The organism is Brevundimonas sp. G8, from assembly GCF_902506205.1.
GTDB lineage: Bacteria > Pseudomonadota > Alphaproteobacteria > Caulobacterales > Caulobacteraceae > Brevundimonas.
Map to the genome: position 1 here is coordinate 57,672 of NZ_LR732816.1, position 107,035 is coordinate 164,706.

The 107,035-nt window shown below is 66.1% G+C and carries 115 protein-coding genes, 1 tRNA gene and 1 riboswitch (2 of these 117 only partly in view); of the genes, 39 read left to right on the forward strand and 77 right to left on the reverse strand.

The window, feature by feature from the left end; all coding sequences use genetic code 11:
* Both pyrC and CHRYSEO8AT_RS00240 read left to right on the forward strand, forming a co-directional pair.
* Window positions 1-783: the 3' portion of a dihydroorotase gene (gene pyrC, locus CHRYSEO8AT_RS00235; protein WP_159844635.1), read on the forward strand. It extends 489 nt beyond the left edge of the window; only the last 783 of its 1,272 coding nucleotides appear in the window; the start codon falls outside the window, past its left edge; the stop codon is at window positions 781-783.
* A 66-nt stretch (window positions 784-849) separates the two neighbouring features.
* The gene (locus CHRYSEO8AT_RS00240) at window positions 850-1,776 is read left to right on the forward strand and encodes a DUF3693 domain-containing protein (RefSeq protein WP_159844638.1); all 927 of its coding nucleotides are present in this window, start codon (window positions 850-852) and stop codon (window positions 1,774-1,776) included.
* On the opposite strand, the gene CHRYSEO8AT_RS00245 is transcribed toward CHRYSEO8AT_RS00240, so the two are convergent.
* The gene (locus CHRYSEO8AT_RS00245; RefSeq protein WP_159844641.1) at window positions 1,777-2,709 is read right to left on the reverse strand and encodes a glycerophosphodiester phosphodiesterase family protein; all 933 of its coding nucleotides are present in this window, start codon (window positions 2,707-2,709) and stop codon (window positions 1,777-1,779) included.
* 127 nt (window positions 2,710-2,836) lie between these two features.
* Between CHRYSEO8AT_RS00245 and plsY the strand changes: the two genes are divergently transcribed.
* Both plsY and dprA read left to right on the forward strand, forming a co-directional pair.
* On the forward strand, window positions 2,837-3,475 hold the full coding sequence (gene plsY, locus CHRYSEO8AT_RS00250) for a glycerol-3-phosphate 1-O-acyltransferase PlsY (RefSeq protein ID WP_159844644.1): 639 nt from the start codon (window positions 2,837-2,839) through the stop codon (window positions 3,473-3,475).
* Complete coding sequence (dprA, locus tag CHRYSEO8AT_RS00255; RefSeq protein WP_159844647.1) at window positions 3,472-4,545, forward strand: DNA-processing protein DprA; 1,074 nt, start codon at window positions 3,472-3,474, stop codon at window positions 4,543-4,545. The genes plsY and dprA overlap by 4 nt, the downstream gene beginning before the upstream one ends.
* Here dprA and CHRYSEO8AT_RS00260 read toward each other — a convergent pair.
* On the reverse strand, window positions 4,542-4,736 hold the full coding sequence (locus CHRYSEO8AT_RS00260; protein ID WP_159844650.1) for a hypothetical protein: 195 nt from the start codon (window positions 4,734-4,736) through the stop codon (window positions 4,542-4,544). The two genes, dprA and CHRYSEO8AT_RS00260, sit on opposite strands and share 4 nt — an antisense overlap.
* 138 nt (window positions 4,737-4,874) lie before the next feature.
* On the opposite strand from CHRYSEO8AT_RS00260, the gene topA reads away from it, so the two are divergent.
* The 6 genes from topA (at window position 4,875) to CHRYSEO8AT_RS00290 (ending at window position 12,337) form a co-directional block, all read left to right on the forward strand.
* A complete protein-coding gene (topA, locus tag CHRYSEO8AT_RS00265) occupies window positions 4,875-7,487 on the forward strand; it encodes a type I DNA topoisomerase (protein ID WP_159844653.1) in 2,613 nt (870 codons plus the stop codon).
* 202 nt (window positions 7,488-7,689) lie between these two features.
* Window positions 7,690-9,576, forward strand: a complete 1,887-nt coding sequence (mutL, locus tag CHRYSEO8AT_RS00270; protein ID WP_159851546.1) for a DNA mismatch repair endonuclease MutL — start codon at window positions 7,690-7,692, stop codon at window positions 9,574-9,576.
* 103 nt (window positions 9,577-9,679) lie between these two features.
* The gene (locus CHRYSEO8AT_RS00275; RefSeq protein ID WP_159844656.1) at window positions 9,680-10,630 is read left to right on the forward strand and encodes a HipA domain-containing protein; all 951 of its coding nucleotides are present in this window, start codon (window positions 9,680-9,682) and stop codon (window positions 10,628-10,630) included.
* A complete protein-coding gene (locus tag CHRYSEO8AT_RS00280; protein WP_159844659.1) occupies window positions 10,627-11,373 on the forward strand; it encodes an HIRAN domain-containing protein in 747 nt (248 codons plus the stop codon). The genes CHRYSEO8AT_RS00275 and CHRYSEO8AT_RS00280 overlap by 4 nt, the downstream gene beginning before the upstream one ends.
* A 3-nt stretch (window positions 11,374-11,376) precedes the next feature.
* Window positions 11,377-11,835 carry a low molecular weight protein-tyrosine-phosphatase gene (locus CHRYSEO8AT_RS00285; protein ID WP_159844663.1) on the forward strand — a complete coding sequence of 153 codons (459 nt, stop codon included), beginning with the start codon at window positions 11,377-11,379 and terminating at the stop codon, window positions 11,833-11,835.
* Between the two features lie 49 nt (window positions 11,836-11,884).
* Window positions 11,885-12,337 carry a hypothetical protein gene (locus tag CHRYSEO8AT_RS00290; RefSeq protein ID WP_159844666.1) on the forward strand — a complete coding sequence of 151 codons (453 nt, stop codon included), beginning with the start codon at window positions 11,885-11,887 and terminating at the stop codon, window positions 12,335-12,337.
* Between the two features lie 71 nt (window positions 12,338-12,408).
* Here CHRYSEO8AT_RS00290 and rsmD read toward each other — a convergent pair whose 3' ends face one another.
* From rsmD to CHRYSEO8AT_RS00305, 3 genes are read right to left on the reverse strand one after another with little or no spacing between them, the layout of a single operon-like run.
* Window positions 12,409-12,984, reverse strand: a complete 576-nt coding sequence (gene rsmD, locus CHRYSEO8AT_RS00295; protein WP_159844669.1) for a 16S rRNA (guanine(966)-N(2))-methyltransferase RsmD — start codon at window positions 12,982-12,984, stop codon at window positions 12,409-12,411.
* Window positions 12,984-13,397 carry a GFA family protein gene (locus CHRYSEO8AT_RS00300; RefSeq protein WP_236547371.1) on the reverse strand — a complete coding sequence of 138 codons (414 nt, stop codon included), beginning with the start codon at window positions 13,395-13,397 and terminating at the stop codon, window positions 12,984-12,986. Before CHRYSEO8AT_RS00300 ends, rsmD begins: the two co-directional genes overlap by 1 nt.
* Window positions 13,398-13,418: 21 nt before the next feature.
* Complete coding sequence (locus CHRYSEO8AT_RS00305; protein WP_159844672.1) at window positions 13,419-14,852, reverse strand: pseudouridine synthase; 1,434 nt, start codon at window positions 14,850-14,852, stop codon at window positions 13,419-13,421.
* A gap of 12 nt (window positions 14,853-14,864) precedes the next feature.
* On the opposite strand from CHRYSEO8AT_RS00305, the gene tadA reads away from it, so the two are divergent.
* The 3 genes from tadA (at window position 14,865) to CHRYSEO8AT_RS00320 (ending at window position 16,317) form a co-directional block, all read left to right on the forward strand.
* Entirely contained in the window at window positions 14,865-15,323 is a 459-nt protein-coding gene (gene tadA / locus CHRYSEO8AT_RS00310) for a tRNA adenosine(34) deaminase TadA (protein WP_167762549.1), read from the forward strand.
* A 29-nt stretch (window positions 15,324-15,352) separates the two neighbouring features.
* Window positions 15,353-15,784, forward strand: coding sequence for an MliC family protein (locus CHRYSEO8AT_RS00315; protein WP_135195369.1), 432 nt, complete (start codon window positions 15,353-15,355; stop codon window positions 15,782-15,784).
* Window positions 15,785-15,855: 71 nt separating this feature from the next.
* A complete protein-coding gene (locus tag CHRYSEO8AT_RS00320; RefSeq protein WP_159844675.1) occupies window positions 15,856-16,317 on the forward strand; it encodes a DUF805 domain-containing protein in 462 nt (153 codons plus the stop codon).
* Here the strand turns inward: CHRYSEO8AT_RS00320 and CHRYSEO8AT_RS00325 are convergent.
* The 3 genes from CHRYSEO8AT_RS00325 to CHRYSEO8AT_RS00335 are packed head-to-tail and all read right to left on the reverse strand — an operon-like array spanning window position 16,314 to window position 18,588.
* Window positions 16,314-16,919: a GNAT family N-acetyltransferase gene (locus CHRYSEO8AT_RS00325; protein ID WP_159844678.1), complete on the reverse strand. Its 606-nt coding sequence runs from the start codon at window positions 16,917-16,919 to the stop codon at window positions 16,314-16,316. The genes CHRYSEO8AT_RS00320 and CHRYSEO8AT_RS00325 overlap by 4 nt on opposite strands.
* Window positions 16,919-17,977, reverse strand: a complete 1,059-nt coding sequence (gene aroB / locus CHRYSEO8AT_RS00330) for a 3-dehydroquinate synthase (protein ID WP_159851548.1) — start codon at window positions 17,975-17,977, stop codon at window positions 16,919-16,921. Before aroB ends, CHRYSEO8AT_RS00325 begins: the two co-directional genes overlap by 1 nt.
* Before the next feature lie 44 nt (window positions 17,978-18,021).
* A complete protein-coding gene (locus tag CHRYSEO8AT_RS00335) occupies window positions 18,022-18,588 on the reverse strand; it encodes a shikimate kinase (RefSeq protein ID WP_159844681.1) in 567 nt (188 codons plus the stop codon).
* A gap of 125 nt (window positions 18,589-18,713) precedes the next feature.
* Here CHRYSEO8AT_RS00335 and CHRYSEO8AT_RS00340 point away from each other — a divergent pair, with 125 nt between their 5' ends.
* From CHRYSEO8AT_RS00340 to CHRYSEO8AT_RS00365, 6 genes are all read left to right on the forward strand, one after another.
* On the forward strand, window positions 18,714-19,616 hold the full coding sequence (locus CHRYSEO8AT_RS00340; RefSeq protein ID WP_159844684.1) for a site-specific tyrosine recombinase XerD: 903 nt from the start codon (window positions 18,714-18,716) through the stop codon (window positions 19,614-19,616).
* A 17-nt stretch (window positions 19,617-19,633) separates the two neighbouring features.
* The gene (locus CHRYSEO8AT_RS00345) at window positions 19,634-19,858 is read left to right on the forward strand and encodes a DUF1902 domain-containing protein (RefSeq protein ID WP_159844687.1); all 225 of its coding nucleotides are present in this window, start codon (window positions 19,634-19,636) and stop codon (window positions 19,856-19,858) included.
* Between the two features lie 66 nt (window positions 19,859-19,924).
* Window positions 19,925-20,116 (forward strand): type II toxin-antitoxin system HicA family toxin, encoded by a 192-nt coding sequence (locus tag CHRYSEO8AT_RS00350; protein WP_159844690.1) that lies wholly within the window; start codon window positions 19,925-19,927, stop codon window positions 20,114-20,116.
* Between the two features lie 90 nt (window positions 20,117-20,206).
* A complete protein-coding gene (locus CHRYSEO8AT_RS00355; protein ID WP_159844693.1) occupies window positions 20,207-21,154 on the forward strand; it encodes an acetyl-CoA carboxylase carboxyltransferase subunit alpha in 948 nt (315 codons plus the stop codon).
* A gap of 121 nt (window positions 21,155-21,275) precedes the next feature.
* Window positions 21,276-21,827: a response regulator gene (locus tag CHRYSEO8AT_RS00360; protein WP_159844698.1), complete on the forward strand. Its 552-nt coding sequence runs from the start codon at window positions 21,276-21,278 to the stop codon at window positions 21,825-21,827.
* A complete protein-coding gene (locus tag CHRYSEO8AT_RS00365) occupies window positions 21,824-22,303 on the forward strand; it encodes a chemotaxis protein CheE (protein ID WP_159844701.1) in 480 nt (159 codons plus the stop codon). Before CHRYSEO8AT_RS00360 ends, CHRYSEO8AT_RS00365 begins: the two co-directional genes overlap by 4 nt.
* On the opposite strand, the gene CHRYSEO8AT_RS00370 is transcribed toward CHRYSEO8AT_RS00365, so the two are convergent.
* The 7 genes from CHRYSEO8AT_RS00370 to CHRYSEO8AT_RS00400 form a co-directional block, all read right to left on the reverse strand.
* Window positions 22,288-24,138 (reverse strand): ABC transporter ATP-binding protein/permease, encoded by a 1,851-nt coding sequence (locus tag CHRYSEO8AT_RS00370; protein WP_201304312.1) that lies wholly within the window; start codon window positions 24,136-24,138, stop codon window positions 22,288-22,290. The genes CHRYSEO8AT_RS00365 and CHRYSEO8AT_RS00370 overlap by 16 nt on opposite strands.
* Before the next feature lie 110 nt (window positions 24,139-24,248).
* Entirely contained in the window at window positions 24,249-25,265 is a 1,017-nt protein-coding gene (locus CHRYSEO8AT_RS00375; RefSeq protein ID WP_159844707.1) for a low specificity L-threonine aldolase, read from the reverse strand.
* A complete protein-coding gene (locus tag CHRYSEO8AT_RS00380) occupies window positions 25,265-26,218 on the reverse strand; it encodes a mechanosensitive ion channel family protein (RefSeq protein WP_159844710.1) in 954 nt (317 codons plus the stop codon). Before CHRYSEO8AT_RS00380 ends, CHRYSEO8AT_RS00375 begins: the two co-directional genes overlap by 1 nt.
* Window positions 26,219-26,269: 51 nt before the next feature.
* Entirely contained in the window at window positions 26,270-27,958 is a 1,689-nt protein-coding gene (locus tag CHRYSEO8AT_RS00385) for a cisplatin damage response ATP-dependent DNA ligase (RefSeq protein WP_159844713.1), read from the reverse strand.
* Window positions 27,959-28,055: 97 nt separating this feature from the next.
* Window positions 28,056-28,520, reverse strand: a complete 465-nt coding sequence (locus CHRYSEO8AT_RS00390) for an RcnB family protein (RefSeq protein ID WP_159844718.1) — start codon at window positions 28,518-28,520, stop codon at window positions 28,056-28,058.
* A gap of 124 nt (window positions 28,521-28,644) precedes the next feature.
* Window positions 28,645-30,465 carry a response regulator gene (locus CHRYSEO8AT_RS00395; RefSeq protein WP_159844721.1) on the reverse strand — a complete coding sequence of 607 codons (1,821 nt, stop codon included), beginning with the start codon at window positions 30,463-30,465 and terminating at the stop codon, window positions 28,645-28,647.
* Window positions 30,466-30,546: 81 nt separating this feature from the next.
* On the reverse strand, window positions 30,547-30,852 hold the full coding sequence (locus tag CHRYSEO8AT_RS00400) for a BolA family transcriptional regulator (protein WP_159844724.1): 306 nt from the start codon (window positions 30,850-30,852) through the stop codon (window positions 30,547-30,549).
* 45 nt (window positions 30,853-30,897) lie between these two features.
* On the opposite strand from CHRYSEO8AT_RS00400, the gene CHRYSEO8AT_RS00405 reads away from it, so the two are divergent.
* Window positions 30,898-31,566, forward strand: coding sequence for a J domain-containing protein (locus CHRYSEO8AT_RS00405; protein WP_159844727.1), 669 nt, complete (start codon window positions 30,898-30,900; stop codon window positions 31,564-31,566).
* A gap of 6 nt (window positions 31,567-31,572) precedes the next feature.
* On the opposite strand, the gene CHRYSEO8AT_RS00410 is transcribed toward CHRYSEO8AT_RS00405, so the two are convergent.
* Together CHRYSEO8AT_RS00410 and CHRYSEO8AT_RS00415 are read right to left on the reverse strand one after the other, a co-directional pair.
* Window positions 31,573-32,250 carry an SDR family oxidoreductase gene (locus CHRYSEO8AT_RS00410; RefSeq protein WP_159844730.1) on the reverse strand — a complete coding sequence of 226 codons (678 nt, stop codon included), beginning with the start codon at window positions 32,248-32,250 and terminating at the stop codon, window positions 31,573-31,575.
* A gap of 39 nt (window positions 32,251-32,289) precedes the next feature.
* Window positions 32,290-33,468 (reverse strand): N-acetylmuramoyl-L-alanine amidase, encoded by a 1,179-nt coding sequence (locus CHRYSEO8AT_RS00415; RefSeq protein ID WP_201304313.1) that lies wholly within the window; start codon window positions 33,466-33,468, stop codon window positions 32,290-32,292.
* A 508-nt stretch (window positions 33,469-33,976) separates the two neighbouring features.
* On the opposite strand from CHRYSEO8AT_RS00415, the gene CHRYSEO8AT_RS00420 reads away from it, so the two are divergent.
* Genes CHRYSEO8AT_RS00420 through CHRYSEO8AT_RS00435 form a run of 4 tightly spaced genes read left to right on the forward strand, consistent with a single transcriptional unit; the run spans window position 33,977 to window position 39,545 of the window.
* Complete coding sequence (locus CHRYSEO8AT_RS00420) at window positions 33,977-36,712, forward strand: ribonuclease E/G (RefSeq protein ID WP_201304314.1); 2,736 nt, start codon at window positions 33,977-33,979, stop codon at window positions 36,710-36,712.
* A gap of 59 nt (window positions 36,713-36,771) precedes the next feature.
* Window positions 36,772-38,172, forward strand: coding sequence for a M48 family metalloprotease (locus CHRYSEO8AT_RS00425; protein WP_159844736.1), 1,401 nt, complete (start codon window positions 36,772-36,774; stop codon window positions 38,170-38,172).
* A gap of 25 nt (window positions 38,173-38,197) precedes the next feature.
* Window positions 38,198-38,980, forward strand: coding sequence for a thioredoxin domain-containing protein (locus CHRYSEO8AT_RS00430; protein WP_159844740.1), 783 nt, complete (start codon window positions 38,198-38,200; stop codon window positions 38,978-38,980).
* Window positions 38,981-38,987: 7 nt separating this feature from the next.
* Complete coding sequence (locus CHRYSEO8AT_RS00435) at window positions 38,988-39,545, forward strand: CDP-alcohol phosphatidyltransferase family protein (protein WP_159844743.1); 558 nt, start codon at window positions 38,988-38,990, stop codon at window positions 39,543-39,545.
* Here CHRYSEO8AT_RS00435 and CHRYSEO8AT_RS00440 read toward each other — a convergent pair.
* Together CHRYSEO8AT_RS00440 and CHRYSEO8AT_RS00445 are read right to left on the reverse strand one after the other, a co-directional pair.
* The gene (locus CHRYSEO8AT_RS00440) at window positions 39,542-41,263 is read right to left on the reverse strand and encodes a hypothetical protein (RefSeq protein WP_159844746.1); all 1,722 of its coding nucleotides are present in this window, start codon (window positions 41,261-41,263) and stop codon (window positions 39,542-39,544) included. The genes CHRYSEO8AT_RS00435 and CHRYSEO8AT_RS00440 overlap by 4 nt on opposite strands.
* A 61-nt stretch (window positions 41,264-41,324) precedes the next feature.
* Window positions 41,325-42,572, reverse strand: a complete 1,248-nt coding sequence (locus tag CHRYSEO8AT_RS00445; RefSeq protein WP_159844749.1) for an ectonucleotide pyrophosphatase/phosphodiesterase — start codon at window positions 42,570-42,572, stop codon at window positions 41,325-41,327.
* Window positions 42,573-42,671: 99 nt separating this feature from the next.
* On the opposite strand from CHRYSEO8AT_RS00445, the gene CHRYSEO8AT_RS00450 reads away from it, so the two are divergent.
* Both CHRYSEO8AT_RS00450 and CHRYSEO8AT_RS00455 read left to right on the forward strand, forming a co-directional pair.
* On the forward strand, window positions 42,672-43,583 hold the full coding sequence (locus CHRYSEO8AT_RS00450) for an ABC transporter ATP-binding protein (protein WP_159844752.1): 912 nt from the start codon (window positions 42,672-42,674) through the stop codon (window positions 43,581-43,583).
* Window positions 43,573-44,418, forward strand: a complete 846-nt coding sequence (locus tag CHRYSEO8AT_RS00455) for an ABC transporter permease subunit (RefSeq protein ID WP_159844755.1) — start codon at window positions 43,573-43,575, stop codon at window positions 44,416-44,418. Before CHRYSEO8AT_RS00450 ends, CHRYSEO8AT_RS00455 begins: the two co-directional genes overlap by 11 nt.
* Here the strand turns inward: CHRYSEO8AT_RS00455 and CHRYSEO8AT_RS00460 are convergent.
* From CHRYSEO8AT_RS00460 to metE, 32 genes are all read right to left on the reverse strand, one after another.
* On the reverse strand, window positions 44,390-45,307 hold the full coding sequence (locus CHRYSEO8AT_RS00460; RefSeq protein WP_159844758.1) for a LysR substrate-binding domain-containing protein: 918 nt from the start codon (window positions 45,305-45,307) through the stop codon (window positions 44,390-44,392). The genes CHRYSEO8AT_RS00455 and CHRYSEO8AT_RS00460 overlap by 29 nt on opposite strands.
* 189 nt (window positions 45,308-45,496) lie before the next feature.
* A complete protein-coding gene (locus CHRYSEO8AT_RS00465) occupies window positions 45,497-45,955 on the reverse strand; it encodes a GNAT family N-acetyltransferase (protein ID WP_159844761.1) in 459 nt (152 codons plus the stop codon).
* 89 nt (window positions 45,956-46,044) lie between these two features.
* Entirely contained in the window at window positions 46,045-46,464 is a 420-nt protein-coding gene (gene rplQ, locus CHRYSEO8AT_RS00470; RefSeq protein WP_055753399.1) for a 50S ribosomal protein L17, read from the reverse strand.
* Between the two features lie 104 nt (window positions 46,465-46,568).
* On the reverse strand, window positions 46,569-47,588 hold the full coding sequence (locus CHRYSEO8AT_RS00475) for a DNA-directed RNA polymerase subunit alpha (protein WP_159844764.1): 1,020 nt from the start codon (window positions 47,586-47,588) through the stop codon (window positions 46,569-46,571).
* Window positions 47,589-47,680: 92 nt separating this feature from the next.
* Window positions 47,681-48,070 carry a 30S ribosomal protein S11 gene (rpsK, locus tag CHRYSEO8AT_RS00480; protein WP_013268944.1) on the reverse strand — a complete coding sequence of 130 codons (390 nt, stop codon included), beginning with the start codon at window positions 48,068-48,070 and terminating at the stop codon, window positions 47,681-47,683.
* Between the two features lie 9 nt (window positions 48,071-48,079).
* On the reverse strand, window positions 48,080-48,448 hold the full coding sequence (gene rpsM, locus CHRYSEO8AT_RS00485) for a 30S ribosomal protein S13 (protein WP_159844768.1): 369 nt from the start codon (window positions 48,446-48,448) through the stop codon (window positions 48,080-48,082).
* 128 nt (window positions 48,449-48,576) lie between these two features.
* On the reverse strand, window positions 48,577-49,308 hold the full coding sequence (locus tag CHRYSEO8AT_RS00490) for an energy transducer TonB (RefSeq protein WP_159844771.1): 732 nt from the start codon (window positions 49,306-49,308) through the stop codon (window positions 48,577-48,579).
* Between the two features lie 27 nt (window positions 49,309-49,335).
* Window positions 49,336-49,896, reverse strand: coding sequence for an adenylate kinase (locus CHRYSEO8AT_RS00495; protein WP_159844774.1), 561 nt, complete (start codon window positions 49,894-49,896; stop codon window positions 49,336-49,338).
* 37 nt (window positions 49,897-49,933) lie between these two features.
* On the reverse strand, window positions 49,934-51,313 hold the full coding sequence (gene secY, locus CHRYSEO8AT_RS00500) for a preprotein translocase subunit SecY (RefSeq protein ID WP_159844777.1): 1,380 nt from the start codon (window positions 51,311-51,313) through the stop codon (window positions 49,934-49,936).
* A 128-nt stretch (window positions 51,314-51,441) separates the two neighbouring features.
* The gene (rplO, locus tag CHRYSEO8AT_RS00505) at window positions 51,442-52,035 is read right to left on the reverse strand and encodes a 50S ribosomal protein L15 (protein WP_159844780.1); all 594 of its coding nucleotides are present in this window, start codon (window positions 52,033-52,035) and stop codon (window positions 51,442-51,444) included.
* Between the two features lie 143 nt (window positions 52,036-52,178).
* Window positions 52,179-52,382 (reverse strand): 50S ribosomal protein L30, encoded by a 204-nt coding sequence (gene rpmD, locus CHRYSEO8AT_RS00510; RefSeq protein ID WP_135195335.1) that lies wholly within the window; start codon window positions 52,380-52,382, stop codon window positions 52,179-52,181.
* 2 nt (window positions 52,383-52,384) lie between these two features.
* The gene (rpsE, locus tag CHRYSEO8AT_RS00515; RefSeq protein WP_135195334.1) at window positions 52,385-52,993 is read right to left on the reverse strand and encodes a 30S ribosomal protein S5; all 609 of its coding nucleotides are present in this window, start codon (window positions 52,991-52,993) and stop codon (window positions 52,385-52,387) included.
* 12 nt (window positions 52,994-53,005) lie between these two features.
* Window positions 53,006-53,362 (reverse strand): 50S ribosomal protein L18, encoded by a 357-nt coding sequence (gene rplR / locus CHRYSEO8AT_RS00520; RefSeq protein WP_135195333.1) that lies wholly within the window; start codon window positions 53,360-53,362, stop codon window positions 53,006-53,008.
* Window positions 53,363-53,365: 3 nt separating this feature from the next.
* The gene (rplF, locus tag CHRYSEO8AT_RS00525) at window positions 53,366-53,899 is read right to left on the reverse strand and encodes a 50S ribosomal protein L6 (RefSeq protein WP_159844783.1); all 534 of its coding nucleotides are present in this window, start codon (window positions 53,897-53,899) and stop codon (window positions 53,366-53,368) included.
* A 1-nt stretch (window position 53,900) separates the two neighbouring features.
* Window positions 53,901-54,299, reverse strand: coding sequence for a 30S ribosomal protein S8 (gene rpsH, locus CHRYSEO8AT_RS00530; protein ID WP_008262310.1), 399 nt, complete (start codon window positions 54,297-54,299; stop codon window positions 53,901-53,903).
* A gap of 15 nt (window positions 54,300-54,314) precedes the next feature.
* Window positions 54,315-54,620, reverse strand: a complete 306-nt coding sequence (rpsN, locus tag CHRYSEO8AT_RS00535) for a 30S ribosomal protein S14 (RefSeq protein ID WP_135195330.1) — start codon at window positions 54,618-54,620, stop codon at window positions 54,315-54,317.
* A gap of 19 nt (window positions 54,621-54,639) precedes the next feature.
* Window positions 54,640-55,200 carry a 50S ribosomal protein L5 gene (gene rplE, locus CHRYSEO8AT_RS00540; protein WP_159844788.1) on the reverse strand — a complete coding sequence of 187 codons (561 nt, stop codon included), beginning with the start codon at window positions 55,198-55,200 and terminating at the stop codon, window positions 54,640-54,642.
* Window positions 55,200-55,508: a 50S ribosomal protein L24 gene (gene rplX / locus CHRYSEO8AT_RS00545; protein ID WP_135195328.1), complete on the reverse strand. Its 309-nt coding sequence runs from the start codon at window positions 55,506-55,508 to the stop codon at window positions 55,200-55,202. Before rplX ends, rplE begins: the two co-directional genes overlap by 1 nt.
* A 1-nt stretch (window position 55,509) precedes the next feature.
* Window positions 55,510-55,878, reverse strand: coding sequence for a 50S ribosomal protein L14 (rplN, locus tag CHRYSEO8AT_RS00550; protein ID WP_003164378.1), 369 nt, complete (start codon window positions 55,876-55,878; stop codon window positions 55,510-55,512).
* Between the two features lie 18 nt (window positions 55,879-55,896).
* The gene (rpsQ, locus tag CHRYSEO8AT_RS00555) at window positions 55,897-56,139 is read right to left on the reverse strand and encodes a 30S ribosomal protein S17 (RefSeq protein WP_008262472.1); all 243 of its coding nucleotides are present in this window, start codon (window positions 56,137-56,139) and stop codon (window positions 55,897-55,899) included.
* Window positions 56,140-56,149: 10 nt separating this feature from the next.
* Window positions 56,150-56,347, reverse strand: a complete 198-nt coding sequence (gene rpmC / locus CHRYSEO8AT_RS00560; protein WP_135195327.1) for a 50S ribosomal protein L29 — start codon at window positions 56,345-56,347, stop codon at window positions 56,150-56,152.
* On the reverse strand, window positions 56,347-56,787 hold the full coding sequence (gene rplP / locus CHRYSEO8AT_RS00565) for a 50S ribosomal protein L16 (RefSeq protein WP_087119314.1): 441 nt from the start codon (window positions 56,785-56,787) through the stop codon (window positions 56,347-56,349). Before rplP ends, rpmC begins: the two co-directional genes overlap by 1 nt.
* A 3-nt stretch (window positions 56,788-56,790) precedes the next feature.
* The gene (gene rpsC, locus CHRYSEO8AT_RS00570) at window positions 56,791-57,546 is read right to left on the reverse strand and encodes a 30S ribosomal protein S3 (RefSeq protein WP_159844791.1); all 756 of its coding nucleotides are present in this window, start codon (window positions 57,544-57,546) and stop codon (window positions 56,791-56,793) included.
* Complete coding sequence (gene rplV, locus CHRYSEO8AT_RS00575; protein WP_159844793.1) at window positions 57,546-57,926, reverse strand: 50S ribosomal protein L22; 381 nt, start codon at window positions 57,924-57,926, stop codon at window positions 57,546-57,548. Before rplV ends, rpsC begins: the two co-directional genes overlap by 1 nt.
* A gap of 3 nt (window positions 57,927-57,929) precedes the next feature.
* Complete coding sequence (gene rpsS / locus CHRYSEO8AT_RS00580; protein WP_135195324.1) at window positions 57,930-58,208, reverse strand: 30S ribosomal protein S19; 279 nt, start codon at window positions 58,206-58,208, stop codon at window positions 57,930-57,932.
* 2 nt (window positions 58,209-58,210) lie between these two features.
* Window positions 58,211-59,047 (reverse strand): 50S ribosomal protein L2, encoded by an 837-nt coding sequence (gene rplB, locus CHRYSEO8AT_RS00585; protein ID WP_008259904.1) that lies wholly within the window; start codon window positions 59,045-59,047, stop codon window positions 58,211-58,213.
* 4 nt (window positions 59,048-59,051) lie between these two features.
* Window positions 59,052-59,354: a 50S ribosomal protein L23 gene (locus CHRYSEO8AT_RS00590; RefSeq protein WP_159844796.1), complete on the reverse strand. Its 303-nt coding sequence runs from the start codon at window positions 59,352-59,354 to the stop codon at window positions 59,052-59,054.
* A complete protein-coding gene (rplD, locus tag CHRYSEO8AT_RS00595; RefSeq protein ID WP_135195321.1) occupies window positions 59,354-59,992 on the reverse strand; it encodes a 50S ribosomal protein L4 in 639 nt (212 codons plus the stop codon). Before rplD ends, CHRYSEO8AT_RS00590 begins: the two co-directional genes overlap by 1 nt.
* Window positions 59,992-60,741: a 50S ribosomal protein L3 gene (gene rplC / locus CHRYSEO8AT_RS00600; RefSeq protein ID WP_159844799.1), complete on the reverse strand. Its 750-nt coding sequence runs from the start codon at window positions 60,739-60,741 to the stop codon at window positions 59,992-59,994. Before rplC ends, rplD begins: the two co-directional genes overlap by 1 nt.
* A gap of 21 nt (window positions 60,742-60,762) precedes the next feature.
* Entirely contained in the window at window positions 60,763-61,068 is a 306-nt protein-coding gene (rpsJ, locus tag CHRYSEO8AT_RS00605; protein ID WP_105563630.1) for a 30S ribosomal protein S10, read from the reverse strand.
* 294 nt (window positions 61,069-61,362) lie between these two features.
* Window positions 61,363-62,127, reverse strand: coding sequence for an acyl-CoA thioesterase (locus tag CHRYSEO8AT_RS00610; protein ID WP_236547372.1), 765 nt, complete (start codon window positions 62,125-62,127; stop codon window positions 61,363-61,365).
* Window positions 62,124-64,463: a 5-methyltetrahydropteroyltriglutamate--homocysteine S-methyltransferase gene (metE, locus tag CHRYSEO8AT_RS00615; RefSeq protein WP_159844802.1), complete on the reverse strand. Its 2,340-nt coding sequence runs from the start codon at window positions 64,461-64,463 to the stop codon at window positions 62,124-62,126. The genes CHRYSEO8AT_RS00610 and metE overlap by 4 nt, the downstream gene beginning before the upstream one ends.
* 109 nt (window positions 64,464-64,572) lie before the next feature.
* Window positions 64,573-64,756: riboswitch (cobalamin riboswitch) on the reverse strand.
* A gap of 271 nt (window positions 64,757-65,027) precedes the next feature.
* On the opposite strand from metE, the gene CHRYSEO8AT_RS00620 reads away from it, so the two are divergent.
* Window positions 65,028-65,771 carry a porin gene (locus tag CHRYSEO8AT_RS00620; RefSeq protein WP_159844805.1) on the forward strand — a complete coding sequence of 248 codons (744 nt, stop codon included), beginning with the start codon at window positions 65,028-65,030 and terminating at the stop codon, window positions 65,769-65,771.
* A gap of 142 nt (window positions 65,772-65,913) precedes the next feature.
* Here the strand turns inward: CHRYSEO8AT_RS00620 and CHRYSEO8AT_RS00625 are convergent, their stop codons facing one another.
* The 3 genes from CHRYSEO8AT_RS00625 to CHRYSEO8AT_RS00635 form a co-directional block, all read right to left on the reverse strand.
* Window positions 65,914-66,801, reverse strand: a complete 888-nt coding sequence (locus tag CHRYSEO8AT_RS00625) for a GIN domain-containing protein (protein WP_159844808.1) — start codon at window positions 66,799-66,801, stop codon at window positions 65,914-65,916.
* A gap of 98 nt (window positions 66,802-66,899) precedes the next feature.
* Complete coding sequence (locus tag CHRYSEO8AT_RS00630) at window positions 66,900-67,814, reverse strand: transcriptional regulator (RefSeq protein WP_159844811.1); 915 nt, start codon at window positions 67,812-67,814, stop codon at window positions 66,900-66,902.
* 13 nt (window positions 67,815-67,827) lie between these two features.
* Complete coding sequence (locus CHRYSEO8AT_RS00635; protein WP_159851551.1) at window positions 67,828-68,988, reverse strand: GNAT family N-acetyltransferase; 1,161 nt, start codon at window positions 68,986-68,988, stop codon at window positions 67,828-67,830.
* A gap of 151 nt (window positions 68,989-69,139) precedes the next feature.
* Here CHRYSEO8AT_RS00635 and CHRYSEO8AT_RS00640 point away from each other — a divergent pair, with 151 nt between their 5' ends.
* Both CHRYSEO8AT_RS00640 and CHRYSEO8AT_RS00645 read left to right on the forward strand, forming a co-directional pair.
* Window positions 69,140-69,301, forward strand: coding sequence for a hypothetical protein (locus tag CHRYSEO8AT_RS00640; RefSeq protein WP_201304315.1), 162 nt, complete (start codon window positions 69,140-69,142; stop codon window positions 69,299-69,301).
* A gap of 50 nt (window positions 69,302-69,351) precedes the next feature.
* Window positions 69,352-70,413, forward strand: coding sequence for a L,D-transpeptidase family protein (locus CHRYSEO8AT_RS00645; RefSeq protein ID WP_159844814.1), 1,062 nt, complete (start codon window positions 69,352-69,354; stop codon window positions 70,411-70,413).
* A 3-nt stretch (window positions 70,414-70,416) separates the two neighbouring features.
* On the opposite strand, the gene CHRYSEO8AT_RS00650 is transcribed toward CHRYSEO8AT_RS00645, so the two are convergent.
* The 5 genes from CHRYSEO8AT_RS00650 to rpsL form a co-directional block, all read right to left on the reverse strand.
* Window positions 70,417-72,012: a carboxylesterase/lipase family protein gene (locus CHRYSEO8AT_RS00650; RefSeq protein WP_159844817.1), complete on the reverse strand. Its 1,596-nt coding sequence runs from the start codon at window positions 72,010-72,012 to the stop codon at window positions 70,417-70,419.
* 180 nt (window positions 72,013-72,192) lie between these two features.
* On the reverse strand, window positions 72,193-73,383 hold the full coding sequence (tuf, locus tag CHRYSEO8AT_RS00655) for an elongation factor Tu (RefSeq protein WP_159844820.1): 1,191 nt from the start codon (window positions 73,381-73,383) through the stop codon (window positions 72,193-72,195).
* Between the two features lie 109 nt (window positions 73,384-73,492).
* Entirely contained in the window at window positions 73,493-75,571 is a 2,079-nt protein-coding gene (gene fusA / locus CHRYSEO8AT_RS00660; RefSeq protein ID WP_159844823.1) for an elongation factor G, read from the reverse strand.
* Between the two features lie 179 nt (window positions 75,572-75,750).
* Complete coding sequence (gene rpsG / locus CHRYSEO8AT_RS00665; RefSeq protein ID WP_135195309.1) at window positions 75,751-76,224, reverse strand: 30S ribosomal protein S7; 474 nt, start codon at window positions 76,222-76,224, stop codon at window positions 75,751-75,753.
* 81 nt (window positions 76,225-76,305) lie between these two features.
* Window positions 76,306-76,680, reverse strand: coding sequence for a 30S ribosomal protein S12 (gene rpsL, locus CHRYSEO8AT_RS00670; protein WP_008260482.1), 375 nt, complete (start codon window positions 76,678-76,680; stop codon window positions 76,306-76,308).
* Window positions 76,681-77,098: 418 nt separating this feature from the next.
* Here rpsL and CHRYSEO8AT_RS00675 point away from each other — a divergent pair, with 418 nt between their 5' ends.
* Complete coding sequence (locus CHRYSEO8AT_RS00675; RefSeq protein ID WP_159844826.1) at window positions 77,099-77,806, forward strand: hypothetical protein; 708 nt, start codon at window positions 77,099-77,101, stop codon at window positions 77,804-77,806.
* Window positions 77,803-78,627 (forward strand): hypothetical protein, encoded by an 825-nt coding sequence (locus tag CHRYSEO8AT_RS00680; RefSeq protein ID WP_159844829.1) that lies wholly within the window; start codon window positions 77,803-77,805, stop codon window positions 78,625-78,627. The genes CHRYSEO8AT_RS00675 and CHRYSEO8AT_RS00680 overlap by 4 nt, the downstream gene beginning before the upstream one ends.
* Before the next feature lie 69 nt (window positions 78,628-78,696).
* Here the strand turns inward: CHRYSEO8AT_RS00680 and CHRYSEO8AT_RS00685 are convergent, their stop codons facing one another.
* The 3 genes from CHRYSEO8AT_RS00685 to rpoB form a co-directional block, all read right to left on the reverse strand.
* Entirely contained in the window at window positions 78,697-78,834 is a 138-nt protein-coding gene (locus tag CHRYSEO8AT_RS00685) for a hypothetical protein (RefSeq protein WP_159844832.1), read from the reverse strand.
* A 129-nt stretch (window positions 78,835-78,963) separates the two neighbouring features.
* Window positions 78,964-83,160 carry a DNA-directed RNA polymerase subunit beta' gene (gene rpoC / locus CHRYSEO8AT_RS00690; protein WP_159844835.1) on the reverse strand — a complete coding sequence of 1,399 codons (4,197 nt, stop codon included), beginning with the start codon at window positions 83,158-83,160 and terminating at the stop codon, window positions 78,964-78,966.
* A 103-nt stretch (window positions 83,161-83,263) separates the two neighbouring features.
* Complete coding sequence (gene rpoB / locus CHRYSEO8AT_RS00695) at window positions 83,264-87,379, reverse strand: DNA-directed RNA polymerase subunit beta (protein ID WP_159844838.1); 4,116 nt, start codon at window positions 87,377-87,379, stop codon at window positions 83,264-83,266.
* 343 nt (window positions 87,380-87,722) lie between these two features.
* Between rpoB and CHRYSEO8AT_RS00700 the strand changes: the two genes are divergently transcribed.
* The 5 genes from CHRYSEO8AT_RS00700 (at window position 87,723) to CHRYSEO8AT_RS00720 (ending at window position 94,240) form a co-directional block, all read left to right on the forward strand.
* The gene (locus CHRYSEO8AT_RS00700) at window positions 87,723-88,277 is read left to right on the forward strand and encodes an FKBP-type peptidyl-prolyl cis-trans isomerase (RefSeq protein WP_159844841.1); all 555 of its coding nucleotides are present in this window, start codon (window positions 87,723-87,725) and stop codon (window positions 88,275-88,277) included.
* 56 nt (window positions 88,278-88,333) lie between these two features.
* Window positions 88,334-89,350 (forward strand): alpha/beta fold hydrolase, encoded by a 1,017-nt coding sequence (locus tag CHRYSEO8AT_RS00705; RefSeq protein WP_159844844.1) that lies wholly within the window; start codon window positions 88,334-88,336, stop codon window positions 89,348-89,350.
* A 128-nt stretch (window positions 89,351-89,478) separates the two neighbouring features.
* Window positions 89,479-89,964, forward strand: coding sequence for a hypothetical protein (locus CHRYSEO8AT_RS00710; RefSeq protein WP_159844847.1), 486 nt, complete (start codon window positions 89,479-89,481; stop codon window positions 89,962-89,964).
* Window positions 89,965-90,100: 136 nt separating this feature from the next.
* Window positions 90,101-92,068, forward strand: a complete 1,968-nt coding sequence (locus CHRYSEO8AT_RS00715) for a M61 family metallopeptidase (protein WP_159844850.1) — start codon at window positions 90,101-90,103, stop codon at window positions 92,066-92,068.
* A 117-nt stretch (window positions 92,069-92,185) separates the two neighbouring features.
* A complete protein-coding gene (locus CHRYSEO8AT_RS00720) occupies window positions 92,186-94,240 on the forward strand; it encodes a M61 family metallopeptidase (RefSeq protein ID WP_201304316.1) in 2,055 nt (684 codons plus the stop codon).
* Window positions 94,241-94,327: 87 nt separating this feature from the next.
* Here the strand turns inward: CHRYSEO8AT_RS00720 and CHRYSEO8AT_RS00725 are convergent, their stop codons facing one another.
* Complete coding sequence (locus CHRYSEO8AT_RS00725) at window positions 94,328-95,008, reverse strand: type 1 glutamine amidotransferase domain-containing protein (protein ID WP_159844853.1); 681 nt, start codon at window positions 95,006-95,008, stop codon at window positions 94,328-94,330.
* 121 nt (window positions 95,009-95,129) lie between these two features.
* On the opposite strand from CHRYSEO8AT_RS00725, the gene CHRYSEO8AT_RS00730 reads away from it, so the two are divergent.
* Window positions 95,130-96,044 carry a PHB depolymerase family esterase gene (locus CHRYSEO8AT_RS00730; protein ID WP_159844875.1) on the forward strand — a complete coding sequence of 305 codons (915 nt, stop codon included), beginning with the start codon at window positions 95,130-95,132 and terminating at the stop codon, window positions 96,042-96,044.
* Window positions 96,045-96,236: 192 nt separating this feature from the next.
* Here the strand turns inward: CHRYSEO8AT_RS00730 and rplL are convergent, their stop codons facing one another.
* Together rplL and rplJ are read right to left on the reverse strand one after the other, a co-directional pair.
* Window positions 96,237-96,620, reverse strand: a complete 384-nt coding sequence (rplL, locus tag CHRYSEO8AT_RS00735; protein WP_135193045.1) for a 50S ribosomal protein L7/L12 — start codon at window positions 96,618-96,620, stop codon at window positions 96,237-96,239.
* A 62-nt stretch (window positions 96,621-96,682) separates the two neighbouring features.
* Window positions 96,683-97,198 (reverse strand): 50S ribosomal protein L10, encoded by a 516-nt coding sequence (gene rplJ, locus CHRYSEO8AT_RS00740; RefSeq protein ID WP_135193046.1) that lies wholly within the window; start codon window positions 97,196-97,198, stop codon window positions 96,683-96,685.
* A gap of 318 nt (window positions 97,199-97,516) precedes the next feature.
* Between rplJ and CHRYSEO8AT_RS00745 the strand changes: the two genes are divergently transcribed.
* Window positions 97,517-98,224, forward strand: coding sequence for a glutathione S-transferase (locus CHRYSEO8AT_RS00745; RefSeq protein ID WP_159844877.1), 708 nt, complete (start codon window positions 97,517-97,519; stop codon window positions 98,222-98,224).
* On the opposite strand, the gene CHRYSEO8AT_RS00750 is transcribed toward CHRYSEO8AT_RS00745, so the two are convergent.
* The 4 genes from CHRYSEO8AT_RS00750 to CHRYSEO8AT_RS00765 form a co-directional block, all read right to left on the reverse strand.
* Window positions 98,221-98,775: a DUF2059 domain-containing protein gene (locus tag CHRYSEO8AT_RS00750; RefSeq protein WP_159844880.1), complete on the reverse strand. Its 555-nt coding sequence runs from the start codon at window positions 98,773-98,775 to the stop codon at window positions 98,221-98,223. The genes CHRYSEO8AT_RS00745 and CHRYSEO8AT_RS00750 overlap by 4 nt on opposite strands.
* Before the next feature lie 71 nt (window positions 98,776-98,846).
* On the reverse strand, window positions 98,847-99,296 hold the full coding sequence (locus CHRYSEO8AT_RS00755) for an NUDIX hydrolase (RefSeq protein ID WP_159844883.1): 450 nt from the start codon (window positions 99,294-99,296) through the stop codon (window positions 98,847-98,849).
* A gap of 123 nt (window positions 99,297-99,419) precedes the next feature.
* The gene (locus CHRYSEO8AT_RS00760; RefSeq protein WP_201304317.1) at window positions 99,420-100,481 is read right to left on the reverse strand and encodes an AI-2E family transporter; all 1,062 of its coding nucleotides are present in this window, start codon (window positions 100,479-100,481) and stop codon (window positions 99,420-99,422) included.
* 90 nt (window positions 100,482-100,571) lie between these two features.
* Window positions 100,572-100,988: a helix-turn-helix domain-containing protein gene (locus CHRYSEO8AT_RS00765; RefSeq protein WP_159844889.1), complete on the reverse strand. Its 417-nt coding sequence runs from the start codon at window positions 100,986-100,988 to the stop codon at window positions 100,572-100,574.
* Between the two features lie 53 nt (window positions 100,989-101,041).
* Between CHRYSEO8AT_RS00765 and CHRYSEO8AT_RS00770 the strand changes: the two genes are divergently transcribed.
* Entirely contained in the window at window positions 101,042-101,650 is a 609-nt protein-coding gene (locus tag CHRYSEO8AT_RS00770; protein WP_159844892.1) for an NAD(P)-dependent oxidoreductase, read from the forward strand.
* 74 nt (window positions 101,651-101,724) lie between these two features.
* Here CHRYSEO8AT_RS00770 and rplA read toward each other — a convergent pair whose 3' ends face one another.
* The 8 genes from rplA to aspS form a co-directional block, all read right to left on the reverse strand.
* Entirely contained in the window at window positions 101,725-102,414 is a 690-nt protein-coding gene (gene rplA / locus CHRYSEO8AT_RS00775; protein WP_159844895.1) for a 50S ribosomal protein L1, read from the reverse strand.
* Window positions 102,415-102,417: 3 nt separating this feature from the next.
* Window positions 102,418-102,849 (reverse strand): 50S ribosomal protein L11, encoded by a 432-nt coding sequence (gene rplK, locus CHRYSEO8AT_RS00780; RefSeq protein ID WP_135193053.1) that lies wholly within the window; start codon window positions 102,847-102,849, stop codon window positions 102,418-102,420.
* A gap of 228 nt (window positions 102,850-103,077) precedes the next feature.
* Window positions 103,078-103,653: a transcription termination/antitermination protein NusG gene (gene nusG, locus CHRYSEO8AT_RS00785; protein ID WP_159844899.1), complete on the reverse strand. Its 576-nt coding sequence runs from the start codon at window positions 103,651-103,653 to the stop codon at window positions 103,078-103,080.
* A 13-nt stretch (window positions 103,654-103,666) separates the two neighbouring features.
* Window positions 103,667-103,981 carry a preprotein translocase subunit SecE gene (secE, locus tag CHRYSEO8AT_RS00790; protein WP_159844902.1) on the reverse strand — a complete coding sequence of 105 codons (315 nt, stop codon included), beginning with the start codon at window positions 103,979-103,981 and terminating at the stop codon, window positions 103,667-103,669.
* A 70-nt stretch (window positions 103,982-104,051) separates the two neighbouring features.
* A tRNA-Trp gene (locus tag CHRYSEO8AT_RS00795) sits at window positions 104,052-104,127 on the reverse strand.
* Between the two features lie 95 nt (window positions 104,128-104,222).
* The gene (locus tag CHRYSEO8AT_RS00800; protein WP_201304318.1) at window positions 104,223-105,557 is read right to left on the reverse strand and encodes a hemolysin family protein; all 1,335 of its coding nucleotides are present in this window, start codon (window positions 105,555-105,557) and stop codon (window positions 104,223-104,225) included.
* Window positions 105,558-105,653: 96 nt separating this feature from the next.
* The gene (locus tag CHRYSEO8AT_RS16215; protein ID WP_255451352.1) at window positions 105,654-105,788 is read right to left on the reverse strand and encodes a hypothetical protein; all 135 of its coding nucleotides are present in this window, start codon (window positions 105,786-105,788) and stop codon (window positions 105,654-105,656) included.
* A 148-nt stretch (window positions 105,789-105,936) separates the two neighbouring features.
* On the reverse strand, window positions 105,937-107,035 hold the 3' portion of the coding sequence (gene aspS / locus CHRYSEO8AT_RS00805) for an aspartate--tRNA ligase (RefSeq protein WP_159851553.1). The gene runs 734 nt beyond the window's last position; only the last 1,099 of its 1,833 coding nucleotides appear in the window; its start codon lies beyond the right edge, outside the window; it ends in the stop codon at window positions 105,937-105,939.

Genomic DNA, 107,035 nt, shown 5'->3' on the forward strand with positions numbered 1-107,035 from the left:
CTGCAACGGGTGATGAGCTACGCCGCCGCCTTCAACGCCCTGATCGCTTGCCGCCCGGCCGATCCCTGGCTGACCGAAGGCGCCGTCGCCGCCTCAGGTGAACTGGCGACCCGCCTCGGTTTGTCCGGCAGTCCCGCCATCGCCGAACGCATCGGTCTGGAGCGCGATCTCGCTTTGGTCGAACAGACCGGCGCTCGCTTCCTGGTCGATCAGATCTCGACCGAAGGCGCGCTGGAGACCCTGGCCCGCGCCCGCGCCAAGGGGCTGGAGGTCGCCGTCAGCGTCTCGATCAACCACCTGTGCTTCAACGAGGTGGACATCGGCGACTACCGCACCTTCTACCGGCTGGACCCGCCGCTGCGCTCGGAAGCCGACCGTCAGGCCCTGATCGAGGCGGTGCGCGAAGGCCTGATCGACGTCATCACCTCGGCCCACGCCCCCGCTCCCGCCGAGGACAAGCGCCGTCCCTTCGCCGAGGCCGCACCCGGCGCCATCGGCCTGGAAACCCTGCTGCCCGCCGCCCTGACCCTGCACCACGAGGACGGGCTGGACCTGCTGGACGTACTGCGCCCCCTGACCCAGGGACCCGCCGCCCTGCTGGGTCTCGACGCCGGCCTCCTGGCCGAGGGCGCCCCCGCCGACCTGGTCCTGTTCGACCTCGGCGCCCCCGTCATCATCGACGCCGACGCCCTGCACTCCAAATCCAAGAACTCCCCGTTCGACGGCCGCAGGCTTCAGGGGAAGGTGCTCGGAACCTGGGTGGGCGGTCGCAAGGTGCACTGACCCACCGGCTTTCCGCCACATTCCGCCCTAGGCTCAACGACAGTGAAGCTTATCGGGGAATCGGTCATGACCATCTGGAAACGCGCGGCCGGCCTGGGGCTGGTTCTGCTGGCCGGCGCCGTCATGGGCTGTTCGGAACGGGCCGACGCCCAGTCCTCGCCCGCGCCAGCCACACCGGCCGAAGGCGCGCCCTATGTGCTGACGGGAACCCAGGTCTGGACCGTGCCGGACCCCGTCTCCGGCCGCGACTACCAGGTCTTCGTCAGCCTGCCCGCCAGCTACGACACCAGCCCCCAGCGCCGCTACCCGGTCCTCTACGTCACCGACGCCGACTACGCCTTTCCGATCATCCGCCAGATCGCCCGGCGCGTGAACCTGGACGGCCCGGTGATCGAGGAGTTCATCCTGGTCGGCCTATCCTATTCGCGCGGCGACAGCGGCACGATCAGCCGCAACCGCGACTACACCCCGACCCCGAACGGCCCCCGCAGCTCCAGCTCTATGCTCCACGGCGGCGGCACCGCCTATCAGACCTATCTGAAGACCCAGGCCCTTCCCTTCGTCGAAAGCCGCTTCCGCGCCGATCCCGCGCGCCGCATCCTGCTGGGCCATTCCTACGGCGGCCTGCTGGGCGCCCAGGTCCTGTTCACGGACCCCGGCCTGTTCCACGCCTATGTCCTGGGCAGCCCGTCCTTCTGGTACGACAAGCGCCACATCATGGGGATGGAGGCCGACTACGCCCGCACCCACCGCGACCTGCCCGCCGACGTCTTCATGTATATCGGCGGGTGGGAGGTCCCCGGCCCCGACCGCCGCAACACCTCCAGCGCCGACATGGTCGCCGATGTCCGCACGATGGAGCGCACCCTGAAATCGCGCGCCTACCCAGGCCTTACGGTCCGATCCACGGTTTTAGTCGACGAAGACCACCTGACCGTCGCCCCCGTCGGCTTCACCCGCGCCCTGATGGCGGTGCTGCCGGCGAAAACCTGATCAGCGCACCCGCTCGCACGTCGCAGCCTTGGCCACCTCGGCGCCCAGCACCGACTTGACCGCCAGCGGCGTGTCGGTGGCGATCACCGTCACGCCCTGACGCACCAGGTCGCGATATTCCGACACGTCGCCGTCGGCGGCGTAGCGGTCGTCGCGGCGCTCGCCTTCCCGGCCCAAGGTGCCGAACTGGACCTCCACGCCAGCGTCGCGCAGCGCCCGCCACAGGGCCGGGCGTTCCTCGCGTGTCCCGGTCCAAGCCAGGATCTGCGACGCATTCAGCCCCTGCAAGTCCTCCACGCGGCTCAGCCCGGCCGAGATCATCATCTCCGGCGCCATCGCCGCCACCGCCCGCGCGTCGGCCTCGTTATAGGTGATCAGGATCACCCGGTTCCCGGCCCGCGACCGGCGGACCTGATCGATCACCGCCCGCGCCAGATCGACGGTCGTCTCGCCGTCAGCGGGTTTCAGGTCGATGCTGGCGATGGCGCCAACCCGCCCTGCGGCGTCCAGCGCCTCGCCCAGGGTCGGCGGCGCGGCGCGGGTCAGGGCGCCGTTAGACGCCTTCAGCCGCGCCTGTTTCACCTGCGCCAGGGTCAGGTCCGCAACCCGGCCGCGCCCGGTGGTGGTCCGCTCCATCGTGTCGTCGTGCATCAGCACCAGATGCCGGTCCTTGGTCAGGACGGCGTCCAGTTCCAGGATCGCATTGGGAATGGCCCGTCCGGTCGCCTCGATGGCGGCGATGGAGTTCTCGGGCTGATCCATCGCCGAGACCGCACGGTGCGCCGAGATCGCCACGCCGCCGTCCCGCACGCAGTCGAAATAGGCGGCCAGCGCCGGCCCGCCGACAGGCGTCGGGCTAGCAGGCGGCGCACCGACGCAACCTGTCGTGGACAGCAACAAAACCACGGCGGCGGCGGCGGGGATTCGGGTCATGACAGTCTCCGGCAAGGCGGGCGGACCAGACGCTGCGCCGATCATCGGGTCAAGAGGTCGGATCGCGCTTGCTCCGCGCCGCGCGCCGACGCATTTTGACGCAACGACACGCGGGGAGCGAATCAACGTGCAGGATCTGGTGGGCCCCGCAATCGGGACCTTGGCGCTCGTCGCGCTGGGCGGCTATCTGCTCGGCTCGATTCCGTTCGGCGTGGTGATCACCCGCGCCGCCGGCGCCGGTGACGTGCGCAATATCGGTTCGGGCAATATCGGCGCGACCAATGTGCTGCGCACCGGCCGCAAGGATCTGGCCTTGGCGACCCTGCTGCTGGACGCCGGCAAGGGTGCCGTGGCCCTGCTGATTGCCCGCCACCTGTTCGACAGCGAGGTCGCGGGCGCCGTCGCCGGCGGCGCGGCCTTCCTGGGCCACCTGTTCCCTGTCTGGCTGGGCTTCAAGGGCGGCAAGGGCGTCGCCACCTTCTATGGCCTGCTGCTCGCCGCCGCATGGCCGCTGGGGCTGATGGCGGGCGCCGTCTGGCTGATCTGCGCCTTCCTGTTCCGCTATTCGTCTCTGGCGGCCCTGATCTCTGCGGCGACCGCGCCGCTGCTGGCCCTGCTGCCGCTCGCCGTCGTCGGCCTGCCGGTGGGCCTGCCCATCCTCGCCCTGACCGTCTTCGCCGCCGTCCTGATCTGGGTGCGTCACCACCAGAACATCGCCCGGCTGCTGAAGGGCGAGGAACCGCGCATCGGGGCCAAGACCGCGTGAGCCTGAGCCCGGCCGAACGCTTCGCCCGGCTGCGGCTCGCCCGCACCGACCGCATCGGTCCCGTCACCTTCGCCCAGCTTCTATCCCGCTACGGCTCCGCCGCCGACGCGCTGGACGCCCTGCCCGATCTGGTGCGCAAGTCCGGCGCCGCCTCCACGCCCCCGCCTGTCGAGGCGGTCGAGCGTGAACTTGCCGCCGGCGACGCCATCGGCGCCCGTCTGCTGGTGCTGGGCGACGACGACTATCCCGAGATGCTGGCCGCCCTTGATCCGCCGCCCCCGATCCTGTGGACCCGCGGCCGCGCCGACCTGCTGAACCAGCCCTGCGTCGCCATCGTCGGCGCCCGCATCGCCTCGGCAGGCGGTCAGCGGATCGCGCGCGGCCTGGCGCAACAACTGGGTCAGGCCGGACATGTCGTCGTCTCGGGCATGGCGCGTGGCATCGACGCCGCCGCCCACGAAGGCGCTCTGCAGACCGGGACCGTCGCCGTCCTGGGCGGCGGGGTGAACGACATCTATCCGCCCGAACACGCCGACCTCTACGCCCGTCTGACAGAACACGGCTGCATCGTCTCCGAAAGCCCCGTCGGCGCCCGCGCCCAGGCCCGGGACTTCCCCCGCCGCAACCGCATCATCTCGGGCCTGTCTCGCGGCGTGGTGGTCGTCGAGGCCGAGATCAGGTCCGGCTCCCTGATCACCGCCCGCCTCGCCGCCGAACAGGGTCGCGACGTCTTCGCCGTGCCCGGCTCGCCGCTGGATCCCCGCGCCCGCGGCCCCAACGAGTTGCTGCGTCAGGGCGCCATACTGTGCGAGGGGATCGAGGACATCGACCGCGCCTTCAACACCCTGCGCACCCTGCGCGAGCCTGAGGCAGATCAAATGCGATTCGACGGCGACATCGACGACGCCTTCCTCGACCGCGTCGCCGCCCTGCTGTCGCCCACACCGACGCCCCGCGACGAGATCGCCCGCGCTCTCAACGCCCCCGTCTCACAGGTCGCGGCCGCCCTGCTGGAACTCAGCCTGACCGGCCGCGCCGACCTGCTGCAGGGCGGGCTGGCGTCCACCTAGGCCGGCGGATGACCCGCAACGCCCGCCACCTGTTCCAGCATCCCTGCCAGCCGTACGTCGCCCTCGTCGCGCGCCAGTCGGGCCATTTCCAGCGCCATGGCGCCGATGTATTCCCGCGTGGGAAAGGCCGCCGCCTCGATGTCGGATCTAAACTCCGTCGCGGATGTGTTTTCGCTTCGCGCCGTCGCCATGATCGTCTCCGTTGCCAAGGCTACAATCTAACCGCGCTTCATTAAAACACAACCACCTTAGGCTGTAAGACGACAGGTGCGATTGACTCACGGCCCCGCTCCAACCACGTTCGCGCCCCTTCCCGAGACCGGACAGATATGAACCTCGTCATCGTCGAGAGCCCCGCAAAGGCCAAGACCATCAATAAGTATCTCGGCCCGGACTACGAAGTCCTGGCCTCCTACGGCCACGTCCGCGACCTGCCGTCCAAGGACGGCTCGGTCCTGCCCGACGACGACTTTTCCATGCACTGGGAGGCCGACGCCAAGGGCGCCAAACGCCTGTCCGAAATCGCCGAGGCCGCCAAGCGCGCCGACCGCGTCATCCTCGCGACCGACCCCGACCGTGAAGGGGAAGCCATCAGCTGGCACGTGCTGGAGGTGCTGAACAAGAAGAAGGTGTTGAAGGATACGCACGTCGAGCGCGTCACCTTCAACGCCATCACCAAGTCCGCCGTCCTCGACGCCATGGCCGTCCCGCGCCAGATCGACATGGAGCTGGTGAACGCCTATCTGGCCCGCCGCGCCCTGGACTACCTCGTCGGCTTCACCCTCTCGCCAGTCCTGTGGCGCAAGCTGCCGGGCGCCCGCTCGGCCGGCCGCGTCCAGTCGGTCGCCCTGCGCATCGTCGTCGATCGCGAGATGGAGATCGAGAAGTTCAAGGCCCAGGAATACTGGTCCATCGAGGCCGACCTGAACGCCGACAGCCCGCCCTTCACCGCTCGCCTGGTCAAGCATGAGGGCAAGCGGGTCCAGCGCCTGGACATCAAGGACGAGGCGACCGCCACCGCCGCCCGCGCCGCCATTGACGCCGGCGACTTCACCATCAACTCGGTCGAGAAGAAGCCGATCCGCCGCAATCCGGCGCCGCCCTTCACCACCTCGACCCTGCAGCAGGAAGCCTCGCGCAAGCTGGGTTTCAGCGCCCAGCGCACCATGCAGGCGGCGCAGAAACTGTATGAGGGCGTCGACGAGACCGGCGGCCTGATCACCTATATGCGGACCGACGGCGTCCAGACCACGCCCGAGGGCATCGCCCAGGCGCGCGAGGTTATCAGCCAGCAGTTCGGCCCGGCCTTCGTTCCGCAAGAACCGCGCTATTACAAGACCAAGGCCAAGAATGCTCAGGAAGCGCACGAAGCGATCCGGCCGACCAATATCGCGCGCCATCCCGACAGCCTTCGCCTCGATTCCGATCTTCAGCGCCTCTACGAACTGATCTGGAAACGGATGGTCGCATCCCAGATGGAGGCCGCCCGCCTGGACCGCACCACGGTCGATATCGAGACGCCCGACGGCCTGACTGGTCTGCGCGCCACCGGCCAGGTGGTCACCTTCGACGGCTTCATGGCTGTCTATGAGGAAGGCCGCGACGAGAAGCAGAAGGGCGCGGAAGAGGACGAGAGCGACGACACCAGCCGCCTGCCCGCCCTGAAGGAAGGCGCCAAGGCCAAGGTCGACGCCATCCGCACCGACCAGCATTTCACCGAACCGCCCCCCCGCTATTCGGAAGCCACCCTGGTCAAGAAGCTGGAAGAGCTGGGCATCGGCCGCCCCTCGACCTACGCCTCGACCTTGTCGACCCTGCGCGACCGCGAATACGTCCGCGTCGACAAGAACCGCTTCTATCCCGAGGACAAGGGACGGCTGGTCACGGCCTTCCTGGAGCAGTTCTTCGCCAAATGGGTCGAATATGACTTCACCGCCGCGCTGGAGACCCGCCTGGATGAAGTGTCCGCCGGTCAGCTGGACTGGAAGCTGCTGCTGCGCGAGTTCTGGCAGGACTTCCACGCCGCGACCCAGGCCGCCGGCGAACTGCGCACCACGGCCATCCTGGACGCCCTGAACGAAAGCCTGGGCGCCCACATCTTCCCGGCCAAGGAAGACGGCTCCGACCCGCGTGAATGCCCCCTGTGCCACATCGGCCAGCTCAGCCTGAAGACCAGCCGCTTCGGCGCCTTCATCGGCTGCGAGCGCTATCCGGACTGCAAATACACCCGCCCCGTCGCCAGCCCGTCGGCCGAGGACGGTTCGGCCGAGAGCGGCGACCGCGAACTGGGCATCGACCCGGAGACCGGCCAGCCGGTGCAGTTGAAGATCGGCCGTTTCGGCCCCTATGTCGAAATCACGCCGCCCGAGGGCGACAAGCCCAAACGCTCATCCCTGCCCAAGGGCTGGTCGCCGGCATCCCTGTCGCTGGACCAGGCCCTGCGCCTTCTGGCCCTGCCGCGCGAGGTCGGCGTCCACCCCGAGGACGGCAAGATGATCACGGCGGGCCTGGGCCGTTACGGGCCCTTCGTCCTGCACGCCGGCACCTACGCCAATGTCTCGGACATCGACGAGGTGTTCGAGGTCGGTCTGAACCGCGCCGTCGCCCTGCTGGCCGAGAAACGCGCCGGTCGTCCGGGTCGCGGCGCCGCCACGGCCCCGCTCAAGGACCTGGGCGCCCACCCGGAGACAGGCGAGCCGATCCACGTCATGGCCGGCCGCTTCGGTCCCTACGTCAAGTCCGGCAAGATCAACGCCACCCTGCCCAAGGGCACGGCGCCCGAAGACCTGACCCTGGAAGACGCCCTGCCCCTGCTCGCCGCCAAGGCCGGCGCCGCGCCCAAAAAGAAGGCCCCGGCCAAGAAGGCCGCAGCCAAGAAACCGGCGGCGAAGAAGGCTCCGGCGAAGAAGGCCCCCGCTAAAAAGACCAAGACCGCCGAATAATCCCTTCTCCCCTCGGGGGAGAAGGTGGCTCGCGCAGCGAGACGGATGAGGGGGCAGCCAGACGCAGTCTCCCCCTCACCGTATCGAGGCGGACAGATACCCCTCATCCGAGGCCTCCGGCCCCACCTTCTCCCCCAAGGGGAGAAGGACGCCGTCGTGCCTCATGGCGCGAATCCCCCGCGCCCCCTATCTTCCTGCCCTCATGCCCATCCGCCGCCTCTCTCCCGAAACCGTCAACCGCATCGCCGCAGGCGAGGTGGTCGAGCGGCCGGCCAGCGCCATCAAGGAACTGGTCGAGAACGCCCTGGACGCCGGCGGCCGCAACATCGAGATTCAGGCCGACGGCGGCGGCCTGTCGCGCATCCTGATCGCCGACGACGGCAAGGGCATCCCCAGGGCCGAACTGCCCCTGGCCATCGAACGCCACGCCACATCGAAGCTGGAACCTGACGACGCCGGCGACGTGGACCTGCTGCGCATCCACACCCTGGGCTTCCGGGGCGAGGCCCTGCCCTCCATCGGCTCGGTCGCCCGCCTGTCGATCACCACCCGGTCCCGCGACGAAACCGAGGCCTGGGCCATCACGGTCGAGGGCGGCGAGACCCGTCCCCTGGCCCCCGCCCCATTCCCCGGCCAGCACGGCGCGCGGGTCGAGGTGCGCGACCTCTTCTACGCGACCCCCGCCCGGCTCAAGTTCATGAAGTCCGAGCGGTCCGAGGCCATGGCCATCTCGGAGGAGATCAAGCGCCAGGCCATGGCGCACGAGGCCGTCGCCTTCACCCTGTCGCTGGACGGCAAGGTCACGCTTCGTCTGCCCGCCGAACACCCCGGCGACGAGGGCCGGCTGAAGCGGCTGTCCGCCCTCTTGGGCCGCGACTTCGAGGCCAACGCCCTGCTGATCGATCAGGAACGGGACGGCGTGCGTCTGAGCGGATACGCCGGCCTGCCCACCTATTCGCGCGGCAATGCGGCGCATCAGTATCTGTTCGTCAACGGCCGCCCGGTGAAGGACCGCCTGCTGCAAGGGGCCCTGCGCGGCGCCTACGCCGACTTCCTGGCGCGCGACCGGCACCCGGCCGCCGTCCTGTTCCTCGACATCGATCCGCTCTATGTCGACGTCAACGTCCACCCGGCCAAGGCCGAGGTCCGGTTCCGCGATCCGGCCCTGGTGCGCGGCCTGATCGTCGGCGCCCTGCGCCACGCCCTGCACGCCGCCGGCCACCGCGCCTCCACCACCGTCGCCGCCGATACCCTGTCCAGCTTCCAGCCCCACACTGGCCTGGGCTCAGGCCCCGCCTACAGCCCCAGCGCCCCCTCGGCCCAGGGCTTCAGCGGCTGGACCGGCTGGTCCCAGCCCGCCGCCGCAGCCCAAATCATCCCCGGCCTCAACGAACGCAGCGCCCGCGTCGAGCCGTCATGGGACGGCCCCGCCTGGCCCCAGCAACCGGCCGCCGCCCCCGCCGCTCACGACACACCCTTCACCAATCACGCCCCCACCGACCCCCTCGACTACCCGCTGGGCGCCGCGCGGGGTCAGCTCCACGCCAACTATATCGTCGCCCAGACCCGCGACGGCCTGGTCATCGTCGATCAGCACGCCGCCCACGAGCGGCTGGTCTATGAGCGGATGAAGGCCCAGATGGCCGAGGGGTCCGTGACCCGCCAGGCCCTGCTGACGCCCGAGGTGGTCGATCTGGACCCCGCCGAGGCCGAGCGCGTCGCCTCGCGCGCCGAGGAACTGGCCGAGATGGGCCTGATCGTCGAGGCCTTCGGCGCCGGCGCCGTCCTGGTGCGCGAGACCCCGGCCATGCTGGGCGACACCGACATCCAGGGCCTGATCCGCGACATCGCCGACGACCTGTCCGAACACGGCCAGGCCCTGTCGCTCAAGGAACGCCTCGCCGCCATCTGCGGCACCATGGCCTGCCACGGCAGCGTTCGCTCCGGCCGCGTCCTCTCCGCCCCCGAAATGAACGCCCTTCTGCGCCAGATGGAAGCCACCCCCCACTCCGGCCAATGCAACCACGGACGGCCGACCTATGTGGAGCTGAAGCTGCACGATCTGGAGAAGCTATTCGGAAGACGGTGAGCAAAACGTTGGGAAGCGCGCCAATGTCTAAGCCCACGCCTTGGCTCTCGCCGATCTCACAAACATGGATGTGTCTGAGCCAAACCTACTGCAGAATGATTAAATGCCAACCGAGCCGCGAATCGAGCAGCATCCTCAGAACGTAGTCGATCTACGAACTTGGGAGCTGGAGGACAATCCGTTCGGCCTGCAGGGCAATCAGCCGAAACGCATTTTCGTTTGTCCTAACCCACCGCCTCATAACTTTCTCATTGGTGGCCACCGATACTTGTTCAAGGAACCAGCAGGGTGGCGCTCCAAACAGATATGGAGCGAGGTAATTGCTTATGAGCTTTCACGAGATTTGTTAGTTTCTGTACCTCCGGCTTTCCTTTCTTTGGGTCCAGACAACGGTGCGCCCGGTGTGCTCATCGAGTTCATGTACGACCATCCTGGCGATGAGCCGAGCCGTTACGTCGATGCGATCGAACTTTTGCAAGGGGCTCGTATCAAAACCAACGAAAAGCGAGGCAGCCTCCTTGACAATATTAGCTTATCTCGCTCGTTGGCATGCCCCAAAGCGAAAGAGTGGTGGGCACGAACAATCGCGTTCGATGCCATTATCGGCAATACTGACCGACATTCGCGAAACTGGGGGACGTTGATCGCGCTTCGTCCTGACGCCCCTCAATACCGGCTAGCACCAACCTTCGATAATGGCACAAGCCTTGGCTACGGAATTGCTGAGGCTGATTTGCAGTTTAGAGCGCAGCCCAACGAGATCGCGAAGTTGGTTGCAGGCGGGCACCACCATTATGGCTGGTTGGCCGGTGATGCACTCTCAGCACAACATGCGGCTCTTTGTGCTGAGATGAAACGGCGCATCCGGGGCGGCGTCGGAGATGCGATGGACGCAGCGCGCGATTTGTCAGATCATCGAATCGAGGCAATCGCTCAGTGGTGCACGACGTTCCGGTTTCCAGAGAGTTTCTCTGACGCACGGGCTGAGTTTGTGGTTGCGCAACTGAAAGCGAGGCGAGCCGCTTTACAAGCGGCTTTAGGGGATGCGCCGTGAAAGTTTGGTTCCAAAGTCCAGCTAAGCCGGCCCAGCTTGTCCTCGCTTGGCAAGCACCTGACGGGGTGGAAGATCGCCGTCGGTGGCAAGTAGGCATGTTAGACCACCAGCCAGCTTGTCCCCAGTTTCGATACTTTGAAGGTAGCGAATTTGAGGCTTTGAATGCGGGTCGGTCTATTGAAGATATGCGACGCCAAGGTTTTGTTTCATTTCCGGCTTTCGACTATACGCCAGGCAAGATATTCACTGAAAATGTTATGTCGACGTTTGGAAGAAGACTACCTCCATCAACGAGGTCGGATTTTTCGAAATACCTTGAATATTTTTCCATACCTTCTGACCAAGCTCCAACCGGTTTAACGCTGTTTGCGCTAACTGAAGCTCGACTTCCGGGTGATGGATTCTCGTTAGTCGACCCGCTTGATCCTGACCTAGTTTCTGGTGAGGTGTCTTTTGAAATCGCTGGCTTTCGCCATGAGGCCGGAACCAGCATACCCGAAGTCGGACAATCGCTGCGCTTAGTTCCTGAGCCAACCAACGTGCATGATAAGGACGCCGTGCAAGTCTTTCTCGGCGATCATCGAATTGGTTACGTAAACCGCATTCAGGCTCCCGTAGTAGGGCAGTGGTTAAACACGCGCGAAGTGGAGTGTATTGTGCTGCGATTTAATGGGCGTCCTGGTGCCCCCCGGGCTTACGCTTTGCTGCGATTGTCACCGCGTTTGAACACGCTCGCAGCTTAAGAGTTGTCATCACCCTCCATCCTCTTCGTCTGCCTCGGCAACATCTGTCGCTCGCCCCTCGCCGAGGCTGCCCTGCGCGCCGAGGCTGAGCGGCTCCGTCTCGATCTGATCGTCGATTCCGCCGGGACCGGGGATTGGCATGCGGGCGAGCCGCCGGACCCGAGGGCGCAGGCGACGGCGCGGCGGCATGGTGTCGAGATTTCGGGGTTGCGGGCGCGGCAGGTGACGCAGGCCGATTTACGCCGCTTCACCCATGTGGTGGCCCTGGACCACGACAATCTGGAGAACCTGCGCCGGATCGCCCCCGCCGACGCGACCGCCGAACTCAGCCTGCTGCTCGACCACGTCCCCGGTCGCGAGGGCCAAGCCGTGACCGATCCCTATTTCGGCGACGACGCCGGGTTTGAAATCACTTGGGCCGAGGTGACGGCCGCCGCGCGTGGTCTGGTCGCCAAACTCTGACACCTACCCACGTCCGCATTTGACGTAGCGTCGGTTTACGGCTGCGGTCATGACCGACGTTTATCGCATCCGCGCCGCTCAAACCTGGGCCCAGGCCCGCGCCGACTATCTGTCCGGCCTCAGCGCCGAGGCCGTGTGTCGCCGCCACGACCTGGGCCTGTCCGCGTTTCGCCGTCGCGCCCGCAAATACGGCTGGCGGCGCAGCGACCAGGTCGAGCCGCCGCCCGGCGAGATCGACCTGAGCCTTTATGAGGACGTCGGCATGGACCATCTGGCCCGGACCGCCCGATTGCATTTCATCGAGGCGACGGAGGCCGGTCGCGCCACCGACGCGCGTCGCTGGCAGCGCCTGTGGCTGGAACTTCGCGACGCGTGCCGCGAAGCCGACGCCGAATTCTTCAAGGGCATGAGCCGCGAAGAGACCAAGGCCCTGTTGGAACTGGAACGCCGCGAGATCGAACAGGAGGACGAGGCCCTGCTGGGTCCGCCGCCTGAGGACTGATCCCGTTGCGACCCGCTCGCAAAAATCTGCACTAATGTGCACTCAAAAAAATTGGAGTGCACTTTTCCCGCTCAGGCGGTTGGGGCCAGCGCCTTCAGGAACAGCACCCGCGCCGCGCCATAGTCGCGCGCGTCCAGCCGTTGATAGCCGGGCGTGTCGATCTCCGGCTCGTCCGATCCGCGCTCGAACACCACCAGGGCGCCGGGCTTGAGCCAGTTCCCCTCCAGCAGCCGCAGCAGCGTCTGCTCGCCCAACCCCTTGCCGTAGGGCGGGTCCAGGAAGGCGATGTCGAAGGCCTCGCCGTCCGATCCAGGCCGCACGCCCAGGTCCGTGGCGCTGCGTCGATGCACGCGCGTGCGCCCCATCACCCCATAGGCGTCGGCGTTCTCGCGGATGGCGCCGCGCGCCCCGTCGTCCGTCTCGACGAACAGGCAGAAGCCCGCCCCCCGACTGACCGCCTCGAACCCCAGGGCGCCCGATCCGGCGTACAGGTCGATGACCCGCGCCCCCTGCAGGCTCTCGGCCCACGCAGCATGCTCCAGCACATTGAACACGGCCTGGCGCGCCCGGTCCGAGGTCGGGCGCGTGCCCTGCCCCTCCGGCGCGACGATGGTCCGGCCCTTCAGGCTCCCGGCGACGATCCGCATCAGGCTTCAGGCGGCGCGAACTGCGCCCACAGCTGTTCAGTGGTCAGCCGCGGCCGGTCGCCCGCCAGCGCATAGCCGTCCGGCTTGCTCTCGATGCAGAACTCGTCCTCCAGCGCGAAGACCGTCGGATCGTCGAACGCCTGGGCCGAGACCATGGTGATCCCGCCGTCATTGGCGCGCCAGAACAGGCCGGTCCCGCAGGCCGGGCAGAACTGGCGCGTCGCCCATTCGGACGAGACATAGGTCGCCACATCCCCCTGAACCTCGACGCTGTCGCCGCAGTCGACGCTGAACAGGATGCCGCCCGACTGCCGTCGGCAGGTGGGGCAATGGCAGGCGTGCATGCCGCCGTTGGGCGTGGCGGTGAAGGTCACCGCGCCGCACAGGCACCGGCCGGACAGGCGTGCATCCATCGTCAGGTCTCCAGTCGCCTCTTAGCGCGGCGTGCGGGGCTTGCCCCCCGGCGCGCGACCGCTGGTGCCCGAGGGTCCAGCCGGCTTGCCGCCGCCGGTGCGGGGCGGCCGCGTCTCGCGACTGCTGCCGCTGGCGCCGAAGCCGCGCGGCTTAAAGTCGCGCTTGGCGCCCTCTGGGCCGGCCGCCGTGCGCGGCTTGTACTCGCGCTTGGGCCCGTCGCTGCTGCGCGCCGGACGGTCGCCGTCCTCGCGCGGCGTGTAGGTCTTCTTGGGATGGACGGTGCGGGGCGTCGCCTTGGCCCAGCCTTCCTTCTTGGGCGGACGCTCGCGGCGCTCGACCGCATCGGCCTGGGCCGTCTCGGCGGCGCGAACCCGGCTGGGCTTGCGCGACGGGTCCGACATGGCCGAGCCCGAGTTGCCCTTGAGGATCGGCGTCGACACGCGACGACCGGGAATGGGCGCCGGCGTCTCGACCGTATTGCCGGTCGGCAGGTTCTCGGGCCGGATGTAGTCGGCCAGCAGTTCGCGGATCACGCGCGGCCCGATTTCTTCGACCGAACCGACCGGCAGGACGTCCAGGCGGAAAGGACCATAGGCCAGGCGGATCAGCCGATTGACCGTCAGGCCGACGGACTCCAGCACCTTCCGGACTTCGCGGTTCTTGCCCTCGGTAATCGAGACCGAAATCCACAGGTTGCTCGGCGTGCGGCCGTCCTCGGATTTGCTTTCCTTGGCCTTGTCCAGCGTCGCCACCATGGGACCGTAGGAGATGCCCTCCACGACGGCGCCGTTCTTCAGCTCGTCCAACTGCTCTTGGGTTATTTTACCCCGCGCCCGCGCCCGGTACTGACGCACCAGCCCGGCCGAGGGCAGCTCCATCGCCCGGCTCAGCTCGCCGTCGTTAGTCAGCAGCAGCAGGCCTTCGGTCGACAGATCCAGCCGTCCGATCGAGATCACGCGCGGCAGCCCGGCCGGCAGGGCGTCGAACACGGTCGGGCGACCCGTCGGATCCTTGTGGCTGGTCAGCAGCCCGGCGGGCTTGTGATAGCGCCAGACGCGCGTCGCCTGGGTCGACCCCATGGGCTTGCCGTCCACGGTGATCACGTCGTCGCGCGTCACCAGGGTCGCGGGCGTATCCAGGATGCGGCCGTTGACCGCCACCTTGCCCAGGCCGATCAGTCGCTCAACCTCGCGGCGCGAGGCGATGCCGGCGCGGGCCATGGTCTTGGCGATTCGCTCGGCGCGCAGGGGCGTTTCGGACGCTTTGCCGTCCTTGGCCCCGCCCTTGTCGCCGAACCGCTTGGGGCCGTCTTCGCGAGGGCTGCGTGGCTTGTCGCCATAGGATTTCGTCCCGTCGCCGCTCTTGCGGGGACCGGAGGATTTAAAGGGCCGGGGCGACCGTTCGTCTTGACGGGCGCGGGGCTTCTTGTCGTTGTCGTCTGTATGGCGGACCATGATGAGCGGTTCATGCGCATGGCGCTGGACCAAGCGCAAGCGGCGGCGGACGCAGGAGAGGTGCCTGTGGGTGCAATTCTTGTCGATCCTGCCTCAGGTGAGGTAATTTCGACCGGCGCCAATGGTCCCATCGCGTCACACGACCCCACCGCCCATGCCGAGATCGTCGCCATGCGCCGCGCGGCGACGGCGCTGGACAACTACCGCCTGACGGGCCTGACCCTGTATGTGACGCTGGAGCCTTGCGCCATGTGCGCCGGCGCCATCAGCCACGCCCGTATCGGCCGCGTCGTCTGGGCCGCCGACGATCCCAAGGGCGGCGCGGTGATCCATGGCCCTCGCCTGTTCGAACAACCCACCTGCCACTGGCGTCCGACGACGGACTCAGGTCTTCTGGGGCAGGAGGCGTCCACCCTGCTCAAGTCCTTCTTCCGTCAACGGCGGGGAACGGCGGCAGGCGGCGCACGTTAGAACGCCGCGCCAAGCGGCGCCGTGGAGGAATGTCGTTGTTCAAGCCGGATCTGCCGCAGTCGATCGTCTTCAGCGGCCTCGCCGCCCTCGCTCTGTTGACCGCTTGCGGTCCCGACCCCGACAAGGCGCCCACCACCGGCGACGAGGTCAAGGAACGCGCCATCGACGCCCAGACCGCCCGCCAGCGCACCGGCGCCGAGATCCAGGACCGCACCCTGAACCGCGTCGTCCACACCGTCTATCTGTGCGACAACGGCGAGCGCCTGTCGGTCGATTTCGACAATCCGCGCCAGATGGCCACCATCCGCAACTCGTCCGGCGAGGCCATCGACCTGTATCAGGAACGCGCCGCCGACGGCATCTGGTACCGCGCCTCCAACGTCGAACTGCGCGGCAAGGGCGTCCTCGCCACCTGGTCCGTCGAAGGCCGCCAACCGACGCAATGCCGGGCCGTGGACTGATCGCGACCTTGCTAAATGAGCAAGCGCTGCCATGGCTTGCCCCGGAGATGGCAAACGGCGATACGCAATCCATGAACTGGCTCAAGGACATGGTGAGTGGAAATCTGAAGTTTTCGGGTCGCCTCTCGCGGCGACGTTTCTATCTTTCGCTCGCCGCGTTCTATGGCTTTGGTCTCCTTCTGACGCCTCTTCAGTTGATTGGCGCCGTTGCTCCGAACTTGACCGCCGTCAACATCGCTGTGCTCATCTTCGGCGTCGTGATGGGCTGGTATTTGCTAGGGTCGTTCGTGCGGCGGCTTCACGACAGGGGGCGCAGCGGGTGGTGGCTCGTCTGCTTCTTTGGTCCGCACATTCTCGCCGTCTCGGCCCTTTCGAGACTTCCTCTCGACAGGCCGGCAGTCGTCATTCTTGCGATAGTCGGCGCTGTCTTCTTGGTCGCGCCATTCTTCGTCTGGGGCCTGATCGAGATACTCTTTCTGCGCGGCAATCCCGAAGCTAATCGATTTGGGCCAAATCCGCTGGCTGACATCTAGATCGTCAGACAGTTAGGACTTTCAACCGCCAGCCGTCGATCCAGTCCGTCGCGCACCGCAGGCCAGTCGTCGTCGATGACGGCGAACATGGCGGTGTCGCGCGCCCGGCCGGTCCAGGTGATCTTGTGCTTGCGAAGGACGCCTTCGGCCTTGGCGCCCAGCTTCAGGATGGCGGCCTGACTTTGGGCGTTGACGGCGTCGGTGATGATCTCGACCCGCACTGCGCCCGCGTCGAAGGCGTGGCCCAGCAACAGCCGCTTGCAGGCCGGATTGATCGCCCCGCCTCTCGCTTCTGGCCGATAGAAGGTCGAACCGATCTCGCAGCGGCGATAGGCCGGGTTGATCTCATACAGGCTGGTCGTGCCGACCACGGCGCCGTCGGACAGCCGCCGCACCGCATAGGCGATCCGTGTGCCCACCTGCATGGCCGCCAGGGCGTTGTCCCACCAACCGTCGAAATGCGCGCCATAGGCCGGCGCGACCATGATGTCCCAAGCTTCGGAATCGCAGTCCAACGCCGCCCGCACTTCGGCCTTCAGCCCGTCCTCGAACGGCTCCAGCCGCACGAACCGGTCCTCCAGCGGGACCGTGGCGATCCGCATCACGCGGTCGCGCCTTCCTCGATCAGGAAGGCGCGCACCTTGTCCGCATCCACCCCCTTGGCGACGAAGACCTGGCCGATGCCGCGCGCCAGGATCAGGGTCAGCGCCCCGCCCTCGGCCTTCTTGTCGCCGGCCATCAGGGCCAGCAGCCGGTCGGCCACGAACACGCCCGCCTGCGCCAGCCGCGTCGGCAGACCCGCCGCCGAAACCACCGCCTCGACCCGTTCGACATCGGCGGCCGAACACAGCCCTTCGCGCGCCGAGTATCGGAAGGCCATGCAGCACCCCAGCGCCACCGCCTCGCCGTGCGCCAGCGCGCCTTCGTCGAACCCGACCTCCGTCTCGACCGCATGGCCGAAGGTGTGGCCCAGGTTCAGCAGGGCGCGCCGCCCGGCCTCCTTCTCGTCCTCGCCGACAACAGCGCTCTTGATCTCGACCGAACGGATCACCGCCCGTTCCAGCGCAGCAGGATCGCCCGCCGCGCCCGCCGCCCCTTCACCCGCCAGCCAGTCGAAGAAGGCGGCGTCGCAGATCAGCCCGTGCTTCAGAACCTCGGCCCAACCGGACTTCACCTGACGCGGCGGCAGGGTCGCCAGCACGTCGATATCGGCCAGGACCAGACGCGGCTGATGGAAGGCGCCGATCAGATTCTTGCCGCGTGGCGTATCGATGGCCGTCTTGCCGCCGACGGACGAATCCACCTGGGCCAGCAGCGTCGTCGGGATCTGTACGAAGTCGATGCCACGCATGAACAGCGCCGCCGCCAAACCGGCCAGATCCCCCACCACCCCGCCGCCCAGGGCGATCACCACGTCCTTGCGGTCCAGCCCGATCTCCAGCAGCCGGTCCAGCACCCGTTCCAACTCGGCGAAGGACTTGGATCCCTCGCCCGCCGGCACGGCCACGACCTCGCTCTTCACGCCCGCCGCCGTCAGCGACGCCGTCAGCGCCTGGGCATGGATGCCCGCCACCGTTTCGTCGGTAACGATGACCGTCCGCCCCTTGGCCAGCGGCGCGATATGCTTCCCCGCCTGGGCCAACAGCCCGCGCCCCACCATCACGTCATAGGCCGCGAAAGCCCCGCCGCTGACCGGAATGATCGTCACGTCTTCGTCTCCGCGCGCCGTCTGTGGCGCCAGTGCCGGCGCAGATTCTTGTGAATGGCGTCCACCGCTTGGCCGTGCGAGCCCTGGCCCACGTCCACCGTCACATCCGCCTCGCCATAGATGGGATAGCGGGCCTCGGCCAAGCCGGTCAGCACCTCCAGCGGGTCCTTGCCGCGCAGCAACGGCCGCGTGTCGCGCCGCGCCACCCGTTCCGCGATCACCGTCAGATCGGCCCTCAGCCACACCGTGTCGGATCGCGCCTTCAGCAGGGCGCGCGTCTCGGGGTTCATCATCGCCCCGCCGCCGGTCGCCAGCACGATAGGCGGCCCTTCCAGCAGGCGGCGGATCACTCGCGCCTCGCCCGCCCGGAACTCGGCCTCCCCCAAGGCGGCGAAGATTTCCGACACCGTCATCCCGGCCGCCGATTCGATCTCCACGTCCCCATCGGCGAACGGCAGCCTCAGTCGGCTGGCCAGCCGACGCCCCACCGACGATTTGCCCACCCCCATCAGCCCAACCAGGGCTATGGTGCGGGTCGGTCCCGGATTCGCGCGCCGCCTCATCCGGCGGCTCCGGCGGAACGGTCGGTCGAGAGAAGGGCGAAGGCGGCGGCTCGGGCAGGCATGATCCAGAAAACCTCTACACCAAGCCTGACCTTGCGCCATCCGTTCGACGGCAGGTTCGCGCGATGACGCCCCAGATCGAGGCCTTTCTGGAGATGATGGCCGTCGAACGCGACGCCTCGCCCCACACCCTGTCCGCCTATGGCCGCGATCTGGCGGACGCCGAGACGGCGCTGTCGGACGCCGGCGGCCTGATGAAGGCCGATGCCGAGGCGGTCGAGGCCTGGTTCGCCGACCTGTCGCGGCGCGGCCTGTCCGCCGCCACCGCCGCTCGCCGCCGGTCCTCCGCGCGCCAGTTCTATCGCTTCGCCCTGGCCGAAGGCTGGCGCACCGACGATCCGTCGCGCCGCCTCGACGCGCCCAAACAGGGCCGGTCCCTGCCCAAGGTGCTAAGCCGCGACGAAATCGACGCCCTGCTGGCCGCCTCGGCCAGCCGAGATGCGGCGGCGGGCCTGCGCCTGGTCGCCCTGGTCGAGATGGCCTACGCCTCGGGCCTGCGGGTGTCGGAACTGCTGGGGCTCAAGGTCGAGGCCATTCGCCGCGACCCCGCCTACCTGATCGTGCGCGGCAAGGGCGGCAAGGAACGGCTCGCGCCCCTGAACACCGCCGCGCGCGAGGCCATCAAGGCCTGGCTGACCGCCCGCGATGAGAAGCGCAAGCCCGAGACGCCCGACAGCCCCTGGCTTTTCCCCTCATCCGGTCGCACCGGCCACCTGACGCCCCGCCGCTTCGCCCAACTGCTGGACGAGGCCGCGATCACGGCCGGCATCGACCCGGCCCGCGTCAGCCCCCACGTCCTGCGCCACGCCTTCGCCACCCACCTGCTGGAAGGCGGCGCCGACCTGCGCGTCGTCCAGACCCTGCTGGGCCACGCCGACATCGCCACCACCCAGATTTACACCCACGTCGCCACCGACCGCCTGGCCCAGGTCGTCCAGCAAAACCACCCCTTGGCGCGCGACGACTGACGGCGCATATTCGGGCCATGGCGCATTCATTCTACGTCAAGGCGATCTGGGACGCTGAGGCTAGCGTTTGGTACAGCGAGTCCGACATTCCGGGCCTCGTCCTTCAGACGGACACGCTGGAAGAGTTCGAGGATCTCATCAGGCATTTCGCACCCGACCTACTCGCCTCCAACCTGGACATCCACGAACCCGTCGCCATTCGTTTCGAGGCGTCACGGCAACTCGATCTGGTCGCAGCCTGACCATGGCGTTGCGACTTTGCTGCCCGCGCGAGAATCGGTTCTAGATTCGATTTCCGGGGGCGATTGATGGTTCAGGACTACTATCGAGACCTGACGCGGCGGCTTAGAGATGCCGGCTTCGAGCGCGTTCCAGGCGGAAAGGGCAGTCACGAGAAGTGGCGCAATGCAGCGGGTCGCCAAGTCACCGTTCCCTCCAAGCCGATGCGGATTATGGCCAACGAAATCCTCAAACAGGCCGGTTTGCCAAAGGCCTTCTGAACCGCCGCTTGCCCGGCGGCGTTGACGTCTCTAGGTTCCCCCGCCTTCCCTAAGGGCGCTCTTGCCCGCTCGCAGTTCCCGGACGCCTTGATGGCCACGCACTATCTCGACTTCGAAAAGCCGATCGCTGATTTGGAAGCAAAGATCGAGGAGCTGTCGCTGCTGTCCGACGCCTCGGGCGATTTCGACAACGAGATCGAGGGCCTGCGCAAGAAGGCCGAACAGCTGCGCAAGAAGACCTACGCCGGTCTGGACCCCTGGATGAAGACCCAGGTCGCGCGCCACCCGCAGCGTCCGCACTTCATCGACTATGTGCAGAGCCTGTTCACCGACTGGAACGAACTGCACGGCGATCGTCAGTTCGGCGACGACCAGGCCATCCTGGGCGGTCTGGCGCGCTTTCGCGGCCGTCCGGTCGTGATCATGGGCCATGAAAAGGGCCACGACACGGCCACCCGCATCACCCACAACTTCGGCATGGCCCGGCCCGAGGGCTATCGCAAGGCCGTGCGGTTAATGGACATGGCCGAGCAGTTCGGCCTGCCGGTCCTCAGCTTCATCGACACGGCCGGCGCCTATCCCGGCCTGGGCGCCGAGGAGCGTGGCCAGGCCGAGGCCATCGCCCGCTCGACCGAGCGCTGCCTGACCCTGGGCGTCCCCTCCATCGCCACCATCACCGGCGAAGGTGGTTCGGGCGGCGCCATCGCCATCGCCGCCGCCAGCCGCGTGCTGATGCTGGAACATTCGATCTATTCGGTCATCTCGCCCGAAGGCGCGGCCGGCATCCTGTGGCGCGACGGCGCGCGGGCCAGGGACGCGGCCATGGCCATGAAGATCACCGGCCCGGACCTGATGGGCCTGAAGATCGTGGATCGCCTGATCGAGGAGCCGGTCGGCGGCGCCCACACCGACCGTGACGCCGCCATGGCCAATGTCGGCGACGTGCTGGCCGAAGAGCTGAAAGGCTTCGAAGGCCTGTCGCCCCAGCAGATCAAGAAACGCCGCGCCGACCGCTTCTACGCCATCGGCGCCCTTTAGCCGAACAGCGTTAACGCAGCGTCCACCATCGTCTGCCAACCTTGGCCTTCATTGAGGGGTTTAGGGGTTTGCGACCGGCCATGATCATTACGACGGCGGGACAAACCGGGGCCTTGGCGGCATGAGCGGCGGCGAATCCCTGCGCGAAAGCGCCGTCTTCAACCTGGGTGGCGCGATCACGATGATCGTCGACGATTCGCCCTTCTCGTTGACGCTGACGTCCAACGCCCTGACCGGGTTCGGCATCCGGCCCGCCTTCGCCTGCGGCACGGGAACCCAGGCCAAGAAGCTGCTGACCGACAAGCCCATCGATCTGCTGGTCGTGGACACCGACATGCCCGACATCGACGGGTTCGAACTGGTGCGCTGGCTGCGTCGATCCGGCCCCAATCCCAACGCCTTCACCCCCGTCATCATGACCGCCAGCCACATCCGGCGTGGGCGCGTGGCGGAGGCCCGCGACTGCGGCGCCAACTTCGTCGTCACCAAGCCGTTCAGCCCCGCCATGCTGCTGGAGCGTATTCTGTGGGTCGCGCGCGACAGCCGGCCCTTCCTTGAGGTCGGCGATTACCTGGGACCGGACCGCCGGTTCCGACACAGCGGCTATGAGGGCGTCGAACGCCGGGCCGACATGCTGAGAAAGGCCAATGCGATGGAGAGCCTGGCCCTATGACCGTCATCACGCACAATCAGCGCAAGTCGCGCCTGTCCGAAATGCTGGATCGCCCCGGCGGCGTCAGCGTCGGCGTCGCCCTGGCCCAGGCCAGGGTCAATCTGGACGCCTTGCAGGACCAGGCCCGCGCCATCATCGCCGACAATATCGCCGTCCTGCTGGCCAAGCCCGACCCCGACCTGATCGAGCCGATGCGGCTGGACCTGGCCTATTCCGCCTCCAGCCAGATCATCGATGCAGCCAGCCCGTTTGCGATGGACGACCTGTGTACGGCGGCTAAGGGTCTGTGCGACCTGCTGGACGCCGCGCCGCGCCAGGGCGGATTCGACTGGCGCATCGCCACCGTTCACGCCCAGGCGATGAAGGTCCTGCTGTCCCTGCCGCCCGAGGAGCAGGCCGCCCGCAGCGCCATCCTGACCAATCTGCACGAAGTCCTGCGCCGCAAACTGCCCGCGAGCGATCAGTCCGCGATCTGAGACGTCTTGCCCGCGCGCGTCTGCTTGCGCCACAGGGCGGCGTATTCCCCGCCCTGCCGCGCGACCAGCTCATGGTGCCCGCCGCGCTCGACGATGCGCCCGGCCTTCAGCACCAGGATCTGATCGGCGTCCGCCACGGTCGACAGCCTGTGCGCCACCACCAGGGTCGTGCGGCCGTGACGGGCTTTTTGCAGCGTCTTCTGGATCGCGGCCTCGGTGCGGCTGTCCAAAGCGCTGGTCGCCTCGTCCAGGATCAGGATGCAGGGATCGGCCAGCAGCGCCCGCGCGATGCCGACGCGCTGGCGTTCGCCGCCGGACAGCTTCAGGCCCCGTTCCCCGACCCGCGTCTCCATCCCGTCCGGCAGGCCGCGAATGAAGTCGGCCAGTTCCGCCGCCTCGGCCGCCGCCCAGACCTGGGCCTCGTCCGCATCAGGCCGCGCGAAGGCGATGTTGGCGCCCAGGGTCTCGTTGAACAGGGCCACATCCTGCGGCACCAAGGCCACCGCAGCCCGCAACGACGCCTGCGTCACCTGACGCGCATCATGGCCGTCGATCAGCACGCGCCCCTCCTGCGGATCGAGCAGACGCAGCGCCAATTTGACGATGGTGGACTTGCCCGAGCCGGACGGCCCGACCAGCGCCGTCGTCGTGCCGGGCGCCGCAAAGAAGCTGACGTCCTCCAGTCCATTGGCCCGCGCGTCGTGGCGGAAGCCGACGTTTTCGAACCGGACGGACGCGCCGCGCGCATCGACCGGGCGCGGCAAGGCCAGCGCATTGGGGGCGTCTGCGACTTGCGGCGTCTGACGCGTCACCTTCAGCATCTCCTCCATGTCGATGAAGGATTGGCGGATTTCGCGATAGGCGAAGCCCAGGATGTTCAGCGGTGCGTACAGCGAGATCATGATCAGCACCGCCGCCGTCACGTCGCCCGGCCCCATCCGACCGGCCGCCGCCTCGAACCCGGCCATCACCGCCATGACGCCCAGCCCCAGGTTCATCACCAGGGCCTGCATCCCGTTCAGCATGGCCAGCGAGCTGTTGGCCTTCAGCGAGGCCTCGGCATAGTCGCCCAGCGCCCGGTCATAGGTCTGGGCCGCACGCGTCTCGGCGCCGAACGACTTGACCGTCTCATAGTTCAGCAGGGCGTCGACCGAGACGCCGGCCGCCTCGGAATCGGCCGCATTCATAATCCGGCGATGCTCCAGCCGCCAGTTGGACATGGCGAAGGTGGCGGCGGTGTAGATGACGACCACAACCACCGCGACGGCGGCGAATCGCCAGTCGTATTTCGCGCCCAGCACCCCCGCCGCCAGCACGAGCTCGACCCCGGTCGGGATCAGGTTGAAGGCCAGGATGCGCAGCAGGAAATCCACCGCACGGGATCCGCGATCCATCGTCCGCGACAGGGCGCCCGAGCGTTTGGTCTGGTGGAAATCCAGCGACAGGCTCAGCGCATGGGCGAAGGCCTCGGCCGCCGTGGTGCGCTGGGCGGCGGATCTGACAGGTGCGAACACCACATCCGACACCAGGGGCGAGGCTGCTGACAGGAACCTCACGAAGGTCCAGCCAATCGCAAAGGCCGCAAAGCCCAAACCGACGGCTGTCGCCGCGCCCTGCCCCGCCGCCAGCCGGTTGACCGCCGCGCCCAGCACCAGCGGCGCCATGACGCCCAGCCCCTTGCCCGCCAGCGTCAGCAAGATGGCGAAGATCAGCCTCAGTTTCAGATGCGGCGCGCCCGAGCGGGCCACCAGCCGCGCAAGGTCCGCCAACGCCGTCAGCGTCGGGGGCCCATCTGTCTTGTCCTGTAGGCTCCCTGCCTGCTGCGCCTTGACCATCGGGTCACGCCTGCCGCCGGAGCGCTCGCCTCGTATCGCCATGATCCGCATATGGAAACCCATTGCGACCGGGGAAAGGCCACGCTGGCGAGTGACGGGGGATTAGTCGCTCAACCCAGGCGGACGACCGCCTCGATCAGCTCGTCCACGGCCGCTTCCTGCGTCGCCCACGAACAGACGAAGCGCACAGAGCCGTCGTCGAACGGATAGCAGGCCCAGCCCAGGGCGTTCAGGCGCGCGTGCGCCTCGGCCGGCATGCGCACGAAGACGGCGTTGGCCTCGACCGGATGGGCCAGCGTATAGGGCGACCGTCCAGCGATCCCCGCCGCCAGCTTCTGCGCCATCAGATTGGCGTGGGCGCCGCCCGATTCCCAGTCTCCGCTTTCCAGCAGCCCCAGCATCGGCCCTGACAAGAGTCGCGCCTTCGACGCCGTCTGCCCAGCCTGTTTCAGGCGGTTGTCCAGTCGACGCGCCAGGCTCTTGTCGAACAGGACGATGGCCTCGGCGCAGTTGGCGCCCGCCTTGGCGCCGCCGAACACCAGCACGTCCACGCCCAGGCGCGGAATGTCCTTCAGGTCGAACCCCGAGGCGACCGCATTGGTCAGTCGCGCGCCGTCCATGTGCACGCCGTAGCCCAGCGCCCTGACCGGCTCGATCAGGTGGCGCAGTTCTTCCTCGGTATAGACCGCGCCATATTCCGTCGCCTGGGTCAGCGACAGGGCGGCCGGCGGCTGGCGGTGACCGACCTCGGGCTCGGCCAGTTGCGCCTGCAAGGCCAGCGGATCGATCTTGCCCGAAAAGCCCGGCAGGCCGATCAGGCCGACGCCATGGCCGAAGAAGCCCGGCGCGCCCGTCTCGTCGGTGCAGATGTGGGCGGCGTTGTGCGCCAGCACCGCCTCATAGGGCTGGGCCAGCATCGACAGGGCGATGGCGTTGGCCGCCGTGCCGCTGAAGACGAACCGCACGTCGGCGTCCGCATCCAGCCGCTGACGGATCTGATCGGCGGCGCGCGCGGTGGTGTCGTCGGCGCCATAGGCGCGGGCGAAACCCTTGTTGGCGCGCACCAGGCCTTCGATGGCGCTCAGGGCCATGCCTGCGGTGTTGTCGGATCCGAAATCGTAACGCATCAGCTCGTCTTCGCCTGGGGATCGCTCTGGTCGTCTTGCACAGTCCGAACCCGGACCACCGGCATCACATCCTCGTCGCCATACGGCACGGCGACCTGATGCGGGAACGGGATTTCGATGCCGGCGGCGTCCAGCGCCTCCTTGCCCCCCTGCATCAGATCGGACTGGGTCTGCCACCAGTCGCCGACCTTGACCCAGGCGTGAAGCGTCACCTGAACCGAACTGTCCAACAGGCCCGTCACCCCCGTCCAGGGATGCGGATCGTGCAGGACCTTGGCATGCGCCTCGGCCATGTCGGACAGAACGCAGCGCGCCTGGTTCAAATCATCGCCGTAACCGACGGTGAAGTTGATCTCGATCCGACGCGTCTGCTGACCCGTCAGATTGGTCAGCGGATCGCTCAGCACCTTGGAATTCGGGATGACGATCTTGTGGTTGTTGGCGTTCGACAGCTGGGTCGTGAACAGGTCCAGCCGCTGGACCGTGCCGGACATGCCGCCCACGTCCACCACGTCCCCGACGCGATAGGGCCGCAGCACCAGCAGCATGATCCCCGACGCCACGTTCGACAGCGTGCCTTGCAACGCCAAGCCCACAGCCAGGGACGCTGCGCCCAGGACCGCGATGATCGAGGTCGTCTGCACGCCCAGCCGTTGCAGCACCGCAATCATGCCGATGATGAACACTACCACCCGCACAACCTGCACCGCGAAGCTCAGGACCGTCGGATCGTGCCGGAAACCCTTCACACGCGACAGGGCGTTGCGCGCCGCCCGCGACGCCCACTTCGCCGCAAAGACCGTTACGACGAAAATCAGGATGGCGATGGACAGGTTGATCGCGAAATCACCGGCCATGTCGGTCAGTTTGGCGATCACGGCGGCGTCGACGGACACGGCCTTGCGACCTGCGGCGACGGCTTCGGCGACATCGGTGGGAAGAGGCGTGGACATAGGCCGGGTCTAACGCGTGACGCGCCGATTGAAACCCCCGAAAGCCCGTTTTCAGGCCTTGGCGATCCGTCCGCCGCCGCTTTCGATGGCGTCCAGCAGGTCCATCACGTCGTCGATGGTGTTGGCCTCTCGCGCCGGCTTGTCCCAACGGATGCGGCTGACGCGGGGGAAGCGCATGGCCACGCCCGACTTGTGCCGCGTCGAGCGGTTCAACCCTTCGAAGGCGATCTCAAGCACAAGGCCGAAGTCGCGCTCGGCCCGCACCGACCGCACCGGCCCGAACCGATCGATTGTGTGATCGCGCACGAACTTGTCGAGCTGTTTCAACTCCTCGTCGCTGAAGCCGAAATAGGCCTTGCCCACCGGCGTCAGCGCCCCCTCCGGCGTCCAGACGCCGAAGGTGTAGTCGGAATAGAAGCTGGATCGCTTTCCATGCCCGCGCTGGGCGTACATCAGGACGGCGTCGATGACGTGGGGATCGCGCTTCCACTTGAACCACGGTCCCTTTGGTCGTCCCGCCAGATAGGGACTGTCCCAGCGTTTCAGCATCAGGCCTTCCGCTGCCGCCCCGACCGGCGGATCGGCCCTGAGCCGCGCCAGTTGATCCCAGTCGGCGTAATCGACCACCGGCGACAGATGAAGACGCTCGCCCGTGTGTTCGGCCACCAGAGCCTCCAGCCGCTTCCGACGGTCGCGCAACGGCAAACTCCGCAAGTCCTCGCCGTCCTGAGCCAGCAGGTCATAGGCGACCACCGCCGCCGGAAAGGCCTGCATGGCCTTGGCGTCCACCGTCTTGCGGTTCAGCCGTTGCTGCAGATCCCCGAACGGCGCCACCGCTCCGTCGCGCCACACGATCAGCTCGCCGTCAATCGCCCCCTGGAACGCCAGAGCCTCCATCACATCGGGAAAGGCGGCCGAAATTTCGTCGCCGGTGCGGGAATAGAGCTTGCGGACATCGCCCTCCAGCACCGCCTGGATGCGGATGCCGTCCCACTTCCACTCGGCGGCGTAATCGGCCGGCGACAGTTTGGGCAGATCGACCGCCTCGTCGATGGCGACCGCCAGCATGACGGGCCGAAACCGGCCGGGCGCATCCGGGCTGGGCCGCTCCGCCCTGCCCTCCAGCCAAGCGAATAGGTCGGCGTATGGCGGCTCGACCGCGTGCCAGACCTCTTCGATGGCCGAGGCGTCGAGGGCCTCCAGCGTCGTCTGCGCCTCGTCTCCGTCTGGCGACGGCGGCGCCATCACCGCGTCGGGTCGCATCATCGCCGCCGCCGTCTTGGCCAGCCGCGCCGACAGTCCCACCCGCAAGGCCCCGGTCATCAGTTTCAGCAGCGCCCACCGCCCCTTCGGCTCCAGCGCGTCGAGCCAACCTTCCAGCAGGCCCCGCACCTCCGCCCGACTGGCGGTGCGCAAGGCCTCAACCACCTCGGCCAGTTCCGGCTCGCGGTTGGGCCGGTGATCGGGCGTCACGGGCCAGATCAGGGCCACCGTCTCGGCTAAATCCCCGACATAGTCGTAGGACCAGCCGAACAGCACGCTGTCCACCCGCCCCTCGACCGCTTTCCTGATCATCGCCGGTTTGGCGGCGTCGAACGTCAGATCGCCCGTCAGCGCGGCCAGCGCCCATCCCCGATCAGGGTCGGGCGTGGCCCTCAGATAATCCCTGACCAGCACCAGCTTCGCATTGCGCGAAGCCGTAAGGGACAGGCGATCCAGAAGCTCGGCGAAGGCGCGCATCGTCATCCATCTCGGGCGCTCGAAGCGTCGCCGCACCACCAGAACGAAAAACGCCCCGGAGGTTTCCCTCCGGGGCGCGTCTCCGATCCGATGGGGATCAGTTGAACAGGCCGGCGATCACGGCGGTGATCAGGCCACCCGCGACCGCAGCCAGAACCACGTCATTGCCGCTGCGGACATATTGATAGCCACGCGGCGGGGCGCGCAGGCCATAGCGGTTGTAGTCGTTCACCACATAGGCGTTGGTCCGGTAGTAGGACGGCATACGCTGACCATAGCTCCAGGTGCGCACCGCGTAGCCGCGCGGAGGCGCATAGCGAGGAGCGTTATAGCGACGCTCGGCCCGCTGCCAGCGAGCGTAGGCGCGTTGTTGCTGGCGATATTCCTGGCGGTCCTGGCGCTGGTCCTGACGGAACTCGCGGCGGTCGTCACGACGATCTTGGCGGTGGTCGCGCTGCTCATAGCGGTGATCGCCGCGCGACTGGGCCGAGGCGGCGCCGGCGGCGCCCAGGGCGGTCGTGGCCATCAGGGCGGCCATCGTGGCGGTGAGGATCTTTCTCATGATCGTATCTCCAACTGCGTCGAAGGGCTTCGACTTGATCGCAGTTATGGAGCTTGCCGGCTGAGGCGTGTCTGAACCGCCGTCATCGGCTTACATTCACCTTGAGAACACGGAGCGGCCGCAATCAGGCGGCGACGGAGGTTTCGGACGGCGGCAGCGCCATCTCTCCAACCGCCTCGCGTCCGCCCCCGACCCGTCCCATCAGGGCGGCCAGGGCGCTGAAGTCGATGGGCTTGTTCAGATAGGCGTCGGCGCCGGCGTCCAGGCCGGCCTCATGGTCTTCATTACGGGCGGAGGCCGACAGGACGACGATGGGCGTGCCCGCATTCTGGCCCCCGCCGTCGCGAATAAGTCGGGTCGCGGTCAGGCCGTCCATCACCGGCATGTTCACGTCCATGATGATCAGGTCGAACGGCTGATCCTGGGCGATCTCGACCGCCATCTGGCCGTTTTCGGCCGTCGAGGTGACGTGGCTGGCCGAACTCATCCAGGCCTCCAGGATCATGCGGTTCACCGGATGGTCCTCGACCACCAGCACCCGCAGCGATTCGCCGCCCACGACCTCGGCGAAGATTTCATCGGCCGCTACCGGCTTGGCCCACTCGACTACCTCGGCCTCGATCTCCAGGGTGAAGCATGACCCTTCGGCCAGCCTGGAGGTGACGGTGATGTCGCCGCCCATGATGTTGGCCATGCGCCGCGCGATGGTCAGGCCCAGGCCCGTGCCGCCGAACCGGCGCGTCGAGGAGGTATCGACCTGGGTGAAGGGCAGGAACAGTCGTTCCAGATCCGCCGCCGCGATGCCGGTGCCGCTGTCCTTGACGATGAACTCGAACCGCACGCGCTGGTCCGACACGCGATGACCGCGCACGATGTAATGGATCTGGCCGGCCTCGGTGAACTTGACCGCATTCGACAGCAGATTCTGCACCACTTGGCAGACCCGCAGCGGATCGCCGCGCACCACCGTCGGGATTTCGCCCTCCAGGGTCGAGACGAACTCCAGCCCCTTGGCTTCGGCCTGGGCCTCGAAGGGGCCGGTGATCCGTTTGTGCAGGCTGTCGACGGCGATATCGATCACCTCGAAATTCATCTTGCCTGCCTCGATCTTGGTCATGTCGAGGATGTCGTTCAGCAGCGACAGCAGGTTGTCGCCCGAGTTGCGGATGATCGACAGATACTCCCGCTGCGTCGTCTCCAGACGCGTGGCGCTGAGCAGCTGGGCCGCGCCCAGGACGCCGTTCATCGGCGTGCGCAGCTCGTGGGAGATCACGCCCAGGAAGTTCGACTTGGCGTCATTGGCGGCATTGGCCTTGTCGCGCGCGGCTTCCAACTCCTCGATCAGATGTGCCTGATGCGACTGGAAGGCGCGGATACGCTCCTCGCGCAGCAGGGTCATGGTCACGAGAACGAACAGGCCCGCCGCCGTGAACGGCAGGACGGCCAGCATCGACCAGAACTCGCTGGTGCCCCACAGGCTGAACAGAATGACCGCCGCCGCCGCGCCATAGGGTGACGAGATGATCAGGGCCTGACGCGGCGAGCTGCGCAGCTGGGCGAACACAAGCACATAGCCGGAGATGATCAGGGCCAAAGCCAGCGGCCGTCCGAAATCGGAAGGCGAGAACCAGGCCAGCAGGGGCGCGATGGCCCAGGCGCCGGTCGTTACAGTGGCGACGATGGGGAAGATCATGCCCCATCCCGTCTCGACCTGGTGGCTCAGCCGCTTTTCGACCATGCCGCGGACGGAGCCGGCGGCGACGGTCAGGCCGAACCACAGCACGGCCTGCCACAGGCCCACCGTGCCCAGCAGGCCCAGGGCCCAGGACGCGATGATCATGTAACGCAAATACTGCGTCTGCAGAATGGCGGTCAGCGCCTGGGCTGCGTCGCCGGCGCGTTGATCGCCCGGAAGCGCCTTCGCGACGCCGTCTGATTCCACCATAAGCCCAGATCCCCACGTTCTGTTTGGTCGCGTGACGTTAAGACGAAGGTTCTAAGACGATGTGAACGCTGTTTTTTTTGGTCATGCGGGTTCCCCCGCCTCCTCCGGCGTCAGCGCCTTGATCGACAGGGCGTGGACGGGCCCGGCCATCTCGTCTTTCAGCAGGGCGTTCACCGCGCGCTGACGGGCCAGGCGCGATTGCCCCTGGAAAGCGGCCGAAACGATCACCAGATTGAAGTGGCTCTCGCCGCCGGGCTTTGCATCCATCCCGCCTTCATGATGGTGACCGGCGTGTCGCCAGCTGTCATCTTCGACCTCAAGCCGTTGCGGCGAGAGCCCATCCATCAGTTTTGCACGAATAATCGCCGTAACGGGGCCTTCTGACATGATCGATTCCTTGATGCGGTCCAATTCGGCCCTACACTTCGGCTGATGTCCGCCTCCTTTCAATACAAGCCGCGCTTCACCGACATTCGGGTCAAGCCGCCCAAGCCCGAGGAAGAGGCGGCCAAGGCCGACGTCCTTCACCTCAAGCCTGGCGAAAAGCCGTGCCAATGGCCCGACTGCCGCAAGGCGGCCGCCGCCAAGGCGCCCAAGTCACGCGAGCGGCTGAACGACTTCTATGAATTCTGCCAGCCTCACGCCGGCGAGTACAACAAGGGCTGGAACTTCTACGCCGGAATGAGCGAGGGCGAGGTCCGCACGCTTCAGGAGAACGAGGCCATGACCGGCGGCCGCCCGACCTGGGAGATGCAGGCCGGCAAGTTCACGCGCGAGGCCGCCGCCTTCGCCGCCAAGATGGGCACGTCCAACACGACCGGCGCCGGCTCATGGCGCGACAGCTTCGGCCTGTTCGGGCGCAAGGGTGATCAGGCGCCGCAATCCCCGACCGAGGATCGCCGCATCGGCAAGCTGGAACGCACCGCCTTGGCCGACCTTGATCTGGACCCCGGCGCGGACAAGGCCAAGATCAAGGCCCAGTATCACGACCTGCTTAAACGCTTTCACCCCGACACCAACAGCGGCGACCGCAGTGCGGAGGCCAAGCTGCAACGGGTCATCAAGGCGTGGAAGACGCTCAAGAAAGCCGGCCTGGCCTGATCTCGCCTATTCGGCGTAGATCATCTTGCGCGTCATGCCGCCGTCCACCGTCAGCACCTGTCCTGTGACGAAGCCCGCGTCGGCTAAATAGAGCACGGCCTGGGCGATGTCCTCGACGCGCCCCACCCGGCCGACGGGATGTTGCTCATGATCGACGGGACGCAGGTCATCATCATCGGAAATCCAGCCCGGCGCGATCGCATTCACCCGCGTTTTCGGGCCCAGGCTGATGGCCAGGGCGTGGGTCAGGGCGACGATGGCGCCCTTGGACGCGGCATAGGCTTCGGTCTCGGGTTCCGACATGAAGGCGCGGGTCGAAGCCATGTTTACGATGCTCCCGCCCTCCGCCAGCAGGGGAATGGCGCCGCGTGTCATCAGGAAGGCGCCCGTCAGATGGCTGTCCACCGTCTTGCGCCAGGCTTCCAGCGACAGGTCGGCCAGCGGCCCATTGACGGGATTGGCGACGCCGCCGTTGTTTACAAGCAGGTCAAGTTCCGACCAGCCGAGTTCCTCATAGGCTCGGGCCACCGAGGCTTCATCGCCGATGTCGCACAGGATCTGGCGGGTGTCGGTCGTGCCGGCCTTCAAGTCAAAGGACGCCACCTCCCACCCCCGCGCAGCCAAGGCCTTGCAGACGCCGGATCCGATCAGACCTGCGCCGCCCGTAACGATTGCTTTCTTCATGGTCCCGAAACCGGCGACGACCGGCTTGGTTGCGCCGGATCAGGGCTGACCGGCGGCCTGGCTGTTCGAGGCGGTCATCATCGGGGCCGAAGGCTCGCGGAAATAGCGGTCGATGCCGTCCGCAACCGACTTCATCAGGCGACGGCGCGCGCGTTCGTCGGTCAGTAGCCGCTCGTCCTCGGGATTGGTGATGAAGCCCATTTCCAGCAGCACGGCCGGCACGTCGGGGGCCAGCAGAACGGCCAGGCCGGCGTCACGATGGCTGCGGCGCAGCAGCGGATGGTCCGAACCTTCCAGATGGGTCAGCAGAACGCGAGCGAACTGGGCCGAGCGATTCTGGGTCGCGCGCTGGGTCATGTCCAGCAGGATGCGATCCACGGAGGGATCGCGGCCCGGCAGATGCAGTTCGCGGTGCCAGTTGTCGCCCCGCGTGAACTCGCGCACGGCCCGGCCGGCGCCCTGTTCCGACAGCGTATAGACGCTGGCCCCGCGCAGCGCCGGATCGGCCCCGGCGTCGGCGTGCAGAGAGATGAACAGGTCGGCGTCCGACTGACGCGCGATGGACACCCGGCGATACAGGTCCACATACCGATCGTCGGATCGCGTCAGCCGCACGCGATAACGGCCGTTCTTCTCTAGTTCGGCCTTCAGCGCCAAGGCGGCGGCCAGAGTGACTTCCTTTTCCTTGGCGCCCGCGCCGCTGGCGCCGGGATCGTTGCCGCCGTGGCCGGCGTCGATGACGATCAAGGGACGTTCAGCGCGGCGCGGCGGCGCGCTGGGTCGCGGCGCCGGCGGCGTGGTGGACGCCCGCACGGCCGCGCCGGTGGCCTTCAGATCGACGACATAACGATAGTGTCCGACCCCGTCGCCGGGCGGCAGCAGGAAGCGCCGCTCGATCTCGCTGCCGCGCGCCAGTTCCAGCTGAACCCGCGAAGACCCGCCGGACGATGTGACTTCATAAGACCGCACCAGGCCCGAACCGCCGCCGTTCAATCCCCGTCCCGGCGCAACGCCGTTCAGGGCCAAGACCACGCGGCCCTCGCCACCGGCGTCGATGACGCGGCCCTGCGCCGACTTGTCCAGATCGATGACGACACGGGTTCGGTCGCCGTCGGCGCCGAAGCGCACGGCCAGCACGTCGCCCTGGGCGCCCCAGGCGAAACCGCGCGTCGCGAACAGGGCGACCATGCAGATGACCACGAAGGACAGGGCGGTCATCGCCCATTCCTTCGCGCCCCAGCGCATCAAACCTGTCAAAACGCGACCGCCCATTGCGACGCCAAACCCAAATAAAGCCTACTAGGCCGTCATCATGCCAGACGCTCGTATTCAGGGGGTTAAGGCGAACGCCTTTTAATTCTCCAGTTGCGTGACTATGCTGTGACCGCTCGCGAACCGATCGCGCCGATTTCGCCTCTGCGAATCTTGGCGCGCCCTCCTCGCGGCGTTGACTTTCACCAATCCTAGAACCGCCCCGGCATCGCCGATGGTTCGAAGAGCGGACCAGGGACGCGGCCTTCCCAAGGGATTGGCGCGCCCGGTTCAGGACCGACGACTTCAATGGGCCTTTCCGCCTGCGTTCCCCAACGGCTTGATCAAGCCCGCTTCGCCGTTCTCGGCGAGGGGATGTCGCGCGCGCCGGCCCTCACCTTCATTCGGCGAGCCGCCATGACCCTGTCCGGTGTTCCGGGACGGTCGGCCTGCGCGCGCCAGAGAGAGACTATCCATGTCAAAGACAATGCTGATCGATGCGGCGCATCCCGAGGAGACCCGGGTCGCCATCGTGGACGGACGGCAAATTGAGGAATTCGATTTCGAATCCCGTGCGAAGCGCCAGCTTCGCGGCAATATCTACCTCGCCAAGGTCACCCGCGTAGAGCCCAGCCTGCAGGCTGCGTTCATCGAATACGGTGGCAACCGCCACGGCTTCCTGGCCTTCAACGAAATCCACCCGGACTATTACCAGATCCCGGTCGCCGACCGCGAAGCCATCATGGCCGAAGCGCACGACGACGAGGAAGAGGACGATCTGGACCGGGAATCGACCGGCGACGACGTCGATCCCGAAGGCGCCCTGGCGGACGAAGAACGCCTGAAGCGCCGCCTGATGCGTCGCTACAAGATCCAGGATGTCATCAAGCGCCGCCAGATCCTGCTGGTTCAGGTCGTCAAGGACGAGCGCGGCGCCAAGGGCGCGGCCCTGACCACCTGGCTGTCGCTGGCCGGCCGCTACTGCGTCCTGATGCCCAACACCGGCAAGGGCGGCGGCATCAGCCGCAAGATCACCAACACCTCGGACCGTCGTCGCCTGAAGAGCGCCGTTTCGGCCCTAGACGTGCCCAAGGGCATGGGCCTGATCATCCGCACGGCCGGCGCCAAGCGCACCAAGGCCGAGATCAAGCGCGACTATCAATATCTGCTGCGCCTGTGGGAGACGATCCGCGAGACCACCCTCGCCTCTCACGCCCCCTCTGTGATCTACGAGGAAGAAAACCTGGTCCGCCGCGCCGTGCGCGACATGTTCGACAAGGATTTCGACGGCATCCAGGTCGAGGGCGTCGAGGGCTTCAAGGAAGCGCGCGACTTCATGCGCGTGCTGATGCCGGCCCAGGCCAACAAGGTTCACCTGTATCGCGGCTCGCGGCCCCTGTTCGCGGCCAACGGCATTGAGGAACTGCTGACGCAGATCCACCAGCCGGTCGTGCCGCTGAAGTCCGGCGGCTATCTGGTCATCAACCAGACCGAGGCCCTGGTGGCCATCGACGTCAACTCGGGCCGCGCCACCAAGGAACGCAACGTCGAGCAGACGGCGTTCAAGACCAATATGGAAGCGGCCGAGGAAGCCGCCCGCCAACTGCGCCTGCGCGACCTCGCCGGCCTGGTCGTCATCGACTTCATCGACATGGATGAGGGCAAGAACAACCGCGCCGTCGAGCGCGTGTTGAAGGAGGCTCTGTCCTCCGACCGCGCCCGAATCCAGATGGGCCGCATCTCGCCCTTCGGCCTGATGGAAATCAGCCGCCAGCGTCGCCGCCTGGGCGTGATCGAGGGCGCCACCGAGGCCTGCCCGCACTGCCAGGGCACCGGCCGCATCCGCTCGGCCGAATCCGCCGCCCTGATGACCCTGCGTGCGGTCGACATTGAGGCCGGCAAGAACGGCGCGGGCGTCGTGGTGCTGAAGGTCTGCACCGCCGTCGGCCTGTACATCCTGAACCACAAACGCGCCTATCTGCAGTCGCTGCTGGAACGTCGCGGCCTGAACGTCATCGTCCAGATCGACGACAGCCTGGGCCAGGGCGAGCACAATATCGAGCGCACCGAGACCAACGAGGACTTCGTCGCGCCCGAGATCGAGATGCCCAATCTCGACGACGACTTCGACGCCTCGCTGTACGAAGACGAGGATGAGGACGACGATGAGGAAATCGTCGGCGACGACGACGACGATATCGAGGCGCTGGACCGCGAGGACAGCGACGACGACGAGCCGCGCGAACGTTCTGAACGCGCCGAGTCCGGCGGTCGTGACCGTGATCGGGGTCGGGGCCGCAATCGCCGCCGTCGTGGCGGTCGTCGAGACGATGAGACCGGAGAGGTCGCCGAAACCGTCGAAGCCGCCGATACGCTGAACGTCGACGACGCCTCGGACGATGAGGAAGACGAGAACGGCCGCCGCCGCCGTCGTGGCCGCCGTGGCGGTCGCCGCGTCCGCGAGGATGGCGAGCGCGACGTCTACACCTGGGTCCGCGGTCGCACGCCGTCGCTGGACGACCCCTATGTCTGGTTCGACCCGCTGAACCCGGGCCGTCACGAGCCGCGTAGCGAGCGGCCAGAACGCGCCGAACGTCCGGCAGAGGCTCAAGCTGAGGTCGAAGGCCTGGATGCCGTCGCTGGCGAAGGCTCCGGAGAGGAAGGCGGCCGTTCGCGCCGCCGCCGTCGTCGCGGCCGGGGTCGTGGCGACGCGCCCGTCGGCCACGAGATCAAGGTCGAGAACCGCGCCACCAACGAAGGCATGCCGCCCGACGGCTCGCCCGAGACGCCGATGGCCGTCATCGTCGAACCGACCGGTGAGAGCGTCGAGGCGGCTGCGCCGATCATCGCTCCCGAGCCCCAGCGCCGTCGCGTGCGCCGCAAGTCGGCCAGCGCCAATGTCGAGATCGCGGCCGAACCGCATCCCGACACGGCCATCGAGCCGAACGAGGCCACGGTCGAGGGCGCGCCGGTCGAACTGGACGTGACCCCGCACGAGGCCCTGGTCGCCGAGACGGTCGAGGTCGCTCCGGTCGAACAGCCTGCCGCGCCGGTCGCTCCCTCCGTTGTGGCTGAACCTCAGCCCGCCGTTCTGGCCGAGCCGTTCGTGGCCCCGACGCCCGAGGTCGATGTCGAGGCGATCATCGCCGAAGATCCGAACCAGATCGTCGCACCGCCCGAAAAGCCCAAACGTGGATGGTGGCGCCGCTGATCGGTCACGATTAGACTGTCAGGATGCAGGCGGGGGCCGGTCGCTATTGGAGTAAAGCCATGAGGTGGCTTCCCCGATCTGCATCTCGCGTTCTGGCGGCGACGGCGGCGGGCCTTATGGCTCTCGTCGTCGCCGGCCAGGCCTCGGCTCAGAGCCTGATCCGCGACACCGAGGTCGAGGGCATCGTGCGCGAATGGGCCGACCCGGTCTTCGTCTCGATGGGGCTGAACCCGACCGACATCCAAGTCCTGCTGGTGAATGACAACGATCTGAACGCCTTCGCCACGCGCGGGCGGATCATGGGCGTCAACACCGGCCTGATCCTACGCACCAAGACGCCCGGCGAACTGCTGGGCGTGATGGCGCACGAGGCGGGCCACATCAAGAACCGCCACACCCTGCGCGACGGGGCCCAAAACGCCGGCCGTCAGCCCATGCTAATGACCATGGCCCTGGGCGCCCTGGCCATCGCGGCGGGTGCGCCCGACGCCGGCGTCGCCCTGCTGGGCTCCAGCCAGTATTTCGGCGCGCTCGGCGCCCTTCATTACATGCAGAGCCAGGAGGGCGAGGCCGACATAACGGGCGCGCGGGCGCTGGAGGGCGCCGGCGAATCGGGGGCCGGCCTGGTGTCCTTCTTCGAGAATTTCCGTTCGCAGGAGGTCTTTTCGGACGCCCGTCGCTATCCCTATTTCCGCAGCCACCCCCTGTCGTCGAACCGCATCGAGACGCTGCGCCGCTATGTGCAGGAACAGCCGCACTACGATCACCGCGATAGCCCCGAACGCATGGCCCAGCACGCCCTGATCCTGGCCAAGATCCACGCCTTCATGGATCCGCCGAACGCGACGCTGCGGGACTATCCGTCGACCAACACCTCCCTGCCCGGCCGCTATGCCCGCGCCATCGCCTGGTATCGCGACGGCCAGACGGAAAAGGCGCTGACGGCGGTGGAGGAACTGATCGCCGGCGACGTGAACAACCCCTATTTCCAGGAACTGAAGGGTCAGATCCTGTTCGAGGAGGGCCGCGCGGCAGAGGCCGTCGCCGCCCACCGTGAGGCCGTCCGGCTCAAGCCCGACGCCCCCCTGCTGCGCGTCAACCTGGCCCATGCCCTGATCGAGACCAATGACAAGGCCAATCTGGACGAGGCCATCGACCAGCTGAAACACGCCGTGGTCGCCGAGAAGGAAAACACCCTGGCCTGGCGCCTGCTGGCCCAGGCCTATGCGACACAAGGCAAGGAGGGCGAGGCGCGCCTGGCCTCGGCCGAATACTATTTCGCCGCCGGCAGCGAGAAGGAGGCGACCCAGTTCGCCCTGCGCGCCCGCTCCATGCTGGACCCCGGCTCCATCGAATGGCGCCGGGCCGTGGACATCGTCCTGGCCTCGGGCGCCACGCCCGACGATCTCAACGACCTGGACCGTCGCGACGCTGCGCGCCGACCGGCCACCCTCAACTGACCCCTTCCCCCGACTGCGAGCCTCAATGACCGACGACGCCCCCACGCCTGCGCCCGAAACCAAAACCGCCAAGCCTGCGTGGCTGAGCGGCGCACGCGCCGGCTATCTGGCCCTTGGCCTGTCGGTCATCGCCCTGGGGTTCTCGGTCGCCCCCTATTTCAGCGCCGGCGAGTCCGACGTCCGGTCCTATCTGCTGGAGCACCCCGAGGTGCTGCAGGAGGCCGAACAGGCGCTCCAGACCAAGGCCGCCGAGGCCAGCGTCGAAGAGACCAATCAGGCCGCCGCCGCCAACGCCGGTCTCCTGGCGCCCGACGCCCGCGACCCGGCCTTCGGTCCGGCGAACGCCAAGGTCACGGTGATCGAATTCTTCGACTTCCGCTGCCCTGGCTGCAAGGCGGTGGCTCACGACTATCGCGCCCTGATGGCCGCCCACCCGGAAGTCCGCTTCGTCTTCAAGGACTGGCCCATCCTGGACCGCGGCGACGACATCACCTCGCAATACGCCGCCCGCGCCGCCTTGGCCGCGCATCAGCAGGGGAAGTATCTGGAGGTCTATGACGCCCTGATGACCGAGCGCGCCCTGTCGATCGAGTCCATCGACGCCATTCTAGCCGCCAATGGCGTCGACATGGCGCGCGCCAAGGCCGCCATCGCCGCGCCCGACACCACACGCCACATCGCCGACATCCACACCACGGCCGCCGCCCTGCGCCTGCGCGGCACGCCCACCTTCTTCATCAACGGCAAGGCCAGCCCCGGCATCGATCCCGCCGAGATCGCCAAGCTGATCGAAGCGGCAAAGCGCTGACCCTCCGATGTTGAACCGCCTGCCCTGGGCTCTGGTCGTCTTCCGGCTGCTTTGCGCGCCAGCGCTGGTTGGCCTGTCGCTGATGGCGCCCACGGCGGGCGGAGCCGCTGCGGCCCTGCTTTCGCTGGGGGTGCTGTCAGATATTTTTGACGGCGTCATCGCGCGGCGTCTGAAGGTCGTCACGCCGACTCTTCGGCGCTGGGACGGTCGAGCAGACGTAATCTTCTGGCTAGGTGCGTCCCTGGCCCTATGGCTGATGTATCCTGCGATGACGGTCGTGCTGGCGCCACTCGCTTTGGTGCTGCTGGTGATGGAAGCCGCCAACCACGCCGTCAGCTTCGCCCGTTTCCGGCGCGAGGCCTCGCCTCATCACTGGCTGTCAAAGCTATTCTGCCTGTTTCTCTGGGGGCTGTTCGTTCAACTGTTCGTCACGGGACAGACCAGTTGGCTGCTGTGGTTCACCTTAGGTTTAGGTGCGCTGTCACAGGTCGAGGCCTTCGCCATCACCATGCGGCTCAAGGCCTGGCGTTGCGATGTGGCCTCCGTCTTCGCCGTGGGACGTTAGGCCTCACCCAGCGTCATCTCCCCACCGATCCATTCGACGCCGGCGTGGCGCAGGGCGTCGTTCGCCGCCGGTTCGTCGCCCATCGCCTGCGCCGCGCGATACAGGACGTAGTAGCTGTAGGGATCGTTGGGCCAGTCCGTCAGCAGTTCGGCGATCTTGGCCTTGGCCCCAGCTGCATCGCCGGACGCCAGCATCGCGGCGGCCAGGCTGCGGCGCGTCGGATACCAGATCATCGGCGGATCGCCGCCCTCCGGCACCATGGCCTGGATCGTCGCCGCGCGGCCATAGGCGGCGATGGCGGTCGGATAATCCTGATCGATCATGGCCGCGCGGCCTTCCAGCACCTTCTGGAACAGTTCGGCGAACCCGACCTGACGATCCGCCATCGTTCCCTTGAACGCCTTGTCCGCCAGCAGGGCCGCGATGGCCTGGGCCTCGACCCGAACGGCCGCCGCATCGCCGCGCCGCGCCGCCGCCTCGCCGCGCGCATAGCGCCAGCCGACCCGCATCAACGGCCGACCGACATCCGGCTCGGGCAGGGCCGCGACCTGGGCGTCCGATCCGAACCGGCCGTAAAGCGCATAGGCGTCCGCCGCCATCACCTGACGATAGACGACATAGGCATCCTCGCCGGGTTCGGGCGCGCCCAGCAGCTGCGGATAGGTCGCCATATACCAGTCGGCCAGCTCCAGCCCTCGCTCGGCCCCGCCCGCCATCAGGGCGCCGCCCATGCCGAAGTGGATGTTGTGGGCGTGCAGCCTCATGCCGCGAATGCCGCCTGGCGGGCTGGCCAGTCGGTCATAGGTCTTGTCCAGCGCCACGGCATTGACGTTGGACATCATGGCGTCCTTGTACCGCCCCACTCGATAGAAGGTGTGCGACGGCATATGCACCAGGTGGCTGGCTCCCGGCGCCAGCAGGGCCAGCCGCTCGCCATAGGCCAGCGCCCGATGCGGATCGTCAGACCATTCCGTCAGGTGGATATAGAGGTGGATGGACGCCGGATCGTTCGGCTTGACCGTCAGGCTGTGTTCCAGGATCGCCATCGCCCGCGTCACGGCCGGATCGGTGGCCTTGCCGTTGTCGTCCCACCATTCACCGTCGGGCTGCAGCATCCAGGCGTCGGCGGTGATGGACCCCACCGAGACGTCGTCGGGATGGCGTTTGGCGATCCGGTCCATGGCGCGGGCGAAGCGCAGGGCGCGCGTGTTTTCCTTGCCGGAGTAGCGCTGGATCAGGGCGTCGATCATCTGGCGCTGCATCGGCGTGGCGTCGCCGGCCAGCCGCCTAGCCTCGCGCGCAGCCCTCAGGCCCGTGGCGAGGGACTCTGGGTCGTTCCCGCCACCGTTCAGGTTCGGCCCGATGGCCCAGGCCTCGCCCCAGGCGCACATGCCGCACGACGGATCCAGCTGCCGCGCCTTGCGAAACGCCCGCACCGATTCCGAATGTTCGAACGCCCAGCGCAGCCGCACGCCATGGTCGAACCAGGCCTGAGCCTCGGGGTTCTTCGTATCAACGGTGAAACCCTCGTCGCCGAAGCCGGGGACCATGACCATGTCCGCCGTCGGCTGGACATCGCCGACCGCGCCCAGGCGTCCGCAAACCTGGGGATTGGCGATCAGGGCCAGGGTCGCCGCCGTCGCCGTAGCGTCGGCCACCGCCACCGGCGCGATCAAACAGGCGACCGAAACCGTCGCGACCCACAGACCCTTGCGCATTCCCGCCTCCCCCGCTTGGCGACCTTTGTGCGCTTAATTGGCCGCCTCGCCAATCACCCGATCAGGGCGTGGTGACGGGCAAGGTGTCCTGCGCCCGGCCGTCTCCCGTCGGTGCGTTGAGGCCCAGCATGCGCGCCAGGAAGGGCTGCACGTCCACGCTGTCCAGATCGGTCAGCCGCCGCCCCGCGACGACGCCCGGCCCGTGCGCGATGAAGACCGCCTCCATCTCCGGCGCCTGATTGTCATAGCCGTGGGCGCCGCCTGCGCGGGTGACCGGCCGATCCCGTGTCGCCGTCAGCCAGCCAGTCTCGACCAGGCAGACGATCTGCGCCACCCGCGGGTTGGAGCCATAGACCAGCCGCGCCGGCACATCGGCCTTGTTCCAGCATTCCATATGCGGATGACGACCGACCAGCTTGGCCTGCACCTCGGCCTCGCGGCCCGGCGCGGGATCGGCGGTCAGAACCGCCCCGCCATAACCGATCTTCAGCGCCGCCGGGTCGATGATGTCGTCGATCCACACCACACGGTCCGGCGACGTGGCGGCCATGCCGTGATCGGACACCACGACCAGCATGGTCCGATCATAAAGCCCCCTCGCCTTCAGCCCCTCGACCAACCGTCCCACGGACGCATCGACCGAGGCCACGGCGGCGCGAGTCTCAGGCGCATCTGGACCGTTGCGGTGGCCAGCGGTGTCCACGATGTCGAAATACAAGGTCTCCAGCTTTGGCCGCTGACCCGCCGGCAGGTCCAGCCACGACAGCACCCGATCCACCCGCACATCGCCCGGCATTCCCTGATCGAAGGGCGTCCACTGACTGGGCCGCACGCCATGGATCTCGACCTCCGATCCCGGCCAGAACATCGTGCCGGTGCGGACCCCGGCCTTTTCCGCCGTGACCCAGATCGGCTCGCCCTGATCCCAAAAGCCGCTTTCCTTGCTGGCCATGGTGAAGGTGCCCAACTGCGCGTCCGTGAACCGGTTGCCGACGACGCCGTGGTGGTCAGGGTGCAGCCCCGTCACCAGCGTATAGTGGTTGGGGAAGGTCACGCTGGGGAAGGACGGCCGCATCGGCCCGAACGCGCCGCCCGCCACCAGCCCGTCCATCACCGGCGTCTGGCCCTTGCCCAGATAATCCGGCGAGAACCCGTCGATCGAGACCAGAATCACCAGGTCGGGCCGCGCCGCCGAGGTCTCGACAACCGACGACTGCACAACCGCCGGGGCCGAAACCGGCGTTGCGGCGCAGGACGCAACCGCAAGGCTGGCGACCAGGGCCAGGCCGGTGGCGAGGAAACGGGACATGGGCTTACTCCAAGGCGACATCGAACCATTGCCTAAACTTAATGGACGACAGGCTTGCGACGGCTTGTGGGAACACGGTTCTCGCGCCAAGCTTGCGTCATGGAAACCGTTATCGACATTCGCGGCCTGACCAAGATCTATGGGCCGGTGAGGGCCTTGGACGGCCTGACCCTGTCGATCCCGCGTGGCGGGGTCTATGGCGTTCTGGGCCCCAATGGCGCGGGCAAGTCCACCCTGTTTCGCACCCTGCTGGGCCTGATTCGCCCGACCGAGGGCGAGGCGACGGTGATGGGCGGACGGATCGGCGATCCGGCCTCGATGCGCCGCATGGGCTCGATGATCGAGACGCCGCGCTTTCCGCCCTTCATGACCGCCCGCCAGGTGCTCGAATGGCTGTCCCGCGCGCACGGCGGCGTGACCTCAGCCGAGATCGACAACTGGCTGCAACGCGTCGGCCTGACCGAGGCGGCAAACCGGCGCGTGAAGGGCTTTTCGGTCGGCATGCTGCAACGCCTGGGCGTCGCCGCGGCCCTGATGACCAAGCCGGATCTCGTCATTCTGGATGAGCCGACCAGCGGCATGGATCCGCCTGGCATCCAGGAGATGCGCGCCCTGATCCGCAGCCTGGCCGACAACGACGGCGTCACCGTCATCCTCGCCAGCCACCAGTTGCAGGAGGTCCAGCGCGTCTGCGACCGCGTCGCCATCTTCAACAAGGGCAAGGTGATCACCGAGGGCCGGGTCTCCGACCTGACCGCCTCCGGCGAGCGTCTGCGCCTGTCCGTCACCCCCCTGGCCAAGGCCCTGTCGGTGCTGGGCGACCGCGCCACCCTGGACGGCGACGCCGTGGTGGCCGCCGTGCCCCGCGCCGAGGCCGCCGCCGCAATCAAGGCCCTGGTAGAAGGCGGCGTCGACATCGAGGAGGCCCGTTGGATCGGCGCCGACCTGGAAGACGTCTTCATGAGCGAAACCGGCTGGACCGGCGTGCAGGAGCAAAACCGTGCTGGCTGACGCGATCCGATCCGAAACCTACCGCCTGTCCAAGAACTGGATCCAGGTCGTCTTGGCCACCCTGGTCGTCCCGGTTCTGTTTATCGCCGGGGGCACCTTTTACCTGTTCCAAGCCAAGGCCAAGGGCGGTCCCATGGCGATGGCGGCTGGAATAAATCCCAACATGCCCTCCACGCCCATCAACCTGATGGAGGCGCTCACGTTTGGTGCAGACAAGGGCGCCAACGGTCTTGTCCTCATCTTCATGCTGGTTGCGGCCGCTACCCTCTATGTCGGCGATTATCGCTGGGAAACCTGGCGCCTAATCAGCGCCCGCAACAGCCGACCCTCTCTATTGCTGGGCAAGATCGCCGTCATGAAAGCGCTGGCTTTCGCCGGTTTGATCGCGTTCCTGATCGCAACGGTCATATTCAACGTGATGAAGGCAGGCGTCTTCGGCCGAGGACTGACGTTCTCAACCGACGTATCCGCCCTGGGCGAATTCGCCCTCCTTTGGGTTCTGTCTTGGGTGCGTATTGTTCAATTCACACTGATCGCCCTGCTGACCGGCGTCCTGACACGCTCGCTCATGGCCGCGTTATTCGTGCCCTGGGCGCTGGGCTTCGCTCAATCGCTGTTCGGTAGCGTTCTGCCGATCATCGGATGGGACCCAGCGAGCTGGAAGGCTCAGTTGCTCCTTCCCGGCCTGGCCTACGATACGCTCAAGGCCATAGTTTCGAACGTACCGAATGCACCTTCCCTGTGGCCTAGCTTGGTCAGCCTAGCTCTTTGGACCCTCGTCCCCCTCATCGCCTCGATCGTCTGGTTCAATCGCCAGGACCTGTCGAAGGAATAGGCGGTGGCGGACTGCGCGCGCCTTCCGCGACCAGCCAGTCGCGGAAGGCGTCAACCGCCGCATCCCTGCGGCCCTCCGGCCGCAGGAAAGCGAACCACGACGGCCGCTCCACGAAGCCGAACGGTGCCGCCAGCCGACCCGCGATGACATCCGGCGCCACGAAGGCCCACGGCGCGATAGCCACGCCCAGGCCCGAGATCGCCGCCTCGACCAGCGAATGGTTGTGGGCGAACTCCCGCTCCATAGTCGCCGGTGGCAGGGCCACGCCCGCCAGTTCCGACCACGCCGGCCAGGCCCGACGGAAGGTGGCCGAGCGCAGACGCGGCGCGCGCGCCACGGCCTCCAGCGTCGGCAGCCCCGCCATCAAGGCCGGCGCCCCGACCGGCCCCTGATGCTGCGCCAGAAAGCGCGTGGACTGGGTGCGGGCATGGGCCTGATCCGGCTCGACGATGCGAATGGCCCCGTCGAACCGATCACGCCGATAATCGACCATGGCATAGGATTCCGACAGCCTGACCCGTACTTCGGGATGCGTGTCCAGAAACCCTGGCAGGCGCGGGATCAGCCATTTCAGCGCGAACGTGCCCAGGCATGAAATCTCGATCTCTCGCGCCACGCCCAGCCGCACGCCATCGACCGCATCGCTGATCGCGCTAAAGGCCGGTGTCAGCCGCCCGGCCAGTTGCGCACCCGCCTCAGTCAGGGTCAGCGCATGGCGCGGGCCGGTCACCAGGGTCACGCCCAGCGAGGCCTGCAGGGCCGCGATCTGGCGGCTGACAGCACCGTGGGTCACGCACAGCTCGGCCGCCGCACGGGTCATGCTTCTGTGCCGGGCGAAGACCTCGAAGGTTCTCAATGCATTCAGCGGTGGCGGCACCCGGCCCGACATGTGATCTCCCCTCACAGACACCGACCCGCTTAATCGATTTCTGCGGCTTGGGAAATCGGGTTCAAGCTTGGCGATGCCGCATCCGAACCCACCGCCAAAGCCGCCTCGCCGCTCGTTGCTCGACCAGATCGCCTATGGCCTGTGCATTCTACTCATATGGGGCATGGCGGTCGCCGCCATCCTGGACGGCTAGAGCCGCTTTTCCATGAAGACATCGGCGCGGGCATAGGGCGTCGGCCGCGCCGGCAAGTGGACGAAGCCGAAGCTTTCATACAGGGCGATGGCCGGCGTCAGGGCGCTGTTGGTCTCCAGATAAAGCCGACCCGCACCGGCCGCCCGCGCCGCCGTCTCGCAGGCTTCCAGCAAGCGCCGGGCCAGCCCCAGGCCGCGCGCGGCGGGCGTAACCGTCATTTTGCAGACCTCAACTCCGTCGTCGGTCGGAACCAGGGCGCAGCACCCCACGGCCTCACCATCCCGTTCCGCGATGAAGATGCGCCCGCCCTTGTCCAGGAACACGCCCTGCGGATTGTCGATGGCGAGTCGATCCTTGGCCTCGACGGCGAAGCCGCCTTCGGCCAGCCAGGCCGTGTTCAACTGCGCCCAGACGGCGGCGTGGTCGGGACGGAAATCAACGATGGCGACGTTCATTCACCCCTCATGCCCCGTCTCCGCTCAAAGCAAAAGGGCGGTCGGATTGCTCCGACCGCCCTTCCGGCGTTTGGTCATGCGACCAAATCTTAGTCTTCGTCGCCGCCTTCGAAGGCCAGGACCGGACCAGAGTCCTTGCCCTTGGCTTCGACGTCGCGATCGACGAACTCGATGACGGCCATCGGGGCGTTGTCGCCGTGGCGGAAGCCGGCCTTCATGATGCGGATATAGCCGCCGTTACGCTCGCTGTAGCGCGGGCCGAGCGTTTCGAACAGCTTGCCGACTTGCGGCACGTCGCGAACCTGGCTGATGGCCTGACGACGAGCGTGCAGGTCGCCCTTCTTGGCGAGGGTGACCAGCTTCTCGACGAAGGGACGCAGTTCCTTCGCCTTGGGCAGGGTCGTGGTGATCTGCTCGTGCTTGATCAGCGAGGCGGCCATGTTCGCGAACATGGCGGTGCGGTGGCTACTCGTGCGACCGAGTTTACGATGGGCGGCGCCGTGGCGCATCTGGGTCTCTCCTACTCCGGAACCGGTATCCTCAAAGGGACCTGGAACCGTAATCTTCTAACCGCCCCGACATTCTCCCAAGGGAGACGGGCGGAGGGTTGAACTTAGATCTGGTCGTCGAACTTCTTGGCCAGGTCTTCGATGTTTTCGGGGGGCCAGTTCGGCACGTCCATGCCGAGGCTGAGGCCCATCGTCGTGAGAACTTCCTTGATCTCGTTCAACGACTTGCGGCCGAAGTTCGGGGTACGAAGCATTTCGCCCTCGGTCTTCTGGATCAGGTCGCCGATGTAGACGATGTTGTCGTTCTTCAAGCAGTTGGCCGAACGAACCGACAGTTCCAGCTCGTCCACCTTCTTCAGCAGCGCCGGGTTGAAGGGCAGGTCGGGCTTGCCGTCCGACTGCTCGACAGCCTTCTTGGGCTCTTCGAAGGTGATGAAGATCTGGAGTTGGTCTTGCAGGATGCGCGCCGCATAAGCGACGGCGTCAACCGGCGTGACCGCACCGTTGGTTTCGACTTCAAGCAGCAGCTTGTCGTAGTCCAGCGACTGGCCCTGACGGGTCGGCTCGACGCGGTAAGCCACCTTCTTGACCGGCGAATACAGGGCGTCGACGGCGATCAGGCCGATCGGCGCATCTTCCGGACGGTTCAGTTCGGCGGCGACGTAGCCCTTGCCGTTCTGGACGGTCAGTTCCATGCGAACCGACGCGCCGTCGTCCAGCGTGCAGATGACGTGATCGGGGTTCAGAACCTCGATGTCCGCCGGCACGTCGATCTGACCCGCAGTCACGGCGCCGGGGCCCGTGGCGCGCAGGGTCATGCGCTTGGGGCCTTCGGCGTGCATGCGCAGCGCCAGTTGCTTGATGTTCAGAACGATGTCGACCACGTCTTCCCGCACGCCTTCCAGCGACGAGAATTCATGAACGACGCCGTCGATCTGGATGGCCGTGACAGCCGCGCCTTGCAGCGAGGACAGCAGAACGCGACGGAGCGCGTTGCCGAGCGTCACGCCGAAGCCACGCTCGAGGGGTTCGGCCACCAGGCGCGCCTTGCGCTGGGTGTCGGAACCGATCTCGATCTGCGGCTTCTCGGGACGGATCAGCTCTTGCCAGTTTCTTTCGATCATTTTGTCCCTCGAACGGGTTTCGCCTGCTCCGGCCTTGTCGACGAGGCCATGATGGAGCGGACGGAGATGGGGGGTGCCTAGAACGCTATCGCTTAGACGCGACGACGCTTGGGCGGACGGCAACCATTGTGCGGCATCGGCGTGACGTCGCGGATGGTCGTGATCGTCAGGCCGACCGACTGCAGAGCGCGCAGGGCCGACTCACGGCCGGAACCCGGACCCGAGACGTTCACTTCCAGCGTCTTCACGCCGTGTTCCTGAGCCTTCTTGCCAGCGTCTTCAGCGGCCATCTGGGCGGCGTAAGGGGTCGACTTACGCGAACCCTTGAAGCCCATGTGTCCGGCCGAAGACCACGAGATCGCGTTGCCCTGGGCATCGGTGATCGTGATCATGGTGTTGTTGAACGAAGCATTCACGTGGGCGACGCCCGAGGTGATGTTCTTGCGCTCGCGCTTCTTTACGCGACCCGGTTCCTTGGCCATGTGTCTGTCTTACTTCTTCTTGCCGGCGATCGGCTTGGCGGGACCCTTGCGGGTGCGGGCGTTCGTATGGGTGCGCTGGCCGCGGACCGGCAGGCCCTTACGGTGACGCAGGCCGCGGTAGCAGGCCAGGTCCATCAGACGCTTGATGTTCATCGACGTCTCGCGGCGCAGATCGCCCTCGACGGTGTGATCCTTGTCGATCGTTTCGCGGATCGACAAGACTTCGGCGTCCGTCAGCTGGTTCACGCGGCGGGCGGCTTCGATGCCCACCTTCTCGGTGATGTCCTTGGCGGCGGCGGGGCCGATGCCATGGATATACTGAAGCGCGATCTCTACGCGCTTGTTGGTCGGGATGTTGACGCCAGCAATACGGGCCACGAAATTCTCCAGATACGCGTTAGTCAGACGCAACAAACGCTCCGGTCAACAGACCAGGAGCGTGGCGCCCTTCGCGGGAAGGCGCCCTTATACATGTGATTCACGAGGCGTCAACATCTGGAGGCGCCTCAACGCGGCGGACGGCCGAAGTCCACACCGACAGTGACCCGCTGCCCCTCGACGGGTCGGCCGTCCTCGGTGGGGGGCTGGAAACGGAAGAAGCCGGAGACCTGAAGACCCGCTGCGCCGAAGCCCAGGCCGGGCGGCGTCTCTTGCACCACACGGCAACCGTCCAGCCGGCTATCCAGGCGAATGATACAAGACAGCTCCACCCGGCCATAGCGGCTGCGCGCGCCCGAGGGGTGGTGGGCGCGGATCTGACCGATGGTGGGGCCGGTCACCAGGCGCGGTCCGGTCGAGCCGCTGCCGGGGCCACTGCCGGATCCGACGCCAGAACCACTGCCGGTCCCCTGCCCGCCCTGGCCGAAACCGGGCTGAGGCGACGGATTGGGGGTGATACCGACTACGGGGGCGGGCTCGGGCGCCTTCACAGGCGGCGCAGGAACCTCGCGCGGGCGTTCCTGGGGCGGAGGCGGCGGCGTGTGAATGACAGAGGGCGCTGCGGGCGCGCCACCGCCCGTCTCTGGCGCGGGTGGTTCGTTCGAGATCGGCGGCGGGGGATCGTAGAGCACGACCTCGAACGGCGGGGGTTCGACCACAGGCGTCTGGGCCGGCCCCCTCGCACGCCCCAGCAGCAGGAACAGGCCGATCTCGGCGACAGCGACGGCAATAAAGATACCCGCCATGCGCCAGCGACGCGGGTGGGTCTTCTCGGGTCTGGAGTCGGCGTGTTCGGTCATCAGGCGATCAACGCCTGAAACCGCAAATCAGGCCAGGGCTTCGTCGATGGCCTTGGCCACGGACTCGATCGTGCCCATGCCGTCGGCCTGCGTCAGCTTGCCCTGGGCTTCGTAATAGGGAAGCAGCGGCGCGGTGTTGCGGTTGTAGGCCTCAAGCCGAACCTTGAACGATTCGGGATTGTCGTCGGGGCGGCCCTGTTCCGCGAAACGCTTGGCGATCCGTTCGGTTAGGGCGGCGTCGTCGACCTTTAGCCGCACGACGGCGTCGATCTGAACGCCGCGCTTGGCCAGCATCTCGTCCAGCGCCTCAGCCTGGGCCACGGTGCGGGGGAAACCGTCAAAGATGGCGCCGCCGGCGGCCTCGGCCTCGTTCAGGCGATCCTCGATCAGGGCGATGACGATCTCGTCGGTGACCAGGTCGCCACGCGCCAGCACGTCCTTGACCTTGAGCCCCAGCTCCGAGCCAGAGGCGATCGCCGCGCGAAGCATGTCGCCGGTGGAGAGCTGGACCATGCCCTTCTCTTCCACCAGCCGCTTCGCCTGGGTGCCCTTGCCCGCCGCTGGCGGTCCGAACAGGATCAAGTTCATGCTTCAGCCCTCCCCTGGGCGTCTGTCAGCTTAAGACTTAGCGGCGCACGGGCGTGGGCGCGCCACGACCGCCACGACCACGCAGCTTGGCCTTCTTGATCAGGCCTTCGTACTGGTGCGCCAGCAGTTGGGACTGAATCTGGGCCACAGTGTCCATCGTGACCGAGACGACGATCAAGATAGACGTTCCGCCAAAGTACAGGCTGTTGCCGAACTGGCTGACGATGAACTCAGGCAGCAGGCAGACCGCGGTGATGTAGGCGGCGCCGATCACGGTCAGGCGGGTCAGGACATAGTCCAGATATTCCGCCGTGCGCTTGCCCGGACGGATGCCTGGCAGGAAGCCGCCGTATTTGCGCAGGTTCTCGGCCGTGTCCTCGGGGTTGAAGGTGATCGAGGTGTAGAAGAAGCAGAAGAAGACGATCAGGGCGGCATACAGCGCCATGAACAGCGGCTGGCCGTGCGTCAGCTGCGCCGTCACCAGCGGCAGCCAGCTCATCCAGCTGGGCAGGTCCGCGTTTGCCGTCATGGTCGCCACCGTCGTCGGCAGCATCAGCAGCGACGAGGCGAAGATCGGCGGGATGACGCCCGCAGTGTTGACCTTCAGCGGCAGGAACGACCGCTCGCCCCCAGCCATGCGGTTGCCTTCCTGGCGCTTCGGATACTGGATCAGAAGACGGCGCTGGGCGCGTTCCATGAAGACGATGAAGACCACGGTGGCCACGGCCAGGATGGCGATGAACAGCAGGGCGAAGGCCGACATCTGGCCTTGCTGAGCCAGGCCCAGCAGGCGCGCGATGGTGGACGGCAGGACCGCCACGATACCGGCGAAGATGATCAGCGAGATGCCGTTGCCGACGCCGCGCGCCGTCACCTGTTCACCCAGCCACATCAGGAACATGGTGCCGCCGGTCAGGGTCACGACCGTCGAGACGATGAAGAACAGGCCGGGATTGTCGACCAGGCCGGCCGTGCTGTTCAGGCCTGCGGCGATACCGAAGGACTGCGCCAGCGCCAGGAACACCGTCAGGTAACGGGTGTACTGGTTCAGCTGCTTGCGGCCGCTTTCGCCGCCTTCCTTCTTCAGCTTCTCCCAGGGCGGATACACGGTGCCCATCAGCTGCACGATGATCGAGGCCGAAATGTACGGCATCACGTTCAGCGCGAAGATGGCCATACGCTCGACCGCACCGCCCGAGAACATGTTGAACATGTCCAGGATGCCGCGCTGGCCCGACGGGTCCTGGAAGAACTGCAGGAAGGCCTGCGAGTTGATGCCCGGGATCGGCACATACGTCCCGATCCGATAGACCAGGAGTGCGCCCAGCGTGAAGAGCAGGCGCTTATGCAGCTCGGTCGCTTTCGCGAACGAGCCCATGTTCATATTGGCGGCGAGTTGTTCTGCGGCCGAAGCCATTATGCGTCCCCACGACTGATTGAGTCGTCAGATAGGCGAGAAGCGGCGCTCTTGCGAGGCCGCTTCCGTTCTTTCGTCGTCGCAGGGGCAATCAGGCCACGGCCTAACTGACCGCGACGACGCGTTGCTTAGGCTTTGGCGGCGGCGCGCTTGGTGCGGGCCGAGATCTTGTTCTCGTCGCCCAGACGCGGCTTGGCAGGCGGAACCTTGCCCTTGGCCAGGTTGCGCTTCTCGACGCGTGCTGCGGCCTTGGCTTCAGCGGCAATGCGCTCTTGCACGACCGAACCGCCAGCGGCTTCGATGGCCTTGATCGCGCCCGAAGTCGCCGACCAGACGACCAGGTTCAGCGCTTGCTTCAGCTCACCAGTGCCCAGCAAACGCACGCCGTCCTTGACGCGACGGATCACGCCGGCGGCGACCAGGGCGTCGCCCTTGAGTTCCGACTTGGCGTCCAGCTTGCCGGCGTCAATGGCGTCTTGCAGGCGCCACAGGTTCACTTCAGCCAGCTTCAGAGCGTTGGCGTTGTTGAAGCCACGCTTGGGCATACGCATGTACAGCGGCATTTGGCCGCCTTCGAAGCCGCCGATGGCGACGCCCGAACGCGACTTCTGACCCTTGACGCCACGGCCAGCGGTCTTGCCCTTGCCCGAACCGGGGCCACGGCCGACACGCATGCGCTTCTTGTGCGCGCCTTCGTTGTCGCGGATTTCGTTCAGTTTCATATGCCTGATCCTTTCGGGTGCTAGCGCCCGGACCATTGATCCGGACTCGGCTGTAAAAATTTAAGGGCCGCTGATAGGCGACCCTCGGGGTATTCGCAAGTGCAGAAACGCCCTCCCCCGGGTTCGGGAGAGGGCGAAACGGCTTACTTTTCGACGATCTCGGTCAGGTGGGCGACCTTGGCGATCATCCCACGAACCGAAGGCGTGTCTTCCAGAGTCGATTCACGACCCAGGCGGTTCAGACCCAGGCCCACCAGGGTGGCGCGCTGGTCATTCTTGCGGCGGATCGGCGAACCGGTCTGCTTGACGGTGACGGTCTTGGCGTCGGTCTTCTTGGACGGGGCCATGATTAGGACTCCACAGCTTCGGGCGTCGAAGCGCCGTCGTTGCGACGGCCCATCAGATCCGCGACCTTCTTGCCGCGCTTGGACGCGACTTGACGGGGCGAGGACTGGACCTTCAGCGCTTCGAACGTCGCGCGGATCATGTTGTAGGGGTTCGACGAACCGGTCGACTTGCCCACGACGTCCTGGACGCCGAGGGTTTCGAGCACGGCGCGCATCGGACCACCTGCGATGACGCCGGTCCCGGGAGGGGCAGCGCGCATCATGATCTTGCCGGCGCCCCAACGGCCGTTGCCGTCGTGGTGCAGCGTGCGGTTCTCGCGAAGCGGAACGCGGATCATGGTCTTCTTGGCTTCTTCGGTCGCCTTGCGGATGGCTTCCGGCACTTCGCGCGCCTTGCCGTGACCGAAGCCGACGCGACCCTTGCCGTCACCGACGACCATCAGGGCTGCGAAGGAGAAACGACGGCCGCCTTTGACGGTGGCGGCGACGCGGTTGATGTGGACCAACTTCTCGACGATGTCCGAATCCGGACCATCGGCTTGGGGGCCATTGCGGTTGTCACGACGGTTGCGGTCGTTGCCGCCGCCGCCACGTTGGGGTTGATGCGCCATCTGTCGCGTCCCTTAGAAGTTCAGGCCGGCTTCGCGCGCGGCTTCCGCCAGCGCCTTGACCCGTCCATGATAGATGTACTCGCCACGGTCGAAGACGACGTCCTTGACGCCCTTCTCGATGGCGCGTTCGGCGATCAGCTTGCCGATCGCGGCGGCCGCAGCGGTGTCCGAACCACGCTTGCCCTTGCCGCCTTCCAGCGACGAGGCAGACGCGACGGTCACGCCTTGGGCGTCGTCGATGATCTGGGCCGAGATGTTCTTGTCCGAACGGCTGACCGACAGACGAAGGCGACCGTTGGCGACAGCCTTCAGGCGGCGACGAGTGCGCTCCGAGCGGCGCTTGGCTTGTTGTCGAAGAGAAAGAGCCATGACTTACTTCTTCTTGCCTTCCTTGCGACGGACCTTCTCGCCCGCGTAACGGACGCCCTTGCCCTTGTAGGGCTCCGGCGGACGCAGCTTGCGGATGACCGCGGCGATCTGACCGACGGCTTGCTTGTCAGCGCCCGAGACCTTGATCTCGGTTTGCTTCGGCACTGCGAAGCTGACGCCGGCCGGCGGAGCGATATCGACTTCGTGCGAGAAGCCGAGCTGCAGCGACAGGGCGTCGCCCTTCATCGCGGCGCGGTAACCCACGCCGACCAGTTCCAGAGACTTTTCGAAGCCCGTGGTGACGCCGACGACCATGTTGTCGACCAGGGTGCGCGACAGGCCCCACATCGCGCGACCGCGTTGCGTGTCCGACCGCAGACCCAGCGACAGTTCGTCGCCTTCCTGGGTGACTTCGATTTCGTCTGCGACGGTCCAAGAGCTCTCGCCCTTGGGGCCCTTCACGGTGACGCTCTGGCCGTCGAGCGTGACAGTCACGCCCTTCGGCACTGCGATGGTTTTCTTGCCAATACGGGACATATCAGTAGACCCTGCAGAGGACTTCGCCACCGACGTTAGCGTCGCGGGCGGAGGCGTCGGACATGACGCCCTTCGAAGTCGAGAGGATCGAGATGCCGAGGCCGTTCTTGACGGGCTTCAGATCGCCGATCGCCGAATAGACGCGGCGGCCCGGCTTGGACACGCGAGCGATCTCGGCGATGACGGGCTGACCGTCGAAGTACTTCAGCTCGATCTCGAACTGCGGAAACTCACCCGGGTTCTGAACCAGGTTGTAGCCGCGGATGTAGCCTTCGTCCTGCAGCACGTCGAGGACGCGCTGACGCAGACGAGAAGCGGGGGTCAACACCTTGGAACGCTTGCGGGTCGCCGCGTTCTTGATGCGAGCGATCATGTCGCTCAGGGGATCGTTGATCATCATGTCTGTTCGCTCCCCTTACCAGCTGGATTTCGTCAGGCCAGGGATCTGGCCCTGGTTGCCGAGTTCACGCAGCGCAATCCGGCTCATCTTGAGCTTGCGATAGAACGCCCGCGGACGACCCGTCACTTCGCAACGGTTGCGAATGCGGCTCGGCGCGGAGTTGCGCGGCAGTTCAGCCAGCTTCAGGCGCGCGTCGAAGCGCTCCTCCAGCGGCAGGTTTTCGTCGTTGGCGGTCGCCTTCAGGGCGGCCCGCTTCGCGGCATACTTCGCAACAAGGGCCTTGACGGCTTCGTTACGGTTTACGGCGCTTTTCTTAGCCATTGTGCTCTTCCCTTCCCGCTCAGTTCTTCACGAACGGGAACTTGAACTCGGTGAGGAGAGCCTTGGCTTCCTCATCGGTCTTGGCCGTGGTGCAGACGACAATGTCCATGCCCCACATCTGATCGATCTGGTCGTAGTTGATCTCCGGGAACACGATGTGTTCCTTCAGACCCGTGGCGTAGTTGCCGCGACCATCGAAGGACGTGCCCTTCAGACCACGGAAATCCTTCACGCGCGGCAGCGCGATCGTGATGAACCGGTCCAGGAACTCGTACATCTGTTCGCCGCGCAGCGTGACCTTGCCGCCGATGACCATGCCTTCACGCAGCTTGAAGCCGGCGATGGAGTTACGGGCCTTGGTGGCGACGGCCTTCTGACCGGCGATGGCCGTCAGATCCTTGAGGGCGGTGTTCGCCTTCTTGGAGTCCGCAACAGCTTCACCGATGCCCATGTTCAGGACGATCTTGTCCAGCTTGGGCACCTGCATTTCGTTCGTGTAGCCGAACTTTTCCTTCATCACCTGGCGGATGCGAGCTTGATACTCGACCTTGAGGCGCGGGGCGTACTTTTCGGTAGCCATCAGATGACGTCTCCCGTCGTCTTGGCGATGCGGACCTTGGTGTCCCCATCGATCTTGAAGCCGACGCGGGTCGCCTTGCCGTTGGCGTCGGCGATCGCGACGTTCGACAGGTGAAGCGAGGCTTCCTTGTTCTTGATACCGCCCTGCGGGTCAGCCTGGCTCGGGCGCGTGTGGCGCTGAACCATGTTGCAGCCTTCGACGAGGACGCGATTTTCGGTAGGCAGGACCTTCAGCACGTTGCCCGTGCGGCCCTTGTCCTTGCCGGTGAGGACGACGACGCGGTCGCCCTTCTTGATCTTGGCGGCCATGTTACAGGACCTCCGGTGCCAGCGAGATGATCTTCATGTGGTTCTTGGCGCGCAGTTCGCGAGGAACCGGGCCGAAGATCCGCGTGCCGACAGGCTCGTTCTGCTTGTTGACGATGACAGCGGCCGACTTGTCAAAGCGGATGACCGAGCCGTCCTTGCGTTGGATGTCCTTGGCGGTGCGCACGACGATAGCGCGAACGACGTCGCCCTTCTTCACGCGGCCGCGGGGGATGGCTTCCTTCACGGAGGCGACGATTGTGTCGCCGATCGAGGCGTAGCGGCGCTTGGAGCCGCCCAACACCTTGATGCACATGACCCGGCGGGCGCCCGAATTATCGGCCACTTCCAGGTTAGTTTGCATCTGGATCATAAGATCAGATCCTTCTGATTACGAGGCCGAGGCGTTGGAAAGGACTTCCCAGCGCTTCAGTTTGGATTTCGGGGCGCACTCGACGATGCGAGCGATGTCGCCGACTTTGAGCGCGTTGGCTTCGTCGTGCGCGTGGTACTTCTTCGAAAGACGAACGATCTTTTTCAGAACAGGGTGCAGCAGCGTGCGCTCCACCTTCACGACGACGGTCTTTTCGCCCTTGTCGGACACGACCACGCCTTCAAGAATTCGCTTGGGCATATTCGTTTCCTTACGAGGCCGCACGCTGCTCGCGCAGAAGCGTCGAGATGCGTGCGATGTCTTTGCGGACTTCACCAACGCGGTGAGTCTTTTCCATTTGGCCGGTGGCCGCCTGGAAGCGCAGGTTGAACTGTTCCTTCTTGAGCTTCAGCAGCTCGTCGGACAGTTGGTCGGTCGTTTGCGACCGCAGATCGGCGATCTTGGTCATTAGGCGGCTACCTCGACATGAGCGACGCCGGCGTCGATGCGGGTCACCACCTTGGTGCGGACCGGCAGCTTGGCTGCGCCGAGACGGAGCGCTTCGCGGGCGACATCGTCCGGAACGCCGTCGATTTCAAACAGGATACGGCCGGGGTGGCAGCGCGCGGCCCAGTGGTCCACGGCGCCCTTGCCCTTACCCATCCGGACTTCGGCCGGCTTGCCCGTGACGGGCAGGTCGGGGAAGACGCGGATCCAGACGCGGCCCTGACGCTTCATCTGGCGGGTGATCGCGCGGCGAGCCGCTTCGATCTGACGCGCAGTGATGCGTTCCGGCTCCAGCGTCTTCAGGCCATACGACCCGAAGTTCAGCGAGAAGCCACCCTTGGCCGAGCCATGGATCCGGCCCTTGAAGGCCTTGCGGTACTTGGTCTTCTTCGGTTGCAACATGACTTAGTTCTCACGTCCCCGGTCGCGACGCGGACCGCGGTCGCCACGGGGGCCGCCGCGTTCGCGGCCTTCGTTCGAGGACGGACCCGAAGCTTCCTGGGCCCAACGCTTGTCCTGCGCCATGGGATCGTGCTCCAGCACTTCACCCTTAAAGACCCAGACCTTCACGCCGATGATGCCGTAGGTCGTCTTGGCTTCGTAGAAGCCATAGTCGATGTCGGCGCGCAGCGTGTGAAGCGGCACGCGACCTTCGCGGTACCATTCCATACGTGCGATTTCTGCACCGCCCAGACGGCCCGAGACATTCATACGAATGCCCTTGGCGCCGAGACGCATCGCCGACTGCATCGAACGCTTCATGGCGCGACGGAAGGCCACGCGGCGTTCCAGTTGTTGCGCGATGTTTTCAGCGATCAGCTGCGCATCGGTTTCCGGCTTGCGGACTTCGATGATGTTCAGGTGAACTTCACCTTCGGTGCGCGCCGAGATGTCCTTGCGGAGCTTCTCGATGTCAGCGCCCTTCTTACCGATCACGACGCCCGGACGGGCGGCGTAGATGGTGATCCGGCACTTCTTGTGCGGGCGCTCGATGATGATGCGCGACACACCGGCGGCGCCCAGACGTTCCCGCAGCCACTCGCGCAGCTTCAGGTCCTGGTGCAGCAGGCGGGAGTAGTCGGCGCCGGCGGCGAACCAACGGCTGTCCCACGTACGGTTCACGCCGAGGCGCAGACCGATCGGATTGATTTTCTGACCCATCAGGCGGCCTCGCCGGCTTCACGGACCACGATGGTGATCTCGCTGAACGGTTTCAGGATGCGCGACGAACGACCACGAGCACGGCTCGCGAAACGCTTCATCACCAGGTTCTTGCCCACATAGGCCTCGGCGACGACAAGGTTGTCGATGTCGAGGTTGTGGTTGTTCTCGGCGTTCGAGATCGCCGAATACAGGACCTTGCGGACGTCGGTCGCGATACGCTTACGGCTGAATTCCAGCTCGTTCAGCGCCTTCTGGACCGGCATGCCGCGGATCGATGCGGCGACCAGGCCCAGCTTTTGCGGGCTGATGCGTACGTTGACCAGCTTGGCGCGGGCCTCGGTCGGGGCGACCCGACGCTCATTTTTTGTCTGGGCCATCAGTTACTTCCTTTTGGCCTTCTTGTCCGCCGCGTGACCCGGGAAACTCCGGGTCGGGGCGAACTCGCCGAGCTTCATGCCGACCATCTCTTCCGAGACCGACACGGGCACGTGCTTCTGACCGTTATGGACGCCGAACGTCAGACCGACGAACTGCGGCAGGATGGTGGAGCGGCGCGACCAGGTCTTGATCACGTCCTTGCGGCCCGACGTTTGAACGGCGTCGGCCTTCTTGAGCAGATACCCGTCGACAAACGGGCCTTTCCAGGAGGAGCGGGCCATTCTTAGCGAGCCTTCTTAACGTGGCGGGTACGGATGATATACTTGTCCGTAGCCTTGTTCTTGCGGGTACGGGTGCCCTTGGTGTCCTTGCCCCACGGGGTAACCGGGGTACGACCACCAGAGGTCCGGCCTTCACCACCACCATGCGGGTGGTCGATCGGGTTCATGGCGACGCCGCGAACGTGCGGGCGGAAGCCCATGTGACGCTTGCGACCGGCCTTGCCCAGGTTCTGGTTCATGTGGTCGGGGTTCGAAACCGCGCCCACCGTGGCGATGCAGCCGTCCAGGACCATACGCAGTTCGCCCGAGCCGAGACGGATCTGAGCGTAGCCCTGATCGCGACCCACCAGTTGGGCGTAGGCGCCGGCCGAGCGGGCCAGCTGAGCGCCCTTGCCCGGCTTCATTTCGATGTTGTGGATGATCGTACCCACCGGCATCGAACGAAGCGGCATGGCGTTGCCCGGCTTCACGTCGGTCTTTTCGCCCGCGATCACCGTGTCGCCAGCCTTAAGGCGTTGCGGCGCGATGATGTAGGTCTTCTCGCCGTCTTCGTAGGTCACGAGAGCGATGAAGGCCGTGCGGTTCGGATCGTATTCCAGGCGCTCGACCGTGCCGACCATGTCCCACTTACGACGCTTGAAGTCGATCTTGCGGTACAGGGTCTTGGCGCCGCCGCCACGGAAGCGGACCGCGATGCGACCGCCCTGCCCGCGTCCGCCCGACTTGGTCAGACCTTCGGTCAGCGACTTTTCCGGACGGCCCTTGTGGAGCTCCGAACGGTCGACCAGCACGAGGGCGCGACGGCCCGGCGAGGTCGGATTGTAATGTTTCAAGGCCATCTGATCAGAGCCCCGTGGTGACGTCGATCGACTGGCCGTCGGCCAGCGTCACGATCGCTTTTTTGATGTCGACCCGGCGACCCAGGATACCCCGGAAGCGCTTGGTCTTGCCCTTTTGAACCAGGGTGTTGACCTTCAGGACGTTGACTTTGAACAGGCTTTCGACCGCAGCTGCGATCTCGTCCTTGGTCGCCGTGTCGGAGACGCGGAAGACGACCTTGTTCTGCTCGGACAGGATCGTCGCCTTCTCGGTGATGATCGGCGAGAGGATCGTGTCGTAGTGTTTGGCGGTAGGTTGAGCAGCCATTACGCAGCTTCCTTATCGCTGAAACGGGCCTCGATCGCCTCGATGGCGGCCTTGGTCAGGACCAGCTTGTCAGCCCGCAGGATGTCATAGACGTTCAGGCCGGCGTTCGGCAGCACGTCGATGTGCGGGATGTTGCGAGCGGCCAGGCCGAAGTTCGTATCGACTTCGGGACCCGCGATGATGAGAGCCTTGGTCCAGCCCAGCTTGCCGAGCGTCTCGCGCAGCGAGGCGGTCTTGGCTTCCTTGACCGAGACGGTGTCGACGATGATCAGGTCGCCCGACTTGACCTTGGAAGACAGGGCGTGACGCAGGGCCAGCGCGCGGATCTTCTTGGGAAGCGAGAAACCGTGATCGCGAACGATCGGACCAAAGGCGCGCGAACCACCAACGAACTGCGGTGCACGGCGCGAACCGTGACGAGCGCCGCCGGTGCCCTTTTGCTTGTACATCTTCTTGCCCGTACGAGAGTTCTCGTTGCGGGTTTGAACCTTGTGCGTACCGGCGCGGCGCTTGGCCAGTTGCCAGTTGACGGTGCGGGCCAGGATGTCGCCGCGGATGTCGGAGATGCCGAAGACGGCGTCCGACAGTTCCACGTCGCCAGCAGCCTTGCCGTCGAGTTGGATGACAGAGAGTTTCATTACGCTTCACCGCCTTCGGTCGCTTCGACGGAGACTTCTTCAGCCGGAGTCGAGGCGGGTTGAGCAGCAGACTTGCTCGACTTCAGCGCACCGGGGAACGGAGCGTCAGCCGGGCGAGCCTTCTTGATGGCGTCGCGAACCTTGACGTAGCTGCCGTCGTGACCGGGGACAGCGCCCTTGATCAGGATCAGGCCACGCTCGGCGTCCACGCGGACGACGGTCAGGTTCTGGGTGGTGACGGTTTCCGTACCATAATGGCCGGCCATCTTCTTGCCGGGGAACGTGCGACCCGGGTCCTGACGGTTACCCGTCGAACCGTGCGAACGGTGCGAGACCGAAACGCCGTGGGAGGCGCGAAGGCCGCCGAAGTTCCAGCGCTTCATGGCGCCGGCGAAACCCTTACCGATGGTCTCGCCCTGGATGTCGACCTTCTGGCCTACCAGGAAGTGTTCGGCCGACAGTTCGGCGCCCACGTCCAGCAGACCGTCCGCATCGACGCGGAACTCGGTCACATAGGCTTTCGGCTCGACTTCCGCCTTGGCGAAGGTCTCGCGTTGAGCCTTGTTGGTGTTCTTGGCCTTCTTCGTGCCAGCGCCCAGCTGGAGAGCGACGTAGCCGTCACGCTCCTGGGTACGTTGGCCGACGACTTGGCAGCCGTCGAGCTGAAGCACAGTGACCGGTACGTGCGCGCCGTCATCGGCGAACACGCGGGTCATGCCCAGCTTCTTGGCGATCACGCCCGTGCGCATCGGATCCCGCCTCTTTCTACTTTAAATCTTGATCTCGACGTCCACACCGGCGGACAGGTCGAGCTTCATGAGCGCGTCCACGGTCTGCGGGGTGGGGTCGATGATGTCGAGCACGCGTTTGTGCGTGCGGATTTCAAACTGCTCACGCGACTTCTTATCGACGTGCGGCGAGCGGTTCACGGTGAACTTCTCGATCAGGGTCGGCAGCGGAATCGGACCGCGAACGGTCGCGCCGGTGCGCTTGGCGGTATTAACGATCTCGCGCGTCGAGAAATCGAGGACGCGGTGATCAAAGGCCTTGAGCCTGATGCGGATGCTTTGATCCATATCGGTGCTTACTTCCAATGCGGTCGGAGGACCGCGTCCCTGTGAACCATTTCAAAGACCGAAGGCCTTCGGGCAAAAAGCCCTCAGGGAACGCAAATCCGCAAAAACGATCGGCCCACGCAGTTGCCCGCGAAGGCCGCTAAATCCCAAGAAGCTGCAAAGAACAGTGACTTAGGTCGTTCCTGCGGACCGCGTTTGCAGCGAACTGCACAGCCGGTCCAACAAGAGTGGTGGCTTATGCCTACCGATTCTGATTTCGTCAAGCGCGCAAACCCGTGCTGACACAGGATTTCGTCAGGCCGTCTCCAGCGCCGACGCCGGCCGGGAAATCGTCCTGGGTCGCCCGGCTTCGTCCACCGCCACCATGACGAACTCCGCCGCCGCAGACCGTCGGCGTTCGCCCGTCAGCAGCCCCTCGGCCCACAGTTCGACCTCTATGGTCACCGAAGTCCGACCGACCCTCGTCGCGCGCGACGCCAGCTCGATCATGTCGCCTTCTCTTATGGGAGACGAGAAGTCGATGCGGTTCGACGCGGCCATGACCATCACGGACCTGGCCTTGCGCGTCGCACAGATGAAGGCCGCCTTGCCCATCAGCTTCAGCGCATCGCCGCCGTAAAGCGTGCCGTAGTGGTTGGTCCAGGTCGGGAAGACCATCTCCACCGCCCTCAGCCAGCCGTCGTCCTGAGGCGTGTCTTCCTGCAGAGGCGGCAGGTCGGCCTGCCCCGCCTCTCGCGGCGCCACCATGTTGAAGACGCCCCGCGTGCACAGCCGTCGCTCGCCGCCGACCGGCGCCTCGGCCCATAGTTCGACCTCGACGCCCATCGACGTGCGCCCGACGCGCACGACCCTCCCTGTCGCCTCGACCATCTCGCCGATCCGGGCAGGCGCAGCGAAGTCGATCCGCTCGCACCCGGCCGTGACGGTGGGCCGCCGCGCATGACGCGCGGCGGCCAAGAAGGCGACCTTGTCCAGGTGCGCCAGACCGACGCCCCCGAACAATGTCCCGTGGTGGTTGGCGTCCCCAGGGAACACCATGTCTATAAGCGTGACGCTCACGCCCGCGCCGTCTCTTCCCGCGCGGCTTTCGCAGCCGACACCATGTTCGTCAGCGCCGCCTCGGTCTCGGGCCAGCCCCGCGTCTTCAGTCCGCAGTCCGGGTTCACCCACAGCCGATCCGCCGGCAGCTTGCCCGCCGCCGCCGTTAGCAGGGCCGCCATCTCCTCCACCGACGGCACGCGCGGCGAGTGGATGTCATAGACGCCCGGCCCGATCTCGGCCGGATAGCGGTAGTCGGAGAAGGCGTCGAGCAGTTCCATCCGCGACCGCGAGGTCTCGATGGAGATGACGTCCGCGTCCATGGCCCCGATGGACTGGATGATGTCGTTGAACTCGGAATAGCACATGTGGGTGTGGATCTGGGTCTCGTCTCGGACGCCCGAGGCCGTGATGCGGAAGCTCTCCACCGCCCAGTCCAGATACCCGGCCCAGTCGGCGCGACGCAGCGGCAGGCCTTCGCGCAAAGCCGCCTCGTCGATCTGGATCACGGCGGCGCCCGCCGTCTCCAGATCCGTCACCTCGTCGCGAATGGCGAAGGCGATCTGGCGGCAGGTGGTGCTGCGCGGCTGGTCGTCGCGCACGAAGGACCAGTTCAGGATGGTCACCGGCCCCGTCAGCATTCCCTTCATCGGCCGATCGGTCAGCGACTGCGCGTAACGCCACCACTCCACCGTCATCGGCCTGGGCCGCGACACGTCGCCAAAGATGATCGGCGGCCGCACGCAGCGCGAGCCATAGGACTGCACCCAGGCCGCCTTTGTGAAAGCAAAGCCCGACAGCTGCTCGCCGAAATACTGGACCATGTCGTTACGCTCGAACTCACCGTGAACCAGCACGTCTAGACCCAAATCCTCCTGCCATTTCACCGTCCGCGCCGTCTCCTCGCGCAGGAACCGGGCATAGGCCGCATCGTCGATGACGCCCTTGCCGTGATCGGCCCGCGCCTTGCGGACCTCCGAGGTCTGCGGGAACGAACCGATGGTCGTGGTCGGATAGGCGGGCAGGTTCAGCCGCCGCTGCTGCACCCCGCGCCGGATTTCGAAGCTGGAGCTTCGGTTCGCCAGCGCCGGATCGGCATCGGCCGCCCGCGCCTGAACCCTGGGATCGTTGATACGCGGCGAGGTGCGGCGCGACGCGACCGAGGCGGTCGAGGCGTCCAGCTCGGCCTTCACCGCTGCCCTTCCCTCGTTCAGCGCCCGCGCCAGGATCGCCAGTTCGGCGACCTTCTGCACCGCGAACGCCAGCCAGTCCTTGATCTCCGCATCCAGAGCCGTCTCCCGCTCTAGATCGATCGGCGTGTGCAGCAGAGAGCAGGACGGCGCGATGACCACCTGACGTCCCGCCGCGACCAACGGCTCGACCCGGTCCAGCACTGCGTTCAGATCGGCCTTCCACACATTGCGGCCGTCGATCACGCCCAGCGACAGCACCTGATCGGCCCGCGCCGCCGACGCGACCTGCGCCAACTGTTCCGGCGCGCGAACCAGATCGATGTGCAGCCCCTGCACCGGCAGGTTCAACGCCGTTTCCAGATTGTCGCCTAGCGCCCCGAAATAGGTGGTCAGCATCACCTTGATCGGCGGCGTCACGTCCGTCAGCACGCGGTAGGCGTGGTCATAGGCGGCCTTCGCCTCGTCGCTCAGATCGGTGACCAGGCATGGCTCGTCCAACTGCACCCATGTCGCCCCCGCCCGCGCCAGCGATCGCAACACCTCGGCATAGACCGGCAACAGACGCGGCAGCAGGCTCAGCACATCGAAGGTCTCGCCGCGTGTTTTGCCCAGCAACAGATAGGACACCGGCCCCAGCAGCACCGGCCGCGTCTCGATCCCCTGCGCCCTGGCTTCCAGATACTCGTCCAGCGCCTTGGTCGACCCCAGGCGGAAGACTTGGTCAGCCGTGAACTCGGGCGCGAGATAGTGGTAGTTGGTGTCGAACCACTTGGTCATCTCCATCGCTGGCACGCCTTCGCCGCCGCCATGAGTGTGACCGTGCTCGCAGACCTGGGCGTCGCCGCGCGCCCCCCGGGCCATGGCGAAATAGGTCGCCAGATCGACGCTCTCGCCGCTCCAGCCATAGGCCGCAGGCACGGCCCCGACCATCGCCGTCAGGTCCAGCACTTGGTCATACAGAGAAAAGTCGTTGGACGGCACGATGTCGGCGCCCAGGTCGCGTTGCCGCGCCCAGGTCAGGCCCCGCAGATCGGCGGCGGTGGACAGCAGGGTCTCTGCGTCGATCTTTCCGGCCCAATGGGCTTCGAGCGCGGTCTTCAGCTCCCTCTTGGGGCCAATGCGGGGAAAGCCGAGGGTGGCGACCTGGACGGGGTGGCGGGTCATGACATTCGAAACCTGTGTTGTGGCCAGGTTTCGGACAGGGTCGCGCGGACGCCGACGCGGACGTGCAGGGTCCGGCGGCGCGCATGCGGCCTGACCGGGCACCCCGCCGGAGGACGTTATCTGTCGGGGCAGGTCTCCTGGCTCACGGGTCGACGCCTCGGGCCCGGCCTTCCCGGCGCGAACGCCAGTGACACGAGATGGACCCTCGACTCGCCGCTTACAGTTGCGGGGGCAGCGCCGGTTTCACACCGGCTTCCCTCTTAGCTCCACACACCCCGAAGGGCGCGTGCAGACCACGACGCCGACAGATGACCGCAACACTACGACCGCGTCAATAGATATAAGGATATGCTTATATCTTTATATCCCACCCAGGCGTTAACCGTTCGCCCCAGGACCTCCCCCTTGGTGACACATTCCTGCCGCAACGCGTGACAGTCGTGCAACAGCTTCGCGACAGGTGAAAAACGAACGGCGGTTTATTGCTTAGCTTCGTTCGCATCCTGATAGCAGGCGCCCTCCTCGGGCTCCCAACCGGGCACAGACTGCTAAGGACAAAAGAAAATGAAGACGATCCTCCTCGCCACCGCCGCCGCTGCCCTGTTCGCCGCTCCGGCCTTCGCTCAAGACGCCATCGGTTCGGTCGGCGTGACCTATTCCAACCCGTCGATCGAAGTCGCCGGCACCGATGTCGACGCCGACATCTGGACCGTTGACGGCACCGTCGCCATGCCGGTCCAAGACTGGACTGTCACCCTGAACGGCGCCATCGACTACACCAAGGCCTTCGGTGAAGAAGACACCTCGGGCGCAGCCGCCGCTCACCTGACCAAGCTGTGGACCTCCGACGTCCGCGCCGGCGCCTTCGTCGCCGCCAACGGCATCGGCACGGGCGACACCGTCTGGACCGTGGGCGCCGAAGCTCAGAAGTATCTGGCTGGCTCGACCCTGACCGGCCTGGTCGCCTGGACCGACGCCGACGCCGGCGACATCTGGACCGTCGGTGGCGACGCCGCCTTCTACGTCATGCCGAACCTTCGCCTGAACGCTGGCGTCTCGTACAACAACGTCGACGTGAACGCAGGCAGCGTTGACGCCTGGACCTACGGCGTCGGCGCCGAATACGAGTTCGAGAACACCCCGTTCTCGGTCGGCGCTTCCTACACCCGCGCCGATGTCGATTCGATCGACGTCGATACCTGGGCCCTGGGCCTGCGCTACTCGTTCGGTGGCGGTCTGCAAGCCCGCGATCGCGCCGGCGCCAACCTGGGCGTTTCGGCCATCACGAGCGTCCTGGGCGCCTTCTAAGCCTTTCGGACCTTCCGATACGAAGAGCCCCGGCGGAGCGATCCGCCGGGGCTTTTTCTTTGCTGCCTGATCCCCAGGTACAAAAAAGACCCCCGTGGTTCCACGACCGGGGGCCTTTCCTCTCGCGGCGGAGAAACGGGTCTTAGCGCCCGATGTGCAGGGTCCCCGATCCGACGACGGAGCGTGAGACCGATCCTGTGGCCGAGGCGACGTGGACGCTGCCCGATCCTGCGATGGCGACATCCAGATCGCGCGTCGCGCCGCCGTAACGGACATCGCCCGAGCCGCCGATGGCGACCGACAGCTTGTCCATCCGACCCTGACGCACGTTCACCCCGCCCGAGCCTCCGATCGACAGCTCGCCCCGGCCGTTGACGCTGGCCACGTCCACATTGCCCGAGCCGCCCACGGCCGCCTTCAGCCTTCCGGTCGGTCCCGCGGCGATGGAGCCGGAGCCGCCGACACTGGCGTCCAGCGAACGCGACGTGCCCGCGCGGATGGTCCCCGAGCCGCCCAGGCCCAGTTCCAGGTCTCCGTCCACATTGGCGATGTTCCAGTTGCCGCATCCGCCGTTGTTCAGCTCGACGGACCGCGCGCCGCGCCCGACCGAGCCGAACACGGCGCCGCTGGCGCTGACATCCACGTCGCGCGGCGTGCGCAGCACGATCAGCGGCGCATCCTCCAGGCGGACCCGCCCCAGGTCGCGCACCTCGACCGTCGCGCCCTGCCCCGGCTGGGCGGCGTCCGACCGTCCCGAGTTGCAGCTGCGGATGCCGTCATTGCTTCCCAACATACCGCTACGGCGCAGACCCCCGTCGATCTTCACGTCTCCGCCTTCGCGACGGACCTGGACCGCCGGCAGACGCGAACCACCTTGCGTCACCTCCACGCCGACGTCCTGACGGTCCTCGACGATGACGACCACGCGCGCGACGGCGTTGCGGATCTCGACCTCTGCGGCCGATGCCGGCGCGGCGGCCAGCCCCGACAGTGCGGCGACAGCGGCGGCGGCGATCAGTGCGGTTTTCATGTGCGGCTTCCCTTTCCCGAATGTGAGGAGAAGGTGCGCGCCGCCCGCGCCGAAGTCATTTTAACTCGGGGTCATGAACTCGAATTAACGCGCCTAGTTCAGGATGGGCGGCCAATGGCGCCCGCCCCATCAGCCGCCCCGACCTCGGGTTCAAAATCGCGTTCGAAGTTGGCGATCTTGCTCCGCATCGCCCCCGCCTTCTTCAAGGCCAGCGAGGCGGCCCAGCGCGCAGCCAGCTCCGGCGTCGTCATGCCGTCAGTGAAGCGCGGCCGCCCGCCCCGGCTGCGGATCACCGCATTGGTGAACAGCGCCCCATTCCTGAACCGCGACGGCCAGGTCTGGAAATCCATCGACAGGCTGACGCAGAACCGATCCAGATTCTCCACCCGGTGCGGCGCATACAGCGGCCAGGTCAGCGCCCGCCCCGGCTCCAGATCCATGACCTGAGCCTCGTTCTCGAACGCCAGCGTATAGGGCAGTTCTTCCGTCGTCTGGCGCGCCACGACCTGTTCCATGTTGCGCTCGGGCAGATGCCCCTCGTCGCCCGGATAGACGAACAGCCGCTTGCGCCCGCGCAGGTGGAACAGCACCACCCCCGCCGCGTCGAAATGATAGGGCACCCGCGCCTTGGGCGACGACAGGATCAGCTGCCCGGCATTCCGCACCGCCCGCATCCCCGGATAGGTCGCCTGGATCGCGGCGAAATCCTTCATCGCCGCCGCCCACAGCTCGGGCCAGCCGGTCTCGACCCCGCGCAGATTGACCCACAGCCGACCCTGCTTGATCGCCTCCAGCAGTTCCCCGCCCGACAGCCGCCCGCGCGCGCCGGTGCGCAAGCTGACTTGGCCCTCGTCGTCGTAGTCATACAGGTTGATGTCGAACAGCTCGGCCGGATAGCGATCCAGCACGGCGGCCAGGGCCGCATCCTCGGCGAACCCCTGATCGATCAGCGTATGGGCATGCGTCTTCGCCTCGGCGATCGGTCCCGGATAGCGGGTGCGGCGTTCGGTCATGGCAGCCTCTCTTTCAGACGTGGGCGACGCGCGCCGGCGTCTTCTTCTTGGCGGCGGCCTTCTGGACGGCGGATCGCGCCGCGACCGCCGCGCCCCTCAGACGACCGACTGGCGTCGCCTCGCAGGCTTCGATGGTGGCCCAGCGCCGACGCAACGACGACCTGACCGCCTCACCCCGTCCGCCCGCGCGGTTCAGCGCCGCCACCGTCATGTCGCCCAAAACCTGGGTCACGCCGGGACGCATCACCACGGCCTCTCGCACCGTCTGGCGGGCGTTGACGAAATACTTCTTGTAGGTCTCGCCCTCGAACCCGAAGTCGAACACCCGGAACCCCTCGGCCGCCGCCAGCCGCATCGTGTCCATGCTCAGCAGTATGCCCGGCGAACAGCGCGCCAGCGCCGGCTCATAGACCGGGAACCAGAAATGGTAGTGCCGCCCGGCGTGCAGCGAGAACTCCACCGCCACCAGCTTGTCGCCCGCATGCATCGACGCCATCGAGGCGCCGAAGTCCGCGCGCGGCTCGATCATCAGCGCGTGCAACAGATCCCGCGTCCAGCCGCAGGCGAAGATGTCGTGCAGACCCGACCGCCGATACTGCGCCGCCTTCAACGCGATCAAATGATCCAATAGCGCCGGATCGCGCAGCCCGCGCTCCACCCGGATCGGCCCCAGTTCGGCCTCCAGACTGCGGCGCGCTCGTTCCTTGTCCTTGAAATATTTGCCGAAGGTCGAGCGCCTCTCGGCATACCAGGCGTCGTATCCAGGCTCGGGCATGACGACCTGCACCGTCTCGCGCGCCTGCCCCGTCTCGGCGGCGCCGATCCAGCCGGGCACGTTCAGCCGCTTGGCCTTCAACAGCCGCGCCACCTCTTCCAGCGTGATTGTCTCGCCCACCGGCGCAATGACGCCGTGATAGTCGTTCATCGGCGCGCCCAGAGGCTGCACCGCTCCGCCCCGCCGCTGATGCGGGAAGAAGCCGACGATCTCGCCGTCGCGCCGGAACACCGCGATCGCCGCGCCCGGACAGACCCGCGAAGCGATCTCGGCATATTCCCAGCGGAAATAGGGGCTGGCCAAGTCAGGATTGCCGCCCGTCCACGCACGCCACAGGGCGACGGCGGCGGCGTCCATCGCCCCCGCGTCCATGATCTCGACCTGCAACATTCCGGCCATACGCATCCTCATCGAACCTCGTCCAGCAAGGTCCATTCCAGACCGCACCTTGCCCGATCCGCGTTTCATCAGGGTTCACCGGCATGGTGAACGCGCGTTGACGGAGCCGCCCCGCATCCTGCGCGTTGCCTTGATCCAAAGGGAGACGACCATGACCGATCCACGCCCCGACAGCAAAAGCGTCGAAAACGAAAACCTGCGCCCGGACGCAGACGGCGAACCCCCGCGCCCCGCCACCGAACCCAAGGGCTCGGAAGGCTCGTCCAACTCCGGCGAGACCGAGACCGATCCCGCCACCGGCGAACAGAACTGATCTCGCCCGCCCATTCTGCCCGTCTGGCCCGCCTGCCTCGAAAGTCCGCAATGAACCGATCCGCCTGCCTCGCCGCCCTCGCCGTCCTGTCCCTGTCCGCCTGCTCGCCCAGAGAGGAACAGGCCCCGGCCTCGGCTCCGGCGGTCGAGGCGGGCGCGACTGGCCCCCTCTCGCGCGACGCCATCGAGAACACCGCCTATACGCCGCCCGTCCAGTCGACGCCCCAGGCCGGTCAGTCGCCTCAGCCCGGCGCCGCTCAGGCCCAGGCTGAACCCGCCCTGATCCGCGCCCAGGTCCTGCTTGAACGCGCCCGCTTCTCGCCCGGCGCAATCGACGGTCTGGCGGGCTCGAACATGCGTCAGGCCATCTCAGCCTTCCAGGAGGCCAACGCCATGACCGTGACCGGGGAACTCGACGCCGATGTGATGGGCCGACTGCGCGCCGCCGCCGGCCCAGGCGCGATCACCACCACCTACGCCATCACCCAGCAGGACATCGCCGGCCCCTATCTCGGCGTCGTCCCCACGAACTTGGAGGCTCAGGGCCAAGCCGCGCACATGGGTTACGCCAATATCGTCGAGGCTCTGGCCGAACGTTTCCACGTTACCGAGGCGCTGCTGCGCGCGATGAACCCCGGCGCCGACTTCAACCGCGTCGGCCAGTCGCTGCTGGTCCCCGCCGTCAACACCACGCCCCTGCCCGCCGAAGTGGACCACATCGACGTCGACAAGAGCGAAGGCTCGGTCAAGGCCTTCGACGCCGACGGCAAGCTGATCGCCTACTTCCCCGCCACCATCGGCAGCGGCGACAACCCGACCCCGACCGGCACGGTCAAGGTCAACGGCGTCGCCCGGAACCCCGATTACACCTATGACCCGTCAAAGCTCAGCTATGGCGACAGCAAGGAAAAGGTCATCGTCAAACCCGGGCCCAACAATCCGGTCGGCGTCGTCTGGATCGACCTGAACAAGCCCAGCTACGGCATCCACGGCACGCCCGACCCGCACCTGGTCGGCAAGACCGCCTCGCACGGCTGCGTCCGCCTGACCAACTGGGACGCCTGGATGCTGGCCGACAAGGTCAAGCCCGGCGTCACGGTCCGCTTCATCTAGGGATCAGTGGACGGCGCCGAACGGCGTCCCGTCCCAAAAGTCGCAGTGGTGGCGCGCGAAGAAGTCGTCGTCCATCGCATCGCCCTCTGGCTTGAACACCCGAACCGGCCCCGCACCCTCGATGCGGGGCCATTCGGCGGCGAAGTCCGCCGTTCCGAACGTCGCCCACAGCCGCTGCATCCGTTCCGACAACGCCTTCTGCTCCGGCGTGAATTTCTTTACGTCCGCAAACACCCAACTGGTCCCGAACACATAGGCCAGTTCGCTGGCGTGATAGGCCCCAAGGTCCAGACCGACGATCCAGTCCGGCAGCACGAACGGCGCCTCTCGGTCCGCGAACTCATAAGCCCACACCGGAACATGCTGCGCCAACAGTCGCCTCAGCGCCTGTGACGGACAGGCGAACCTCTGATCCGTGAAGTTGGTCGCGATGGCGTAGGCCGGGCCATCCTCTCCGACCGGATAGCGCGCCAGCACCCGCTCGCCCTGGTCGCCGTACATCCAGATCGTCTCCTTGCGATAGCGATCCATGTCCTGCACCTCGTTGGCGAACAGACGCCCCTCGTCCAGGTTCGTCCCCACGATCACAGGCACGCGCGTGAACCGCCCCTCACGGATCGCTGCCGCCGGGTTTTCCGGCACGGTCGCATCCGTATGCACCGGCCCCCACGACCCCGGCCCATTGATGCCGGCTCTCAGCGACGCTGCACGCGACAGCCGCCACGCCGGCAAACCCTTCAGACAGGCGATCTGATCCTCGCCCGTGCAGCCCAGCCGCTCAGCGAACATCGGCCCCGACTGGGCCGCATCCTGCGCGCTGACCAGCGACGACGGCTCCAGGCAGCCACCGCTCTGCATGATGACCCGCTGATACAGCCCTTCGGATTGCGGCGAGGTCATCAGATAGCAAGCCGTCCACGCCCCCGCGCTCTCGGCGAAAAGGGTCACGTTGCTGGGATCCCCGCCGAAGGCCGCGATGTTGCGATGCACCCACTGCAGCGCCGCCTGCTGGTCCATCAAGCCGAAGTTGCCGCCGAAGCCTTCGCCCGTCGCCTGGAACTGCGGATGGGCCAACCAGCCCAGCGCGCCCAGCCGATAATTCATCGTGACGACCACCCGCCCCTGGTCGCGCGCAAGTTTCGACGGGTCATAGTTGGCGCCCGACCCCACGGTGAAGGCTCCGCCAGGGATATAGACCATGACCGGCAGGGCCTCGGCCGCCTGCCCGCCCGGCGCATAGATGTTCAGGTAAAGACAGTCCTCGGACCCCACCACGATCCCGCCGCCACCACCCAGGATCGAGCGTCGCCCAATGGCCTGGGTGCAGTCCTTGGCGATCCGCGTCGCATCCCGAACACCGCTCCACGCCTCCACCGGCTGCGGCGCGCGCCAACGCAAATCACCGACCGGCGGCGCAGCGAACGGCACGCCCAGAAACACCCTCGCCCCCGCGCCATCCACGCCGCGCAGCACGCCATCCTCGGTCGTCGCCAGCACCGTCTTCGCATCGCTGGCGAATCGGACATGATCGACCTTGCCGGGATGGGTCGCGCAGGCCGAAAGGGCCACAAGGCAGGCAAGCAACGAGATCAGACGCATCGGAAACCTTGGCTTTTCGGCAGACGATCCTAACGCCTGAAGCAAGGCCGCGTTGCCGACATCCGCCGCGCCTCAAAGCAAAACGGCCCCCGGATTTCTCCGGGGGCCGCTCTGTTACGCTTACTGTGTCTCTTGGCCTCAAGCAGCGCGTGAGCGCGTTAGGCCAAAAGGATGTGTCGACTACTCGACGATCTTGGCGACGACGCCGGCGCCGACGGTGCGGCCGCCTTCACGGATGGCGAAGCGCAGGCCCTGGTCCATGGCGATCGGGGTGATCAGTTCGACGTTCAGCTCGGCGTTGTCGCCGGGCATGATCATCTCGACGCCTTCCTTCAGGTGAACGATGCCGGTCACGTCCGTCGTGCGGAAGTAGAACTGCGGGCGGTAGTTCGTGAAGAACGGGGTGTGACGACCTCCTTCTTCCTTGGTCAGGATGTAGGCTTCGGCCAGGAACTTGGTGTGCGGCGTGATGGAGCCCGGCTTGCACAGCACTTGGCCGCGCTCGACGTCTTCACGCTTGGTGCCGCGCAGCAGGACGCCGACGTTGTCACCGGCTTGACCCTGGTCCAGCAGCTTGCGGAACATTTCCACGCCCGTGCAGGTCGTCTTCTGGACCGGACGGATGCCGACGATCTCGACTTCCTCACCGACCTTGACGATACCCTTCTCGACGCGGCCCGTGACCACGGTGCCGCGGCCCGAGATCGAGAAGACGTCTTCGACCGGCATCAGGAAGGGCAGGTCGACCGGACGTTCCGGCTGCGGGATGTAGGCGTCGACGGTTTCCATCAGGGCCAGAACGCGCTCTTCGCCGATTTCCGGGTTCACGCCGTCGGTCGCGGCCTTGGCCGAGCCCTTGGTGATCGGAATGTCGTCGCCGGGGAACTGGTACGAGCTCAGCAGCTCGCGCACTTCCATCTCGACAAGCTCGAGCAGTTCTTCGTCGTCGACCAGGTCGACCTTGTTCATGAAGACCACCAGGGCCGGCACGCCGACCTGACGGGCCAGCAGGATGTGCTCGCGCGTTTGCGGCATCGGGCCGTCGGCGGCCGAAACCACCAGGATCGCGCCGTCCATCTGCGCCGCGCCGGTGATCATGTTCTTCACATAGTCGGCGTGGCCGGGGCAGTCGACGTGGGCGTAGTGACGGTTGGCCGTCTCATATTCCACGTGCGCGGTGTTGATCGTGATGCCGCGAGCCTTCTCTTCCGGCGCCGCATCGATGTCCGCATAGGCCATCGCCTTCGCGCCGCCGGCCTTCGCCAGCGTCATCGTGATCGCAGCCGTCAACGTCGTCTTGCCATGGTCAACGTGACCAATCGTGCCGATGTTGCAGTGCGGCTTGTTCCGTTCGAACTTTTCCTTGGCCATTTTCTAGCTCCTAAGGTCCCCGAACCGGGGTTCCTGCAGTTTGGGGGTTAAGGACGCCCGGTCCTTACGGTCCGGGCGCATATAGGTCCGCTTTCCGAAAAGGGAAAGCTTAGGCGTACTTCTTGATCACTTCGTCGGCGACGTGTTGCGGCACCGGCTCGTAGTGATCGTATTGCATCGTGAACTGGGCGCGGCCCTGCGACATGCCGCGCAGCGTGTTCACATAGCCGAACATGTTGGCCAGCGGCACGAAGGCGTTCACGACGGTGGCGTTGCCGCGCATGTCCTGACCCTGGATCATGCCGCGACGACCGTTCAGGTCGCCGATGACCGAGCCGAGGTATTCCTCGGGGGTCACGACCTCGACCGCCATGATCGGCTCGAGCAGCTTCGGAGCGCCCTTTTCCTTCAGTTCGCGGAAGGCGGCGCGCGATGCGATTTCGAACGCCAGCACGCTGGAGTCGACGTCGTGGTATTTGCCGTCCGTCAAAGTCGCCTTGAAGTCGATCAGCGGGAAGCCCGCCAGCAGACCCGAGTCCTTGATGGAGTTCAGGCCCTTTTCGACGCCGGGGATGTATTCCTTGGGCACGGCGCCGCCGACGATCGAGTTCTCGAACACGAAGCCCGAGCCCGGCTCGCCGGGTTCGAAGGTCAGCATGACGCGGGCGAACTGGCCCGTACCGCCGGTCTGCTTCTTGTGCGTGTAGTCGATGTCGACCTTGCGGCCCAGCGATTCACGATAGGCGACCTGAGGCGCGCCGATGGTGGCCTCGACCTTGTAGGTGCGCTTCAGGATGTCGATCTTGATGTCCAGGTGAAGCTCGCCCATGCCCTTCAGGATCGTCTGGCCCGACTCGTGGTCGGTCGAGACGGTGAAGGACGGATCTTCCGAAGCTAGCTTGGCCAAGGCGACGCCCAGCTTCTCCTGGTCGGCCTTGGTCTTGGGCTCGACCGAGATCTCGATGACCGGGGCCGGGAACTCCATCTTCTCCAGGATGACCGGCGACTTCAGCGGATCGCACAGGGTGTCGCCGGTGCGGGTGTCCTTCAGGCCGGCCAGGGCGACGATGTCGCCGGCGTAGGCTTCCTTGACGTCTTCACGGTTGTTGGAGTGCATCTGCAGCATCCGGCCGACGCGCTCTTTCTTGTCGCGGCTGGAGTTCAGCAGGCTCATGCCCGTTTCCATCTTGCCCGAGTACAGGCGGCAGAAGGTCAGCGAGCCGACGAAGGGGTCGTCCATGATCTTGAAGGCCAGGACCGACAGGGGTTCGTCGTCCGACGCCTTGCGGACAACGGGCTCTTCCGTCTTGAAGTCGATGCCCGGCGTCGGCGGGATGTCCAGCGGCGACGGCAGGTAGTCGACGACGGCGTCCAGCAGCGTCTGCACGCCCTTGTTCTTGAAGGCCGAGCCGCACAGGATCGGATAGAAGGCGCCGGTCAGCACGGCCTTGCGGATGCACTTCTTCAGCACTTCGACCGAAGGCTCGGTGCCTTCGAGGTAGGCTTCCATCGCCTCGTCGTCCAGCTCGACGGCGTTGTCGATCAGGTACTGGCGGGCTTCGTTGGCCTTGTCGACCAGGTCAGCCGGGATCTCGCCGACGGTGAAGTTGGCGCCCAGGGCGTCGTTGTCCCAGACGACCGAACGCATTTCGACGATGTCGACCAGGCCGGTCAGCGAGGACTCGGAACCGATCGGGAACTGGATCGGCACGGCCTTGGCGCCCAGGCGGTCGCGGATCGACTGGACCGAGGCGTCGAAGTCGGCGCCGATCTTGTCCATCTTATTGACGAAGACGATGCGCGGCACCGAATACTTGTCGGCCTGGCGCCAGACGGTTTCGGTCTGCGGCTCGACGCCGGCGTTGCCGTCCAGCACCGTCACGGCGCCGTCGAGCACGCGCAGCGAACGTTCGACTTCAATGGTGAAGTCCACGTGGCCGGGGGTGTCGATGATGTTGAGGCGCTTTTCTTTCCAGAAAGCGGTCGTCGCGGCGGACGTGATCGTGATGCCGCGCTCCTGCTCCTGGTCCATCCAGTCCATGGTCGCAGCGCCGTCGTGGACTTCGCCGATCTTGTGGTTCTTGCCGGTGTAATACAGGATCCGCTCGGTCGTCGTCGTCTTGCCCGCGTCGATGTGGGCCATGATGCCGAAGTTGCGGTAGTCCTTGAGCGCGTGCGTACGTGCCATGAAAGCGTGCCTTGCCAAGAATTTCGGGCGCCGCCGGCGCCCTTTGGGAATGTTTTCAGGACGCGGACGGCGCCCTCAGGAAGTCTGTCTGTGCGGATAAGCGAGCGCGGGCGATTTAGCTCAAACCGCCCGCGCCGGATAGTCTTAGATAGTGACCGCAGTTGGCGGTTTTAAGACGCTTACCAGCGATAGTGGCTGAAGGCGCGGTTGGCTTCGGCCATCTTGTGGGTGTCTTCGCGCTTCTTGACCGCGGTGCCGCGGTTGTTCGAGGCGTCCAGCAGCTCGGCGGCCAGCTTTTCCGTCATGGTGTTCTCGCCACGCTTGCGCGCAGCATTGACCAGCCAGCGGATCGCCAGGGCGCGACGGCGCTCGGGGCGGACTTCGACGGGCACCTGGTAGGTGGCGCCGCCGACGCGACGCGAACGGACTTCGACCGACGGAGCGACATTGTCCAGAGCGGCGTGGAAGGTCGCGACGGGCTCTTGGTCTTTCTTCTTGTCGGCCAGGATATCGAAGGCGCCATAGACGATATTCTCGGCGACGGCCTTCTTACCTTCGTACATGACGTAGTTCATGAACTTGGTGACGATCAGGTCCCCGAACTTGGGATCCGGCAGAACTTCACGCTTCTGGGCGCGGTGACGACGCGACATAGGTTATTCCTTGCAGTGCCCGGCGCTCGCCGGGAGGATCTCGAAAAGGTCTCCGGGCGCGACGGCCCGGAGAGGAATGGCTTACTTCGGACGCTTGGCGCCGTAGTGCGAACGACGCTGCTTGCGGTCCTTGACGCCTTGCGTATCGAGCACGCCGCGCAGGATGTGGTAGCGAACGCCGGGAAGGTCCTTCACGCGGCCGCCGCGGATCAGAACAACCGAGTGTTCCTGAAGGTTGTGGCCTTCACCGGGGATGTAGCAAACGGCTTCATAGCCGTTCTTGGCCAGACGGACCTTGGCGACCTTACGCAGAGCCGAGTTCGGCTTCTTCGGGGTCGTGGTGTAGACGCGGGTGCAGACGCCGCGACGCTGGGGCGAACCCTCCAGAGCCGGCACCTTGTTACGGGTGGGCTTGGGCTTGCGCGGCTTGCGGATCAGTTGGTTGATCGTAGGCATTCGAAACTTATCTCGACTTCTGATGGAGGCGTGTGTCTTTCGACCGAAGCGCCTCTCGCCTTCTTGTGAACGGGGGACCATCCCCTCGCCCGGGTGTCATCGAGACTGAGTGCGTGACGCCCAAACAGCCCCCGGTCCGCCCCGGCGAACCGGAAAACACAAAGGGCCGGAACGCGCGCTTTGGGCGTTCCGGCGGGCACAGCCCGTCCGTTAGATTGTCACGATCTCAGCAACCGGCGAACCGGCCACGCCTCGAAAGTGGGCGGCTTCTACGCGCGATAGGGGCCAAGGTCAAGAAGGCGGCGTTAACACCTCGCCCTCGCCGACTTTCCGCGTAAAGCTTGGCCGTCTCCAATAGAACCGGAAGTTGCCTGAAACCCGCCACGCTTCGCGCCCAGCTTGATCCAACGGAGGGGCGATGACCGCAACGGCGATCAGTCGAACGGGACAGGTGCGGCTGGACTGGCGCAAGGCCGGGCTGGCGGCGACAGCCGTGGGCCTGAATGCCGGCGCGATCGCCCTGCTGTCCCTGACCGACCTCGGTCCGCGCAATACGCCGCTGCGAAGTGAGCCGATGATCGTCTATCTGGACGAGGCTTGGCCAAGGCTGACGCGCGCGCCGCAAGCGGTTGTCGACGCCGAGCGAGGACCACCCGCCTTGGTAGATCGCGAAACGACATCCTCAGCGCCAAACGATTCGCTCAGGCCGCACATCCCCACGACGGCGTCTGTCTCGCCCTCGCCCAGCGATCCCCAAGATGACACCATCGACCCACGATGGCAGGTCGGCCGGGCCGCTTCGGCTTCGGGAGGCCCGGTCCTGTCGTGTGACGGTCCTCATCTGCTGTCGCTGGAGGCGCGACGCCATTGCGACGAACGCTGGGCCGGGCGCGAGAACGTGCGCGCCATCGTCGGGACGGGCAATGCGGAACGCGATGCGACCTTCGCCCGGCACGGCGCGCGCCGTCTGGCCGCGTGGGAGGCGCAGCGCGCCATGCCAACCCGAGGCGATCCGCCGTGCGAACGCCCGAACCCGGTCTCCGGTTGTGAAGACGTAAACGTGCAAGTCGAGCTATTCTCCTCGCGGGACGGCTTCCTGCCCAATCTCAGAAAGCGCCGCGAATGACCGCCCTGCCCCTGCCCCGCCCCAGACGGCCCGACTGGCGCAAGGCTGGGCTGGCGACCGCCTCGGTCGCCATCAACACAGCCCTGATCGCCTTCCTGTCTTTCACGGCCCCCGGCATCAAGAGACCCACCGTGGTCGCGGAACCGCCGCCGATCTATGTCGAGATCACCCCGCGCCCCCTCCTGCCCGACGAGCAGCCGCGCATCCCGGTCCAGACGCCCCCCGCCAGCGACGCCACGACGACGCCTCGCAACGCCCGCGAAATCGTCTCCGCCCCCTCTGCACGACAGGAGACGCCCCAGGACGTCCGCCCCGCCCCGCTTCGACCACGGATCGCCGCGCCGTCACCCCAGGGCGTCCCCGCCCCGCCCGACGCCTGGACGGTCAATCCGAACGACCGTTCGAACGCCATGGCCCGCACCCTGCGTCAGGGCCTGATAGGCTGCTCCACGCCGCAACAACTCAGCGCTGCCGAGCGCGCAAACTGTCGCGAAGACGCCATGCGGCGCGGCTTGAACGCCGCCCCGATTACGGGCACCGGAAATCCCGAACGCGACGCCGCCTTCGCCCGTGAGGGTGCGCGCCGTCTGGCGGAATGGGAGCAACGCCGCCGCCCGTTGTCCGGCGGCGTGGGCGTGGTCGGCCCGGCGGACTGCGTCGGCTCGAACTTCGGCACCGGCTGCGCAGGCGCTCAACTGCCTGACGTTCCCGGCGTGGACATGCGCCAAGGTGCGGAAACGACGATCAATCGAGGCGAACGTCGGCGTCAGGGCTTCTCGGCCAATATCGGGGGACTGCGTGTAGGCGGCGAGGAAGACTGAACGAAAACGGTGACGCCACAACAGCCACCGGTCGGGCGCGCCGCTGGAGCGCTGGAAAGGACTTAGCCGTCAGTGGTCCTGACAGTGGATGTCGTGCATGACCTCGCCCAGGTGCATGGCGGCGGTGGCAAGGCTGAAGTAGCCCACGCCGCACCAGAGGACCACGTTCATCGTAATCACAACGACCGACGTCCGTTTCTTGGGCATGGCGCTCACTCCTCTCCACAATCTGAGAAGAATGTCCCTCACAATCTCGGGGCGGTCAACCGCCCATGAAAAAGGGCGGCGCCGTCGCCGGCGCCGCCCTCTTCATGTCTTCGCTTCCGAAACGGAAGATCAGCCTTCGCTGTTCTCCAGCTCCAGTTGCAGATCGGCCGGCAACGGCTCGATCGCATCTTCGCGGGCCGAGGTCAGTTCGGCGTCGCGATCGTTGGCGATCTTCTGCAGGGCGCGCAGGTAGGCGCCCGTACCTGCCGGGATCAGGCGGCCGACGATGACGTTTTCCTTCAGACCTTCCAGCATGTCCTTCTTGCCGTGGACCGAGGCGTCGGTGAGGACGCGGGTGGTCTCCTGGAAGGACGCCGCCGAGATGAAGCTGCGGGTTTGCAGCGACGCCTTGGTGATGCCCAGCAGGACGGGCTGAGTGGTGGCCAGACGGCCGCCACGCTTCTCGACCTTCTGGTTTTCCAGAACGGCTTCAGCGACTTCGACGGTGTCGCCGCGGATCAGGGTGGTTTCACCCGAATCCAGGACTTCGACCTTCTGCAGCATCTGACGCACGATGACTTCGATGTGCTTGTCGTTGATCGGCACGCCTTGCAGTCGATAGACCTCCTGCACTTCGTTCACCAGATACTCGGCCAGCGCCTCGACGCCCTGGATGCGCAGCAGGTCGTGCGGATCCGGGTTGCCGTCGATGATGTAGTCGCCCTTCTGGATCAGATCGCCGTCGTGGACGGAGATGTGCTTGCCCTTGGGGATCAGGAACTCGACCGGTTCGCCCTGCACGCCGTCGGCGTTGACTTCCGGCGTGATCTTGATGCGACGCTTGTTCTTGTAGTCGCGACCGAATTCGACGCGACCATCCATCTCGGCGATGACCGCACAGTCCTTGGGACGGCGAGCTTCGAACAGTTCGGCGACGCGCGGCAGACCGCCGGTGATGTCGCGGGTCTTGGCGCCTTCGGTCGGGACACGAGCGATGATCTCGCCCGGCTTGACCTCATCGCCGTTCGACACGGACAGAACCGCGCCGACGGGCAGCAGGTAACGGGCGTCGGAGCCCGAGGCCAGCTTGGCGTAGGCGTCGCCCAGGGTGACGCCCATGGCCGGACGCAGGTCGGAACCACGCGGGCTGGCGCGCCAGTCGCTGACGACGCGCTGGGCGATGCCCGTCGCTTCGTCGGTTTCTTCCTTGACCGACAGGCCTTCGACCAGGTCCTCGAAACGGATGATGCCGCCGACTTCCGTCAGGATCGGCGTGGTGTAGGGGTCCCACTCCGCCAGACGTTGGTTCTTCTTGACCTCGCTGCCTTCCTTGACCCGGATGCGGGCGCCGTAAGGGGCCTTGTGGGTCTCGCGGTCTTTGCCGTCCACGACCACGGTCACGATGACGTTGCGGCTCATGGCCACCAGGTCGCCGTGGGCGGCGGTGACGGTCGGGCCGGTGATCTTGGCCACGCCGGCGTTGGTCGCCTCCATGAAGGAGGTTTCCGCCACCTGCGCCGTACCGCCGATGTGGAAGGTCCGCATGGTCAGCTGGGTGCCCGGCTCGCCGATCGACTGGGCGGCGATGACGCCGACCGCTTCGCCGATGTTGACGTTGGTGCCGCGCGCCAGGTCACGCCCGTAGCAGTGGGCGCAGATTCCGGCTTCCGCCTCGCAGGTCAGGCCCGAGCGGACCTTGACCGACTGGACGCCCGCAACCTCGACGGCCTCGGCGACTTCTTCCACCAGATAGGTGTCGGCGGGGAACAGGACGTTATCGGTGCCCGGCTCCTTGATGTCCTCGGCCGCATAGCGACCCAGGATGCGCGCGCCCAGCGAGACCAGCACGTCGCCGCCTTCCATGACCGCACGCAGCGTGATGCCGCGCGTCGAGCCACAGTCGATCTCGGTGACGATCGAGTCCTGCGCCACGTCCACCAGACGGCGGGTCAGGTAACCCGAGTTGGCGGTCTTCAGCGCGGTGTCGGCCAGACCCTTACGGGCGCCGTGGGTGGAGTTGAAGTATTCAAGGACGGTCAGGCCTTCCTTGAAGTTCGAGGTGATCGGCGTCTCGATGATCTCGCCGGAAGGCTTGGCCATCAGGCCGCGCATGCCGCCCAGCTGCTTCATCTGCGCCTGCGAGCCACGGGCGCCGGAGTTGGCCATCATGAACACCGAGTTGATGTCGGGGTTTTCACCCTCGATCAGCACGCGCGGTTGCGCGATCTCGGCCATCATGGCGTCGGCGATCCGGTCCGTCGCCTTGGACCAGGCGTCGACCACCTTGTTGTACTTCTCGCCGCGCGTGATCAGGCCGTCGGCGTACTGTTGTTCGTACTCCTCGACCTGGGTGCGGGTCTCGGCGACCAGTTCGACCTTCTTGGCCGGAATCACGATGTCGTCCTTGCCGAACGAGATGCCGGCCTTGGCGGCTTCGCGGAAGCCCAGGCCCATCATCTGATCGGCGAAGATCACCGTCGCCTTCTGACCGCAGTGGCGATAGACCACGTCGATCAGATTGCCGATTTCCTTCTTGGTCAGGTTCTTTTCGAGCAGGCGATAGCCGACGTTCGGGTTGCGCGGCAGCAGGGCCGCCAGCTTCATCCGGCCCGGCGTGGTGTCGATCACCTTCGTGATCTCCTTGCCTTCGGCGTCCTGTTCCGTCCAGCGCGCCTTGATGCGCGTGTGCAGGGTGACGACCTTGGCGTCCAGCGCGGCGTCGATCTCGCCGATGTTGGCGAACAGCTTGCCTTCACCCGGCTCGCCGTCCTTGACCAGCGACAGATAGTACAGGCCCAGGACGATGTCCTGCGACGGCACGATGATCGGCTTGCCGTTGGCGGGCGACAGGATGTTGTTGGTCGACATCATCAGGACGCGCGCTTCCAGCTGGGCCTCGAGGCTCAGCGGGACGTGAACGGCCATCTGGTCGCCGTCGAAGTCGGCGTTGAACGCCGTACAGACCAGCGGGTGCAGGCGGATGGCCTTGCCCTCGATCAGCTTGGGCTCGAACGCCTGGATGCCCAGACGGTGAAGCGTCGGCGCGCGGTTCAGCAGGACCGGGTGCTCGCGGATGACCTCGTCCAGGATGTCCCAGACGGCGGGCTGCTCGCGCTCGACCATACGCTTGGATTGCTTGACGGTGCCCGACAGGCCCTTGGCGTCAAGGCGCGCATAGATGAACGGCTTGAACAGCTCCAGCGCCATCTTCTTGGGCAGGCCGCACTCGTGCAGCTTCAGTTCCGGTCCCACGGTGATGACCGAACGGCCCGAATAGTCGACGCGCTTGCCCAGCAGGTTCTGGCGGAAGCGACCCTGCTTGCCCTTCAGCATGTCGGCCAGCGACTTCAGCGGACGCTTGTTGGCGCCCGTGATGACGCGACCGCGACGGCCGTTGTCGAACAGCGCATCGACGGATTCCTGCAGCATCCGCTTTTCGTTGCGGATGATGATGTCCGGCGCGCGCAGCTCCATCAGGCGCTTCAGGCGGTTGTTGCGGTTGATCACGCGACGATACAGGTCGTTCAGGTCGGAGGTCGCGAAACGACCGCCGTCCAGCGGCACCAGAGGACGCAGTTCCGGCGGAATGACCGGCACGATCGTCAGGATCATCCACTCGGGCTTGTTGCCCGATTCCAGGAAGGCCTCGATCAGCTTCAGGCGCTTGGACGCCTTCTTGGCCTTCATTTCCGACGGGCTGTCCGCCAGCTCGCCACGGTGCTTTTCAGCCTCGGCGTGCAGGTCGATGCCCATCAGCAGGTTGCGGACGGCCTCGGCGCCGATCTCGGCGGTGAAGCCGTCGTCGCCGAACTCTTCCTGATAGCGATAGAACTCGTCTTCGGTCAGCAGTTGGTTCTGCTTCAGCGGGGTCAGGCCCGGCTCGGTGACGATGTAGTTCTCGAAGTACAGGACGCGTTCCACGTCCTTCAACGCCATGTCCAGCATCAGCGAGATGCGCGACGGCAGCGACTTCAGGAACCAGATGTGGGCGACCGGGGCGGCTAGGTCGATGTGACCCATGCGCTCGCGGCGAACGCGAGCCAGGGTGACTTCGACGCCGCACTTCTCGCAGATGATGCCCTTGTACTTCATGCGCTTGTACTTGCCGCACAGGCATTCGTAGTCCTTGGTCGGGCCAAAGATACGCGCGCAGAACAGGCCGTCACGCTCGGGCTTGAACGTGCGGTAGTTGATGGTTTCCGGCTTCTTGATCTCGCCGAACGACCACGAGCGGATCTTCTCCGGCGAGGCCAGGGCGATCTTGATCTGGTCGAAGGTCGGGGTGACCGGGACCGGGTTGAAGATGTTCAGGACTTCCTGGTTCATCTTGATTCCTTCTGCGGGGTAGACCCGCGAAAATTATTTAGAACGGAGAGAAGCGGAGGGATCGCCCTCCCCCGCCTTGGCGGGAGAGGGTTCGTGATCCGGCTCAGCTGTTCTCCAGCTCCACGTTCAGACCCAGCGAACGCATTTCCTTGATGAGCACGTTGAAGCTCTCGGGAATGCCGGCCTCGAAGCTGTCGTCGCCGCGGACGATGGCCTCGTAGACCTTGGTCCGTCCAGCCACGTCGTCGGACTTCACCGTCAGCATTTCCTGCAGGGTGTAGGCGGCGCCGTAGGCTTCCAGAGCCCAGACCTCCATCTCCCCGAAGCGCTGTCCGCCGAACTGCGCCTTGCCGCCCAGCGGTTGCTGGGTGACGAGCGAGTACGGACCGATGGAGCGGGCGTGGATCTTGTCGTCGACCAGGTGGTGCAGCTTCAGCATGTAGATGTAGCCGACCGTGACCGGACGCTTGAACTGCTCACCCGTTTGACCGTCGTACAGGATCGACTGGGCCGACTTGTTCAGCCCCGCCTCTTCCAGCAGGCGTTCGATGTCGCCGATGTGGGCGCCGTCGAAGACCGGAGTCGCGAAGGGCACGCCCTTGGACAGGTTCTTCGCCAGCTCGATCAGCTCTTCCTCATCCTGCGGCAACGGGGTTTCCGGGCCGTAGATATGCGTTAGACGATCGATCAGGGCCTGCTTCTGACCACCCTGCTGCCAGGCTTCCAGCAGACCGGAGATCTGCTTGCCCAGACCGGCGGCGGCCCAACCCAGGTGGGTTTCGAAGATCTGGCCGATGTTCATGCGCGAAGGCACGCCCAGCGGGTTCAGAACGACGTCCACGTGCGTGCCGTCTTCCAGGTGCGGCATGTCCTCGATCGGCAGGATCTTGGAGATGACGCCCTTGTTTCCGTGACGGCCGGCCATCTTGTCGCCGGGCTGAAGCTTGCGCTTCACGGCCACGAAGACCTTGACCATCTTCATCACGCCGGGGGGCAGTTCGTCGCCGCGTTGCAGCTTCTCGACCTTGTCTTCGAAACGACGGTCCAGTTGCTTGCGAGCGTCTTCGAACTGGCGCTTCATCGCCTCCAGCTCGCCCATGGCCTTCTCGTCGTCCAGGGCGATCTGCCACCACAGACCACGGCTGACCTCGGCCAGCTTCTCGTCGGTCAGCTCGCCACGGCCGATGCCCTTGGGTCCCGACACGGCGTTCTTGCCCACGATCAGCGGCTTCAGGCGGCCATAGACGTTGCGCTCAAGGATCTTGAGCTCGTCGTCGCGGTCCTTGCCCAGACGTTCGATCTCGGCGCGTTCGATCGCCATGGCGCGCTCGTCCTTGTCGACGCCGTGACGGTTGAAGACGCGAACGTCCACGATCGTGCCGGCGACGCCGGGCGGCAGGCGCAGGGAGGTGTCGCGCACGTCCGAAGCCTTCTCGCCGAAGATGGCGCGCAGCAGCTTCTCTTCCGGCGTCATCGGGCTTTCGCCCTTCGGCGTGACCTTGCCGACCAGGATGTCGCCCGGCTGGACTTCGGCGCCGATGGCCACGATGCCCGCTTCGTCGAGGTTGCGCAGGGCTTCCTCACCGACGTTGGGGATGTCGCGGGTGATTTCTTCCGGGCCCAACTTCGTGTCACGCGCCATCACTTCGAACTCTTCGAGGTGGATGGAGGTGAAGACGTCGTCGCGCACGATGCGCTCGGAGATCAGGATGGAGTCTTCGAAGTTGTAGCCGTTCCAGGGCATGAAGGCGACGAGGGCGTTGCGGCCCAGGGCCAGTTCGCCCAGGTCCGTCGACGGGCCGTCGGCGATGACGTCGCCGGCCTTCACCTGGTCGCCCACGCGCACGATCGGGCGCTGGTTGATGCAGGTCGACTGGTTGGAACGCTGGAACTTCGACAGGCGATAGATGTCGACGCCCGACCGGGCGGCGTCCACGTCGCCGGTGGCGCGCACGACGATCCGGGTGCCGTCGATCTGTTCGACGACGCCTTCACGACGAGCGACCACGACGGCGCCGGAGTCCACGGCCACGACCGCTTCCATGCCGGTGCCGACCAGCGGTGCGTCCGACTGCACCAGAGGCACGGCCTGACGTTGCATGTTCGCGCCCATCAGTGCGCGGTTGGCGTCATCGTTTTCCAGGAACGGGATCAGGGCGGCGGCGACCGAAACGACCTGTTTCGGCGACACGTCCATCATGTCCACGGCGTCGCGGTTCAGCAGCTGGGATTCGCCGTTGATCCGGCCGGGGACCAGGTCCTCGACGATGCTGCCGTTCTTCAGTTCGATGTTGGCCTGGGCGATCGTGTATTTCGACTCTTCCATGGCCGAGATGTAAACCACCTCGCCCTGGGCCACGCCGTCCTTCACGCGACGATACGGGCTCTCGATGAAGCCGTACTTGTTGACGCGCGCGTGGGTGGCCAGCGAGTTGATCAGGCCGATGTTCGGGCCTTCCGGCGTTTCGATCGGGCAGATGCGGCCGTAGTGGGTCGGGTGGACGTCGCGGACTTCGAAGCCCGCGCGCTCACGCGTCAGACCGCCCGGGCCAAGCGCCGAAAGGCGACGCTTGTGGGTGATTTCCGACAGCGGGTTCGTCTGGTCCATGAACTGCGACAGCTGCGACGAACCGAAGAACTCACGAACCGCAGCGGCGGCCGGCTTGGCGTTGATCAGGTCGTGCGGCATCACCGTATCGATATCGACCGAGGACATGCGCTCCTTGATGGCGCGCTCCATCCGCAGCAGACCGACGCGGTACTGGTTTTCCAGCAGTTCGCCGACCGAACGGACCCGGCGGTTGCCCAGATTGTCGATGTCGTCGATCTCGCCGCGGCCGTCCTTCAGGCCGACCAGGATCTGCAGGACCTTCAGCACGTCGTCCTTGCGCAGGACGCGTATCTCGTCGGAAACCTCGGGGGTCTCCAGGCGCATGTTCATCTTGACCCGGCCGACGGCCGACAGGTCGTAGCGTTCGCTGTCGAAGAACAGCGAGTTGAACATGTTCTCTGCGGCTTCGGGGGTGGGCGGCTCGCCCGGACGCATCACGCGATAGACGTCGAACAGGGCGTCCTCGCGGTTGTCGTTCTTGTCCACCCGCAGGGTGTTGCGCATGTAGGCGCCGACCGTGACGTGGTCGATGTCCAGCACGTCGATGGTGGTGAAGCCGTTTTGCTCCAGCACTTCGATGGTGGGCGCATCCAGCTCGTCGCCGGCCTCGGCGAAGATCTCGCCGGTCTCGAAGTTGACGGCGTCATTGGCCAGATATTTGGTGACCAGGGCGTCGGCGGCCAGCGACAGCGACGTCGTCGTGTCGCCCAGCTTCTTGGCGGCGCGCGCGCTGATCTTCTGGCCGGCCTGGGCGATCACTTCGCCGGTGTCGGCGTCGACCAGGTCGAACTCCGGCTTAACACCGCGCCAGCGCTCGGCCTTGTACGGCGTGACCCAGCCCTCGCCGCGCTTCTCGTAAGGCACGGTCTCGTAGAAGGTCTTCAGGATTTCTTCGCCGTCCATGCCCAGACCCATCAGGAAGGTCGTGGCCGGCAGCTTGCGGCGGCGGTCGATGCGGACATAGACCACGTCCTTGGCGTCGAACTCGAAGTCGAGCCACGAACCGCGGTACGGGATCACGCGGGCGGCGAACAGCAGCTTGCCCGAGCTGTGCGTCTTGCCCTTGTCGTGGTCGAAGAAGACGCCCGGCGAACGGTGCATCTGCGAGACGATCACGCGCTCGGTGCCGTTGACGATGAAGGTGCCCTTGTCCGTCATGAGCGGGATGTCGCCCATGTAGACGTCCTGCTCCTTGATGTCCTTGACCGAACGGGCTCCCGTTTCCTCGTCGGTCTCGAACACGATCAGGCGCAGCTTGACCTTCAGCGGCGCGGCATAAGTCATGTCGCGCTGGATGCACTCCTCGACGTCGTACTTCGGCTCTTCGAACTCGTACGAGACGTATTCCAGGATGGCGCGTTCGTTGAAGTCCTTGATCGGGAACACCGACTTGAAGACCGCCTCGATGCCCTGTTCCTTGCGGACGCCCGGACGGACCTCACGCTGCAGGAACTGTTCGTAGGAGGCGCGCTGGACCTCGATCAGGTTGGGCATCGCCACCGCTTCGGGGATACGCCCGAAGGATTTGCGGATGCGCTTCTTGCCGGTGAACGAGGTGGCGGAAGCGATCTGACCGTTGATGGCGAGATCGTGGGCGACGTCAGTCATTCAGTGTTTCCCATGACGCGCGATCCGGGAAAACCGCGCGTGAAATGCAGCAGCCACGGCGCGCGTCTCCGCGTCCGCAGCCAGGGGTTCGGCATCCACCCTCGGCCCGCTGCCGGGCCAGGATGCCTGAAATGTACCGGCTCCCTGGGGAAGGAGCCGCGCCTTCGCACGGTCGGAGGGCGACGGACCGGGCCTCGGCGCTTGCGCGCAGACTCATATGGAGTGTTGCGGGAACGTGCACATATACGCGCATTCGCGACGAAATAAAGGCCCTGCGGAACCTTTTCGTTCTAGCTTCCCAATCCCGTTGCCGCCGGGTCTTAAGGCCTGATAGCGTCGTCATATGACACGCATCGCCCTGCCCCTGCTCGCCCTTCTTACATTGTCCGCCTGCGCCACACGCGGCGAACCCGTCACCTACGCCGAGACCGCCTCGGCCGCCGCCCATGCGGCCGCCGCCGTCGCCGGCCAGGGCGGCCAGACCCCGCAACAGGCGTGGGACGCCGGCAACACCGCCTATCTGGCCTGGAACGGCGCCCGTCGCGGCTGGACGACCACCGAAAGCGGCCTGCAATACCGCCGCGTCGGCAAGGCTCATCCCAACGGCGCCCAGCCCTCCGGGTCCGACACGGTCAAGGTCCACTATCGCGGCACCTTCATCGACGGGCGCGAGTTCGACAGCTCCTATTCCCGCAACGAACCGGCCGAGTTCCCCCTGAACCGCGTCATCAAGGGCTGGACCGAGGGCGTCGCCCTGATGCGCGTCGGCGAGATCTATGAGTTCGTCATCCCCGCCTCGCTCGGCTACGGCTCGCGCTGGGTCGGCGGCGACGAGCTTCCGCCCAACTCGACCCTGCGCTTCTCGGTCGAACTGCTTGAGGTCAAACCGGCGGGCTGACCGGACAACGGGTCGCGGGGCGGAACGGCGACGGGACTTGGAGGGTTCGCCCCGTGATGATCCGCACCCTCCTCTCCGCCTCGCTCGCCGCGCTCCTCGCCGTCGCCGCCCCGGCATCGGCCCAGGAAAGTCGGCCTGACCGCCCCACCTACGGTCCTCGGCTGGAGCGGTACGACTACCCCTTCCCGGTCCGAACCTACGGCTTCACCTCCCAGCGCCAGCCGCTGGAGATGACCTATATGGACGTGGCCCCGACCGGCTCGGCCAACGGCCGTACGGCGGTCTTGCTGCATGGCAAGAACTTCTGCGCCGCCACCTGGGCCCCGACCATCCGCGTCCTGGCCGACGCCGGTTTCCGCGTCGTCGCCATCGATCAGATCGGCTTCTGCAAAGCCTCCAAACCCGACGCTTACCAGTTCAGCCTGCCGCAACTGGCGACCAACACCAGGGGCCTGCTCGACAGCCTGAACATCGACCGCGCCGTGGTGATCGGCCATTCGATGGGCGGCATGCTGGCCAGCCGGTTCGCCATCATGCACCCCGACGCCGTCGAACATCTGGTCCTGGTCAATCCCATCGGTCTTGAGGACTGGCAGGCCGAGGGCGTCCCCTACGCCTCGCTGGACGCCGCCTACGCCAATGAGCGCCGCACCAACTTCGACAGCATCAAGGCCTATCAGCAGAAGGTCTATTACGACGGCCAGTGGCGGCCCGAATACGACGAGCCCGTCGCCATGCTCGCGGGCATGTACACCGGCCCCGGCGGCGACGCCGTCGCCTGGAACCAGGCCCAGACCTCGGACATGATCTTCACCCAGCCCATCGCGCACGAGTTCGCCCGCATCGCCGCCCCGACCACATTGATCATCGGCGGCACCGACCGCACCGCCCCCGGCGCCAACCGCGCCTCGACCGAGGTTCAGGCCCGCCTCGGCCAGTATCCCGCCCTTGGCCGCCGCACCGCCGAGGCCATTCCCGACGCGACCCTGATTGAGTTTTCAGACCTGGGCCACGCCCCCCAGACCCAGGATCCCGACCGCTTCCACGAAGCCCTGCTGAAGGCCCTGAACTGACCCACTATGCGGGCTGGAAGGGGCTTTTCATCCTAATGCCGAACACAAACCCCGGGCCTTTCAGCAGCTTGGAACTTTGAACCGACTTTCTTCCGGCCATAGGTAGCGCCGCCCGCATCATGGGTGCCATGACCGATGACAACTCCGATACTCAACCGAACTCCCCCGACTGGACCCGTCGCTCCGCCGCGACCTGGGCCGCCGCCCGCAAGGACTATCTCGCCGGCGGTTTCGCCGTCGAGGTGTGCGAGCGTCATGGCCTCAGCCTCTCGACCTTCCGCTGGCGCGCCCGCACCGAGGGTTGGCGCCGATCGGATCAGCCGCATGGCGCCGTGTTCGAGCCGCTCGACACTTACGAACTGGCCTTCATCGACCAACGCCTGCCCTGCAACGCCGCCGACATGGCGCGACTGGCCTGGGCCAATGCCTCCAAGGCGATGATCGACGGAAAGCTGATCGAGGCGCGGGGCTGGTCCCGCCTTCACCAGGATCTCGCCGCCGTCGCCAAGACCGACGATCACGCCGTGCGCTACTATCGCGGCATGGCGAACGACCCGAAACGGCAGCACAATCTACCCACCACCCCGCCGCTGCGCCCGATGGAGGAAGACTGATCGAATTTGCACTTTCTTGCATTTTGCACGCGTTTTCGGGGTGCAGTGCAATTTGGGATCGGCGCTGAAGCTTGACGCCCCGCCCCCTGCGGCGGACTGTCGCGGCTACCCGCATGTCGCCTCCCAAGAGTTCTCGATGATCCGTCCCTGCCTGCGCGCCGCTCCCTTTGGTCTTGGCCTCGCCTTCCTGCTCATCTCGACCGCCCCCGCCGCCCTGGCGCAGCAGGCCTCCACCTATCCGCCCGCCCTGCGTTCAGCCCTGCCACCGATCCCCGACGCCCAGGACATCGCCTATCCCGGCGTCATCACGCTCGACATCGACGCCACCAACCTGGCCCAGCACATCTTCGCCGTGACCGAGACCATCCCCGTCGCCAACGCCGGCCCGATGACCCTGTTCTTCCCTGAATGGCTGCCCGGCAACCACGGCCCCGTCGGCCCCATCGCCCAGTTGGCGGGCATCGAGATCACCACCAACGGCCAGCGCGTCGAGTGGGTGCGCGACCCCCTGCATCCCTTCGCCTATCACGTCGTCGTCCCGGCCGGCGCGACCGCGCTGAACATCACCATGCAGCACCTGTCGCCGACGACCGGCGCCCAGGGCCGCATCACCATGACGCCCGAGATGCTGAACATTCAGTGGGAGAAGATGCTGCTCTATCCCGCCGGCCACTGGTCGCGGAACATCACGGTTCAGCCCACGGTCAAGTTCCCGACCGGCTGGCAGTTCGGCACGGCGCTGGAGCCCGAAACCAAGACCGGCGACGTCCAGACCTTCAAGCCCGTCAATCTGGAAGTCCTGATCGACAGCCCGGTCTTCGCCGGCGTCCACTATCGCCAGATCGACCTGAACCCCGGCGGCCGTTCGCCCGTCCGCGCCAACTTCGTCGCCGACAAGGCCGACAGCCTGAACGCCACCGACGACCAGATCCAGATCCTGCGCAACCTGGTCGACCAGATGGACCGCCTGTATGGCGCGCGCCACTTCGACCATTACGACTTCCTGATCGCCATGACCGACAAGCTGGGCGGCATCGGGCTGGAACATCACCGCAGTTCGGAGAACTCCGTCGATCCCGCCTTCTTCACCGGCTGGGATACGCATCTGGGCGACCGCGACCTGCTCAGCCACGAGATGAACCACTCGTGGGACGGCAAATGGCGCCGCCCCGCCGACCAGTATGTGCCCAACTTCAACTCGCCCCTGCAGAACAGCCTGCTGTGGGTCTATGAGGGCCAGACCCAATACTATGGTCAGGTCATCGCCGCCCGGTCGGGCCTGCTGACCAAACAGCAGGCGATGGACTCTCTGGCCATGACCGCCGCCACCTATGACACCCGCGTCGGCCGCGAATGGCGCGCGATGCAGGACACCACCAACGACCCGATCATCAGCCAGCGCCAGCCCAAGGGCTGGCTGTCGTGGCAGCGTGACGAGGACTACTATTCCGAGGGCCAACTGATCTGGCTCGACGTCGATACGACGATCCGCGAGAAGACAGGCGGTCGCAAATCGCTCGACGACTTCGCCCGCGCCTTCTACGGCGTCCGCGACGGCGACTACGCCCCCGCCCCCTATACGTTCGAGGATGTGGTCGCGGCCTTGAACGGCGTCGTCGCCAACGACTGGGCGACCTTCCTGCGCACCCGCCTGGACGCCGACGGCCCCGACGCCCGCGCCCCGCTGGACGGCCTGGCGCGCGGCGGCTGGCGCCTGGCCTTCACCGACAAGCCCACCGACTACATGAAGACGCTCTATGCCGAGCTGAAGCGCAACGACTTCACCTATTCCCTGGGCTTCCAGACCGGCGAGGCCAACAAGATCCGCAGCGTCCAGTGGGACAGCCTGGCCTTCAAGTCGGGTCTCGCCGCAGGCATGGAGATCGTCGCCGTCAACGGCCAGGCCGCCACCCCCGATCGCCTGACCGAAGCCGTCACCGCCGCCAAGGACCCCGCGACGCCCATCACCCTGATCGTCAAGGATGACGACCAATACCGCACCGTCGTCTTCGACTACCACGACGGCCTGCGCTACCCCCGCTTGGAACGCATCGAGGGAACCCCCGACCGCCTCGGCGACATCCTGACGGCGCGCCGGCGCTGAGCAGCACACTCACCCGTCTCCTCCCCATCTGCGATGGGGAGGAGACACAACGCCACGCTTGACGCATCGCATCGCGCCCCCGACGGTGCGGCTTCCCTTGCCGACCCGGATGACCTGATGCCGCGTACCCGCCTGACCGCCGCCTGCCTCGCCGTCCTGATGACGACCGCCGCCGCGCCAGCGATGGCCCAGACCTTCCAGTCCACTCCCGTCATCACCGATGCGACACAGGCGCCGCTGGCCCTGCCCCGCGCCCAGCCGGCCATCCCCGCGCCCCAGGACAAGCCCTATCCCGGCGTCATCCAGTACCGCGCCGACATCACCGATCTGGACCGCCGGATCATCAACGTCAGCCAGACCATCCCCGTCGCCGGTCCCGGCCCGCTGACCCTGCTCTATCCCAAGTTCCTGCCCGGCAACCACGCCGCCACCGGCCCGATTCAGCTCATCTCCGGCCTGACCGTGACCGCCAATGGTCAGCGGATCGAGTGGCTGCGCGACACCCTCGACCCCTACGCCTTCCACCTCGACATCCCGGCCGGCGTCACCAGCATCGACATCGCCTTCCAGCAACTGACCCAGCCCGACAGCTCGAACTGGCGCGTGCTGATGACCCCGGCGATGGTCAATCTTCAGTGGGAGAAGGCCATTCTCTATCCGGCCGGCTATTTCAGCCGCCAGATTCAGGTCGCCCCGAGCGTCGTCCTGCCCGCCGGCTGGAAATATGGCACGGCCCTGAGCACGGCCTCGCAAGACGGCGACGTGGCGACCTTTGCGACGACCGACCTCTACACCCTGATCGACAGCCCCATCTTCGCCGGCGCCCACTATCGCCGCGTGGACATCGACCCCAGCGGCGACCGCGTCCACCTGAACATCCTGGCCGACGAGGCCAAGGGCCTGGCCGCCACGGACGACCAACTCAAGCTGTTCGAAAACATGGTCCAGCAGGCCGACCGCCTGTTCGGCGCCCGCCACTTCGACAACTACCAGTTCCTGTTCGCCCTGACCGATCAGATGGGCGGCATCGGCCTGGAGCATCACCGCAGTTCGGAAAACACAGGCGCCCCCGACTTCTTCACCAACTGGGCCAAGAGCGCCGGCGACCGGGGCCTATTGCCCCACGAATACACCCACTCCTGGAACGGCAAGTTCATGCGCCCCGCGGACGAGCTGACCGCCAACCACAACGTCCCGACCCAGAACACCCTGCTGTGGGTCTATGAGGGCCAGACAGAATACTGGGGCGACGTCCTCGCCGCCCGCTCAGGCCTGCATTCCAGGGACGTGGCGCTGGCCACCCTGGCCACTGTCGCCGCCTTCTATGACGAACAGCCGGGCCGTCAGTGGCGCGCGCTACAGGACACCAACAACCACAATCTGCTGGGCTACCGCGTGCCGGGCCAGTTCACCTCGTGGATGCGCGGCACCGGCGACTATTACCGCGAGAGCCTGCTGGTCTGGCTGGACGCCGACACCCTGATCCGCGAGGGCACGAATGGGCGCAAGTCCCTCGATGATTTCGCCCGGGGCTTCTTCGGCCACAACGACGGCGAATGGGCGCCCCAGGGCTATCGGTTCGAGGATGTGGTCGCCGCCCTGAACGCCGTCTATCCGCACGACTGGGCCGAGTTCCTGCGCAGCCGTCTGGACGCCGTCGGGCCGGACGCCAAGGCGCCCCTGGCCGGGATCGAACGTGGCGGCTGGCGCCTGACCTACACCGACACGCCGTCGGCGGCGGAAAAGTCGGTCCAGACCGGCTGGGCCAACGACTTCCAGTATTCGCTGGGCTTCACCCTGACGGCGGAAAAGCTGACCAACATCCGTTGGGGCGGCCCCGCCTTCGAACAGGGCATCGGCGCCGGCTGGAGCCTGGTCGCCGTCAACGGCAAGACCGGCTCGGCCGAAGTTTTGCGCGACGCCGTCACCGCCGCGAAAGGGACCGACGCCCCCATCGAACTGCTGCTGAAATCCGGCGACCGTTTCCGCACCGTGGCCTTCGCCTACCACGACGGCCTGCGCTATCCGCGCCTGGAACGGATCGAGGGCACGCCCGACCGCCTGTCGGACATCCTCGCGCCCAGGCGGCGCCAAACACGCCTCCTCCCCACGCGTGGGGAGGGGGACCGCGTAGCGGTGGAGGGGCTCTTGAAGTCCCACAGGCGTCTGTGACGACCCAAAGAACCCCTCCGTCACGGCGCAAGGGGCGCCGCGTCTCCTCCCCATCGCTTCGCGACGGGGAGGAGACGGTCGTCGTCCTTAGGCCTTCAACAGCCCCAGCAGCGCCTCTGCCGCTTCACGCGACGAGCCTGGGTTCTGGCCGGTCACCAGCTTGCCGTCGGTCAGCACATACGACCCCCAGTCCGGCCCCTTGGAATAGTCGGCGCCATTGGCGATCAGCACGTTCTCGACCAGGAACGGCACCACGTCCGTCAGGCCCACCGCATCCTCTTCGGAGTTGGTGAAGCCCGTCACCTTGCGGCCGTTGACCAGCGGTTTGCCGTCCGCGCCGTTCACGGACTTCAGCACGCCGGGCGCATGGCAGACGAAGCCGGTCGGCTTGTCCGCCTTGGTGAAGGCCTCGATCAGGGCGATGGAATCCGCATCATTGGCCAGGTCCCACAGCGGCCCGTGACCGCCGGGATAGAAGACGGCGTCGAAATCATCGGCCTTCACCGACGACAGGACGACCGTGGAGGCCAGGGCGGCCTGGGCTTCGGCATCGGCCTTGAAGCGGCGCGTGTCGTCGGTCTGGGCGTCGGCGTCGTCGCTCTTGGGATCCAGCGGCGGCTGTCCGCCCTTGGGCGAGGCCAGCACGACCTCAGCGCCCGCATCCTTCAGCGCATAATAGGGGGCCGCCAGCTCTTCCAGCCAGAAGCCGGTCTTCTTGCCCGTGTCGCCGAGTTGATCGTGCGACGTCAGCACCAGCAGGATTTTCATAGGGGGAGGCTCCGTCTCTTGGGGTATCCACAGATGGGAAGCCCCACGCCGCCCCTCAAGGCTGGCCTCCACGGCGAAATCCCCCCACCCTGCCGGCTTCGTTCACGAGAGGTGAAATCGCATGAAGCGCTGGATCGGCCTGTTCGCCGCCCTGCTGGGCCTGATGACCTTCAGTCAGACCGCGCAGGCTGCGCCCTGCGGCATCGGCCAGGCGGGCGCGACCCAAACCCTCACCATCGGCCGGACCGGCCGCACGATGCTGCTGCACCTGCCCACCGGCTTCGATCTGAACAAGCCCGCACCCTTGGTCTTCCTGCTGCACGGCAGCGGCGGCACGGGCGAGAAGATGCTGGCCTCGTCTCGACTGGCGGAAACGGCGGACCGGCACGGCTTCATCGTCGCCGCGCCTGACGCCGGCATTCCGGTCGAGCGGGGCTTCGTCTGGAACATTCCCGGTGTCCCGACCATCACCGGCGCGGTTCCCGGCCCCAACGACGCCGACGACGTCGCCTATCTGACGACCGCCATCCGCTATCTGGCGGACCAGGGCTGTGTCGACAACAGCCGCGTCTATGCCACGGGCCTGTCGGGGGGCGGTCGGATGACGTCCTGGCTGGGATGTGTCGCCGCCGACCGGTTCGCCGCCATCGCCCCGGTCGTGGGCCTGCGCGCCGGCAATCCGAAGAAGGACCGGCCGGAAGAGCCCGATCCCGCCACCTGCCGCCCTTCGCGCCCCATGCCGGTGATCGCCTTCGCCGGCGACGCCGACACGACCAATCCGATCCAGGGCGGCGGCGCAGGCTACTGGCATTACACCATGCACGCCGCCGAACAGCGCTGGGCCCAGATCAACGGGTGCACCCAGGTGCGCGACACCCGCTGGGTCGCCGACAAAGTATATGAGGAAGGCTACGCCGCATGCCGCGACGGCGCGGACGTGGTGGGCCGCATCACCGCCGGCGGCGGCCACAGCTGGGTCGCCGACAACGACGCCCTCTGGGCCTTCTTCGCCGCGCGCACCCGACCGCAAAACTGAGCTGAAGCAAGGGGCGGCGCCTCACTCCCCGCCAACCGACCAGACACCGATCGGCCTCAAGTAGCGCCGGGCCTCAAGTAGCGCGGAGCGCGATAGGCCCAGCAAAAACTTGCGGTAGGCCCCACAAACAAAAAGACCCGGCGGTTTCCCGCCGGGCCTTTCCGATATTCAGCAAATGCCGAAAGTCAGATCTTACTTGATCTGGACCTTGGCGCCGGCTTCCGTCAGCTTCTTGGCGACTTCGTCGGCGTTCTGCTTGGAGACGTTCTCGACGACGTTCTGCGGAGCGCCTTCGACCAGGTCCTTGGCTTCCTTCAGACCCAGGTCCGAACGCACGCCACGGACTTCCTTGATCACGTTGATCTTCTTGTCGCCACCGTCCAGCAGGACGACGGTGAATTCGGTTTGCTCTTCGGCAGCTTCAGCCGGAGCACCGCCACCGGCAGCCGGAGCAGCCATGGCGACGGGAGCAGCGGCGCTGACGCCCCACTTTTCTTCAAGCAGCTTGGACAGTTCAGCGGCTTCGAGAACGGTCAGAGCGGACAGGTCTTCGACGATCTTGGCGAGGTCAGCCATTGTCAGTGTTCCTTCGGAGGATTGGTTTTAGAGAGTGATGCAGAGATGAAAGGCTGGGCCGCTTACGCGGCTTCCTTGGTGGCGTAGGCGTTGAACACGCGAGCCAGCTGACCGGCGGGTGCTTGCAACACGCCAGCGATACGAGTCGCAGGCGCGTTGAGCAGGCCGATGAGTTGGCTGCGGACTTCGTCGAGCGTCGGGAGCTTGGAAAGAACTTCCACGCCCTTTTGGTCGACGACGGTGTCGCCCATGAAGCCGCCGATGATCTTGAAGCGATCATTGGCCTTGGCGAACTCGGTGGCGACCTTGGCGGCCGTACCGGGGTTCTCGGAATAGGCGATGCCCACGGGACCCTTGAACAGGCCGTGGAATTCGCTGCCTTCTTCGGCTTCGAGCGCCTTCAGCGCCAGGCGGTTCTTGACCACCTTGAACGCGCCGCCTTCTTTACGAAGACGACCACGCAGATCTTCCATTTCCGCAACGGTCAGACCCAGGTTTTGGGTCACGACCACGGAGCCGGCGTCGGCGAATACGCCCTTGAGCGTTTCGATCGACTCGGCTTTTTGAGCGCGGTCCATTGCGGTCTCCAGTCTTGGTATTCGCCGCCGGGCTTATTCCCGACGACGGATTGGCCAAAGCGCCATGCATCGCTGCAAAGCGTTCGGGCCGGTCGTATTGTCCGAAGGATGCGTCTGACGGCGTCCGTCCCGGAATGCGGGCTGACAGCGCAGGGTCGCGTCCCCATCTCCCCACGGCGTCAGAGGGCTCTCTGACAGTTATGGCCTGGGTGACCCCCACGCCCCGAAGTTCTCGGACAGGACCGTCAAGGGAATGAACCAGTGACGGGAAGCGGCGCTCTTACAGGGACGGATCACGGAAATCAAGGCAGGGATCGCATGGCCTATGAACTCTACTACTGGCCGACCATCCAGGGCCGGGGCGAATTCGTCCGTCTGGCGCTGGAGGCGGCCGGCGCCGACTATGTCGATGTCTCGCGCCAGGACGACGGCGAGGCGATGATGAAGTTGATGGCCGACGCCATTACGCCGCCCTTCGCCCCGCCTTTCCTGCGCCTGGGCGACCGAACCATCGGACAGGTCGCCGCCATCCTGGCCTGGCTGGGTCCGCAACTCGGCCTCAGCCCCAATGGCGACAGCGACCGCGCCTGGCTGAACCAGATCCAGTTGACCCTGGCAGACCTGGTCGCCGAGGCGCATGACACCCACCATCCGGTCGATCTGATGGCCTATTACGACGACCAGAAACTCGAGGCCGCCCGACGCGCCGAGGGCTTTCGCAAGGAGCGGATCGCCAAATTCCTGGGCTGGGCCGAACAGGTGCTGGACCGAAACCCGCACGGCTCCGACTGGATGGTGGGCGACCGCCTGACCTATGCCGACCTGTCGCTGTTTCAGGTGGTCGAAGGCATGACCTACGCCTTTCCCAAGGCGTCGGCGCGCGTCCTGAAGACCACGCCCCACGTCGTCGCCGTGCGCGACCGCGTCGCCGCCCTGCCCCGCATCGCCGCCTATCTGGCCAGCCCGCGCCGCATCCCCTTCAACGAAGACGGCATCTTCCGCCGCTATCCCGAACTCGACGGCTAGCGGGTGGACTTGGCGGCCGTCTGGCCTTCGTCGCCACAGTCGAACCGGGCGCAGTATTTGGCCTCGAACTCCGTGTATAGACTGGTCATGGCCTCGGTCTGGGACTCTTGCGAGGCGACGCCCAGCGATATGGCCTTGGCCGCTACCGACCGACCGACGGGACTGCGATAGAAATCGATCTGACCGCGAAGCTCCTCCTCGGTGAAAATCTCCGCATAGATCGGCGCCAGATCGTCCATCAGCCGCGCGATCATTCTGGTCAGCATCGGCGGCATATTGGTGCGGACCCAAATAGCTTCCTCGCCGCCCTTCTCGTCCAGCTTGCTCATCTGGTCGCCCATGGCCCGCTCGAACTCCTTGGCGAAGTTGGGGCCTGTCGACAGGTCGATGAGTTCGCGCGCCAAGGCGCTGCGCCTTGCGAGCCCCTCGTCAGGCCGCACGACGACCACCAGCCGATCGTCACGTGACGTGTCCGTGTTGCTCTGTGCCTGCGCCGCAGTCGCGGCCGCGCCGAGCGCCAACCCAAGCGCAAGAATTCGAATGATGGTCATGAACAGCCTCCCCACGTCCTTTATCGACAAGCCACGGACTGCCTGACCAGCGAAAATCGCCCTGGGGTTGTTCAATCTTTCAGGGGCGTGGCGTCGAAGTCGCGGATCAAGGTGGCCAGATCGGGTTCGTGCACCAAATCCGCCGCCTCGCTCAGGCTCATCCAGCGGCGCTCGCGCTGGTGCGCCTCGGGCCAGGCGCCCAGTTGGACCAGCACCTGAAGCGGATAGACCGAAACCACGCACTGGCGCGCGCCGCCGTCCTTCAGACCCTTGGCGTAGCGGAAGACGCCGATGGAGGTCTGGTCCATCTCGCCACGCACTCCGGCTTCTTCCATGGCCTCCTGGGCCGCCGCTTCGGGATCGGTCTTGCCGACCATCCGGCCGCCCTTGGGGATGACCCAGCGGCGGGTCTCCCGCGAAGTTATCATCAGGATCTGACGACCGTCTTCCGTCTGGCGCCACGGCAGGGCCGCGACCTGACGGGTCTCGGACCGCGCCGTGCGTTTGGTGCCGGACGGCATCAGGCGCGGTTCCGCGAGGATCGGGTCTTGGGACAGGCCATGCGACGTTTTGCACCAGCGAAGGGATCAGCCCGTTCCAAAGGTGATCGCGCCGCCTGCGTCAAGCGAACTGACGCATACCCCCTATTTTTCGCCGGGCGCCTTCGCATCGGGATCCCCCAGCACATCCTGCCGATAGAGCATGGTGATCAGGGTGTGCAGCACCAATGCCAGCGGTGTGGCGAACAGCACGCCTAGCGGTCCGAACAGGGTGCCGATGCCCACCACGGCGAAGATGCCCAGAACGACCGGCAGGTTGGCCACGTTCTTCTGCACCATCGGCGTGATGAAGTTGCTCTCCAGCTGGGAGATGATGACGTGAACCAGCACGGCCAGCAGCGCCGTGTGCCAGCCCTGCGTCGCCGCCACCAGAACTGAGGGAATGGTCGAGACGATCGGCCCCACGATGGGCACGAACTGCGCAAGACCCGTCAGCAGCCCCAGGCCCAGGGCCGACGGCACGCCGATGATCGCCAGACCGATCCCGGTCAGCGTCCCCACCAGCACCATCGAGAACAGTTGCGCCTTCAGCCAGCCCTTCAGCGCCTTGCCGCAACTATTCAGCACCTGGCGCATGCGTGGACGGCGATCCATCGGCAACATGGACAGCAGCCCCTCGCGCGACTTGGCGGGCTCAATGGCCAGGAAGACGCCCGCCACGATGACCAGCACCATGGTGGTGACGCCGGCGGCGAACGAGATGGCGAACTGCTGCGCGACCTGCAGCGCCTGCCCTGCCCGGCTGCCCAGGTTCTGAAGCTGTTCCAGCACCTGCGCAGCATAGGGTTGGGCCTGGATCCAGCTCTGCACCTGCGCCCAGCCCTGGGGCAGGACGGCGATCAGACTGTTCACCTGATCGGCGATCTGGGTTCCGAACAGGGTCAATATCCCCGCCAGCACGGCCACCACAATCACCATGGACAGGAAGACCGCCAGCGGATCGGGAAGCCGAAGCCAGCGGACGATGGGATCGGCCAGCGCCCGCAGGATCACCGCCACCACGATGGCGCCGAAGATCAGCAGCCACAGCGTCTGCAACGTCACGATCAGCTGGACTGCGAAATAGGCCGAGACCAGCACGATGGCGCCGAACGCCAGCCGCCCCTTCCACGGGTCATGGCCACCCACGCCAGGCTTGTCGCCCATCAATTTTCCCAGTCCGAACATGTCGCCCCCTTCAAGGTCGCGACAGGAACGCAGGTCGAGCGTGGCCGTTCGCCGCACCCGATAAAAAAGTCAGTGGGCGTCGGACGATCGCGCGTCATAGGCCGTCTGGGCCGCCGCGACCTGGGGCATCTGGGTCTCGGCCCAGTCGATCATCGACTGCATGGCGGCCATCAGCGTGCAACCCAGCGGCGTCACCGCATAGGTCACGGAAACCGGCACGGTCGCCACGACGGACCGCGACACCAGGCCGTCGCGCTCCAGCGACTTCAGCGTCTGGCTCAGCATCTTCTGCGACACCCCATCGACCCGCTGCTTCAGGGCGTTGAACCGGATCGGCCCCTCGCCCAGCACGATCAGGATCAGGGTGCTCCACTTGTCCGCGATCCGGTCCAGCAACTGCCGCGTCGGACAGTTGGCCGCGAACACGTCGCCGCGCGTCCAGGTTTCCTGAAGGTGACCAGGTGTGTGAAAGGTGCCGTCTTGCATGGCTGCATCCCATAGCGCACCTGGTATCCATTGGATACCCAAAGGAGCCTTCCATGAAAATCGCAGTCCTCGGCGCCAGCGGTCGCGCCGGCTCGGAAATCACTAAGGAACTCGCAGCGCGCGGCCATTCCGTCACCGCCATCGCCCGCAAACCCGACGCCATCCCCGCCGCCGACGGCGTCACGCCCGTCGCGGGCGACGCCTCGGACGCCGCCGCCCTCGCTGACCTGATCAAGGGTTCGGACGCCGTCATCAGCGCCCTGCATTTCGACGTGCCCGCCGAGACCGTGCTGACCGCGCTCAAGACCGCAGGCGTGCCTCGCCTGCTCGTCACGGGCGGCGCCGCCAGCCTGGAGGTCGCGCCCGGCGTCCGCCTGATCGACACGCCCGAATTCCCCGAGGAATGGAAGGCCTTCGCCCAGGGCGGCATCGTCTTCCTGGACGCCCTGGGCCAAGAGACGGACATCGACTGGACCTTCTTCTCGCCCGCCGCCGTAATCGAGGAAACGCCTCGCCTGGGCCATTTCCGCACCGGAACCGACCAACTGGTCGTGGACGACAAGGGCGAGAGCAGGATCGGCTTTTCCGACTACGCCATCGCCATGGTGGACGAGCTGGAAAACCCCCAACACAGCCGCGCCCGCTTCACCGCGGCCTACTGAGGACTGCGTAACCGGCAAAGAAAAAGGCCCCGGAGATCGCTCTCCGGGGCCTTCGTCGTTCTAGCGTTGAGCGTTTATGCGCCCAGCGAGGACGGGTCGACCTTGAAGCCCGGGCCCATCGTCGAAGACAGGCTGATGCGCTTTACATAGGTGCCCTTGGCGCCCGACGGCTTGGAACGCACCAGAGCGTCCACGATGGCCTTCACGTTGGCTTCCAGGGCGTCCTGGGTGAACGAGACCTTGCCGATGCCGGCGTGGACGATGCCCGCCTTCTCGACGCGGAACTCGACGGCGCCGCCCTTGGCGTCCTTGACGGCCTGGGCCACGTTCGGGGTCACGGTGCCGACCTTGGGGTTCGGCATCAGGCCGCGCGGGCCCAGCACCTTACCCAGACGACCGACCAGGGCCATCATGTCCGGCGACGCGATCACGCGGTCGAACTCCATGAAGCCGCCGGCGATCTTTTCATACAGATCTTCGGCGCCGACGTGTTCGGCGCCGGCTGCGGTGGCTTCGGCGGCCTTGGCGTCCTTGGCGAAGACGGCGACGCGAACGTCACGGCCCGTACCCGACGGCAGGTTCACCACGCCACGGACCTGTTGGTCGGCGTGACGCGGATCGACGCCCAAATTGACGGCGATCTCAAGGGATTCGTCGAACTTCGACTTGGCGTTTTCCTTGGCCAGCTTGATGGCGTCGGAGAACGGCAGCAGGTCTTGGCTGACGCCGGTGCGGGCTTTTTGAGCCTTGGTTTGCTTGGCCATGGTTTAGCCCTCCACCACTTCGAGGCCCATCGCGCGGGCGGAGCCTTCGATGATCTTGGTCGCGGCGTCGAGGTCGTTCGCGTTCAGATCTTTCATCTTCTTTTCAGCGATCTCGCGCAGTTGCGAAACCTTGACCGTACCGGCCGTTTCACGACCGACCAGCTTGGAACCTGATTTCAGGCCCGTGGCCTGCTTCAGGTACCAGGTCGCCGGCGGCGTCTTGGTCAGGAAGGTGAACGACTTGTCCTGATAGACGGTGATCACGGTCGGAAGCGGGGTGCCCTTGGCTTCCTTCTCGGTGCGCGCGTTGAACTCCTTGCAGAAGCCCATGATGTTCACGCCGCGTTGACCCAGAGCCGGGCCGATCGGGGGCGAAGGCGTGGCCGAACCGGCCGGCACTTGCAGTTTGATATAGCCGAGAATCTTCTTGGCCATTGGTCTCTCCTATGAATGACCCGACGAACGAACGCAGGGCCGGTGAGCCGTGGTGCGGCATGGCTGCCTCCCACGGATTTGTCGCCCCGCGAGCCGAGGCCCGCCGAGCGAAGGCGCGCGTGTAACAGAGGGGGGCGATAAAGGCAACGCGCCGGTGTCCCCACGACGCCGAAACGAAAAAGCCGCGCCCTTTCGGACGCGGCTTCAAATCTGCGAGGTGCGTAGGCCTTAGCCCGAAACCTTCTCCACCTGGGCGTATTCCAGCTCGACCGGCGTGGCGCGGCCGAAGATGGACACGGCGACGCGCAGGCGAGCGTGTTCTTCGTCCACGCTTTCGACCGAACCGTCGAAGCTGGCGAACGGGCCGTCGATGACCTTGACCTTCTCGCCGATGTCGAAGCGGATGGTGGGCTTCGGACGTTCGACGCCCTCTTCCACCTGGCCGATGATGTTCTGAACTTCACGTTCCGAGACCGGCAGAGGCTTGGTGCCGCCCGCGGCGCCCAGGAAGCCCGTGACCTTCGGCGTGTTCTTGACCAGGTGATAGGCCTGGTCGGTCATTTCCATCTTCACCAGCACATAGCCGGGGAAGAATTTGCGTTCCGAGTTCACCTTGCGACCGCGACGGATCTCGACGACGTCCTCGGTCGGAACCAGGATTTCGGAGAAGGCGTCTTCCAGGCCCTGCTGCTTGGCCTGGTCGCGGATCTGCTCGGCGACCTTCTTCTCGAAGTTCGAGTAGGCGTTGACGATGTACCACTTGTGGCGCGGATTGGCGGGCTTTGCGGGCGCTGCATCGGTCATGGGCGCGTCTTTCTCAGGATCCGAGAGCGATGATGTAGCGGAAGGCGAAGCCCAGGCCGGTGTCCACGATCCAGAAGAAGATCGCGGCGATGATCACCATGATGAAGACCATCACCGAGGTGATCCAGGTCTCCTTGCGGCTGGGCCAGACGATCTTGCGGCCCTCGGCGCGAACCTGGCTGAGGAACTGGCCAGGGCTGGTGCGGGGCTTCTTGGGCTCGGGCGAATCGACCGTGATGGCGGCGGCGCCCGCGGCTTGCGGCTTGGCGCCGATCTGCGGCTTTGCGTTGCCCTGAGGCCGCTTGCCGGGAGTTTTGGCCTTGGCCATCAGTTGCTCTTCACACAATTGTTCCTGTCGCCCCAGATGGGAAGTCCCATCCGGAAGCGACAGGGGGGATTGGCAGGAGTTGGGGGACTCGAACCCACGACCCCCGGTTTTGGAGACCGGTGCTCTACCAGCTGAGCTAAACTCCTAGACAACCGCTCGAACCCAGAGGTCCGTGCGTTCGCCAGAGGGGGGCGTATGCCCGACACCGCCCTGCATTTCAAGGGCGATGTGACACTTGCGACTAGTCTTCCAGATGCGCGGCGATGGCGGCCCGCTCGTCCTGGGCTTTCACCAGTTCCTTGAAGATCAGCTTGTCGATGCGGCGGTCGTCCATGTCCACGACCTCGACCTCGAATCGTCCGACCTGCAGCACTTCGCCCTCGTCCGGCACGCGCGAGATCTGATGAAGAATCAGGCCCGCGACGGTGTGATAGCCCTCGTGCTCGCCGAAGTTCTCGCCCAGCTTGTCGGCCAGTTCGTCCAGATCAGTCTGGCCGTCGACCAGCCAGCTGCCGTCGGCGCGCTGATGGATCCAGGCCTGTTCCTCGTCGTGACCCTCGTTGAAGTCGCCGGCGATCATTTCCAGGATGTCGGTGGCCGTCACAACGCCTTCGAAGGCGCCGTATTCATCGACGATGAAGGCCATGTGGACCTTGGAACCCTTCAGGATCTCCAGCGCCTTCAACACCGATGTCGACTGGGGAATGAAGGCCGGTTCGGCGACCAGCGGCTCGATGTCGAACTTGCCGTGCGTCAGCAGGCTGTCCAGCAGGTCCTTCTTGTGGACCACGCCCAGCGGATTATCGACGTCGCTCTCGCGCGCCACCACGATCCGCGAATAGGGGCAGGTGCGAATCTCTTCGCGCAGCATCTCTTCGGGGTCGTCCAGCGCGATCCAGAACACGTCGTGGCGCGGCGTCATGGCCACCCGCACCGGACGGTCGCCCAGGCGCAAGATCTCTTCGATCATCACCTGTTCTTCGGGTTCGATCAGGCCGGCCGAGGTGCCTTCCGCCAGGATGGTCGCCACCTCTTCCTGGGTCACGTCCGAGCCGTCGCGGTCCTTGACGCCCAAGAGCTTGAGGATGCCCGAGGTCGAGGCTGTCAGCAGCAGGACGAACGGTTTCAGCACGATCGCCAGCTTGGAGATCGGCGCCGCCATCTTTGACGCCACCGCCTCCGGGAAGATCAGGGCGATACGTTTGGGCACCAGTTCGCCGATGATCAGCGACACATAGGTGATGCACACGACCACCAGGGCCGTGGCGAAGAATTCGGTGTAGGCGGTCAGCGCCGGGAAGGCGACTTCCAGAATGCGGTCCAACTCGCCGGCGATGGTCGCCTGGCCGTAGGCGCCCGCCAGAATGCCGATCAGGGTGATGCCCACCTGGACGGCGGACAGGAACTGAGTCGGTTCTTCGGACAGCTTCAACGCCGCCCTGGCCCCCCGGTCTCCCCGTTCCGCCCTCGCCTGGAGTTTGGATTTCCGCGAGGAGACGACCGCCAATTCAGTCATGGCGAACAAGCCGTTGAGCACCACCAGGAGCAGAACGACGACAATAGCGATGAGTAACATCTAGGGGGGTGTGGGGACCGACGCGGCGCAACATTCGGCGTCCGCAGCGCTACAATAGGGCAGGATCGCGACCAGCGCCACGTTTTCCTTTGCGCCTCAGCCCGCCCGCCCCGCATCGACCGAGCCGTAAGCCCCCGAGACCGGCCGCCCGGCCGCATCATACTGTGTCGCGCAGGCGCTCATGCCCAGGACAGTGCCGATGAAAAGACCCAGGCGGATGGCGCGTCGCATTTGGTTACCGAAAGATTAACGTCCGATCCGAACGTAAACCCCGGTTTCCGGTTGCAGGCAACAACGCTCGCCCTGAACGCGAATGACGCGTGCAGCAAAAAGGGGACGACTCGCGGCGTCCCCTTTGTCGTATTTGGTGCTGCCCCGATCAGACCTTGATCGGCAGGGCCGTGCGGATGTGAACGTCCTTGAGCTGGCGTTCTTCCGCCTCGGTCGGGGCGTTCATCAGCAGGTCTTCGCCCTGCTGGTTCAGCGGGAAGGCGATGACCTCGCGGATGGCCGTTTCGCCGGCCAGCAGCATGACGATGCGGTCGATGCCAGGGGCCAGGCCGCCGTGGGGCGGCGCGCCGTAGCGGAAGGCGTTCAGCATGCCGCCGAACTGCTCCTCGACCACCGAGGCGTCGTAGCCGGCGATCTCGAACGCCTTCAGCATGATCTCGGCCTTGTGGTTCCGGATCGCGCCCGAGCACAGCTCATAGCCGTTGCAGACGATGTCGTACTGATAGGCGCGGATGGTCAGCGGATCCTGACCTTCCAAGGCATCCAGCCCCCCTTGCGGCATCGAGAAGGGGTTGTGGCTGAAATCGACCTTCTTCTCTTCTTCCGACCATTCGAACATGGGGAAGTCGACGATCCAGCAGAATTTGAACTGGTTCTCGTCGATCAGCTTCAGCTCCGTGCCCACGCGAGTGCGGGCCAGACCGGCGAACTTGGCGAAGACCGACGGCAGACCGGCGGTGAAGAAGGCGGCGTCGCCCTGGCCCAGGCCCAGCGAGGCCATCAGGGTCTCGGTCGGTTCCTGACCCAGGTTCTTGGCGATGGGACCGCCCCAGGCGCCCTGGTCTTCCGACCAGAAGATATAGCCCAGGCCCGGCTGGCCTTCGCCTTGCGCCCAGCTGTTCATGCGGTCGCAGAAGGCGCGCGATCCGCCGGTCGGCGCCGGAATGGCCCAGACGGCGTTCTTGTCGTCCGCGCCCAGAATCTTGGCGAACAGACCGAAGCCGCCGTCTCGGAAGTGGTCGGACACCACCTGCATCTTGATCGGGTTGCGCAGGTCCGGCTTGTCCGAACCGTACCAGGCCATCGACTGGGCATAGGTCAGACGCTCGAAGCCCTTGTGCTCGAACGTCTCGCCGAAATCGTTGGTGAAGGTGTGGGCGCCGTCGATGGGCGAGACCGGCTTGCCCTCGCCGAACTCCTCGAACACGCCGTGCATCAGCGGCTCGATGGCGGCGAAGACGTCTTCC

What these genes read in the sequence shown, in the direction of transcription:
- CHRYSEO8AT_RS00240 (WP_159844638.1), top strand. Translation starts at nt 850, where the DNA reads ATGACCATCTGGAAACGCGCGGCCGGCCTGGGGCTGGTTCTGCTGGCC.
- CHRYSEO8AT_RS00245 (WP_159844641.1), bottom strand. Translation starts at nt 2,709, where the DNA reads ATGACCCGAATCCCCGCCGCCGCCGCCGTGGTTTTGTTGCTGTCCACG.
- CHRYSEO8AT_RS00260 (WP_159844650.1), bottom strand. Translation starts at nt 4,736, where the DNA reads ATGGCGACGGCGCGAAGCGAAAACACATCCGCGACGGAGTTTAGATCC.
- topA (WP_159844653.1), top strand. Translation starts at nt 4,875, where the DNA reads ATGAACCTCGTCATCGTCGAGAGCCCCGCAAAGGCCAAGACCATCAAT.
- mutL (WP_159851546.1), top strand. Translation starts at nt 7,690, where the DNA reads ATGCCCATCCGCCGCCTCTCTCCCGAAACCGTCAACCGCATCGCCGCA.
- CHRYSEO8AT_RS00275 (WP_159844656.1), top strand. Translation starts at nt 9,680, where the DNA reads ATGCCAACCGAGCCGCGAATCGAGCAGCATCCTCAGAACGTAGTCGAT.
- CHRYSEO8AT_RS00290 (WP_159844666.1), top strand. Translation starts at nt 11,885, where the DNA reads ATGACCGACGTTTATCGCATCCGCGCCGCTCAAACCTGGGCCCAGGCC.
- rsmD (WP_159844669.1), bottom strand. Translation starts at nt 12,984, where the DNA reads ATGCGGATCGTCGCCGGGAGCCTGAAGGGCCGGACCATCGTCGCGCCG.
- CHRYSEO8AT_RS00300 (WP_236547371.1), bottom strand. Translation starts at nt 13,397, where the DNA reads ATGGATGCACGCCTGTCCGGCCGGTGCCTGTGCGGCGCGGTGACCTTC.
- CHRYSEO8AT_RS00305 (WP_159844672.1), bottom strand. Translation starts at nt 14,852, where the DNA reads ATGGTCCGCCATACAGACGACAACGACAAGAAGCCCCGCGCCCGTCAA.
- tadA (WP_167762549.1), top strand. Translation starts at nt 14,865, where the DNA reads ATGCGCATGGCGCTGGACCAAGCGCAAGCGGCGGCGGACGCAGGAGAG.
- CHRYSEO8AT_RS00315 (WP_135195369.1), top strand. Translation starts at nt 15,353, where the DNA reads ATGTCGTTGTTCAAGCCGGATCTGCCGCAGTCGATCGTCTTCAGCGGC.
- CHRYSEO8AT_RS00320 (WP_159844675.1), top strand. Translation starts at nt 15,856, where the DNA reads ATGAACTGGCTCAAGGACATGGTGAGTGGAAATCTGAAGTTTTCGGGT.
- CHRYSEO8AT_RS00325 (WP_159844678.1), bottom strand. Translation starts at nt 16,919, where the DNA reads ATGCGGATCGCCACGGTCCCGCTGGAGGACCGGTTCGTGCGGCTGGAG.
- aroB (WP_159851548.1), bottom strand. Translation starts at nt 17,977, where the DNA reads ATGGTGGGGCGCGGGCTGTTGGCCCAGGCGGGGAAGCATATCGCGCCG.
- CHRYSEO8AT_RS00335 (WP_159844681.1), bottom strand. Translation starts at nt 18,588, where the DNA reads ATGAGGCGGCGCGCGAATCCGGGACCGACCCGCACCATAGCCCTGGTT.
- CHRYSEO8AT_RS00340 (WP_159844684.1), top strand. Translation starts at nt 18,714, where the DNA reads ATGACGCCCCAGATCGAGGCCTTTCTGGAGATGATGGCCGTCGAACGC.
- CHRYSEO8AT_RS00345 (WP_159844687.1), top strand. Translation starts at nt 19,634, where the DNA reads ATGGCGCATTCATTCTACGTCAAGGCGATCTGGGACGCTGAGGCTAGC.
- CHRYSEO8AT_RS00350 (WP_159844690.1), top strand. Translation starts at nt 19,925, where the DNA reads ATGGTTCAGGACTACTATCGAGACCTGACGCGGCGGCTTAGAGATGCC.
- CHRYSEO8AT_RS00355 (WP_159844693.1), top strand. Translation starts at nt 20,207, where the DNA reads ATGGCCACGCACTATCTCGACTTCGAAAAGCCGATCGCTGATTTGGAA.
- CHRYSEO8AT_RS00360 (WP_159844698.1), top strand. Translation starts at nt 21,276, where the DNA reads ATGAGCGGCGGCGAATCCCTGCGCGAAAGCGCCGTCTTCAACCTGGGT.
- CHRYSEO8AT_RS00365 (WP_159844701.1), top strand. Translation starts at nt 21,824, where the DNA reads ATGACCGTCATCACGCACAATCAGCGCAAGTCGCGCCTGTCCGAAATG.
- CHRYSEO8AT_RS00370 (WP_201304312.1), bottom strand. Translation starts at nt 24,138, where the DNA reads ATGGTCAAGGCGCAGCAGGCAGGGAGCCTACAGGACAAGACAGATGGG.
- CHRYSEO8AT_RS00375 (WP_159844707.1), bottom strand. Translation starts at nt 25,265, where the DNA reads ATGCGTTACGATTTCGGATCCGACAACACCGCAGGCATGGCCCTGAGC.
- CHRYSEO8AT_RS00380 (WP_159844710.1), bottom strand. Translation starts at nt 26,218, where the DNA reads ATGTCCACGCCTCTTCCCACCGATGTCGCCGAAGCCGTCGCCGCAGGT.
- CHRYSEO8AT_RS00385 (WP_159844713.1), bottom strand. Translation starts at nt 27,958, where the DNA reads ATGCGCGCCTTCGCCGAGCTTCTGGATCGCCTGTCCCTTACGGCTTCG.
- CHRYSEO8AT_RS00390 (WP_159844718.1), bottom strand. Translation starts at nt 28,520, where the DNA reads ATGAGAAAGATCCTCACCGCCACGATGGCCGCCCTGATGGCCACGACC.
- CHRYSEO8AT_RS00395 (WP_159844721.1), bottom strand. Translation starts at nt 30,465, where the DNA reads ATGGTGGAATCAGACGGCGTCGCGAAGGCGCTTCCGGGCGATCAACGC.
- CHRYSEO8AT_RS00400 (WP_159844724.1), bottom strand. Translation starts at nt 30,852, where the DNA reads ATGTCAGAAGGCCCCGTTACGGCGATTATTCGTGCAAAACTGATGGAT.
- CHRYSEO8AT_RS00405 (WP_159844727.1), top strand. Translation starts at nt 30,898, where the DNA reads ATGTCCGCCTCCTTTCAATACAAGCCGCGCTTCACCGACATTCGGGTC.
- CHRYSEO8AT_RS00410 (WP_159844730.1), bottom strand. Translation starts at nt 32,250, where the DNA reads ATGAAGAAAGCAATCGTTACGGGCGGCGCAGGTCTGATCGGATCCGGC.
- CHRYSEO8AT_RS00415 (WP_201304313.1), bottom strand. Translation starts at nt 33,468, where the DNA reads ATGACCGCCCTGTCCTTCGTGGTCATCTGCATGGTCGCCCTGTTCGCG.
- CHRYSEO8AT_RS00420 (WP_201304314.1), top strand. Translation starts at nt 33,977, where the DNA reads ATGTCAAAGACAATGCTGATCGATGCGGCGCATCCCGAGGAGACCCGG.
- CHRYSEO8AT_RS00425 (WP_159844736.1), top strand. Translation starts at nt 36,772, where the DNA reads ATGAGGTGGCTTCCCCGATCTGCATCTCGCGTTCTGGCGGCGACGGCG.
- CHRYSEO8AT_RS00430 (WP_159844740.1), top strand. Translation starts at nt 38,198, where the DNA reads ATGACCGACGACGCCCCCACGCCTGCGCCCGAAACCAAAACCGCCAAG.
- CHRYSEO8AT_RS00435 (WP_159844743.1), top strand. Translation starts at nt 38,988, where the DNA reads ATGTTGAACCGCCTGCCCTGGGCTCTGGTCGTCTTCCGGCTGCTTTGC.
- CHRYSEO8AT_RS00440 (WP_159844746.1), bottom strand. Translation starts at nt 41,263, where the DNA reads ATGCGCAAGGGTCTGTGGGTCGCGACGGTTTCGGTCGCCTGTTTGATC.
- CHRYSEO8AT_RS00445 (WP_159844749.1), bottom strand. Translation starts at nt 42,572, where the DNA reads ATGTCCCGTTTCCTCGCCACCGGCCTGGCCCTGGTCGCCAGCCTTGCG.
- CHRYSEO8AT_RS00450 (WP_159844752.1), top strand. Translation starts at nt 42,672, where the DNA reads ATGGAAACCGTTATCGACATTCGCGGCCTGACCAAGATCTATGGGCCG.
- CHRYSEO8AT_RS00460 (WP_159844758.1), bottom strand. Translation starts at nt 45,307, where the DNA reads ATGTCGGGCCGGGTGCCGCCACCGCTGAATGCATTGAGAACCTTCGAG.
- CHRYSEO8AT_RS00465 (WP_159844761.1), bottom strand. Translation starts at nt 45,955, where the DNA reads ATGAACGTCGCCATCGTTGATTTCCGTCCCGACCACGCCGCCGTCTGG.
- rplQ (WP_055753399.1), bottom strand. Translation starts at nt 46,464, where the DNA reads ATGCGCCACGGCGCCGCCCATCGTAAACTCGGTCGCACGAGTAGCCAC.
- CHRYSEO8AT_RS00475 (WP_159844764.1), bottom strand. Translation starts at nt 47,588, where the DNA reads ATGATCGAAAGAAACTGGCAAGAGCTGATCCGTCCCGAGAAGCCGCAG.
- rpsK (WP_013268944.1), bottom strand. Translation starts at nt 48,070, where the DNA reads ATGGCCAAGGAACCGGGTCGCGTAAAGAAGCGCGAGCGCAAGAACATC.
- CHRYSEO8AT_RS00490 (WP_159844771.1), bottom strand. Translation starts at nt 49,308, where the DNA reads ATGACCGAACACGCCGACTCCAGACCCGAGAAGACCCACCCGCGTCGC.
- CHRYSEO8AT_RS00495 (WP_159844774.1), bottom strand. Translation starts at nt 49,896, where the DNA reads ATGAACTTGATCCTGTTCGGACCGCCAGCGGCGGGCAAGGGCACCCAG.
- secY (WP_159844777.1), bottom strand. Translation starts at nt 51,313, where the DNA reads ATGGCTTCGGCCGCAGAACAACTCGCCGCCAATATGAACATGGGCTCG.
- rplO (WP_159844780.1), bottom strand. Translation starts at nt 52,035, where the DNA reads ATGAAACTGAACGAAATCCGCGACAACGAAGGCGCGCACAAGAAGCGC.
- rpmD (WP_135195335.1), bottom strand. Translation starts at nt 52,382, where the DNA reads ATGGCCCCGTCCAAGAAGACCGACGCCAAGACCGTCACCGTCAAGCAG.
- rpsE (WP_135195334.1), bottom strand. Translation starts at nt 52,993, where the DNA reads ATGGCGCATCAACCCCAACGTGGCGGCGGCGGCAACGACCGCAACCGT.
- rplR (WP_135195333.1), bottom strand. Translation starts at nt 53,362, where the DNA reads ATGGCTCTTTCTCTTCGACAACAAGCCAAGCGCCGCTCGGAGCGCACT.
- rplF (WP_159844783.1), bottom strand. Translation starts at nt 53,899, where the DNA reads ATGTCCCGTATTGGCAAGAAAACCATCGCAGTGCCGAAGGGCGTGACT.
- rpsH (WP_008262310.1), bottom strand. Translation starts at nt 54,299, where the DNA reads ATGATGATCAACGATCCCCTGAGCGACATGATCGCTCGCATCAAGAAC.
- rpsN (WP_135195330.1), bottom strand. Translation starts at nt 54,620, where the DNA reads ATGGCTAAGAAAAGCGCCGTAAACCGTAACGAAGCCGTCAAGGCCCTT.
- rplE (WP_159844788.1), bottom strand. Translation starts at nt 55,200, where the DNA reads ATGGCTACCGAAAAGTACGCCCCGCGCCTCAAGGTCGAGTATCAAGCT.
- rplX (WP_135195328.1), bottom strand. Translation starts at nt 55,508, where the DNA reads ATGGCCGCCAAGATCAAGAAGGGCGACCGCGTCGTCGTCCTCACCGGC.
- rplN (WP_003164378.1), bottom strand. Translation starts at nt 55,878, where the DNA reads ATGATCCAGATGCAAACTAACCTGGAAGTGGCCGATAATTCGGGCGCC.
- rpsQ (WP_008262472.1), bottom strand. Translation starts at nt 56,139, where the DNA reads ATGCCCAAGCGAATTCTTGAAGGCGTGGTCGTGTCCGACAAGGGCGAA.
- rpmC (WP_135195327.1), bottom strand. Translation starts at nt 56,347, where the DNA reads ATGACCAAGATCGCCGATCTGCGGTCGCAAACGACCGACCAACTGTCC.
- rplP (WP_087119314.1), bottom strand. Translation starts at nt 56,787, where the DNA reads ATGTTGCAACCGAAGAAGACCAAGTACCGCAAGGCCTTCAAGGGCCGG.
- rpsC (WP_159844791.1), bottom strand. Translation starts at nt 57,546, where the DNA reads ATGGGTCAGAAAATCAATCCGATCGGTCTGCGCCTCGGCGTGAACCGT.
- rplV (WP_159844793.1), bottom strand. Translation starts at nt 57,926, where the DNA reads ATGGCCCAGACAAAAAATGAGCGTCGGGTCGCCCCGACCGAGGCCCGC.
- rpsS (WP_135195324.1), bottom strand. Translation starts at nt 58,208, where the DNA reads ATGGCCCGCTCCTCCTGGAAAGGCCCGTTTGTCGACGGGTATCTGCTC.
- rplB (WP_008259904.1), bottom strand. Translation starts at nt 59,047, where the DNA reads ATGGCCTTGAAACATTACAATCCGACCTCGCCGGGCCGTCGCGCCCTC.
- CHRYSEO8AT_RS00590 (WP_159844796.1), bottom strand. Translation starts at nt 59,354, where the DNA reads ATGGCTGCTCAACCTACCGCCAAACACTACGACACGATCCTCTCGCCG.
- rplD (WP_135195321.1), bottom strand. Translation starts at nt 59,992, where the DNA reads ATGAAACTCTCTGTCATCCAACTCGACGGCAAGGCTGCTGGCGACGTG.
- rplC (WP_159844799.1), bottom strand. Translation starts at nt 60,741, where the DNA reads ATGCGCACGGGCGTGATCGCCAAGAAGCTGGGCATGACCCGCGTGTTC.
- rpsJ (WP_105563630.1), bottom strand. Translation starts at nt 61,068, where the DNA reads ATGGATCAAAGCATCCGCATCAGGCTCAAGGCCTTTGATCACCGCGTC.
- metE (WP_159844802.1), bottom strand. Translation starts at nt 64,463, where the DNA reads ATGACCCGCCACCCCGTCCAGGTCGCCACCCTCGGCTTTCCCCGCATT.
- CHRYSEO8AT_RS00620 (WP_159844805.1), top strand. Translation starts at nt 65,028, where the DNA reads ATGAAGACGATCCTCCTCGCCACCGCCGCCGCTGCCCTGTTCGCCGCT.
- CHRYSEO8AT_RS00625 (WP_159844808.1), bottom strand. Translation starts at nt 66,801, where the DNA reads ATGAAAACCGCACTGATCGCCGCCGCCGCTGTCGCCGCACTGTCGGGG.
- CHRYSEO8AT_RS00630 (WP_159844811.1), bottom strand. Translation starts at nt 67,814, where the DNA reads ATGACCGAACGCCGCACCCGCTATCCGGGACCGATCGCCGAGGCGAAG.
- CHRYSEO8AT_RS00635 (WP_159851551.1), bottom strand. Translation starts at nt 68,988, where the DNA reads ATGGCCGGAATGTTGCAGGTCGAGATCATGGACGCGGGGGCGATGGAC.
- CHRYSEO8AT_RS00640 (WP_201304315.1), top strand. Translation starts at nt 69,140, where the DNA reads ATGACCGATCCACGCCCCGACAGCAAAAGCGTCGAAAACGAAAACCTG.
- CHRYSEO8AT_RS00645 (WP_159844814.1), top strand. Translation starts at nt 69,352, where the DNA reads ATGAACCGATCCGCCTGCCTCGCCGCCCTCGCCGTCCTGTCCCTGTCC.
- CHRYSEO8AT_RS00650 (WP_159844817.1), bottom strand. Translation starts at nt 72,012, where the DNA reads ATGCGTCTGATCTCGTTGCTTGCCTGCCTTGTGGCCCTTTCGGCCTGC.
- tuf (WP_159844820.1), bottom strand. Translation starts at nt 73,383, where the DNA reads ATGGCCAAGGAAAAGTTCGAACGGAACAAGCCGCACTGCAACATCGGC.
- fusA (WP_159844823.1), bottom strand. Translation starts at nt 75,571, where the DNA reads ATGGCACGTACGCACGCGCTCAAGGACTACCGCAACTTCGGCATCATG.
- rpsG (WP_135195309.1), bottom strand. Translation starts at nt 76,224, where the DNA reads ATGTCGCGTCGTCACCGCGCCCAGAAGCGTGAAGTTCTGCCGGATCCC.
- rpsL (WP_008260482.1), bottom strand. Translation starts at nt 76,680, where the DNA reads ATGCCTACGATCAACCAACTGATCCGCAAGCCGCGCAAGCCCAAGCCC.
- CHRYSEO8AT_RS00675 (WP_159844826.1), top strand. Translation starts at nt 77,099, where the DNA reads ATGACCGCAACGGCGATCAGTCGAACGGGACAGGTGCGGCTGGACTGG.
- CHRYSEO8AT_RS00680 (WP_159844829.1), top strand. Translation starts at nt 77,803, where the DNA reads ATGACCGCCCTGCCCCTGCCCCGCCCCAGACGGCCCGACTGGCGCAAG.
- CHRYSEO8AT_RS00685 (WP_159844832.1), bottom strand. Translation starts at nt 78,834, where the DNA reads ATGCCCAAGAAACGGACGTCGGTCGTTGTGATTACGATGAACGTGGTC.
- rpoC (WP_159844835.1), bottom strand. Translation starts at nt 83,160, where the DNA reads ATGAACCAGGAAGTCCTGAACATCTTCAACCCGGTCCCGGTCACCCCG.
- rpoB (WP_159844838.1), bottom strand. Translation starts at nt 87,379, where the DNA reads ATGACTGACGTCGCCCACGATCTCGCCATCAACGGTCAGATCGCTTCC.
- CHRYSEO8AT_RS00700 (WP_159844841.1), top strand. Translation starts at nt 87,723, where the DNA reads ATGACACGCATCGCCCTGCCCCTGCTCGCCCTTCTTACATTGTCCGCC.
- CHRYSEO8AT_RS00705 (WP_159844844.1), top strand. Translation starts at nt 88,334, where the DNA reads ATGATCCGCACCCTCCTCTCCGCCTCGCTCGCCGCGCTCCTCGCCGTC.
- CHRYSEO8AT_RS00710 (WP_159844847.1), top strand. Translation starts at nt 89,479, where the DNA reads ATGACCGATGACAACTCCGATACTCAACCGAACTCCCCCGACTGGACC.
- CHRYSEO8AT_RS00715 (WP_159844850.1), top strand. Translation starts at nt 90,101, where the DNA reads ATGATCCGTCCCTGCCTGCGCGCCGCTCCCTTTGGTCTTGGCCTCGCC.
- CHRYSEO8AT_RS00720 (WP_201304316.1), top strand. Translation starts at nt 92,186, where the DNA reads ATGCCGCGTACCCGCCTGACCGCCGCCTGCCTCGCCGTCCTGATGACG.
- CHRYSEO8AT_RS00725 (WP_159844853.1), bottom strand. Translation starts at nt 95,008, where the DNA reads ATGAAAATCCTGCTGGTGCTGACGTCGCACGATCAACTCGGCGACACG.
- CHRYSEO8AT_RS00730 (WP_159844875.1), top strand. Translation starts at nt 95,130, where the DNA reads ATGAAGCGCTGGATCGGCCTGTTCGCCGCCCTGCTGGGCCTGATGACC.
- rplL (WP_135193045.1), bottom strand. Translation starts at nt 96,620, where the DNA reads ATGGCTGACCTCGCCAAGATCGTCGAAGACCTGTCCGCTCTGACCGTT.
- rplJ (WP_135193046.1), bottom strand. Translation starts at nt 97,198, where the DNA reads ATGGACCGCGCTCAAAAAGCCGAGTCGATCGAAACGCTCAAGGGCGTA.
- CHRYSEO8AT_RS00745 (WP_159844877.1), top strand. Translation starts at nt 97,517, where the DNA reads ATGGCCTATGAACTCTACTACTGGCCGACCATCCAGGGCCGGGGCGAA.
- CHRYSEO8AT_RS00750 (WP_159844880.1), bottom strand. Translation starts at nt 98,775, where the DNA reads ATGACCATCATTCGAATTCTTGCGCTTGGGTTGGCGCTCGGCGCGGCC.
- CHRYSEO8AT_RS00755 (WP_159844883.1), bottom strand. Translation starts at nt 99,296, where the DNA reads ATGCCGTCCGGCACCAAACGCACGGCGCGGTCCGAGACCCGTCAGGTC.
- CHRYSEO8AT_RS00760 (WP_201304317.1), bottom strand. Translation starts at nt 100,481, where the DNA reads ATGGGCGACAAGCCTGGCGTGGGTGGCCATGACCCGTGGAAGGGGCGG.
- CHRYSEO8AT_RS00765 (WP_159844889.1), bottom strand. Translation starts at nt 100,988, where the DNA reads ATGCAAGACGGCACCTTTCACACACCTGGTCACCTTCAGGAAACCTGG.
- CHRYSEO8AT_RS00770 (WP_159844892.1), top strand. Translation starts at nt 101,042, where the DNA reads ATGAAAATCGCAGTCCTCGGCGCCAGCGGTCGCGCCGGCTCGGAAATC.
- rplA (WP_159844895.1), bottom strand. Translation starts at nt 102,414, where the DNA reads ATGGCCAAGCAAACCAAGGCTCAAAAAGCCCGCACCGGCGTCAGCCAA.
- rplK (WP_135193053.1), bottom strand. Translation starts at nt 102,849, where the DNA reads ATGGCCAAGAAGATTCTCGGCTATATCAAACTGCAAGTGCCGGCCGGT.
- nusG (WP_159844899.1), bottom strand. Translation starts at nt 103,653, where the DNA reads ATGACCGATGCAGCGCCCGCAAAGCCCGCCAATCCGCGCCACAAGTGG.
- secE (WP_159844902.1), bottom strand. Translation starts at nt 103,981, where the DNA reads ATGGCCAAGGCCAAAACTCCCGGCAAGCGGCCTCAGGGCAACGCAAAG.
- CHRYSEO8AT_RS00800 (WP_201304318.1), bottom strand. Translation starts at nt 105,557, where the DNA reads ATGTTACTCATCGCTATTGTCGTCGTTCTGCTCCTGGTGGTGCTCAAC.
- CHRYSEO8AT_RS16215 (WP_255451352.1), bottom strand. Translation starts at nt 105,788, where the DNA reads ATGCGACGCGCCATCCGCCTGGGTCTTTTCATCGGCACTGTCCTGGGC.